Annotated in this window: 120 protein-coding genes and 2 pseudogenes (1 of these 122 running past the window's edge); 59 read left to right on the top strand and 63 right to left on the bottom strand. The window is 48.6% G+C overall.

Going from position 1 to position 114851, the window contains the following annotated elements:
- From asnB to XYCOK13_RS06265, 4 genes are all read right to left on the bottom strand, one after another.
- On the bottom strand, positions 1 to 13 hold the start of the coding sequence (asnB, locus tag XYCOK13_RS06280) for an asparagine synthase (glutamine-hydrolyzing) (protein ID WP_213411024.1). The gene continues 1874 nt to the left of window position 1, outside the view; 13 of the gene's 1887 nt are visible here — the first part of the coding sequence; the start codon lies at positions 11 to 13; its stop codon lies beyond the left edge, outside the window.
- A 185-nt stretch (positions 14 to 198) separates the two neighbouring features.
- A complete protein-coding gene (locus XYCOK13_RS06275; protein ID WP_244865032.1) occupies positions 199 to 2295 on the bottom strand; it encodes a peptidoglycan D,D-transpeptidase FtsI family protein in 2097 nt (698 codons plus the stop codon).
- A gap of 13 nt (positions 2296 to 2308) precedes the next feature.
- Positions 2309 to 3028: an HAD-IA family hydrolase gene (locus XYCOK13_RS06270; RefSeq protein ID WP_213411022.1), complete on the bottom strand. Its 720-nt coding sequence runs from the start codon at positions 3026 to 3028 to the stop codon at positions 2309 to 2311.
- Positions 3029 to 3136: 108 nt separating this feature from the next.
- Entirely contained in the window at positions 3137 to 3556 is a 420-nt protein-coding gene (locus XYCOK13_RS06265; protein ID WP_213411021.1) for a hypothetical protein, read from the bottom strand.
- 156 nt (positions 3557 to 3712) lie between these two features.
- On the opposite strand from XYCOK13_RS06265, the gene XYCOK13_RS06260 reads away from it, so the two are divergent.
- The gene (locus XYCOK13_RS06260) at positions 3713 to 4891 is read left to right on the top strand and encodes an MFS transporter (protein WP_213411020.1); all 1179 of its coding nucleotides are present in this window, start codon (positions 3713 to 3715) and stop codon (positions 4889 to 4891) included.
- 69 nt (positions 4892 to 4960) lie between these two features.
- A complete protein-coding gene (locus tag XYCOK13_RS06255; protein ID WP_213411019.1) occupies positions 4961 to 5335 on the top strand; it encodes a ribonuclease M5 in 375 nt (124 codons plus the stop codon).
- A 186-nt stretch (positions 5336 to 5521) separates the two neighbouring features.
- Here XYCOK13_RS06255 and XYCOK13_RS06250 read toward each other — a convergent pair whose 3' ends face one another.
- Positions 5522 to 6139 carry an SCO family protein gene (locus tag XYCOK13_RS06250; RefSeq protein WP_213411018.1) on the bottom strand — a complete coding sequence of 206 codons (618 nt, stop codon included), beginning with the start codon at positions 6137 to 6139 and terminating at the stop codon, positions 5522 to 5524.
- Between the two features lie 43 nt (positions 6140 to 6182).
- Positions 6183 to 7052: a heme o synthase gene (cyoE, locus tag XYCOK13_RS06245; protein ID WP_213411017.1), complete on the bottom strand. Its 870-nt coding sequence runs from the start codon at positions 7050 to 7052 to the stop codon at positions 6183 to 6185.
- Positions 7053 to 7219: 167 nt separating this feature from the next.
- On the opposite strand from cyoE, the gene XYCOK13_RS06240 reads away from it, so the two are divergent.
- Positions 7220 to 7651 (top strand): cell wall hydrolase, encoded by a 432-nt coding sequence (locus tag XYCOK13_RS06240; protein ID WP_213411016.1) that lies wholly within the window; start codon positions 7220 to 7222, stop codon positions 7649 to 7651.
- A 31-nt stretch (positions 7652 to 7682) separates the two neighbouring features.
- Positions 7683 to 8147 (top strand): spore coat protein GerQ, encoded by a 465-nt coding sequence (gerQ, locus tag XYCOK13_RS06235; protein ID WP_373314339.1) that lies wholly within the window; start codon positions 7683 to 7685, stop codon positions 8145 to 8147.
- 52 nt (positions 8148 to 8199) lie between these two features.
- Here the strand turns inward: gerQ and XYCOK13_RS06230 are convergent, their stop codons facing one another.
- Positions 8200 to 8466 (bottom strand): hypothetical protein, encoded by a 267-nt coding sequence (locus XYCOK13_RS06230; protein ID WP_213411015.1) that lies wholly within the window; start codon positions 8464 to 8466, stop codon positions 8200 to 8202.
- Between the two features lie 99 nt (positions 8467 to 8565).
- Here XYCOK13_RS06230 and XYCOK13_RS06225 point away from each other — a divergent pair, with 99 nt between their 5' ends.
- The gene (locus XYCOK13_RS06225; RefSeq protein ID WP_213411014.1) at positions 8566 to 9549 is read left to right on the top strand and encodes a metal-dependent hydrolase; all 984 of its coding nucleotides are present in this window, start codon (positions 8566 to 8568) and stop codon (positions 9547 to 9549) included.
- Between the two features lie 351 nt (positions 9550 to 9900).
- On the opposite strand, the gene XYCOK13_RS06220 is transcribed toward XYCOK13_RS06225, so the two are convergent.
- Entirely contained in the window at positions 9901 to 10116 is a 216-nt protein-coding gene (locus tag XYCOK13_RS06220; protein ID WP_213411013.1) for an alpha/beta-type small acid-soluble spore protein, read from the bottom strand.
- Positions 10117 to 10243: 127 nt separating this feature from the next.
- Between XYCOK13_RS06220 and XYCOK13_RS22320 the strand changes: the two genes are divergently transcribed.
- Positions 10244 to 10411: a DUF5325 family protein gene (locus XYCOK13_RS22320; protein WP_213411012.1), complete on the top strand. Its 168-nt coding sequence runs from the start codon at positions 10244 to 10246 to the stop codon at positions 10409 to 10411.
- 9 nt (positions 10412 to 10420) lie between these two features.
- Here XYCOK13_RS22320 and trpS read toward each other — a convergent pair whose 3' ends face one another.
- Entirely contained in the window at positions 10421 to 11407 is a 987-nt protein-coding gene (gene trpS / locus XYCOK13_RS06210; protein ID WP_213411011.1) for a tryptophan--tRNA ligase, read from the bottom strand.
- 444 nt (positions 11408 to 11851) lie between these two features.
- Here trpS and XYCOK13_RS06205 point away from each other — a divergent pair, with 444 nt between their 5' ends.
- Entirely contained in the window at positions 11852 to 12073 is a 222-nt protein-coding gene (locus tag XYCOK13_RS06205) for an alpha/beta-type small acid-soluble spore protein (protein ID WP_213411010.1), read from the top strand.
- A gap of 119 nt (positions 12074 to 12192) precedes the next feature.
- Here the strand turns inward: XYCOK13_RS06205 and XYCOK13_RS06200 are convergent, their stop codons facing one another.
- On the bottom strand, positions 12193 to 12567 hold the full coding sequence (locus XYCOK13_RS06200; protein ID WP_308443014.1) for an O-methyltransferase: 375 nt from the start codon (positions 12565 to 12567) through the stop codon (positions 12193 to 12195).
- Between the two features lie 232 nt (positions 12568 to 12799).
- Between XYCOK13_RS06200 and XYCOK13_RS06195 the strand changes: the two genes are divergently transcribed.
- Complete coding sequence (locus tag XYCOK13_RS06195; RefSeq protein ID WP_213411008.1) at positions 12800 to 14059, top strand: methyl-accepting chemotaxis protein; 1260 nt, start codon at positions 12800 to 12802, stop codon at positions 14057 to 14059.
- A gap of 86 nt (positions 14060 to 14145) precedes the next feature.
- On the opposite strand, the gene XYCOK13_RS06190 is transcribed toward XYCOK13_RS06195, so the two are convergent.
- Positions 14146 to 15909, bottom strand: coding sequence for a M3 family oligoendopeptidase (locus tag XYCOK13_RS06190; protein WP_213411007.1), 1764 nt, complete (start codon positions 15907 to 15909; stop codon positions 14146 to 14148).
- Positions 15910 to 16063: 154 nt separating this feature from the next.
- On the opposite strand from XYCOK13_RS06190, the gene XYCOK13_RS06185 reads away from it, so the two are divergent.
- Positions 16064 to 16240 carry a YycC family protein gene (locus XYCOK13_RS06185; protein ID WP_213411006.1) on the top strand — a complete coding sequence of 59 codons (177 nt, stop codon included), beginning with the start codon at positions 16064 to 16066 and terminating at the stop codon, positions 16238 to 16240.
- A 5-nt stretch (positions 16241 to 16245) separates the two neighbouring features.
- Here XYCOK13_RS06185 and XYCOK13_RS06180 read toward each other — a convergent pair whose 3' ends face one another.
- Together XYCOK13_RS06180 and XYCOK13_RS06175 are read right to left on the bottom strand one after the other, a co-directional pair.
- Positions 16246 to 16968 (bottom strand): DUF2225 domain-containing protein, encoded by a 723-nt coding sequence (locus XYCOK13_RS06180; protein ID WP_213411005.1) that lies wholly within the window; start codon positions 16966 to 16968, stop codon positions 16246 to 16248.
- A 37-nt stretch (positions 16969 to 17005) separates the two neighbouring features.
- Positions 17006 to 17380 carry a globin domain-containing protein gene (locus XYCOK13_RS06175; RefSeq protein ID WP_280520880.1) on the bottom strand — a complete coding sequence of 125 codons (375 nt, stop codon included), beginning with the start codon at positions 17378 to 17380 and terminating at the stop codon, positions 17006 to 17008.
- 135 nt (positions 17381 to 17515) lie between these two features.
- Between XYCOK13_RS06175 and XYCOK13_RS06170 the strand changes: the two genes are divergently transcribed.
- Both XYCOK13_RS06170 and XYCOK13_RS06165 read left to right on the top strand, forming a co-directional pair.
- Entirely contained in the window at positions 17516 to 18610 is a 1095-nt protein-coding gene (locus tag XYCOK13_RS06170) for a nucleoside recognition domain-containing protein (RefSeq protein ID WP_244865031.1), read from the top strand.
- 83 nt (positions 18611 to 18693) lie between these two features.
- Positions 18694 to 19500: an NAD kinase gene (locus XYCOK13_RS06165; RefSeq protein WP_213411003.1), complete on the top strand. Its 807-nt coding sequence runs from the start codon at positions 18694 to 18696 to the stop codon at positions 19498 to 19500.
- A gap of 26 nt (positions 19501 to 19526) precedes the next feature.
- On the opposite strand, the gene XYCOK13_RS06160 is transcribed toward XYCOK13_RS06165, so the two are convergent.
- Both XYCOK13_RS06160 and lipA read right to left on the bottom strand, forming a co-directional pair.
- Positions 19527 to 20192, bottom strand: coding sequence for a YutD family protein (locus tag XYCOK13_RS06160; RefSeq protein WP_213411002.1), 666 nt, complete (start codon positions 20190 to 20192; stop codon positions 19527 to 19529).
- Entirely contained in the window at positions 20192 to 21115 is a 924-nt protein-coding gene (gene lipA / locus XYCOK13_RS06155; RefSeq protein WP_280520879.1) for a lipoyl synthase, read from the bottom strand. The genes XYCOK13_RS06160 and lipA overlap by 1 nt, the downstream gene beginning before the upstream one ends.
- A 104-nt stretch (positions 21116 to 21219) precedes the next feature.
- Between lipA and larE the strand changes: the two genes are divergently transcribed.
- Genes larE through larC form a run of 3 tightly spaced genes read left to right on the top strand, consistent with a single transcriptional unit; the run spans position 21220 to position 23860 of the window.
- The gene (gene larE / locus XYCOK13_RS06150; RefSeq protein WP_244865030.1) at positions 21220 to 22053 is read left to right on the top strand and encodes an ATP-dependent sacrificial sulfur transferase LarE; all 834 of its coding nucleotides are present in this window, start codon (positions 21220 to 21222) and stop codon (positions 22051 to 22053) included.
- Positions 22050 to 22805, top strand: coding sequence for a nickel pincer cofactor biosynthesis protein LarB (larB, locus tag XYCOK13_RS06145; protein WP_213411000.1), 756 nt, complete (start codon positions 22050 to 22052; stop codon positions 22803 to 22805). Before larE ends, larB begins: the two co-directional genes overlap by 4 nt.
- An 8-nt stretch (positions 22806 to 22813) precedes the next feature.
- Positions 22814 to 23860 (top strand): nickel pincer cofactor biosynthesis protein LarC, encoded by a 1047-nt coding sequence (gene larC / locus XYCOK13_RS06140; protein ID WP_213410999.1) that lies wholly within the window; start codon positions 22814 to 22816, stop codon positions 23858 to 23860.
- A gap of 127 nt (positions 23861 to 23987) precedes the next feature.
- Here the strand turns inward: larC and larC2 are convergent, their stop codons facing one another.
- Complete coding sequence (larC2, locus tag XYCOK13_RS06135) at positions 23988 to 24476, bottom strand: nickel pincer cofactor biosynthesis protein LarC2 (RefSeq protein WP_213410998.1); 489 nt, start codon at positions 24474 to 24476, stop codon at positions 23988 to 23990.
- 133 nt (positions 24477 to 24609) lie between these two features.
- Here larC2 and XYCOK13_RS06130 point away from each other — a divergent pair, with 133 nt between their 5' ends.
- Positions 24610 to 25641, top strand: a complete 1032-nt coding sequence (locus XYCOK13_RS06130; RefSeq protein WP_244865029.1) for a M23 family metallopeptidase — start codon at positions 24610 to 24612, stop codon at positions 25639 to 25641.
- Positions 25642 to 25709: 68 nt separating this feature from the next.
- Here XYCOK13_RS06130 and yunB read toward each other — a convergent pair whose 3' ends face one another.
- Entirely contained in the window at positions 25710 to 26483 is a 774-nt protein-coding gene (gene yunB, locus XYCOK13_RS06125) for a sporulation protein YunB (RefSeq protein ID WP_244865028.1), read from the bottom strand.
- 113 nt (positions 26484 to 26596) lie between these two features.
- A complete protein-coding gene (locus tag XYCOK13_RS06120; RefSeq protein ID WP_213410997.1) occupies positions 26597 to 26860 on the bottom strand; it encodes a hypothetical protein in 264 nt (87 codons plus the stop codon).
- Positions 26861 to 27295: 435 nt separating this feature from the next.
- Here XYCOK13_RS06120 and XYCOK13_RS06115 point away from each other — a divergent pair, with 435 nt between their 5' ends.
- Complete coding sequence (locus XYCOK13_RS06115) at positions 27296 to 28396, top strand: glycosyltransferase family 4 protein (protein WP_213410996.1); 1101 nt, start codon at positions 27296 to 27298, stop codon at positions 28394 to 28396.
- On the opposite strand, the gene XYCOK13_RS06110 is transcribed toward XYCOK13_RS06115, so the two are convergent.
- Positions 28372 to 28998: a class I SAM-dependent methyltransferase gene (locus XYCOK13_RS06110; RefSeq protein WP_213410995.1), complete on the bottom strand. Its 627-nt coding sequence runs from the start codon at positions 28996 to 28998 to the stop codon at positions 28372 to 28374. The two genes, XYCOK13_RS06115 and XYCOK13_RS06110, sit on opposite strands and share 25 nt — an antisense overlap.
- A 195-nt stretch (positions 28999 to 29193) precedes the next feature.
- Between XYCOK13_RS06110 and XYCOK13_RS06105 the strand changes: the two genes are divergently transcribed.
- Entirely contained in the window at positions 29194 to 30240 is a 1047-nt protein-coding gene (locus tag XYCOK13_RS06105; RefSeq protein WP_213410994.1) for a YheC/YheD family endospore coat-associated protein, read from the top strand.
- A gap of 277 nt (positions 30241 to 30517) precedes the next feature.
- Here XYCOK13_RS06105 and XYCOK13_RS06100 read toward each other — a convergent pair whose 3' ends face one another.
- The 5 genes from XYCOK13_RS06100 to XYCOK13_RS06080 form a co-directional block, all read right to left on the bottom strand.
- On the bottom strand, positions 30518 to 30832 hold the full coding sequence (locus tag XYCOK13_RS06100) for a DMT family transporter (protein ID WP_213410993.1): 315 nt from the start codon (positions 30830 to 30832) through the stop codon (positions 30518 to 30520).
- A complete protein-coding gene (locus XYCOK13_RS06095; RefSeq protein WP_213410992.1) occupies positions 30832 to 31173 on the bottom strand; it encodes a DMT family transporter in 342 nt (113 codons plus the stop codon). Before XYCOK13_RS06095 ends, XYCOK13_RS06100 begins: the two co-directional genes overlap by 1 nt.
- Positions 31174 to 31283: 110 nt before the next feature.
- Entirely contained in the window at positions 31284 to 32108 is an 825-nt protein-coding gene (locus XYCOK13_RS06090) for a reverse transcriptase domain-containing protein (protein ID WP_244865045.1), read from the bottom strand.
- A gap of 998 nt (positions 32109 to 33106) precedes the next feature.
- Positions 33107 to 33700 carry an HXXEE domain-containing protein gene (locus XYCOK13_RS06085; protein WP_213411140.1) on the bottom strand — a complete coding sequence of 198 codons (594 nt, stop codon included), beginning with the start codon at positions 33698 to 33700 and terminating at the stop codon, positions 33107 to 33109.
- Positions 33700 to 34299, bottom strand: coding sequence for a TetR/AcrR family transcriptional regulator (locus tag XYCOK13_RS06080; RefSeq protein WP_213410991.1), 600 nt, complete (start codon positions 34297 to 34299; stop codon positions 33700 to 33702). Before XYCOK13_RS06080 ends, XYCOK13_RS06085 begins: the two co-directional genes overlap by 1 nt.
- Positions 34300 to 35118: 819 nt before the next feature.
- Between XYCOK13_RS06080 and XYCOK13_RS06075 the strand changes: the two genes are divergently transcribed.
- Positions 35119 to 35958: a hypothetical protein gene (locus XYCOK13_RS06075; RefSeq protein WP_213410990.1), complete on the top strand. Its 840-nt coding sequence runs from the start codon at positions 35119 to 35121 to the stop codon at positions 35956 to 35958.
- Between the two features lie 261 nt (positions 35959 to 36219).
- Here the strand turns inward: XYCOK13_RS06075 and XYCOK13_RS06070 are convergent, their stop codons facing one another.
- Both XYCOK13_RS06070 and XYCOK13_RS06065 read right to left on the bottom strand, forming a co-directional pair.
- Complete coding sequence (locus XYCOK13_RS06070) at positions 36220 to 37020, bottom strand: TrmH family RNA methyltransferase (RefSeq protein WP_213410989.1); 801 nt, start codon at positions 37018 to 37020, stop codon at positions 36220 to 36222.
- Positions 37017 to 37676 carry a potassium channel family protein gene (locus XYCOK13_RS06065; RefSeq protein WP_213410988.1) on the bottom strand — a complete coding sequence of 220 codons (660 nt, stop codon included), beginning with the start codon at positions 37674 to 37676 and terminating at the stop codon, positions 37017 to 37019. The genes XYCOK13_RS06070 and XYCOK13_RS06065 overlap by 4 nt, the downstream gene beginning before the upstream one ends.
- Positions 37677 to 37836: 160 nt before the next feature.
- Here XYCOK13_RS06065 and sspI point away from each other — a divergent pair, with 160 nt between their 5' ends.
- Complete coding sequence (gene sspI / locus XYCOK13_RS06060; RefSeq protein ID WP_213410987.1) at positions 37837 to 38043, top strand: small acid-soluble spore protein SspI; 207 nt, start codon at positions 37837 to 37839, stop codon at positions 38041 to 38043.
- Positions 38044 to 38187: 144 nt separating this feature from the next.
- Here the strand turns inward: sspI and XYCOK13_RS06055 are convergent, their stop codons facing one another.
- The 13 genes from XYCOK13_RS06055 to XYCOK13_RS05995 all read right to left on the bottom strand — a co-directional run bounded on the left by XYCOK13_RS06055 (position 38188) and on the right by XYCOK13_RS05995 (position 50264).
- Entirely contained in the window at positions 38188 to 39282 is a 1095-nt protein-coding gene (locus XYCOK13_RS06055) for a Gfo/Idh/MocA family protein (RefSeq protein ID WP_213410986.1), read from the bottom strand.
- Complete coding sequence (locus XYCOK13_RS06050; RefSeq protein WP_213410985.1) at positions 39279 to 39944, bottom strand: ThuA domain-containing protein; 666 nt, start codon at positions 39942 to 39944, stop codon at positions 39279 to 39281. Before XYCOK13_RS06050 ends, XYCOK13_RS06055 begins: the two co-directional genes overlap by 4 nt.
- 22 nt (positions 39945 to 39966) lie before the next feature.
- Positions 39967 to 41133 carry a Gfo/Idh/MocA family protein gene (locus tag XYCOK13_RS06045; RefSeq protein ID WP_213410984.1) on the bottom strand — a complete coding sequence of 389 codons (1167 nt, stop codon included), beginning with the start codon at positions 41131 to 41133 and terminating at the stop codon, positions 39967 to 39969.
- A 338-nt stretch (positions 41134 to 41471) separates the two neighbouring features.
- Positions 41472 to 43055, bottom strand: a complete 1584-nt coding sequence (locus XYCOK13_RS06040; RefSeq protein WP_213410983.1) for a peptide chain release factor 3 — start codon at positions 43053 to 43055, stop codon at positions 41472 to 41474.
- Positions 43056 to 43093: 38 nt separating this feature from the next.
- On the bottom strand, positions 43094 to 44641 hold the full coding sequence (gene zwf, locus XYCOK13_RS06035) for a glucose-6-phosphate dehydrogenase (RefSeq protein ID WP_213410982.1): 1548 nt from the start codon (positions 44639 to 44641) through the stop codon (positions 43094 to 43096).
- 136 nt (positions 44642 to 44777) lie between these two features.
- Entirely contained in the window at positions 44778 to 45479 is a 702-nt protein-coding gene (locus tag XYCOK13_RS06030) for a hypothetical protein (RefSeq protein WP_213410981.1), read from the bottom strand.
- 145 nt (positions 45480 to 45624) lie between these two features.
- The gene (locus tag XYCOK13_RS06025) at positions 45625 to 46278 is read right to left on the bottom strand and encodes a response regulator (protein WP_213410980.1); all 654 of its coding nucleotides are present in this window, start codon (positions 46276 to 46278) and stop codon (positions 45625 to 45627) included.
- Positions 46238 to 47341 (bottom strand): sensor histidine kinase, encoded by a 1104-nt coding sequence (locus XYCOK13_RS06020; RefSeq protein WP_244865027.1) that lies wholly within the window; start codon positions 47339 to 47341, stop codon positions 46238 to 46240. The genes XYCOK13_RS06025 and XYCOK13_RS06020 overlap by 41 nt, the downstream gene beginning before the upstream one ends.
- 16 nt (positions 47342 to 47357) lie before the next feature.
- A complete protein-coding gene (gene liaF / locus XYCOK13_RS06015; protein ID WP_244865026.1) occupies positions 47358 to 48005 on the bottom strand; it encodes a cell wall-active antibiotics response protein LiaF in 648 nt (215 codons plus the stop codon).
- Between the two features lie 109 nt (positions 48006 to 48114).
- On the bottom strand, positions 48115 to 48846 hold the full coding sequence (locus XYCOK13_RS06010; RefSeq protein ID WP_213410979.1) for a PspA/IM30 family protein: 732 nt from the start codon (positions 48844 to 48846) through the stop codon (positions 48115 to 48117).
- A 3-nt stretch (positions 48847 to 48849) separates the two neighbouring features.
- Entirely contained in the window at positions 48850 to 49251 is a 402-nt protein-coding gene (locus tag XYCOK13_RS06005; RefSeq protein WP_213410978.1) for a PspC domain-containing protein, read from the bottom strand.
- A 2-nt stretch (positions 49252 to 49253) separates the two neighbouring features.
- The gene (locus tag XYCOK13_RS06000; RefSeq protein ID WP_213410977.1) at positions 49254 to 49922 is read right to left on the bottom strand and encodes a PspA/IM30 family protein; all 669 of its coding nucleotides are present in this window, start codon (positions 49920 to 49922) and stop codon (positions 49254 to 49256) included.
- 42 nt (positions 49923 to 49964) lie between these two features.
- Positions 49965 to 50264 (bottom strand): LiaF transmembrane domain-containing protein, encoded by a 300-nt coding sequence (locus XYCOK13_RS05995; protein ID WP_213410976.1) that lies wholly within the window; start codon positions 50262 to 50264, stop codon positions 49965 to 49967.
- A 262-nt stretch (positions 50265 to 50526) separates the two neighbouring features.
- Between XYCOK13_RS05995 and XYCOK13_RS05990 the strand changes: the two genes are divergently transcribed.
- A complete protein-coding gene (locus tag XYCOK13_RS05990; protein ID WP_213410975.1) occupies positions 50527 to 50622 on the top strand; it encodes a YjcZ family sporulation protein in 96 nt (31 codons plus the stop codon).
- A 76-nt stretch (positions 50623 to 50698) separates the two neighbouring features.
- Here XYCOK13_RS05990 and XYCOK13_RS05985 read toward each other — a convergent pair whose 3' ends face one another.
- The 10 genes from XYCOK13_RS05985 to XYCOK13_RS05940 all read right to left on the bottom strand — a co-directional run bounded on the left by XYCOK13_RS05985 (position 50699) and on the right by XYCOK13_RS05940 (position 60519).
- Positions 50699 to 51382, bottom strand: coding sequence for a class I SAM-dependent methyltransferase (locus XYCOK13_RS05985; protein ID WP_213410974.1), 684 nt, complete (start codon positions 51380 to 51382; stop codon positions 50699 to 50701).
- Between the two features lie 13 nt (positions 51383 to 51395).
- Positions 51396 to 52262: a DMT family transporter gene (locus tag XYCOK13_RS05980; protein WP_213410973.1), complete on the bottom strand. Its 867-nt coding sequence runs from the start codon at positions 52260 to 52262 to the stop codon at positions 51396 to 51398.
- 39 nt (positions 52263 to 52301) lie between these two features.
- Positions 52302 to 53081 carry an ABC transporter ATP-binding protein gene (locus XYCOK13_RS05975; RefSeq protein ID WP_213410972.1) on the bottom strand — a complete coding sequence of 260 codons (780 nt, stop codon included), beginning with the start codon at positions 53079 to 53081 and terminating at the stop codon, positions 52302 to 52304.
- Positions 53074 to 53997 (bottom strand): ABC transporter ATP-binding protein, encoded by a 924-nt coding sequence (locus XYCOK13_RS05970; RefSeq protein ID WP_213410971.1) that lies wholly within the window; start codon positions 53995 to 53997, stop codon positions 53074 to 53076. The genes XYCOK13_RS05975 and XYCOK13_RS05970 overlap by 8 nt, the downstream gene beginning before the upstream one ends.
- Before the next feature lie 18 nt (positions 53998 to 54015).
- Positions 54016 to 54840 carry a nickel transporter permease gene (gene nikC / locus XYCOK13_RS05965; protein WP_213410970.1) on the bottom strand — a complete coding sequence of 275 codons (825 nt, stop codon included), beginning with the start codon at positions 54838 to 54840 and terminating at the stop codon, positions 54016 to 54018.
- Positions 54837 to 55781 (bottom strand): nickel ABC transporter permease, encoded by a 945-nt coding sequence (nikB, locus tag XYCOK13_RS05960; RefSeq protein ID WP_213410969.1) that lies wholly within the window; start codon positions 55779 to 55781, stop codon positions 54837 to 54839. The genes nikC and nikB overlap by 4 nt, the downstream gene beginning before the upstream one ends.
- A 1-nt stretch (position 55782) precedes the next feature.
- A complete protein-coding gene (gene nikA, locus XYCOK13_RS05955; protein WP_213410968.1) occupies positions 55783 to 57372 on the bottom strand; it encodes a nickel ABC transporter substrate-binding protein in 1590 nt (529 codons plus the stop codon).
- Positions 57373 to 57433: 61 nt separating this feature from the next.
- On the bottom strand, positions 57434 to 58762 hold the full coding sequence (locus XYCOK13_RS05950) for an opine metallophore biosynthesis dehydrogenase (RefSeq protein ID WP_213410967.1): 1329 nt from the start codon (positions 58760 to 58762) through the stop codon (positions 57434 to 57436).
- Positions 58752 to 59573: an SAM-dependent methyltransferase gene (locus tag XYCOK13_RS05945; protein WP_213410966.1), complete on the bottom strand. Its 822-nt coding sequence runs from the start codon at positions 59571 to 59573 to the stop codon at positions 58752 to 58754. Before XYCOK13_RS05945 ends, XYCOK13_RS05950 begins: the two co-directional genes overlap by 11 nt.
- Before the next feature lie 451 nt (positions 59574 to 60024).
- Positions 60025 to 60519, bottom strand: a complete 495-nt coding sequence (locus XYCOK13_RS05940) for an ABC transporter permease (protein ID WP_213410965.1) — start codon at positions 60517 to 60519, stop codon at positions 60025 to 60027.
- A 427-nt stretch (positions 60520 to 60946) separates the two neighbouring features.
- Here XYCOK13_RS05940 and XYCOK13_RS05935 point away from each other — a divergent pair, with 427 nt between their 5' ends.
- The 3 genes from XYCOK13_RS05935 to XYCOK13_RS05925 are packed head-to-tail and all read left to right on the top strand — an operon-like array spanning position 60947 to position 63205.
- Positions 60947 to 61738 carry a ParA family protein gene (locus tag XYCOK13_RS05935; RefSeq protein WP_213410964.1) on the top strand — a complete coding sequence of 264 codons (792 nt, stop codon included), beginning with the start codon at positions 60947 to 60949 and terminating at the stop codon, positions 61736 to 61738.
- Positions 61728 to 62759, top strand: coding sequence for a ParB N-terminal domain-containing protein (locus tag XYCOK13_RS05930; protein ID WP_213410963.1), 1032 nt, complete (start codon positions 61728 to 61730; stop codon positions 62757 to 62759). The genes XYCOK13_RS05935 and XYCOK13_RS05930 overlap by 11 nt, the downstream gene beginning before the upstream one ends.
- Positions 62760 to 62761: 2 nt before the next feature.
- Positions 62762 to 63205, top strand: coding sequence for a DUF6075 family protein (locus XYCOK13_RS05925; protein WP_213410962.1), 444 nt, complete (start codon positions 62762 to 62764; stop codon positions 63203 to 63205).
- A 13-nt stretch (positions 63206 to 63218) separates the two neighbouring features.
- On the opposite strand, the pseudogene XYCOK13_RS05920 reads toward XYCOK13_RS05925, so the two are convergent.
- A pseudogene (locus XYCOK13_RS05920) lies at positions 63219 to 66832 on the bottom strand (YobI family P-loop NTPase).
- A gap of 280 nt (positions 66833 to 67112) precedes the next feature.
- Between XYCOK13_RS05920 and XYCOK13_RS22230 the strand changes: the two are divergent.
- Complete coding sequence (locus XYCOK13_RS22230) at positions 67113 to 73655, top strand: helicase-like domain-containing protein (protein ID WP_444545985.1); 6543 nt, start codon at positions 67113 to 67115, stop codon at positions 73653 to 73655.
- A 117-nt stretch (positions 73656 to 73772) separates the two neighbouring features.
- Here the strand turns inward: XYCOK13_RS22230 and XYCOK13_RS05905 are convergent, their stop codons facing one another.
- Positions 73773 to 74075 carry a type II toxin-antitoxin system RelE/ParE family toxin gene (locus XYCOK13_RS05905; protein ID WP_213410959.1) on the bottom strand — a complete coding sequence of 101 codons (303 nt, stop codon included), beginning with the start codon at positions 74073 to 74075 and terminating at the stop codon, positions 73773 to 73775.
- Positions 74062 to 74334 carry a type II toxin-antitoxin system Phd/YefM family antitoxin gene (locus XYCOK13_RS05900; protein WP_213410958.1) on the bottom strand — a complete coding sequence of 91 codons (273 nt, stop codon included), beginning with the start codon at positions 74332 to 74334 and terminating at the stop codon, positions 74062 to 74064. The genes XYCOK13_RS05905 and XYCOK13_RS05900 overlap by 14 nt, the downstream gene beginning before the upstream one ends.
- A 121-nt stretch (positions 74335 to 74455) precedes the next feature.
- Here XYCOK13_RS05900 and XYCOK13_RS05895 point away from each other — a divergent pair, with 121 nt between their 5' ends.
- Complete coding sequence (locus tag XYCOK13_RS05895) at positions 74456 to 75433, top strand: DUF3991 domain-containing protein (protein ID WP_213410957.1); 978 nt, start codon at positions 74456 to 74458, stop codon at positions 75431 to 75433.
- Between the two features lie 26 nt (positions 75434 to 75459).
- On the opposite strand, the gene XYCOK13_RS05890 is transcribed toward XYCOK13_RS05895, so the two are convergent.
- Genes XYCOK13_RS05890 through XYCOK13_RS05880 form a run of 3 tightly spaced genes read right to left on the bottom strand, consistent with a single transcriptional unit; the run spans position 75460 to position 80934 of the window.
- Positions 75460 to 76761, bottom strand: coding sequence for an AbiJ-related protein (locus tag XYCOK13_RS05890; RefSeq protein ID WP_213410956.1), 1302 nt, complete (start codon positions 76759 to 76761; stop codon positions 75460 to 75462).
- A gap of 30 nt (positions 76762 to 76791) precedes the next feature.
- Positions 76792 to 80142: a DEAD/DEAH box helicase gene (locus XYCOK13_RS05885; RefSeq protein ID WP_213410955.1), complete on the bottom strand. Its 3351-nt coding sequence runs from the start codon at positions 80140 to 80142 to the stop codon at positions 76792 to 76794.
- Between the two features lie 3 nt (positions 80143 to 80145).
- The gene (locus tag XYCOK13_RS05880; RefSeq protein ID WP_213410954.1) at positions 80146 to 80934 is read right to left on the bottom strand and encodes a Hachiman antiphage defense system protein HamA; all 789 of its coding nucleotides are present in this window, start codon (positions 80932 to 80934) and stop codon (positions 80146 to 80148) included.
- Between the two features lie 484 nt (positions 80935 to 81418).
- Here XYCOK13_RS05880 and XYCOK13_RS05875 point away from each other — a divergent pair, with 484 nt between their 5' ends.
- The 12 genes from XYCOK13_RS05875 (at position 81419) to XYCOK13_RS05820 (ending at position 89365) form a co-directional block, all read left to right on the top strand.
- Complete coding sequence (locus XYCOK13_RS05875) at positions 81419 to 81901, top strand: hypothetical protein (protein WP_213410953.1); 483 nt, start codon at positions 81419 to 81421, stop codon at positions 81899 to 81901.
- On the top strand, positions 81882 to 83117 hold the full coding sequence (gene mobP3, locus XYCOK13_RS05870; RefSeq protein WP_213410952.1) for a MobP3 family relaxase: 1236 nt from the start codon (positions 81882 to 81884) through the stop codon (positions 83115 to 83117). Before XYCOK13_RS05875 ends, mobP3 begins: the two co-directional genes overlap by 20 nt.
- Positions 83118 to 83356: 239 nt before the next feature.
- Complete coding sequence (locus tag XYCOK13_RS05865) at positions 83357 to 84007, top strand: hypothetical protein (RefSeq protein WP_213410951.1); 651 nt, start codon at positions 83357 to 83359, stop codon at positions 84005 to 84007.
- A 38-nt stretch (positions 84008 to 84045) separates the two neighbouring features.
- Positions 84046 to 84624, top strand: a complete 579-nt coding sequence (locus XYCOK13_RS05860) for a hypothetical protein (protein WP_213410950.1) — start codon at positions 84046 to 84048, stop codon at positions 84622 to 84624.
- Positions 84612 to 84749, top strand: coding sequence for a hypothetical protein (locus tag XYCOK13_RS05855; protein ID WP_213410949.1), 138 nt, complete (start codon positions 84612 to 84614; stop codon positions 84747 to 84749). The genes XYCOK13_RS05860 and XYCOK13_RS05855 overlap by 13 nt, the downstream gene beginning before the upstream one ends.
- Before the next feature lie 14 nt (positions 84750 to 84763).
- Entirely contained in the window at positions 84764 to 85612 is an 849-nt protein-coding gene (locus XYCOK13_RS05850; RefSeq protein WP_213410948.1) for a hypothetical protein, read from the top strand.
- Entirely contained in the window at positions 85609 to 86112 is a 504-nt protein-coding gene (locus tag XYCOK13_RS05845) for a hypothetical protein (RefSeq protein WP_213410947.1), read from the top strand. The genes XYCOK13_RS05850 and XYCOK13_RS05845 overlap by 4 nt, the downstream gene beginning before the upstream one ends.
- Positions 86075 to 87646, top strand: coding sequence for a VirD4-like conjugal transfer protein, CD1115 family (locus XYCOK13_RS05840; RefSeq protein ID WP_213410946.1), 1572 nt, complete (start codon positions 86075 to 86077; stop codon positions 87644 to 87646). Before XYCOK13_RS05845 ends, XYCOK13_RS05840 begins: the two co-directional genes overlap by 38 nt.
- Before the next feature lie 5 nt (positions 87647 to 87651).
- Positions 87652 to 87972 carry an Mbov_0395 family pilin-like conjugal transfer protein gene (locus XYCOK13_RS05835; RefSeq protein ID WP_213410945.1) on the top strand — a complete coding sequence of 107 codons (321 nt, stop codon included), beginning with the start codon at positions 87652 to 87654 and terminating at the stop codon, positions 87970 to 87972.
- 66 nt (positions 87973 to 88038) lie between these two features.
- Positions 88039 to 88260 (top strand): DUF6133 family protein, encoded by a 222-nt coding sequence (locus tag XYCOK13_RS05830; RefSeq protein WP_213410944.1) that lies wholly within the window; start codon positions 88039 to 88041, stop codon positions 88258 to 88260.
- A 53-nt stretch (positions 88261 to 88313) separates the two neighbouring features.
- On the top strand, positions 88314 to 89150 hold the full coding sequence (locus XYCOK13_RS05825) for a conjugal transfer protein TrbL family protein (RefSeq protein WP_213410943.1): 837 nt from the start codon (positions 88314 to 88316) through the stop codon (positions 89148 to 89150).
- Between the two features lie 5 nt (positions 89151 to 89155).
- Positions 89156 to 89365, top strand: coding sequence for a mercury transporter (locus XYCOK13_RS05820; protein WP_213410942.1), 210 nt, complete (start codon positions 89156 to 89158; stop codon positions 89363 to 89365).
- Between the two features lie 109 nt (positions 89366 to 89474).
- Here the strand turns inward: XYCOK13_RS05820 and XYCOK13_RS05815 are convergent, their stop codons facing one another.
- Complete coding sequence (locus XYCOK13_RS05815) at positions 89475 to 89945, bottom strand: GNAT family N-acetyltransferase (protein ID WP_213410941.1); 471 nt, start codon at positions 89943 to 89945, stop codon at positions 89475 to 89477.
- A 143-nt stretch (positions 89946 to 90088) separates the two neighbouring features.
- Here XYCOK13_RS05815 and XYCOK13_RS05810 point away from each other — a divergent pair, with 143 nt between their 5' ends.
- The 18 genes and pseudogenes from XYCOK13_RS05810 to XYCOK13_RS21815 all read left to right on the top strand — a co-directional run bounded on the left by XYCOK13_RS05810 (position 90089) and on the right by XYCOK13_RS21815 (position 104575).
- The gene (locus tag XYCOK13_RS05810; protein ID WP_213410940.1) at positions 90089 to 90427 is read left to right on the top strand and encodes a hypothetical protein; all 339 of its coding nucleotides are present in this window, start codon (positions 90089 to 90091) and stop codon (positions 90425 to 90427) included.
- Positions 90424 to 90867 carry a prepilin peptidase gene (locus XYCOK13_RS05805; RefSeq protein ID WP_213410939.1) on the top strand — a complete coding sequence of 148 codons (444 nt, stop codon included), beginning with the start codon at positions 90424 to 90426 and terminating at the stop codon, positions 90865 to 90867. Before XYCOK13_RS05810 ends, XYCOK13_RS05805 begins: the two co-directional genes overlap by 4 nt.
- A 22-nt stretch (positions 90868 to 90889) precedes the next feature.
- On the top strand, positions 90890 to 91639 hold the full coding sequence (gene cpaB, locus XYCOK13_RS05800; protein WP_213410938.1) for a Flp pilus assembly protein CpaB: 750 nt from the start codon (positions 90890 to 90892) through the stop codon (positions 91637 to 91639).
- Positions 91632 to 92480, top strand: coding sequence for a hypothetical protein (locus XYCOK13_RS05795; RefSeq protein WP_213410937.1), 849 nt, complete (start codon positions 91632 to 91634; stop codon positions 92478 to 92480). Before cpaB ends, XYCOK13_RS05795 begins: the two co-directional genes overlap by 8 nt.
- Positions 92477 to 93820, top strand: a complete 1344-nt coding sequence (locus XYCOK13_RS05790; protein WP_213410936.1) for a CpaF/VirB11 family protein — start codon at positions 92477 to 92479, stop codon at positions 93818 to 93820. Before XYCOK13_RS05795 ends, XYCOK13_RS05790 begins: the two co-directional genes overlap by 4 nt.
- On the top strand, positions 93817 to 94755 hold the full coding sequence (locus tag XYCOK13_RS05785) for a hypothetical protein (RefSeq protein ID WP_213410935.1): 939 nt from the start codon (positions 93817 to 93819) through the stop codon (positions 94753 to 94755). The genes XYCOK13_RS05790 and XYCOK13_RS05785 overlap by 4 nt, the downstream gene beginning before the upstream one ends.
- A 12-nt stretch (positions 94756 to 94767) precedes the next feature.
- Positions 94768 to 95022 (top strand): hypothetical protein, encoded by a 255-nt coding sequence (locus tag XYCOK13_RS05780; protein ID WP_213410934.1) that lies wholly within the window; start codon positions 94768 to 94770, stop codon positions 95020 to 95022.
- Entirely contained in the window at positions 95000 to 95734 is a 735-nt protein-coding gene (locus XYCOK13_RS05775; protein ID WP_213410933.1) for a JAB domain-containing protein, read from the top strand. Before XYCOK13_RS05780 ends, XYCOK13_RS05775 begins: the two co-directional genes overlap by 23 nt.
- A gap of 19 nt (positions 95735 to 95753) precedes the next feature.
- A complete protein-coding gene (locus tag XYCOK13_RS05770) occupies positions 95754 to 96626 on the top strand; it encodes a type II secretion system F family protein (protein ID WP_213410932.1) in 873 nt (290 codons plus the stop codon).
- Between the two features lie 24 nt (positions 96627 to 96650).
- Positions 96651 to 97049: a DUF4320 family protein gene (locus XYCOK13_RS05765; protein WP_244865022.1), complete on the top strand. Its 399-nt coding sequence runs from the start codon at positions 96651 to 96653 to the stop codon at positions 97047 to 97049.
- Positions 97046 to 97582 carry a hypothetical protein gene (locus XYCOK13_RS05760; protein ID WP_213410931.1) on the top strand — a complete coding sequence of 179 codons (537 nt, stop codon included), beginning with the start codon at positions 97046 to 97048 and terminating at the stop codon, positions 97580 to 97582. The genes XYCOK13_RS05765 and XYCOK13_RS05760 overlap by 4 nt, the downstream gene beginning before the upstream one ends.
- A gap of 124 nt (positions 97583 to 97706) precedes the next feature.
- Positions 97707 to 98297 (top strand): DUF6550 family protein, encoded by a 591-nt coding sequence (locus tag XYCOK13_RS05755; protein WP_213410930.1) that lies wholly within the window; start codon positions 97707 to 97709, stop codon positions 98295 to 98297.
- Positions 98298 to 98361: 64 nt separating this feature from the next.
- Positions 98362 to 99035, top strand: a pseudogene (locus XYCOK13_RS21820) (DUF8193 domain-containing protein); the annotation flags it as partial.
- Between the two features lie 105 nt (positions 99036 to 99140).
- Positions 99141 to 100091 (top strand): DUF8195 domain-containing protein, encoded by a 951-nt coding sequence (locus XYCOK13_RS05750; protein ID WP_506016915.1) that lies wholly within the window; start codon positions 99141 to 99143, stop codon positions 100089 to 100091.
- Positions 100092 to 100112: 21 nt separating this feature from the next.
- Positions 100113 to 100793 carry a TraC-like domain-containing protein gene (locus XYCOK13_RS05745; RefSeq protein ID WP_095398195.1) on the top strand — a complete coding sequence of 227 codons (681 nt, stop codon included), beginning with the start codon at positions 100113 to 100115 and terminating at the stop codon, positions 100791 to 100793.
- 3 nt (positions 100794 to 100796) lie between these two features.
- Positions 100797 to 101618, top strand: coding sequence for a C39 family peptidase (locus tag XYCOK13_RS05740; protein ID WP_176475533.1), 822 nt, complete (start codon positions 100797 to 100799; stop codon positions 101616 to 101618).
- 18 nt (positions 101619 to 101636) lie between these two features.
- On the top strand, positions 101637 to 103448 hold the full coding sequence (locus XYCOK13_RS05735; RefSeq protein WP_213410929.1) for a VirB4 family type IV secretion system protein: 1812 nt from the start codon (positions 101637 to 101639) through the stop codon (positions 103446 to 103448).
- A 95-nt stretch (positions 103449 to 103543) separates the two neighbouring features.
- On the top strand, positions 103544 to 104575 hold the full coding sequence (locus tag XYCOK13_RS21815; protein WP_244865019.1) for a hypothetical protein: 1032 nt from the start codon (positions 103544 to 103546) through the stop codon (positions 104573 to 104575).
- A 94-nt stretch (positions 104576 to 104669) separates the two neighbouring features.
- On the opposite strand, the gene XYCOK13_RS05725 is transcribed toward XYCOK13_RS21815, so the two are convergent.
- Positions 104670 to 105587 carry a helix-turn-helix domain-containing protein gene (locus XYCOK13_RS05725; protein ID WP_095398197.1) on the bottom strand — a complete coding sequence of 306 codons (918 nt, stop codon included), beginning with the start codon at positions 105585 to 105587 and terminating at the stop codon, positions 104670 to 104672.
- 344 nt (positions 105588 to 105931) lie between these two features.
- Positions 105932 to 106954: an alpha/beta hydrolase gene (locus tag XYCOK13_RS05720; RefSeq protein ID WP_213410928.1), complete on the bottom strand. Its 1023-nt coding sequence runs from the start codon at positions 106952 to 106954 to the stop codon at positions 105932 to 105934.
- 146 nt (positions 106955 to 107100) lie between these two features.
- On the opposite strand from XYCOK13_RS05720, the gene XYCOK13_RS05715 reads away from it, so the two are divergent.
- From XYCOK13_RS05715 to XYCOK13_RS05700, 4 genes are all read left to right on the top strand, one after another.
- Complete coding sequence (locus XYCOK13_RS05715) at positions 107101 to 107652, top strand: helix-turn-helix domain-containing protein (RefSeq protein WP_095398199.1); 552 nt, start codon at positions 107101 to 107103, stop codon at positions 107650 to 107652.
- Between the two features lie 2 nt (positions 107653 to 107654).
- The gene (locus XYCOK13_RS05710; protein ID WP_095398200.1) at positions 107655 to 108011 is read left to right on the top strand and encodes a PH domain-containing protein; all 357 of its coding nucleotides are present in this window, start codon (positions 107655 to 107657) and stop codon (positions 108009 to 108011) included.
- A gap of 40 nt (positions 108012 to 108051) precedes the next feature.
- A complete protein-coding gene (locus tag XYCOK13_RS05705) occupies positions 108052 to 108579 on the top strand; it encodes a hypothetical protein (RefSeq protein ID WP_155618010.1) in 528 nt (175 codons plus the stop codon).
- Positions 108580 to 108701: 122 nt separating this feature from the next.
- Positions 108702 to 109412, top strand: a complete 711-nt coding sequence (locus XYCOK13_RS05700) for a DNA alkylation repair protein (RefSeq protein WP_095398202.1) — start codon at positions 108702 to 108704, stop codon at positions 109410 to 109412.
- 119 nt (positions 109413 to 109531) lie between these two features.
- Here the strand turns inward: XYCOK13_RS05700 and XYCOK13_RS05695 are convergent, their stop codons facing one another.
- From XYCOK13_RS05695 to XYCOK13_RS05675, 5 genes are all read right to left on the bottom strand, one after another.
- Positions 109532 to 110677 (bottom strand): ABC transporter permease, encoded by a 1146-nt coding sequence (locus XYCOK13_RS05695; protein ID WP_095398203.1) that lies wholly within the window; start codon positions 110675 to 110677, stop codon positions 109532 to 109534.
- A 1-nt stretch (position 110678) separates the two neighbouring features.
- The gene (locus XYCOK13_RS05690) at positions 110679 to 111809 is read right to left on the bottom strand and encodes an ABC transporter permease (RefSeq protein ID WP_244865018.1); all 1131 of its coding nucleotides are present in this window, start codon (positions 111807 to 111809) and stop codon (positions 110679 to 110681) included.
- Positions 111810 to 111833: 24 nt separating this feature from the next.
- A complete protein-coding gene (locus XYCOK13_RS05685) occupies positions 111834 to 112769 on the bottom strand; it encodes an ABC transporter ATP-binding protein (RefSeq protein ID WP_095398205.1) in 936 nt (311 codons plus the stop codon).
- A gap of 68 nt (positions 112770 to 112837) precedes the next feature.
- Positions 112838 to 113980, bottom strand: a complete 1143-nt coding sequence (locus XYCOK13_RS05680) for a sensor histidine kinase (RefSeq protein ID WP_213410927.1) — start codon at positions 113978 to 113980, stop codon at positions 112838 to 112840.
- The gene (locus XYCOK13_RS05675) at positions 113981 to 114655 is read right to left on the bottom strand and encodes a response regulator transcription factor (protein ID WP_095398227.1); all 675 of its coding nucleotides are present in this window, start codon (positions 114653 to 114655) and stop codon (positions 113981 to 113983) included.
- Between the last annotated feature and the right edge of the window lie 196 nt (positions 114656 to 114851).

Here is a 114851-nt window from a genome sequence, read left to right as displayed (position 1 = left end):
CGATTCCGCACATGTTTATCGGTCCCTTTCCTCGTAGCTTCTCATTAAAATCTAAGTATAGCATAATCAAGCAATCAACGAAAAAGCTAATCAGACACCTTTCCCAATAAGTTACATCCCTTCCAAACAGAAAGGACCGTCCCGGCAACAATGCTCAGGACGATCCTTGCTGCATGATGGCTGCAGAGACAATTGAAATTACGGCGCCGCGCTCTCATTTCCCGCAGGCGCATCCGGATCTTTGTCATACAAGCCATACACCTTGTCATAAGCGTCGAAGATGCGGCGTGCTATCGGGGCGGCACCATACGACCCATAGCCCCCTCCCGGCACGACTACCGCTACGGCAAGCTTCGGCTTGTCGGCAGGCGCGTAGGCGATATACACCGCATTCTCGACAGTTGCGCCTGCCACAGATTGCTCGCTCGTGCCCGTCTTGGAAGCCACCGGATAAGGAAAGCCTTCAAAGCCCTGCATCCTTACCCCCATCATGCCCTCCTTGACGACATCCCAGTATTCCTGCGGCATATCCACCTCATTGAGTATATCAGGCCCCGGCCTCTCAAGCAGCTCGGAATCCGCGGAGCGAACCTCATTGACGAAGAATGGTCTCAGCCGCTTCCCTTCTGTCGCCAGCACTCCCGTATACTGGGCAAGCTGCAGAGCTGTATAACGGCCGCCCTGGCCAAAGGAAGAGAACACCATGGAGGCAAGCTCGCTGCCCATCGCATCCACATCCATATAATCCTTGGTACCAGCAATTTCTCCTGGCAGCCCGCTGCCGGTCCTCACACCGAGTCCAAATTGCTCCATATACGAATCCCAGACGTCAAGAACCTGACTTCTTCCATATTTCCTGAAAAGCGGTTCACCTACAGTGGCTGCCATATAAACGTTAGATGATCTGACCAACGAGCTTGCAGGAGTCAAATTGCCTTGTGCCCGACCATCCGAGTTCCTGATGCTCGAGCCGTCCCGGCCAAACTCGTATCGCCCTCTATCATTGAACACAGTATTCGGCTTGATGAGTCCCTCATTCAACCCAACCAAAATCGTCAACGGCTTCATCGTCGAGCCGAGATACACAAGCGAGCCTGGATGGCGACCGCGCTCGGTATCATCATGCACCGGCGCCCAGTTGTTCCAGATCGTCCCGTTGCGCATGAAAAGCTGTATTTCATCCAGGTCGCTTTGGCTGATGCGTCCTCCGCGCCATACTTCCGGATCATAATCCGGATAGCTGGCCATTGCCACAACCTTGCCGGCATCCTCGCCGGCCACTTCCATCGCCACGGCATACCCAGCCATCGCCTTCGTTCCGGTCTTGTTCACGCTTCTAAACACAGGGTCATTCTTCAGCCTGTCCAGATTTTCCACAATGGCGCGCTGGGTGGCCAGCTGTACCTCCGCGTCAATGGTCAAATACAGATTGTCGCCCTTGATCGGCTGAATGACCTCCACCTCGCCGGGTACAATCTTGCCTGCGGCGTTAATCTGATAAATCTTCGCTCCGTTCTGTCCGCGCAGCCGTTCCTGATACATCAGCTCCAGGCCGTCAACGCCGACTGTCTCCGTTTCCAGGTAACCGCTGGAGTTGTTCTTGTAAAATTCGAGATCCCTGGCTCCGCGGTATTCCTTCAAGTAACCGACCAGTTGCACGGCAATATGCTCTTCCTGCACACTGCCATCCGGTCCCGGAGGACCATCGGTGATCTCCGCATACTCCCGAACGCTCTCTTCCATAATTTCCAAATCGCTAAATTCATCGCGGTGCTCGACCAAATAAGCGATTTCTTCCTTGGTCAAATCCGTTTTGATCCGCCTAGGCTCGGAATAGCGGATCACGGGCGTACGAGGCTGCTTGTTGATATCGAAATTGACATCCATCGCTTCGATGATCTGCTCTGCTGTCATCGTTTTCGTCTTGGGATTGCTTTCCTTGACTGAAGCGAACAGATTGGCCAGCCGATTGGCCAGCGCGATGACCTCATCCTGATTTTGGCCTTGCTGCACGCGGTAATAAAGCGATTGCGTCGATACAGACTGGGCAATCGGAAACCCGTTCCGGTCATAAATATTGCCGCGGATCGGCGGTATTGGAGTGGAACGGGTCGTCTTCCTGTCCTTCAATGCCCGCAGCTCTTCCCCTTCCACGAATTGCAGAAAGGCCAGACGAACAATCAGCACGGAAAATAACACAAAAATGCAGAAGAAAAATACATTCAAACGAAACGCGAAATGCCTCTGACGGATAATTTCCTGTTTTTGCGGATCGCGCTCTTGCTGTTTCGTCACCGTTCCTCCTCCTTCATCGATTACTTGTTCCAGGCAGCAGCTCGAGCAGGCTGCGGATACCTTCGCCCTGCATATAGCCGTACCGCAGAATGCGAATGGCATCCATGCCTGCTTGCTTCGGCGCCCAGACATCGTTCTGCTCATGATCGCCAATGTACAGCGCATCCCCGGGGTCTACCCGCAGCTTGCGCAGCGCATACCGGAATATTTCGGGATTCGGCTTCTCCAAACCGACTGTTGTCGACACGATGATTTCGCTGAAATAGTCGGCAATGCCTTTTTCTCGCAAAATGAGCGGCAAGGTGTCGGCAAAATTGGAGACGACGGCAAGCTGCAGGCCACGCATTCGCAACGCTTCCAGCACTTCCGTTACGTCCTCGAACAGCGTGTACACCTCCGGGCCGGTAAACACTTCGTACAAGTCGTGACAGAGGCGGCGCAGGCCGTCCTCATCGCAATTGGCCCCATTGAGACGCGTGAGCATGTGTGCGTAAAGCTTCACCCAAAAAGCGCGGTCAACCTCCGGAGAACAGATCGCTTGCTCATCCCTCTTTTTTTCATAGTAAAAGCGCTGAATCGACTCGTGCAGCACGGATTCGACCTCCGCCTCGTCACAAGGGAAAGAGCGTTCTCTTAAAAATTGCGTCACCACTTGATGGGCCTCCGGCACATTCAGCAATGTATCGCCCGCATCAAACAAAATAGCCTTGTACCGATCCACAAATACTTCCATAGTCTCTCCTTCGACGCCTGTTTGTGATCATGCAGCTATACCCAAACATATAGACGCGGCAAACCGCCAAAAAGTTCATCACCTTCACGCAAAATCTGACACCGTTCGCTATTGCCCTTCACTTGCCTGTTGAATAAAGGTGTTGATGATTTCATTCCTCGATACCTTGAAGCTCTGACCGCGGAAAGTAATTTCCACCTCATCACTGTCCACGGAGCCTTTCACTTGAAAGTTCGGACTGCTTACGATGAAATTGCCCGCCGCATCCTGCGACACGCTCGCTTGCCCCGATTCGCTCTTCATCGCCTCGAACGCTTCTTCTTTGGCATAAGAGAGAACGGTTCCGCTAATATCTTCCACAATCTCCTTGTAGTTGGCGCCATACAACAGCAAACCCGCAGCTATGACGAGTATAAACGCCCATTTCAAAGCTGTCTTAACGATTCGCACAATGACTACAATGGCCACGATGGCTAGTGCAATGATCCACCACTTGTCCTGAATAAACGATATCCATTGCTCTTCCATGTACTGACTGCCTCCCGATTCATTTCATTCTTCACAATTGCTCTTAATTTAGATTATACCGTTTCCGGTATCATTTGCATTAAAATTTTATTGGCATACGATGTCTGCCCATCACGTACAAGTAATGGTAGACCAAGCATAAGGAAGGTGTACGCCGTGAAAACCGCCATGTGGCTGTACTTGTTCATGTTTATCGCCATGTTTGATCTGCACGCCCAGTATCCGGTTTTGTCTCCGTTCGCCTTATCCCTTGGCGCGGCGCCTTCATTCATCGGCTTCATCATGGGAATTTACTCCCTCACCCATCTGCCGGGGAATATGCTCGCGGGATACGGTGTCGACCGCTACGGCAGCAAAATATTTATCACGTTAAGTTTAATCGGCGCGGGCGCGCTATTGCTTCTGCAAGCTTACGCCTCGAATCCATGGCAGCTTCTGGCCATACGGTCTGTGAGCGGCTTCGTGCTGGCCTTCCTGTCGCCCGCTTGTATGTCGCTTTTGGCCAAGTTGGCCAAGGACACTGCCGGGCAGGGCAAATATATGGCCGGCAACGGGCTCGTTCATACCCTGGCCTCTGTCCTCTCGCCTGCAGCCGGTGCGCTGCTTGTTGCCAAACTGGGTTTCTCGGCGTCGTTCACCATCCTTGGATGGGGGCTGATCGTCACTGGACTGTTGGCACTTTTCTTCATTCATGACGTACCGACCGCCTCCAAAGTTGCCGCGAAGGGAGATGCCGCATCGCCTCCCTCCCCTCTGATCCGTGCTGCAGAACGAGCGCCTGCTCAAGCGCTTGCGGCTAACCCGACCATCCCCTGGCTGTTTTACGCGATACCGCTCGCATTATCCTGTTCCCAGGGCATCTTGTTTTTCGAGCTGCCGCTGCTTAACCTCGGCGAGCAGTCGTTGATGACATCAGGATTGTTGTTTTCTGTGGTTAGTCTGGGTTCGCTCGTTACATTAAGCATGCTGTTCTTGAACAAGCTTTCTCCTTTCTACCGCACCGCTGTGGGCAGTTTTTTCCTCGCCATCGTCTTTTTTGGAATGGCAGTCGAATGGGCGCTTCCCATGGCAGCATCTCTGTTTCTGATCGGCATGGCCAAAGGCATGATCTATCCGGCTATGGCGACGCTGCTGGCATCGATCACCCAAGCTACCCACTATGGGCGAATCTTTGCTCTGCTTTCCGTATGCTTTTCCATCGGTGCGTTTATCGGGCCTACAATCGCCGGGCAAATTCGTGACAGCATGTCCCCTTATTTCATTGCTTTTGTCGTATTGATGCTCGCTTTGTCAGCGCTGCCCTATAGCCGTCCGAGATCTGTCACAATCACATGACAGGTTCGACATTTCCCGGGAAATGGTTACAATAGAAAGTAACCTGTACAGAACGACAAGGAGCGGGATATGGTTATCATTGTAGAGGGCAAGAACGACAAGACGCAGCTGCGTCGTTTGTTGAATGAAGAAATCGACATTATTTGTACATACGGAACACCGGGCACTGACAGACTGGAACGAATCAAACGAGCAGTCGGCGGTCAAGATGTTATGATTTTCACAGACAACGACCCTTCCGGGAAGCGCATTCGCGGCATACTCAGCGATCTATTTCCCGATGCGGAGCATCTTTACACACGGAGAGGATATGCAGGCGTTGAAGGAACGCCAGATGAATATCTCGTCCAACAGCTTGAGAAGGCCGGATTAGAGGAATGGATTGATTACTCGGCTATCCGGGAACCGAATGAAGCCTATGAACAGCCCCCGTCTTCGTCTTGACAGCAATTGAAAAAAGCAGTATGCCATTTAGCCATACTGCCTCCTCACTATAGAATGTGGTGCTTGCACGCAGGCGACCACCCTGGGCTGCGCGCATATCGGGTTGGAATGCTTCCTCAGGAATCGCATTCTCCGCCCGATGAGCGTGCCATCCCTTCTCCCAACCGCCGCTAATTACGTATTGGCTTATTCTTTGGCAAGTGCCATCAGGTCCGAAGCAATATTGGCAGCATTGTCCGGCTCCAAGGCCTTGGACAAGTAATAATGACGAATATTTCCTTCCTTGTCGACCAAGATCATCGCATTCGTATGGGCGAAATCTTCGCCTCCGTCCAACTCCTGAATGGCGATGCCGTATTCCTTCGCAATTTCACGGGAATACTCCACTTCTCCGCGAAGGAAGTACCAGTGATTCAGATCGGCATTGTACTTGCCGGCATATTCCTTCAGCCGTTCAGTTGTATCCCGTTCCGGATCGAACGTAATGGAGAACAGCGCCGTATGCTCGCCAGTTTCCCCATTCGCCTGGAGCTTGTCTTGCACTTGCGAAATCAAATAGTTCGTAGGCTGGCACACATTCGGGCAATGGGAAAAGTAAAAATAAACGAGTCTTGCCTTGCCATTTGTGTTCTCGATCGAAACTTCGCTTCCGTCAACATGGGTAAACGTAAAAGCCGGGGCCGGCTTCTGCACAGGGTAGGCGGACCGCTTGGAAAGCTGGTTGTACAGGATAACCCCTATAACGGCACCGACAGCAAGCAAGACGACTATCGCGCCGGCGACAATAGCTGTATTCTTCTTCATGGAAATGACTCACCCTTTTCCTTAGTTGGACTCCAAATCTAGCCTAAATCTTGACGGTATTCAGAATGATGACGGCAAAAGTAATCATCAGATAGTAGAGTGAGAAAACGAACGTCCGTTTCGACCACGCTTCATCATCCTTCGCCCACAAGCCGCTGATGCACAGCCACAACCAATAAACGCCCATCACAACCGCTACCACGAGATAGATGACCCCTACATAATTCCACACATAGAGGAGAATCGATGTCGGAATGAGCAGCACCACATAGGGGATCATCTGCCATTTCGTTCTACGCACGCCTTTCACTACGGGGAGAAGCGGAAATCCCGCTGCCCTGTACTCCTCCTTGCGCCGGATGCCAAGCGCCCAGAAGTGAGGCGGCTGCCAGAGGAACAGGATAGCGAACAACAGCCACGCTCCGGCGTCAAGTTGCTCTGTAACGGACACATAGCCGATCACAGGCGGCATAGCACCGGAAATCCCCCCTATCGAGGTGCTCCAGGTGGAAGTTCTTTTCAACCAGAGGGTGTATATAATGACATAGACAAAGATGCCGACCAGCCCGAGCACGGCCGTAAGCCAATTGATCGCCCCCAGCAAAATCGTGCCAATAATGCCCAGAATCGCCCCATATATCAGTACATGGCGCGGCTCAATTCTGCCGGTTGGCAGCGCCCGGTTTTGAGTGCGTTCCATCTTCTGGTCCATGTCGCGGTCCAGGTAATTGTTAAATACGCATGCTGAAGCCATCACGATGGAGCTGCCCGCCAACATCAACAGCATGACCGACAGGTCGATTCGCCAGCCGGATGCCATCCAAAAGCCGCCGAACGCAGCGATCAAATTGGACTGAATGATACGGGGCTTCGTGAGCTGTACATAATCTCGCCACGTGGCTATATTGTTCACCGAATGTTATTCCTCCTTCAAATATTCTCTATGATATCAATCGTTCACCCTTTTGACAATGTCAGCCCCTTATTGTTCATCAATTTGTCGAGAATGCAGTCATGATTAAGCGGCTTCATCCATACAATGGAGATAGCGATTCAGGGAAAGGAAGTGACCCTAGAACAATGGCCGTGATCAAAGCCAGCAGCGAGGACGTCAGGACGCTTGCCCGGCTTATGCGCGCCGAGGCGGAAGGCGAAGGCGAGCTGGGCATGCTGATGGTCGGCAACGTCGGGGTGAACCGCATCAAAGGCAACTGCCTGGATTTCGAGAATATTCGTTCTATTAACGACATGGTGTTTCAGCGTCCAGGAGGATTTGAGGCAACTACCAAGGGCTATTTCTACCAAAGAGCCAGAGAAAAGGATATTCGACTGGCCCGCCGAGTCATCGACGGCGAACGCCAGCATCCCGCGACCAATGCGCTGTGGTTTTTCATGCCGACCGGATCTTGTCCCGCCACCTGGTATGATCAGCCGAATACGGGCCGATATAAGTCCCATTGCTTCTTCAGTCCTTATGAAAACAGCTGCCCCGGCGTGTACCGTACGTTTTAACCCACTCAATTGAAATAAGGAGGAATCGAACATGATGAATGTGCCATACCCGATGCCGAATGGCGGGTACGTGTACGGTGTATCCCCCCAGGCAAACGGATATCCGGGAATGCAGCAAGCTTATCCGATGCCGATGCCAAAGCCGATGCCGCCCCAAATGCCGGCTGGCTCGACCATTCCGACTGGCGGACAGACTGGCGGCGTGCAGGTGCCGGGCTTGCTGCCGGTGGAGCAATCGTACATCGAGAATATCCTCCGCCTAAATCTGGGCAAGCTTGCTACCATTTACATGACTTTCGAGAACAATTCGGAATGGAACGCCAAGGTATTCAGAGGTGTGCTCGAAGCGGCGGGCCGCGATCATATTATCATCAGCGATCCTCAGACAGGCAGAAGGTATTTGCTGCTGATGGTCAACCTGGACTATATTACCTTCGACGAGGAATTGGCCTACGACCTGCCCTTCGGTCAAACCGTCAGCGCCCCTCCCCGCTAATGTCAGATGCCCGTGTCGGCAAGATTTCAACGCCAGCCAATTTCACCGATATTCAATTGCGCGGCCGCTGCCCGGCATCGAAAAAGGTCCATACGCGAACAGACCCGTTCTGCGCCCATCTAAGCAGATTCGGGTCTGCTTGGCGTCTTTCGGCAAGCCCCTCCTCACTGTTGGCATGAATTTCGAGGAACAAGCCGGGCTGCTCTTGGCTTTCGAGCCATTCCACGCTGTCCGTGCGCTGCAAAACATCCGCCATATAAAGCCGATAAGCGTCCATCTCCTCCAGCTTCACCTTATACTCCACAAAAGTTTTTTTCATCTTCTCCACTCCTGCCGTTTTGCAATCCTGTACTTGTTGGGTACAATATAACTATATATCAAAATCATATAACGCAATGCTATTTGTGGAGGAGATCAATTGGATACCGGCACACACTTTGTTGTTGGTCTGGGTCTTGCCGGTTTGGCACAAATCGATCCGGCCGTTACTGGAGAAGCCGCATTGGGAGCAGCCGTCTTGTTCGGAACTGTGCTTGGATCGCAGGCACCAGACGCAGATACTCTAACCAGGCTGAGGGGAAATGCCCTCTACATCCGGCACCATCGGGGATGGAGCCATTCCTTGCCGGCGCTTTTGCTGTGGACTGCGGCAATAAGCGGAGGCCTTTATGCCATTTTTCAGCCTGATCGATTCTGGCCGCTGCTCTACTGGGTCCTGTTATCGGTAGCCTTGCACATTTTTATGGATCTCTTCAATACGTACGGCACGCAGGCCTTGAGACCCTTCTCGAAGAAATGGATATCCTGGAACATTATCCCCATTTTCGATCCGATTATTTTTCTCAGCCATGCAGTCGCCGTTCTGCTGTGGACGCTCAAGCTGGCTAATCCTGTCGTCGTTTTCCCGCTGCTGTATGCGTTCTTGGCTCTCTACTATGTTTGGCGTGTTCTTGTACATCGAAGCGTCCAGCGAAAAATTCAATCGATGGATGTCAAGCGTAATTCGAAGGATCGATACCTAGTCATTCCCACCCTGCATCCCTATCACTGGAACGTTGTCAAAATCGAGCATAACGGCGACTATCAAATTGGCGAATGGCGCAGCGGCAAGCTGCAGTGGATCGATCGTGTGAGCCGTTCCTCACACCCGACTATAGAATTGTCAAAAAAACATCCGGATGTCGCCGCCCTGCTTTCATTCAGCACTCATGCCTGCCCCGAGGTGCATACTCACCGTTGGGGACATGAGGTGCGCTGGGTTGATGTCCGTTACCGCCATCGCAAGCAGTACCCGTTCGTCGCGGTCGTGCTGTTCGACCATGACGGGAATGTTTTGGACTCTTACGTAGGCTGGATGAATGAGGAAAAGGTCGGCAAAAAATTGCGCTTGGACAGCTATTGAGTTACAATCCAAGCAGCATCCCTTTGCAGCCGACATAACAAAAGAGCTCAAGGGAACACATTCCCTTGAGCTCTCTTTGTAATCTGGTCGGCCCCGCGAAAGTACTTGATTGTACTTCGTAAGCGTTCCTGCACTTTCGTGGGTTGATAATCCGGGCCCCATGAAAGTACCTGACTAACTTCAGCGCTTGTCATCACTTTCATGGGTTTTAATCATTCGGGCCCCACGAAAGTACTTGATTGTACTTCGTAAGCGTTCCTGCACTTTCGTGGTTGATAATCCGGGCCCCATGAAAGTACCTGACTAACTTCAGCGCTTGTCATCACTTTCATGGGTAAATATCATTATATCTTAACGTTGGTTGCCGGCCATCGCTTGCTCTGCGATTTGAACCAAACGGCGAGTAATGTGGCCGCCGATGGCGCCTGTATCGCGAGTTGCCATGTTGCCGTAGTAACCGTCTTGCGGAATTTGAATGCCCAGTTCTTGCGCCACTTCATACTTCAGCTGATCCAATGCTTGACTTGCTTGAGGCACTACCAGTGTATTGCTGCTGCGAGATGCCATGTGAAAAGCACTCCTTTCGTAGCTGTAAGTGTAATGTCTTGCAAGCTTGCTATCCTAGTATGGCACCTGCTATAGCGTTCTTATGCACAGCTATGGCAAAAAAACTTTGAAATCGGAGTGATCTACGTTGAGCAAATCCCTCTCCCTGTTGTTTTCCCTTGCCGCTGTCGCTTTGTTTGTATGCACAGGCGCCGCACTCAGCTACAGAGAAGCAGGTCTTGCCTTATTGTTTTTCCTGGCTTCCTTTGTCATGATAGGCCTCGGCTTCTATGTGAAAAGGCGCAGCAGCAAATAAGCAGCCGTTCTACTGCGGCAATACGAATCCCATCTTATCCTTGATTTGACGCAGCGTCTCGGAGGCAACCTCGCGTGCTTCCGCTGCCCCTTTCCTCAGAATAGCTGGAAGCTCTCCAGACTGCCGGATTTCGCGGTAACGTGCCTGCAGCGGCTCCAAGGCTTCCACAACCCGTTCGGCCAAATCCTTCTTGAAGGCGCCATAGCCTTGCCCCTCGTAGGCACGCTCCACCTCTGACATTTGCATGTTTGCACAATGCGCATAAATCGCCATTAAATTGCTGATTTCCGGTTTTTCAACCGGATCAAAACGGACCTCCCGCCCGGAATCCGTCGTTGCCCTGGATAGCTTCTTGCGGATGACATCCGGCTCATCCAGCAGCGCAATATAACTTCCCGGATTCGGATTGCTCTTGCTCATTTTTTTCGAGGCGTCGTCCAGCGACATGATGCGAGCCCCCGTCTGCGGTATATACGGCTCCGGCACCTGGAGCGATGTCGCATAACGCTGATTCACGCGCTGGGCCAAATCGCGAGTCAGCTCCAGGTGCTGCTTCTGATCGTCGCCCACCGGCACGAGATCGGCATTATAAATCAGAATATCCGCTGCCATCAGTGTCGGGTAAACGAACAAGCCTGCAGGAATCGACTCCTTGCCGGCAGACTTATCCTTATACTGGGTCATGCGTTCCAATTCTCCCATGTAGGAAACAGTCGTCATAATCCATCCCAGCTCGGCGTGCTCCGGAACGTGCGACTGCATAAAAACACTGGCCCGATTCGGATCAATGCCAGCCGCCAAAAACAAGGCCGCCACCGCTTCCGATTGCTCCCGAAGCGCAGCCGGATCCTGCGGCATCGTAATCGCATGAAGATCTACAACCATGAAGAAGCACTGATGTGTTTCCTGCAGCTTGACGAAATTTTGCATCGCGCCAATGTAATTCCCCAATGTCAGTTGACCGCTGGGCTGAATGCCCGATAAAACCCTCTTCATTTTTCATAACCTGCCTTTCTCATGGTTAAACCTCAAACCCGAAGTGGAATAAAAAAAGCCCCTCGTCCGGCAAGGGACGAGAGACCGTGGTGCCACCCTTATTCGTTCAAGCTGTCTCGTCCGGCAATACAGCCAGACGGCATGAACCTTAACTCCGTAACGGGGATGACCGGGTCCCGAAGGACCAACTCCAGATGCCCATTTCGACCTCAGCTCCCGTACCGATTCCCACCCTGCATCGGCTCTCTGAAACGGGTTGACTGCGCCTACTTTCATCCTTCAGCGTATTACTGGTTATGACCAAGCATGGTCTTTTCTACACATTATACCGAGGAGACCGATGAAGTCAATAGTTGCCCGAGAGCAGCCAGTAAAAATTTCCACTCCAATCGGGGTGTATATTCTAGCGATTGACACATACTACCTTCACAGGAGGTGATTCCAATGGCAAGAGGACAAAGCCGCTCCAGCAACACACTGGTAGTTCCACAAGCGAATGCCGCTCTGGACCAATTGAAGTACGAAGTGGCACAGGAATTGGGCATCCAAATTCCTCAGGACGGATACTACGGCTACATGGCTACACGCGACACAGGCGCAATCGGCGGACACATTACCCGCCGCTTGGTGCAAATCGCTGAACAACAGCTGGCTGGCCGCCAATAATTGGGCGCCGTCCGAACAAAGCGATTATCAATCAGAGCTGCATCTTGCCGCTATAAGGGGCTGGTGCAGCTCTTTCTCTCGTACCCGCTGCTTCCCATTCGTCTGTCTATCGTTCAAGCTTAGACATGAACAACACTCGGGTCCAATGCGGCCATATTGTAATTCGATTCATACTGAACGGTTGCGGTCAGCAGTCCTTTCCTGACTGCAAATTCAAATTGAATTTCGCCATGGCTCCATGTTTTGCGCTTTATCGCTTCGAGGGCCATGTTGCGAAAAGCCAGCCGCTGACTCTCTGTCAATCCCCCCGTAGTCCGAACGCTGCCGGATTCAGTCCAATTAGCCGCATCATAATGCCGAATACCGAATTTCCCAATCCGATTGTTCCGAATTTGCAGGAAAACAGTGCCGTCGCTAAGCATGGACAATTCCTTATGCATTTGGCGGAAAGCCAGGTCCACTTGCCGCGCCAGCGGCAGCTCATCCATTTTCATCATGTCCCTCCTATGAATGTTTCTTTTTACCAATTAGGTCTTATGTCACATTATAATAACAAGGGCGCTTCAATTCAACATATTTTTACATTTTACAGCACGCACTAGCACCTTTGTCCCGCATCATTCGCACGAATCTGACAATTCCCAACATTCTTTTATAGACCTGATGGAATTCTCGATGCTATAATATGGGTATTGCGGCCCATTAGAGTTAAAGGAGGATGAACGATTGAACAAACTGAGGGTGCTTTCATTTAAACACAAACTGCAATTAGGTTTCTACTCCATAGTGGGTGTCTTCTCCCTAGCTCTGCTAATTGTGGTGTTGGCTTCCGATTTTTCGCTAATGGTCGGGATTGCAACCATTGTCGTTCTGATTATCGCCAGTTATCCTTTTATAAGCTTTCTCGAGAGAGCGCTTACATCACCGATTAATGAAATATCCAAGGTTGCGATGAGCGTGTCCAAAGGGGATTTTACAGAAAGGGTTCGTTATCAATCCAACGACGCGCTCGGAGAACTCGCCACCTCCTTCAACAAGATGATGGAGAAGCTGAAGGATATCCTGCATGAATCCAGCAGCATCTCCAAGACAGTCGCGGATACGAGCCGCGATATTTATCAGAAAAATCAAAGTCTGCGCGATGTGATCGACCAAGTCAATGTTTCGACGAATGAATTGGCAACGGGAGCGACGGCAATATCTGAAGATGTCGGCGAAATTTCTACCTCCATTCATGATATTGAGGACAAGGTCAAACATTATGCCAAATCCACGCAAGAGATGAATCAGCGTTCCGAGCATACGCTTGCGCTAGTGGAAAAGGGCAAGGAAGCGGTGGAAAGCCAATCGGCAGGCATGAAGCAAAATGTGGAAGCCACCGCAGCCGTCTCGGAGACAGTAAGTCAGCTGGCCTTACAGGCACAGGATATTCAGAAAATTACGAAGACGATCTCGGAGATCGCCGAACAAACGAATCTGCTCTCGCTGAACGCTTCGATCGAGGCAGCGCGGGCAGGCGAGCATGGACTGGGCTTTGCCGTTGTCGCACAGGAAGTCAGAATGCTGGCTGATCAGTCTACAGCTTCCACGAAGGAAGTATTTCAGCTTGTGGCCAGCATTGAGCAGGGTATTGCGCAGGCCATCTCGAACATCCAGCAGAATGAAGCGGTTGTGTCCAGACAGAACGATCTGATTCGGGAAACAGAGACTGTATTCGAACAAATTGTGGAAGGCATCCGCTATATCAGTGAAGAAATCGCCTCTTTCGCCCAGGAAAGCAGCTGGATGTCCGAAGCAGCCCAACGAATCAGCGCCAGTATGGAAAACATCTCATCCATAACGCAGCAATCCGCCGCTGGCACGGAGGAAGTGTCCGCAGCCATGAACGAGCAGATTGCGGCCGTGCAAGCAGTCGTCGAGCAATCAGAGCAGATGGCCGCACTGGCTACCCGACTTCAGCGGACAATTCAGGTTTTCAAATTTTAATGATGATCGGTTAGGAGCCGGCTTCTTGTTTCAGAGAGACAGGCTGGCTCTTTTTTTGGGGGCGGCAAGAGCAAATGAAGAAATGTCTATGCGCCTGTCAGAGCGAGAAATTGATCCACATCCCTTACTGTTACACTTATCGCCTCTTGCCAAAAGTCCGGCTTCCTCACATCGACCCCCAAATGCCGCAAGGCGAGTTCTTCCACTGTCATCGCTCCAGTATCGCGCAGCAGCGCAATATACCGATCTTCGAAATCCCCGCCTGCTTGCAGGGCATAAGCGTACAGTCCGGCGCTGAACAAATAGCCGAACGTGTAAGGAAAGTTGTAGAACGGCACATCCGTAATATAGAAATGCAGCTTGGATGCCCAGAAATGCGGATGATATTCGGACAAGGCATCCATATACGCTTCTCTTTGCGCTTCCGTCATCAGCTTGTTGATCTGTTCCACAGACACATAGCCAGCCTTGCGCGCTTCATAAAACCGGGTCTCAAATAAAAAGCGGGCATGGATATTCATGTAAAAGGCAACTGAACGCTGGATGCGATCATCCAACAGGACCACCTGCTCCTCCTTCGATTGGGCGGCCCGCACAGCAGAATCGGACACGATCATTTCTGCCAAAGTCGATGCTGTTTCCGCAACGTTCATGGCGTAATCCTGCAGCAGCACTGGCAGATCGTCCATGACAGCTTGATGAAAGGCGTGGCCAAGCTCATGAGCCAATGTCGAAACACCCGATGCAGAGCCGCTGAACGTCATAAAGATACGCGACTGCTTGCTGATCGGAAATGATGTGCAAAAACCTCCGGGGCGCTTGCCTGCACGATCTTCCGCTTCAATCCAGCGTTCTTCGAACGCTTTCTCTGCGAACGCAGCCATCTTCGGACTAAATGTGGCAAGCTGTTTGGTTATAAGTTCGGCCGCCTCATCATACGTATACGGTTGAGCTGCATCCCCGAGTGGAGCCTCAACGTCGTACCACGCCAGCTTGTTTAAGCTCAGCAGCTTGGCCTTTCGTTCCAAATACTCGACGAAGCGGGGCTTGCTGCGCTGAATGGCTGACCAAATCGCATCCAGCGTCTCTGCGCTCATCCGGTTGAGCTGCAGCGGTTCACGGCAAACATCTTCCCAGCCGCGGTGCTTGTATACTTGCAATCTAAACCCTGCCAAGTGGTTCAAAGCGTCCGCACAAAGATCGCTATGGTCGCCCCAGGTTTTCTCCCATACGGCGAACATGCCTTGGCGCACCTGACGATCCGGGTGATCGAGCTTGTTCTGCGCCTGCCCGGCAGACAGCTCCAGCGTTCTCCCTTCTTCCTCAATGGGGAACACCAAGCGGCTGACTATGGTATCGTAAGCTTGCGACCAAGCATGATACCCGTCGATAGCCAAATCAGCAATCAGCGCTTCTTGTTCAGGAGGGAGCTTTTCTTGGGCAAGCTTTCGTTTTTCCTGCAGAATGAATGCAACTTCCCTAAATAACGGACGCTTGAGCAGGTCCTGCCAGGACGATTCGTTTATGGCTGCCAGTTTCTGATCAAAGTAGGTTTGGGCAGCCTCAAATTGGGCTCCGATCGATCGCAAAGAAGCCGCAAGATGGAGTGCCCTCTTGTCTTGCATATCCTGGGCTGTCAAGCATTCCGTGAAAGCTGCCGCCTCCTTCAGACGGGCTGAAATGGACTGAAGCGCCTCAAGCATCTTCTCGTCAACAGCCGCATCTGTTCGCACCATGGCGGCAAAAGCCCGCGCATCTTCCTCTAGCTTGCCGATAAAGCTTTGAAATTCTCTGGATTCCGAACCGCCAGCGAACAGTACGTCCAAATTCCAAGTCTGTGCGTATCCCAATTCATCTGCCCCTTTCTTTTTTGCCAAGTATGTTATAATAATGGTTAGTTCCGTCAAACATGCGAGGGAATGTCCCTTGTTCGCCAACGGTCAGTATGACTGCCTCCCTGGCAGAATCGCTGCCCGAATACTTACGCATTGGAGTGATCGCTACATGAGGCCCCTGCAAATAACCGCCGAAACTGCGCAAATGCTTGCCAAGAAACTCAATGTCCCCATTGAACATATTATGCATATGCCTCGGCATATTTTATTGGAGAAAATCGCCGCATTAAGCGAAGACGACGCCCAAGAACAAGCCAATCCGAACGAAAAAGAAGCGGAGAAATGATCGCCTCAGGCATTCTCCGCTTCTTTGTTGATTTCCTCAATCGCTTCCGGGGAAAGCTTGTCGCGCTGCATATCTTCCCTCACCATCTGCCATTGTTCCCGAGATGCCTGAATCATGGCTGCATCCATAATCGTCTTATCGTTCACCACCCGTGAGAACCAACGCACTGCTTCGTTATAACGCTTCAACCGTCGGGACAGCTCCCCGATCAAGTACATCAACCGGGCATCGTTCACGCTGGCTCCTTCCTGCTCGTACACCTCTATGTAACTTTCCAGAGCAAATTCGAGAAATTTGCTCTCTTGCTCATGATTCTTTTTATATCGGTACAACCAGGCAATATGATGCAAAATACCGGAAATTACGCGAGGCTTTTCCTTCTTAAGCTGCGCACATAGCAAGGCGAGTTTATAGCACTTCATGGCCTCTTCCCACGAACGTGCGCCGCCATAATCGGTTATCTGCCAATAATTAGCGATCTTGTCCTGAAACTGCAGCTTTTGCGCATCTGTCAGGCTTTCAGAGAAGCTTTCCGTCGAAGCGAATCCGCAGTATGGACAAACCCGGACCACATAGAACTCTGGATTTGCTGTCTCGTCCATGTAGTAAGCGCAAAAATCGGTGTCCCGTCTGACTGGCTTCTTAAAGCTCGGGCGCACTCTGGATGTCTTGAAGCCCATCCCGCAGTGATGGCAAGTCACTTCCTTCTGATATAACGGTTCGACCACTGGTATTCTCCTTTGTCCCTTTATCGTCTGTCTCGCGTCAGGTTCGATTCATAAAGTGATAAGCAGGACCGGACAGACGATCCATCATCGCCTCACGCAGCTCGTCCGGCAGCTCCAGCTCTTCCAAGGTTTGCCGCATGCAGGACAGCCATGCCCTTGCCTCCTCGATGCCGATTGGCACATGCATATGGCGCGCACGCATCATCGGATGGCCGAATCGTTCCGAGTACAGCGGAGGTCCCCCGAAAAATTGTGACAGGAACAAAAATTGCTTCTCCTTCACTTCCTCAATCCCATCGGGAAACAATGGTCCGATCAACGGATCGGCCAAAACCTTCGGATAAAATGTGTCGACAATGCGGCGTATCGTCTGCTCGCCGCCCATTTCTTCGTAGAAATTCAGTCTGACCAGCTCCTTCCGCTGATGTCATGCCCTTATTATAGCCTAAAACAAGGGCTTGTGGTATCAAGTTCTGGCATTGCCCAATAGGTTCGGTCATACATATGAAGTACAAGCATATCGACAAATGCGCAAAGGAGAAGGCCCGTGAATACCGAAACCCGCACATCAACTTGGATTTGGGGAACTATGACCGCCGCTTTCTTGTGGCTCTTCTATCTCCATCCCGGCGAGTCGCTGGAAGCGGCCTTGCTCGGCGTGGATATCTGGTGGCATGTGCTGCTGCCTGCCCTCCTGCCCTTTCTCGTCATGGCCGAAATTTTGCTTGGCTTCGGCGTCGTGCATTTTATCGGGACTTTAGTAGACCCGCTCATGCGTCCGCTCTTCCGTGTCCCCGGCATTGGCGGTTTCGTCATGGCCATGGGATTCGCATCCGGCTATCCGGTTGCGGCCAAATTAACCGCTCAATTGCACAGCCAAGGACTGCTGAGCAGATTGGAAAGCACCCGATTAGTCGCCTTCTGTACTACCTCCGACCCCATATTTTTGATCGGTGCGGTATCCGTGGGCTTTTTCGGTCGGCCGGAGCTTGCCCTGGCCTTGGCTGTCGCACACTACGTCGGCGCTTTGCTGGTCGGTATTGGCATGCGCTATGCCGGAAATTCGGACAAAAGCCAGCCTCACTTGCCGGACAACCCGCAAGTGGCGTCTCGCGCTCGCCAAGTCCGGGCCTCGTTGGTGCGCAGAGCATTCCGGGCCATGCAAGAAGCAAAGGCAGCAGACGGAAGGCTGTTCGGACAACTGCTCCAGGACGCGCTCAAATCGGCGCTTAACCTGATCCTTATTATCGGCGGTCTTGTCGTTTTTTTCTCCGTCGTTATCGCTTTGCTCAAGCAAGCAGGCCTTGTCGGACTCATGATTGATTCGCTGGGGTGGCTGTTCCGGCTGGCAGGGATTCCGCTTGCCCTGTCTCCTGCTGTCGTCAACGGACTGTTTGAAGTCACGCTCGGCGCCAAGTCTGCCGGTGCCGCTGCAGCCGATTCCGGCCTGCTGGCCGCCGCTTCCTTGACCGCCTTCATTCTTTCCTGGGGCGGCTTTAGTGTACATGCTCAAGTAGCAAGCTTGCTGCACGGCACCGGTGTCGCCTATCGCACCTTTCTCTGGGCCAGGCTCGCACATGGCATCCTCGCCGCTCTGCTGCTCCTGTTGCTTTGGCCTTTATTCGGACTCGTCTCCGGCTAGGAAGCTCATGTCACGTTGTCAAGCTGGTTGGAATTCGCTATGATGAGGGTAGCGAGCAAGAATCGACAAGGAGGGCTGCTCTCGTGAAATACGAGGTTATAAACCGAGGAGACCGGGTTTCCGCGGAACTCGCCAACACATTCCACCGTTTGGCTGCGGACGAGCAGTTGGCGCATGATCCAGCCGAACCGGATATTGTCGTGTCCATCGGCGGTGATGGCACGTTGCTGCATGCCTTCCATCAATATGTCCATCGGATCGAGCAGACTGCCTTCGTTGGGATACATACAGGACATCTTGGATTTTATGCGGATTGGAAGCCGGAGGAACTGGAGGATTTGGTTCGCTGTATGGGCAGGGAGTCCGCCCTCGATGAGAAGATTGTGAAATATCCGCTTGCCAAGGTACAGATTACGAATGAAAGCGAGACCCAGTCCTTTCTGGCGCTCAATGAGTGTACCCTTCGCGGATTTGAATCCACATTGGTCGCCCAGCTGCGTGTCAATGATGAGGATTTCGAAATGTTTCGCGGCGACGGCATCTGCATCTCGACCCCATCCGGAAGCACTGCCTACAATAAAAGCTTGAATGGCGCACTGATTCACCCGTCATTGGAGACGATACAAATCGCCGAGATTGCCTCCATCAACAATCGCGTTTATCGGACTCTCGGCTCGTCCATGGTGCTGCCTCGCCATCATCATTGCGATATTTATCCGCGGGCCGGCCGCAACATTGTGCTCACCATCGATCATCTGAATGTGGATATCGGCAATTTTCGTTCGATTCGCTGCCAAGTGGCCGAAAGCAAGGTCAGATTCGTCCGCTATCGTCCCTTCCCTTTCTGGAATCGGGTCAAGGAAGCCTTTATCGGCGACCTGCTGGATTAGGCAGGCCGCCTTTTTTTTGAGGCTGCTCAGGCTTGCGGTGTTTGCTCCTTCTTCGACCCCGCCTCATCCATCTGCTGTTTCGGCTTGGCGCGATGCCCGCTTTTGGCCGCATCACGTCTTCCGTGCTCCCGCTTTACGCCTTCGTTCCGCAGGCTTTCCTCCCTGTTCCAGTCCCGTCGCTGGAAATCCCGCTTTGCTCCGTCCGCCTTGTAGCCCTTGTTTTCGTGCTGCGCGCGCAATTCCGCTTTGGTTGTTTCCGCTTGGGCAGGTTCGCCGCCGAGCGGTTCCAATTGTTCCGGCTCAGTCGCTGACCGCTGCTGCTTCGACAGACCGGATTCCGCATCATCCTCGTGATTGGAATGGTTCGCGTCCGCAGGCTCCTGATGCTCTTGGGACTTCCGTTCCTTGTCCTTGACCGGGGTGGGAACCTTCTGCAGAACAAAGTAAGCGCATCCGAAATTGCAGTACTCATTTAAATAATCTTGCACGGTCCCGATTAAGGCGTCTTTCGACGCCTTCGGGTGGTTGTCGCGAAAAAAGCCTTTCAGCCGAAGCTGATTGTAGCCCCAATCGCCGACAATATAATCATACCGCTCCAGCACTTCGCTGTAGCGTGCGCGGAAGCTTTCTTGGTTCCAGCCGTTCTTGTGTTCATGAATCAGCTCATAGGTCTTGTTCCCAACAGTAATCATTACGCCTTAACCCCTCCGAGTGTTTGGTCGGCTGCCGCCTTCTGTTCGCGGGCATGGTAGGAGCTGCGGACAAGCGGACCCGATTCCACGTGGCTAAAGCCCCGCTTCATACCTTCTTCCTTCAACTTAGCGAACTCATCCGGCGTATAGTACTTTTCAATTCTCAAATGCTTGCGTGTCGGTTGAAGATACTGGCCGATCGTCATAATATTGCAATCGACTGCGCGCAGGTCGTCCATCGTCTGCAGCAATTCCTCCCAGTTCTCCCCTACGCCGACCATAATACTCGACTTTGTCGGAATATTGGGCTTGTAGGCCTTGGACTTCTCAAGCAACTCCAGCGATCTGCGATACTTCGCCTTGGAACGGACACGATCCGATTGGCTTTCGACCGTCTCGATATTATGATTCAACACATCCGGATTCGCATCGAGCACTTTGTACAGCGATTCCCAATTCCCCAGAAAATCCGGGATCAGCACTTCCACACTGCACAGCGGGAGGCGCTTGCGAACCGCGCGAATCGTTTCGGCGAAAATCATTGCGCCCCCGTCCTCCAGATCGTCCCGCGCCACGGAGGTGATCACGCAATGCTGCAGTCCCATCTGCTCGGCGGCTTCCGCCACACGCTCGGGCTCCTGCAGATCGAGCTCATTCGGCAGTCCCGAATTGACGGCACAGAACCGGCATGCTCGCGTACAGGTTTCGCCCAATATCATAAAGGTTGCGGTGCGATTTGCCCAACACTCGTGCAGATTCGGACATTTGGCCTCCTCGCATACGGTGTGCAGCGTCTTGCTCCGCATCATCTGCTTCAATTCCTTGACTTCCTGAAAGTCTTCTCCGGAGGCTAATTTGATTTTCAGCCATTCCGGCTTGCGTTCTGTCTTGTCCACAGCCATGCTGCTCTCCCTCCGATCCACTCTCGTTTCCACTAGTATTATAACACGAACCCTGCAACATTCCACATTGGCCCCTATTTCTGGTATGATGGAGGTAGAAACGCCAAGATGGGAGGAACCGCTCGATGACAACAATGACTTTGCAGGATAAGGATAGAAGGCTAGGGGAAATCCTGAGAGAGATGGAGCAAGTGTTGATTGCCTTCTCCGGCGGTGTGGACAGCACCTTCGTCCTGAAACGGGCCCACCAGGAGCTGGGCGATAAAGTGCTGGCCGTTGTGGCAGCCTCGGAAACATTCCCGTCCAGGGAATATGACGCTGCCGTCAAGCTGGCCAAGGATTTGGGCGTAAGCTTGCATGAAACAATTGTAAGCGAATTCGCCAATGCAAATTTCGTCGCGAACAACCCCGATCGCTGCTATCACTGCAAGACCGGCCTGTATGCCCATTTGCAGGTAATAGCCAAGGATTTGGGCTATCCTTTTATTATAGACGGCTCAAATGTGGATGATCTCGGCGATTACCGCCCGGGTCTGAAAGCGAAGGAAGAACAGGGCGTACGCAGTGTCCTGCAGGAAGCCGGGCTGACCAAGCAAGAGATCCGCACCTTGTCCAAGGAGCTCGGCCTGCCGACTTGGGATAAGCCCTCCTTCGCGTGCTTGTCTTCCAGAATTCCGTACGGCACCCGGATCGACAAGCAAAAAATCGATCAATTGGATGAGGGCGAGAACTTCTTGCTTCAGCTTGGCTTTTATCAGGTTCGCGTGCGCCATCACGATAAAATCGCACGGATCGAAGTCATGCCGCAGGAGCTTGCCAAGGCCGTCGAGCATCACGAAGCGATTTCCGCAAAGTTCCAGTCACTCGGCTTCCAATATGTCACGCTGGATCTGACCGGCTACCGCACAGGCAGCATGAATGAGGTGCTGCAGGCTGTCAAGGAGAGCAAAGCCCGATGAATATAGAGCAGCTTCTGGGAGACCTGCAAGCAGGCCGCATTAGCCTGGAGGAAGCCAAGGCCGGCCTGCAAGACTGGCGCTCCGCGGGATCCATGGACTTCGCCGAGCTGGATCTGGACCGCGAACGCCGCACCGGATTCCCCGAGGTCATCTACGGCGAAAGCAAAACTGCCGAGCAAATCAGCGCCATCTTCCGCCGGATGATGGAGCATTCGGACCGCGTGCTCGCCACTCGTGTCAGCGAGGGGAAGGCCGAGAGCATCCGTTCCGACGTGCCGGAGGCGGAATACCACCCGATTGCCCGCACACTTTCCTGGCACCGCAACAAACCGCAATATGCTCCGGATGAAGACTATGTGGCGGTCGTCTGCGCCGGCACTTCCGATCTGCCAGTAGCAGAGGAAGCGGCGGTCACTGCCGAGATGCTGGGCTGCCGCGTGGAACGCATCTTCGATGTCGGTGTCGCCGGCATACATCGGCTGTTCCGTCGATTGGAGCTGATCCGCGGCGCACAAGCGGTCGTTGCTGTGGCAGGCATGGAAGGAGCGCTGGCAAGCGTGCTGGCCGGCTTGGTGGAGCGTCCGGTTGTCGCTGTGCCGACAAGTGTCGGTTACGGCGCCAACTTCCAAGGAATGGCCGCGCTGCTGGCGATGATCAATGCCTGTGCGCCGGGCATTGCTGTCGTCAACATTGACAACGGGTTTGGCGCAGGCTATTATGCCGCTCTCATTCAACAAAACAGGAAAGGATGACTTCTTGCGTGCGTATTTTATATTTGGACTGCTTCTCCGGCATCAGCGGCGATATGACGCTTGCCGCTCTCGTCGATGCCGGTGCAGATCAGGCCTACATAGAAGAAGAGCTTCAGAAGCTTAACCTCGATCCCTATACCTTGCAGTGGAAGCGCGTCGTCAAATGCGGCATTTCCTCGCTCAAGCTGGATGTCATTCTGGACCCGGGCAATCCGCCCTCCCATCATCGCCATTATGCGGACATTGTCCGGATGATCGAAGCGGCCGCATTGGACAGTCAAGTAACGGCGCTCGCACTGGCCATCTTCGAGAAAATCGCCATTGCGGAAGCCAAGATACATCAGGTGCCTGTCGAAACCGTTCACTTCCATGAAGTCGGCGCCGTCGATTCCATCGTCGATGTCGTCGGAGCGGCGCTGGCGATTCACAGTCTGCGCCCCGACCGCATTATCGCCTCGCCCGTGCCTCTCGGAAGCGGTACGGTCCGCTGCGACCATGGCTTGTATCCGGTGCCCGCTCCGGCTACATTAGAAATGATGAAAGGGCTGCCCGTCAGCCGTTCCAACCATGCCTTCGAACTGACTACGCCTACCGGCGCCGGCATCATCGCCGGTCTGGTGGATCAATTCTCCAGCAGCCTGCCGTCCATGCGCGTCGAGGCGGTCGGTTACGGCGCGGGTACAAGGGATTTGCCGGGACAACCCAATGTTCTGCGGGTCATCGCCGGCACGGCCGACTCTCGCCTCATTCTCGAGCCGGTACAAGCTTTCCAGCCGCAGCCGCACGAGCATGGACATGCTCATGACCACCATCATGAACACCGACATGGGCATGAGCATCATCACGGACTTGAGCATGGACACGACCATCATCACGAACATGGGCATCACGAACATGGGCATCACGAACATGGGCATCACGCCCATGATCATGCCCGTCACGACAATGGGAATGGACACAAGCATCCACACGCTTCCGATGAAGGCAGGCAAATTTCCGCTAATCACCATCCGCACGAAAGGAGTCAGTCGCAGTGCGGAGAGCCTAAGCATTAAGGGTATCTCGAAGCATATGAATGACAACTGACGCAAGCCCCCGCCCGGGATTGATAGGGCGGGGGCTTTGCTGCATAAGCAGAACTTTGATCCAACCTGCGGCATATGCCACCGCACGGACAGCCTGTCAGTCGCTTAGTTCACTTTGCGTCCTAGCCTTGTACGCATAGCGTACTGCATCATAGACTTCCTTCAACGGGATCTTTTGCTCCCGGGCGATTCGATCACAAACGTCAAATTCCGGCGCATACTGCACCACTTGCCCGTTATGCGAGCCAATTTTGACAGGCACACTCCCCCATGGCGTCTCCACTTCAAGAAACGCTCGAGACAGCCTATGAACCGACAGGGGAATTATACGCAGACCAAGCGTCGTCGTTTCCCGGAAAATCAGCGATTTCGCCTCTTCCGCAAGCGAATCCGCGCAAAGCACGTTCAGCATGATGCCGGGGCGCCCTTTTTTCATGACAATCGGCACCCAATATACGTCATTGGCTCCCAGCGCAAACAGCCTGTCCATCACGGCAGAGGTCCATTCCGGATTCATATCGTCAATGTTCGCTTGCAGCAAAAGCATCCCTTCATCCACATGCTCCTCCTTATGGGAAAAAGCCATCCGTCATCTCCTTCTTTCTGCTTGCTCAAGTTCGTTATGCCCCTATTTTACCAAAACGTCTAAGAAAACTGGATAAAAAATAATGCTGCAACCCAATCTAAAGGTAGAACAGATGATGAAGGGAGGAGCCCATGTGCGTTCGAGACATGGCCGCTGCGCATCGCTATGGTCTTTACTGATCGTGTTGCTGCTCTTAGCCGAATGCATCATATGGCCGACGCACCAGGCAGAAGCAGAGGAACCGAAGGGCTCGGAGCCCAACAAGTACGAAGCAAGAAAACAGCTCTTTGAAAGCATGAGCGCCTTGACCGGCATCCCCTGGCCTTATCTGGCAGCTGTTGATCAATATGAACGGACCATGCATCGCAAGCAGAAGCAAACAGACAAGAAGGAAAGACAGCTCGCCATCACATTTTCGGACAGGCTGTGGAGCGGCGCGCTGAATCCGAATCCGTCTGACTCGGATCCGCGAACAATCGCCTTCTTTCACGGTATCGGACACGATGGCAACGGGGATGGCAAAGCCGAGGCGGATAATGATGAAGATGTCCTCTATACGATGGCACAGCTCATCTTGAAGCACGGCACCACCAAGACGGACTTTCGCATCGGCTTGTGGGAATATTATCAAAAAGCACGCAGCGTGGAACGGATATGGCAATTTGCCCGCATTTACGAGCATTTCGACCGGCTGGACCTGCATCAGCATGCCTTCCCGTTGCCTGTTCGTTCCGAATATTCCTATCGCAGCACTTGGGGGGCGGCACGCGGCTGGGGAGGGAGACGCATTCACGAGGGCACCGATATTTTCGCCGGTTACGGCGTACCTGTACGCAGCACAAGCTACGGGGTGATCGAGGTAATGGGTTGGAACCGTTATGGAGGGTGGCGGATTGGCATCCGCGACCTGAACAATCATTATCATTACTACGCGCATCTGAGCGGATTTGATAAAAGGTGGAAGGAAGGAGATATCGTAGTACCAGGCGATGTCTTGGGATGGGTAGGCAGCTCCGGCTATGGAAAGCCCGGAACCCAAGGAAAGTTCCCGCCGCATCTGCATTATGGACTCTATAAGGACAACGGCTATACCGACTGGTCCTTCGATCCTTACCCTTCTCTGCGCCAATGGGAACGAGAGGAACGCAAGCGCAAAAAGCGCTGACTTCCAACCCGAACCTTCAGCGCCGCAATGGCTGCAGCCCCCAGTCAACAGACATGGGGGCTGCTTTCCTATTGACCCGTAGCGTTCTGACCCGCTGCGGCATCCTCCTGTTCACTAATTGGAGGAATGGCAATTGTCGGCGGAGGCATCGCTCCTGACGAATGCTGATCCAGCGGACGTCCGCGCCCGTCGAAGAAGTACATCGGCACATCTCCTACAACGAGCAGATAGGAAATCGGCACTTCCGTCGTCACAATCTCCGATTTCGTTTCGAATGGAATGATGATCGCAACCTCCACAGTGATCCGAATATACACCTCGACAAGGAGCATATTGATGCCGGCATCCTTCTGCCTCGTATTCAGTTCCACCTGCACGGCTCCCGCCGGTACAAACTTGATCGGAATATCCGGGCTGAACGATGCCAGAATGGCACTGTCAAGCGCTTGCCCTAACGGCACATGCTCCGGAATTTTCTGCAAGTTGTCGAGTGTGCTCTGTACGACATGCTCAGTTTCCGAAGTAATCGTCATATGCTCGGCATAATTCAACATAAAGCCTGTAATTTTGTTGTTCCGGTCATACTTCCAATCTACCAGATTATCGAAATTCGTTCGCTGCGCAACCTTCTCCGTCACGGCTTTGTTGATTGCTTGGGTGGCAATCTGCTTGATCCGTATTTGAGCCACATTCATCAGAGTCGGCTTCAAATTGCGGTCCACAAAAATAAAGCTTTGGATGGACATGAAGAAAACAATTACGATACATAGAAAAAACACACGGCGTTTTCCGCCCTTCTTCACCGTTCGGCTGTTTTGCCATCTACGTCGCTTCCATTTCACCCGAAGTATCGCCCCCTTCGCCGCCAACGTCGGAGCAAGGTGCCATCGCTTTACTTTATGCAAGCACGCGCAAAAAAAGAAGAAGCCGTCTCATGAACGAAAGACAGCTTCTATCAAGATTGCTCCCGCATGATGCGGTACCGCTTCAGGAATGCCTGGTACTGTTCCATCTTATCCTTGTCTTTCGGCTTGCGGATGATCGGGTATCTTTTCTTCGTTCGCATTTGCAATGGAGCTTCCGAACTGCGCTTGGCATCGGCACAGGTTTGGCACATGGTTTGGGTGACCTTCTCTTCATTCCCGCAATAAATGCATACATTTTCCTGCTTGCGTCGTTCACGCAATGCCCGCATGGCCAGGGCTTCCTTCGATGGCATTTCCACACCCTCCGTTTGTTCTTGTTGTACAAAAGATCGAAAGAGTCCGGGGTTTGTCCCCGCCCATTAGTTTACTACACTCGCCGACGCAAATAAAGGGAGCCTTCAGGAGGCGGAAAAAATCAGGATTTCTTCAGATACGAATATGTATTTCACAGTCGGTTTGGCCTGCAGTTCTATTGCCTTGTACCATCCAATTTTTGAATTTTGCACGCTTGACCACAACCTTTCCGCTTACATGGCAATAGGATAATACTAAAGGGTTCTTACCTTTAACAGACTATAACGGGAGGGGATGCTTACACGAACAGCGGAAAGAAAGGCAATCGTCTTGTGCAATGCACCGGACGGTTCGACGCACATTCGAGTCGCCTATCTGGATGCCCAACCTTTGCTTGGCGGGCGCAAATTCAATTCCACTAGGAGGGTAGTTGCATGCGCATTCTCATGATCGCTCCCGAGCAGTTCCCTCTGCCGGGAGACAATTCGGTTGAAATTTGCATGCTCGCCATTGCCAAGCGCATGGTCAAGCAGCATTCTATTACAATCGTATGCCGAAGGTTTCCGCAACAGAAAGCCCGCTCGCAAATCGGAGGGGTGCATATTGTTCGCCTTGCAGCGAAGAGCAAGTCGTATCTGTCATCCGTTCTCCGCTACTTGAAACATCAACGGTTCGACCTCATTCAAGTGGATAATCGTCCGCATTATATGGCACGCGTCAAGCGATTGTGCCCCGGCACGCCCGTCTCCCTTTTTTTGCATTCCTTAACCTTTGTGCCGAACCAGCCCAAAGTCGCAGCCAGCTTGAACAAGGCCGATCTGATCGTTTCGAACAGCACCTCGTTAACGCAAAGATTGGGTACCCGCTTTCCGCGACAAAGACATAAAATCAAAACGGCGCATCTTGGCGTAGATACTGAAAGATTCAAGCCGGCGGACCCAGCCAAACGGCAGGCCGCACGCAGCGCATATCAGCTCAATCGCTGCTTTGCCATCCTGTTCGCCGGACGTCTCATTCCCAGAAAAGGCGTGCATGTCCTCATCCAGGCAACCCGCCTCGTTCAGAAGAAGGTGCCGCACGCCAAATTAATGATCGTCGGCAGAGGAAAGCAGCCGTATATACGCTCATTGAAAGCGCAAGCCAAAAAAGCGGGAGTAGCTGCGGCCTTTATCGGAAAGGTCCCTCACAGCAAAATGCACAGGCTCTATCAGGCGGCAGATTGCTTCGTGTGCCCTTCCCAGTTGCATGAGGCCTTTGGCCTCGTTAACGTGGAAGCGATGAGTGCGGGGGTTCCTGTCATTGCCTCAAGCATTGGCGGGATTAAAGAGATTATTCAACATGGCAAGAATGGCTATCTCGTGCGCAATTACCGCAGTCCCGAAAGCTTTGCAGCCTATATCATCAAGCTGGCCAACAAAAAAACGACTGCCGCGTACATCTCCAGAATGGGACGCGATACGGCGGTTCGTCAATTCAACTGGCAGCGCACCGCTGACAGACTGAGTCTTATTTATAGCCAGCGCCGGCGCGGGTAAGCGCATGATTTTCGTCTGGCCGAGAAGAACAGCTCATGATACAGAAAACATTTGTGAAATCGTTTCAGCACACTGCATTCAAATTCATGCCGCGGAAACAGCTTCAAGTACCCCTCTTCGTCCCGGATGTATGCGCCTTTGTCAACCTTCTTCATAAACCAGCTGCAAATGGGCTTGCTCTTGCAAATGCAAGGCTCCATGACGATCATCCGGCCATCCGGCTTCAATATCCTCACGAATTCACTCATATAAGCAGCAATTTCCTGCGACGGGATGTGATGCAGCACCGCGATAATCAGGATACAGTCGACACTGTTGTCTTCAACGGGGAATGTCTTTCTGTCAAACACCTGAAAGGTATGTTGCGGATATAATTTCCTGGCGTATTCGATTCGCTTGGCATCGGGGTCGACACCCAAATAGTACGAAGGATGAACCATCGGGCAGTTGGCCCCCGTACCCGAGCCAAAGTCCAGCACGACCTGATGATGCAGATTGAAATTGGACCGGATATGCTGGTGAATATATTTCTGAGTGAACCATTTGGGACGTACAAATCTGTGATACCATTGTGGCGCAATTGGCAGGGAAATCGGACTCACCTTCCTTCCTCCAGGATTCGTACAACCATAATCTATCCTGCTTCCGTGAAAAAATACGCGGCGGGAAGGATGTTCGTCTATAGGCCGCATCATCAGTTTTCTCAGTGTGCACGCTTGACCACAACCATTCCGGCTGCGTCAACATATCATACTAAAGTGTCTAGTTTGGACAACCGCAGGAGGTGCAAGCTCAACATGAAAACGGTAGGCATATTGGTGGATGCCCAAGTTTTTCGAACGATCGGCAGCAAGAAATCCAGTCCGGAAAAACTGAGCATTTATAATCGAGCCGCAGCGAAGCACGGACTTCGACCATTCTACATGTGCCTGGAGAAGACCTTCCCCGCTTCCGGACAAGCGATGGGCTATCGCTATGCCAATGGCAAATATCGCTATGTCAAGCTCCCCATACCGAAGGTGATTCACAATCGAAGCATGCCCAAAGGGGAAAAAATGAGAAAGCGCATGCGCGAATTGGCCAAAAAAAGCCATTTGTTCAATGAGCGAACCCGCTATTCCAAATACGTGATCCATCAGCTCTTGAGAGGACCATTCACCGCTCATCTCCCTGCCACAGCCCGCTATTCATCAGCCAGACTGAATCGGGAGCTGGAGGCTTCCCCAAGCTTCTACGTCAAGCCTCAGAGTAGCAGTGTAGGCAAGGGAATCATCAAGATCACGCGCATCCGCAATGGAAAAATCAAATTGCAGCTTCCCCATCGCACCACGATTGCCGACAAACGAACAGCGGTAAAGACAATTAACCGGGTTGTGCGCAAGCAGAAATATATGATTCAACAAACGATCCCGTTAGCTAAATATAAAGGGAGACCCTACGATATTCGGGTAACTGTGCAGCGGGGGGCGCGCGGACAATGGCAAGTGACCGGCATGTATGGCAAGGTCGCGCGAAAAGGAAGCCATGTGACCAATGTCGCGCGCGGAGGCACGGCCAAAGCATGCGGGTCGTTATTCCGGCACAGCTTTGCTCATCCGAGTCTTGTCGAGCAATCCACCAGACAATTCTCGCTGCAGGTTGCCCGCTACTTGGGGAATCGATTGAAGCGGCTGGCCGATGTAGGACTGGATATCGGCATTAGCCCGGAGGGCAATCCTTATTTTATAGAGATGAATGGCCGTGATATGCGCTATGGATTCAAGAAGGCTAACATGCACAAGACATTCAGACGAACGTATGAAGCACCCATACAATATGCCAAATATTTACTCAAAAAGCGCTAGAGCTGCACAACTAGGAAGGGAGGAACTGCCGTTGCGCGGCCATCCAGCCCAGAGCCGATTTGATCCAGGAAATCGCCAATCCCGACGGAAGAAATCTGGAGCGCTTGGTATGCCGTTCTCTTTGCTGGCCGTGTCATTCTGCAAAAAAGCTTGACCGCACCGCTCACAGCTGCCGTCTTGCACGGCGGCAAGTACTGCATGCCCAGCTCATCATAGCCGCGGGGGAAGGACGATAAAGTGCGGAGGAAGCTCCTTTAATGGGACTCCAAGAGTTTCTCTAGGAAATAAGCTTTAAGCCGACAGTCGCCCCGAGGATCATGGCGATAAATACAATTCTCTTCCACTCTCTGGATTCCCCATAGAGAACCATCCCTAGAATCGCACCGCCGGAAGCGCCGATCCCGGTCCAGATGGCGTAGGCCGTGCCCATCGGCAATGTCTGCATCGCAATGGCAAGGAAGATAAAGCTGGCTCCAAACCCGGCCACCAACAGAAACAGCGACCGCCAATTTCGATCTCTGTGCAATTGACTAATCATGATAACGCCGAACATCTCAAATAAACCTGCCAGAACCAAAGACACCCACGCCATTAAGAGCCAGCTCCTTCCACAGCTTTATCCTTCGTGACTAATTTCAAGCCGATGACCCCTGCCAACAAAATGAGGATCAGCAGGATCTTCTCTGGCCTAAAAGGCTCGCCAAAGAACACAATATCGGAAAACACCGTTCCCGCCGTACCTAACCCTACAAACACCGCATACACAGTGCCGACAGGAAGCTTCTTGCCTGCCATAATCATCAGATAAAAGCTGACCGCAATCGAAATGACAGTGCCAGCCCACGTCCAAAAATCATTCGCGTGTTTCAACCCAATCACCCAAAAAACTTCAAAAAATGCAGCGACAAAGACCTTCATCCAATTTGCATTCATTCCTTGACACCTCCAGCCTTATTATTTCCATTCAATCGGATAGGAGGCTACCCATTAGTTGAGTAGCCGACCTTCCACACCACCGTGCATACCGTTCGGTACACGGCGGTTCAACCGTTTGAGTACACTTGACGTAAGCGCTCGTACTGAGCAGGGAAGTCATAATACCCTGCTTGCGCGAGCCTTTCGTTTGTTACAGAGCGATTTAGTACTGCGCTCCCGGCGATTCGCCAGTAACCCAGCCTTGTGTTTCCCCATTGGTAAGCCTGCCACTCCGGCACTCCCAATTTTCGCAGGTTCTGCACCTTCGTCCGCGGCTTCTTCCATTGCTTCCAGATATACATGCGCATTCGTCTTCTCAGCCATTCGTTCCAGCTTTGCAGAATTCGTTTCATGTCCGCTACATAGAAGTAGCCGATCCAGCCGCGAATGTAGACTTTCACGTTCTCCATGACCTGCCGGGCATTTCTGCCTTGACTTCGACTCGTTAGTTCCTTCAGCTTCTTCTTTGCTTTGGCCAGGGATTGGCGGTGTACGCGCACGTATACGCCCTTTCCGTTCTTGCCTAACGCGAATCCAAGGAATTTGAAGTGTTTCTGCGCAACGACGCTGACGACTTTGCTCTTTTGCGCATTCATCTGGAGCTTGAGCTTCTGTTCCAAGTACGTCCGGCTGGATTCCAGCAGTCGTAGGGCTGCTCGTTTACTCTTCGCCAGCACGACGATATCATCCGCATAGCGGATGACCGTCACGCCTCGGCTTTCCATCTCCTGATCATATTCGTTCAGGTAGATGTTAGCCAGAAGCGGCGACAGCGGGCCACCCTGTGGCGAGCCCTCTTCCGTTGCCCGACGCACCCCGTTCTCCATGACTCCGCTTTTCAGGTATTTCTTGATCAGATCGATGACGCCTTTTTCCTGGATGTGTTTGCGCAGGATGTTTAAAAGAAGCTCGTGGTTGAGCGTGTCGAAGTATTTAGACAGATCGCAAGATGCGTTCCATCAGATCGGTTGCACCGTCTCTTTCTCTACCTTCCCGAGTTCCGATGCTCCGCGCTCCTGCATACCCTTCACGTTCCATGCTATCTCTTTGCCGGCAGCCCTTTCGGTATTCTGCTTTCATCACATCGACTCTCCTTTCAGTTTGTACTCGAGACTTACGATTGTTCAGCCCTTCCGCTCGCCACTTTCGCGACTCGCGTACTATGGCCTCTGCTGACTTCTCACAGCAAGCTTTACTCCATGTTTCGGATTTTTTCCCTACTTCATGTCTGTGAGACCTCCCCGGGTAAGAGCGGTAACTTTCCCCTCATCCATCTGCCACATCTACATGATGAGATTCGGGCAGTATTGGACTTTGCTTTGTGTTGCAAGCTCGTCCGTCTCATCATGCCTTCTATTTGATTTCTGTTCGTCAGACCGAGGGTTTGCTTCTGGCTTCCTTCAGATTCGGCCTCGCGACCGACACCCTTGCCTTCAGCTAACAGTTCCTACTGCCAAGCCTGTAGCGGACTTTCACCGCCTAGTTACCGCCCATGCCGGGCACACAACAAAAAGCCCAAGAGATCACTGTAGAACAGTATCTCCCAGGCTTTTATCCTTCCGTGGCACAAGTCTTTCGTTCGTAACGTGCCCGTTCTATCCCAACCTTCGGCTTTGGTGCCGGAGCCGGCCCTTTCTTGAACCGATGTACAAAGCGTTGATCCGCCCAGCGAATCATACGGTGTCCATATACAATGGAAACGCCTAAATAGATAGCAGACAAACTATGGACGAATGTTGCTGACGAACCGCTCCTTAAATTTAATCCTGTGGCAACAAGCAATACAATATCGACCAATGGGGTGCATGCAAGTAAAACAACTCCGACTTTAGGCAGGTTCCACACATAACGACAAACGAGGCCCGCAATAACGAACAGCCAGAAGCCTATCTCACATCCCACAATTAGGATTGGCAGCATAGTCAACTTCCTTTTCACTAGTATGATTAGACATTGGAATGAGCCGCTCGCCCAGCTTATGCCCGAACAGTACGATTGGAACTAACGTCAACCCAAACGGCAGGCTGATCAGAATATCCGACAGCGAGACCAAATTCTCGTTAAGTAACCGGTAAAATAAATACAGGCTGTACGGCAATACAACAGCTACAGCTGTGATCACACCCGGCGTAAGCATTCTGACGAACAGCGCCTGTCCCACATGCGTGAATACGTGAAGCAGCATGACGGTGTTGAAGCCCAAGAACATCAAATACATTCCCTTCTCTGCCGCGAGGTACGTACAAGGAATAAAAATAACGAACTCCACGCATACAGCTACGGCAAATTGTGAAGAGGTCATTCGCGAGAACGGCTGAAGGTCTTTATGGAACCAGGCAGGCACCCGAGCAAAGATCACATTGCGATGCTTGCGGAACCACGGCTCAATCCGAATGATCTCCTCAAAATCATGGAGCATAAATGCGGCCAGAAACAGCCAGATCAACGACTGAATGCTAATGGCAGAATCCAAAACTGGAAGCATCAACGACCAGTCCCTTCTGGACGATATTGGGCAAGTCCATACAGTAACACTTCGGTAATCTCGTTGGCGACATCCTTAGGCGAACGTTGCTTTTCAAGCAATTCTTTGAGCGTGACTTGAATGAACAGGCCGATCATACCATTCGCCATCATGTGCGGAGATAAATCGTTCCGTATAAGTCCCGTTGACTGATGCTGCTTCAGATTGCTTGCAATCGTCTGATGAATGAGTATTTCCACCTCATCAATGCTTCTTTCTTCAGTTAAAAATATTCTCGTTGCCTTGGGATGTTCCTGAAAGATGGTGAGGATGGATTCGATATTTCTTCGTATTCGCATCGAAAATTCTCCCGGCTCGATTGCAGACGGCATTACCGCCGCTTGAAGATGCTCCTCCAATCTCATATAGAACCGTTCTAATATTTCTTGGAATATGCTTTCCTTACTTGAAAAATATAAATAAAAAGCGGCTTGAGTCAGTCCTGCGGCTTTCACAATATCGCTGATCTTCGTTCCCCTGTACCCCTTTTCAGCAAATAGATCAATGGCCGCTTCCAAAATCTTGTTCTTACTATCTGCGCCTTTCGTTGTTTTTTTCATAGCTTGCAACCCCCTAACTCATAAGTTATGTAACTTATTAGTTAGTTTGAGACATAAAGTAGTTATTTGTCAAGAAAAAAACGATTAACCTTCGTTTGTAGCGAGTTAAACAGGCAGACTAGCTCGATACGATGCGGGCATATGATAAAATTGAAGATGTTACGCCATTCCGATATTAACCATAATTGCATTTACCACACTAATCGGAGGGTTCGTTTCATTTTTTCTTGCGATATTTGGCAAGCGGCAGTTTTATTGGATATCAGCTATCGGGATTTATGTATTCAGTTTTATAGCAGGTTTTTCGATTGGACAACTGACCATTGGCCTCATTGGCAGTCGGTTATTCTTTAGATTGGATAAAGATTAACCTTGGGAGTTGGCGCTTTCCTTGGCGTGATAATCGTGCTTTTCGTTGTGTTCGTTACACCTCTTTTCTTTTCTAGATATTTATTTAGCTGCTCGCTTTTTGTTCTAAAACTCCAATTCGCTCTTAATATAGTAGCAGCATCATTACTCCATATTTTCTATCTGAACATTGGCGATTCCAGAGCTGCAATAAAACTTGAATCATTTCATCGCATTTTCCATTCCACTTGAAATATGGGATCTGGCCGAAATATCATGAACATTAGCCATTTTCAACATGGGGAGGCTAATGATAGACTGAACCTTGCCCCACTAAATCCGAACATAACCATAGCTCTCAATAATTACGTAGGATCACAACAATTGAAACCATAGTCCTATTCCAAATTAATGTTTACTTGTTATAATATTGAAATAGGCGCCTATCATACTTTTTTAGGAGGTTGGATAATGAAAAAAATATTTTTCTTGTTATTTTCTATGTTTTTAATTGTTTCTCAAAGTGTTGTTGCTGTTTCCAATGAAGATTCAGAATTTTTCGTCAAACCATTAGCATTATCAAGTTTGGATGAGATTAAAAAAGTGGATTTGCACTTGAAAAAAATGGGCTTTACCAATGAGGAGTTAGCACTCATGCAAGACGATATGAAAATAGATATAGCATCTAGAGGCGGAAAAAAATGGGCCGTCCAAAAACTTACTCCCAAAATTACTAGTGTAGACGAGCAAGGTAACCGCATAGTCATTAGTGAAGACGATTCAGCTATACGTAAAAGCGATATGGATATTCAAAAAGTATCTACAAGCGATTTTGAATTATGGGGTTGGGTTGTCAAATACGGGTCTGTAAATTCGTCTGAAAATTCCTATGCTGTTTATGCTGACTATAAATGGAATAAAGGTCCTTTTAATGCTTATACTGATAAATTGGCCATGGCTTGGCAAGATAAAGTTACCCCGTATGGTGACCCCACCGGATTACATTATTGGAGATGGAATCCATACAATCAAGGTGAGGCGCATGTTTATACGAATGCAATCGATAAAAAACTTATTCAGGGGAATTCTTGGAAGGTTAATGTGATTGCTGGCGGTGATCCACAGGATGGATGGGGAAGGCAAGAAATAAGGGTCAAAAAAAGTAATGCTGGCACAACTGGCGCAGTTGAAATAGGTTATGCACATAGAATTTGCCCTGGGGGTACTGACGTTACCATATCCTATGGCGTAATTAGTTTTAGCGGTTTTTGCCAAACTGAATATAATGATAGATTCAACTTTACTTACTAAAAATATATTAGGATGCAATAGGCAGATTCTCGTCTATTGCATCTTATTATTTAGGAGGAGTGCATACTTATGTTAGTTGTATACATCATTATTTCACTGATCGTTTTTTATTTGTTAATTGGAATTTTTTCACTGCTAGGTATGGATTTTTTGAAAAATGTAGAAGAATCGTATTGCATTTTGATTGTCATCGTAATTGGATGCTTGATTAGTATTGATCAACGTATTAAGGAGCTATCGCGCAATAAAAAAGATTAATTTTCACTGATACTTCCTTTGCCGCAACGATTCATACAGCAAGACGGTTGCAGCCATCGCCACATTCAGCGATTCGGCCTGTCCCTCCATTGGGATATAGGTTTGTGCGCTGCACAACGCCGCTACAGCCGCAGACATGCCGCTGCCCTCATTGCCAAGGACGAACCAGGTGTCGGCCTTTAAGTCTAATTCGTAGCAGCTTTCGGCAGCCCGCATATCCGTGCCGATCACTTGCACGCCTGCTTCCCGCGCCTTCGGCAGCAGATCCAGCAAGTCCGCCTCCACTACCGGCAGATGGAAGAGAGAACCCATCGTGGAACGCACCGTCTTCGGGCTGAAGGGGTCCACTGTTCCTTTCCCGAGGATGACTGCACGTGCGCCTGCGGCATCCGCGCTGCGGATAATCGTGCCCAGATTGCCCGGGTCCTGCACGCCGTCTACAGCTACAGCCAAGGCGCGGCCATGAAGCAGCAGCTCATTCTGATCCATTCTTGGCTTGTTGAGTATAGCGACCACCGGCTGAGGGGTCATGGCGTCCGTTACCTTCGCCAATACTGCCTCGCTGACGCCGACAAGCGCAACGTCGTCGGCCAGCCCGTCTGTATCCAGCTCCTGAGGCCAGCCGCGCTCCAATGAATACAGCACGCAATCGAATACCGCCCCGCCGCGCATAGCCTCCTGCACCAGGTGTATGCCTTCGGCCAGGAACAACCCATGCTTGGCCCGGCCTTTTCGCTCCAGGAGCTGCGTCCACAGCTTGACGCGCGGATTGTGCACCGACACAATTTCTTCGTGCGCCCTCATGAATGCGCAACCTCAAATCGCTGCAAATCCTCATTCTTCCCGACTACGACTAGCACATCATCCGACCGGATGCTGTCTTCCGCATGCGGGGCTATGTTCATGCGTCCGCTCTGCTTGATCGCCATCACGTTGCAGCCGAACTTGGCGCGAATATCCAGCTCGCGCAAGTTTTTGCCGATCATCCCGCCAACTGCCTTGATCTCCACAATGCTATAATCGTCAGAAAGCTCGATGTAATCCAGGATGTTCGGCGAGATCATATTGTGTGCAACCCGCTGCCCCATGTCCCGCTCCGGATAGATGACTTTATCCGCCCCGATCTTCTGCAGCACTTTGCCGTGCAGCTCGTTCTGCGCCTTGACCACCAATGTCGGCACGCCCATATCCTTCAGGATCAAAGTCGTCAATATACTGGATTGGATGTCTTGTCCAATGGCCACGACTACGACATCAAAATTGCGAATCCCAAGCGCCTTCAACGCCTCTTCATCCGTGGAATCTGCCTGGACCGCATGCGTGACGACCGCAATCACTTCCTGGATCTTGCTCTCCGTCGCATCAATCGCCAACACTTCAAAGCCCATCTGATATAAGGTCTTCGCCACACTCGACCCGAACCGGCCCATGCCGATGACAGCGAATTGTTTTTTCTTCATGGATAACCGACCTCCGTTCGCTAACAGCCCTGTTGGCCGCATCTTATTTATTATACCATGGGCTTCCCGCTATTCCCATATGCTCCTGATCGCATGAAACGGCCTTGATTTGCACACGCTAGTGGCGTATGGAATATGAAAATAGCGGAGGTTAGCAGCTATGAACTTGGATTTAAGGCAAGCTATCGTGCAACGCGTGCAGGACAAGGACAATGCCGAGCTGATGGAAGTGGTCCAGAGCTCTATTGATAATGATGAACGGACGCTGCCGGGATTGGGCGTATTATTTGAGATTATATGGAAAAATACAGATGAAAACGTGCATGAGCAGCTGATTACGAGCTTAAGAAGCGGACTGACACCTTAACACAATAGCGAAGAAAAGACCGTTCCCTCCAGCATAGGGAAGCGAACAGCGCGGTGCCTGCAACCTTGCAGGTGCAGCCGCCGCGAGGCTTCTGTCAGGAGAAACGGTCTTTTCTATATGGGGCCGGCTCGAGGGGAGCCGGCTTTAGTTCACGATTCCTTCTTTGGGGAGCGGTTGCGGAGCATCGCATAGGCGGAGAAGCTCGATGTGCTTCCCTTGCTCGGCGGCCTGGTGGAAACCAACCATCGCCTCCAGCACATGAAGCGCTACACTGCCATTCGCACGATGCAGCCTGCTATTCCGAATCGCATAAGCCATGTCCAGCACCCCGATGCCTCTGGCATTGTCCGCGTACTGATGCGTCACTTCAATTTCCTGCCAATCTTCGTTGTCCTTTCCGCGAAGCAGCACAGGTCCACTGAATGTGTTCGGATCGGGCACGCGCAATGTGCCCTCGCTGCCGAATATCTCTATATACGGATACTGCGTAGGCGTCATAATATCGAAGCTCATGATCATCGTGCCGACAGCCCCGGAGACAAATTCCATCGTCCCTGTAAGATGCGTAGGGGTTTCGACCCTGATCTTTTCCCCATAGTGCTCCTTGCTTGTGACAGTCCGCTCCGCGAACGAGATCGCTGCCGATCCGCTGACACGGCGTATCGGACCGATCAGTTGGACAAGCGCCGTCAAATAGTATGGCCCCATATCGTACAGCGGGCCTCCGCCCTGCTCGTAATAAAAATGCGGGGCTGGGTGCCAGTGCTCATGCCCCTTGCTCAACATGAAAGCCGTAGCGGACAAGGGACGGCCAATCTTGCCACTGCGTATCAGTTCAAGGCAGGTTTGAATACCCGCTCCAAGAAAGGTGTCCGGCGCGCAGCCGAGCAGCAGTCCCTTGCTCCGTGCCAGAGCCACAAGGCTCTCGCCCTCATCCACGGTTACGGATAACGGCTTCTCGACATACACATGCTTGCCGGATTCAAGAGCCTGACGACAAACGGCGGCATGAGCCTTGGGCACTGTTAAATTCACAACCAGCTCTATGTCTGAAAGCTGCAGAAGCTCGTCTGGCGTGCATGCGTGCGCAATCCCATACTCCTCCGCCCGCTTCTTCGCCCGATCCAGATCGAGATCAGCCACGGCTATCACTTCTGTTTCTTCAAATGCCTGCAAGTTCTGCAAATAGATCGCGCTGATGTTGCCGCACCCGATGATCCCGATGTTCAGTCGTTTCATGCGTTGCTTCCTCCACGCGCAGCCCAGCTCATCCCGCGCCGCATCAATAGCTGGACTTCGGACATCCGCACGACTTCCGCCACATGCCCGAGCGAGCAATAATAAACCTTGCCCCTGCCATATCGCTTCGTCCATACGACCGGCATGTCTACCTCGCCATTCGGACAATGCGGACCGTCGGCAACAGGAAAGCGCGTCGTCGCGTGCACTTGAACCGCCGGGTCCACATGCATGTAGTACTGCTCAGAAACCACTGTGAAATCGTCCATATCCCGAGTAAGCGGATGGCTCCGGTCGGCAATGTTCACGGTATAGCTTACGCCATCATTGCCCGGATGGGCTACCCATTGCCCGCCTACCATAAATTGATATTCCGTCTCCATCCGGAAAGAGTCGCCCATTCCGCCATGCAAGCCCGCCAAGCCCACTCCGTTTTGAACTGCCTCCAGCAGCGGCTTCAGCTGAGATTGTGCAATTTGTCCTTGCGTCCAGTTGGGGACGATAAGATCGTAGGCATGCAGGTCCTCTTTCTCCAGCACCTCAAGTGTGTCTGATACCTGAACGGCAAAGGAATCGGCCTCCAACAAGCCTGCCAAAATACCCGCTACCTGTTCAGGTTCATGTCCTTCCCAGCCGCCTTGAAAAATCAGTGCGCGTTTCATATGTCTCCCCCTCAGTTGGCTTTTACAATTCCTGCACCTTCACCCAGCGGCGTTCCGCAACGGACAATTCAACTGCATCCAGCACTTGCTGGCACTTAACCCCGTCTTCAAAATTCGGCACCGGCTGACGATTTTCCGAGATCGCCTCCATCAGCTCCACGACCTCGTGAATGAGCGTGTGCTCATAGCCGAGTGTATGGCCTGGCGGCCACCATGCTTCAGCATAAGCATGCGCCGGATCGGTTGCCAGCACACGGCGAAAGCCCTGCACGTCCTCCTCATCCGACGTAAAGTAAACCTCCAGCTCGTTCATTCGCTCAAAGTCAAATCGCAGGCTGCCGAGGCTGCCATTGATTTCAAAGGTATTGGCGCAGCGGCGTCCGGCGGCAAAGCGCGTTGCCTCGAAGCTGCCCAGTGCGCCATTGGCAAAGCGCGCCAGGAACAAGGTGGCATCATCCACCGTTACCTCGCCCTTCTCGCCACCGGCGGCTCCCGCCGCGCTCAAGCCGGACATCGCCGCTGGTTTCGGCCGCTCCTTGACGAAAGTTTCGCTCATGCCGACAACCTCTTCAATGCCGCCGACAAGGAAGTGGGCCATATCGATCAGATGCGCATTCAAATCACCATGCGAGCCGGACCCGGCAACTTCCTTCTGAAGACGCCATACCAACGGAAACTGATCATCTGTCAGCCAGTCTTGCAAAAATTGGGCGCGGAAGTGCCGGATCGTCCCGATGCGTCCTTCGGCGATCAGCTTGCGTGCCAGCTGCACCGCCGGAGCAAACCTGTAATTAAAGCCGACCATATGCTTGATGCCAGCCTGCTGCGCTTCGCGGAGCATCTCCCGAGCGTCCGCCAAAGTCAGGGCGAGCGGCTTCTCGCAGAACACATGTTTGCCCGCGCGAGCCGCTTCAATCGCTATCTCCTTATGCACATTGCTGGGCGCGTTAATGTCAATTAGTCCGACATCCGGATTCGCAATGACCTTGCGCCAGTCGGTCTCACAGGACTGCCAGCCGAACTGCTCTTGGGCTTGCTTGACGCCTGTTTCGTCTCTCCCGCAGATTACCAGCATTTGCGGATGAATGGCCTGCGGGAAAAACATCGACAAATCCTTGTAGGCATGACTGTGCGCTTTCCCCATAAATTTGTAGCCAATCATGCCCACACCAATTTTCTCAACAGCCATGAAGGACGCCTCCTTATTTGTTGAATGAATGTTTGGATGATCTGTAAGCGTTTGCTCGCTGATTTCGAGGTAATTCTCTCACCCGGCCGCAAGCTTGTCAAGGGCAGAAAGGCACAGGAAAAGCAACAAAACGCTAAGCATGCGCACTGAATCGTCTTTCCGATTGCCTCTGCGGGCAAAGGAGCGGATTTTTTCGTCTTTCACCTAGCCGCGGGACGAAACCGCTGTTGCCTCTGTCCCCTCAAGCGCGAACAGGCTCCATAAACCCGTTCCCAACGCAAAAAAAAGAGGTGCGCCTGGCAGCAGGCGCCTCCTCTTCCCATTCATAATTTTATCCGCTACGGAGCGGTTGCGAAAAACTGAATTTCCGGCATCTTTTCCATGGCGGTGCGCATCGCATATTCATTCTCGAACAGGGCTACATATTGACCGTGGCTGTCCTTCACCAACAAGGAATTAATGCGGAATTTCCCGGGGTCAATCCGCTCGCCGACAATCCATCTGGCAAATTGGTAGTTCATGCGGCTCATTTGAATATCCACACCGTATTCGTGCTTCATGCGATAATCGAATACCTCGAACTGCAGCTGGCCCACAACACCGAGAATGATATCCTCGAAGCCCACCGAGGTGAACACCTGAATGGTCCCTTCCTCAGCCAGCTGGTCGAGTCCCTTCTGGTACTGCTTGTGCTTCAGGGCATTCTTCACCGTAACCTTGCTGAACAATTCCGGCGAAAAGGTTGGCAGCTCGTCAAAGCGAAATTCACCCTTGCCCGACAGCGTGTCGCCAATCCGAAAAATGCCGGGGTCGAATAGCCCTACAATATCGCCGGGATAGGCCGATTGCACGATGTCCCGATCCTGCGCAAGAAATTGCTGCGGCTGGGAAAGCTTGATATCCTTGCCAACGCGCACATGGCGGACCGACATCCCGCGGTCGAATTTCCCGGAAACAATCCGCAGGAACGCAATCCGATCACGGTGTGCAGGATTCATATTCGCCTGAATCTTGAACACATAGCCGGAGAAATTGCTGTCCGTTGGCGTCACATCACCCTTGTCGCTTTTTCTCGGAGTGGGAGCGGGAGCCAGCGTCAGGAAGTTTTCCAGGAAGGTCTGAACCCCGAAATTATTGATGGCGCTGCCGAAGAACACTGGTGTGAGCTCTCCCTTCGCCACCTTCTCCATATCGAACGGGTCGCCCGCAACATCGAGCAGCTCCATCTCTTCCCCGAGCTGCTTGAATTGCGACTCGCCCGCCATCTTCATAATCACTTCGTCATCGTAACCGCTGACCGGCCGCAAATCGATCCTGTCATGATCGTCCTCGTCGAACAATTCCACCTGCGTCTTATGCCGGTCATAAATGCCGCAGAGCGAACGACCCATGCCTATCGGCCAATTCATAGGGTGGGAGCGTATGCCAAGCACCTGCTCGATTTCCTCCAGCAGCTCGAACGGATCACGTCCTTCCCGGTCCAGCTTGTTGATGAAGGTGAAGATGGGAATGCCCCGGGCGCTGCACACTTGAAACAGCTTTTTCGTCTGCGCCTCCACGCCTTTGGCCGAATCAATAATCATGACCGCGCTGTCCGCCGCGGTTAAGGTGCGATACGTATCTTCACTGAAATCCTGGTGACCAGGCGTATCCAGAATATTGATGCGATGCCCCTTATAGTCGAACTGCAGCACGCTCGATGTAACAGAGATGCCGCGCTGTTTCTCAATTTCCATCCAGTCGGATGTTGCAAATTTGGCGGCCTTGCGGCTCTTGACCGACCCAGCCTCCCGGATTGCTCCGCCATACAGCAGAAGCTTCTCCGTGAGGGTTGTTTTCCCCGCATCCGGGTGAGAGATAATGGCGAACGTCCGCCGCCTGCTTACCTCTTGGGATAATTCCTGATCCAGCTTCGTTGTCATGCGTGTATTCCTTTCCCTTCTCTCCTGGATGTGCGCCGTTACTCCGAACGGTTGGTGACCCAGACGACGTCGCTTTCGTCCTGGCCGTTCACCGGCCACCATTTGAACCCGTCGCGAGCGAGCAAGCCATGGGCTGCGTCAGGCCCCCAGGAACCGGCTTCATACGTATGAAGCGGCTGCTCGTCATGGCTCCAGGCTTCCGCAATCCGGTCTGTGAACGCCCACGCGTGGGAAACCTCATCCCACCTCGTGAAATAAGTCGAATCCCCGCGAATGGCATCATGGAGCAAGCGTTCATACGCTTCCGGCGTATTCCAGCCCACTTGGCAGCTTTGGCAGAAATCCATTGCCACTGGTACAAGCACGCCGTCTGTTCCCGGCTTCTTCGCGTTGATCTTGATGTAGATGCCTTCCATAGGATTCACCCGGAACACAAGCAGATTCGGTTCAAGCGCATGCTGCTGTGCCTTATGCGTAGCGCTGGGCACACCCTTGAATTCAACCACAATTTCCGTAGACTTCACCGGCATCCGCTTGCCTGTTCGGATATAAAACGGTACGCCTGCCCATCTGTTATTGTCCACCATCACCTTGGCAGCAACGAAAGTCTCAGTTGTGGATGCCGGATTGACCGATTCTTCGTCGCGATAAGCCGGCACGTTCTTGCCTTTCACTGCACCCGAACCGTATTGTCCGCGGATCACATGCTGCGCTACCTCTTCATGGGAACCGTAGAGGCGAAGCGAGCGAAGCACTTTCGCTTTTTCGTCGCGAATATCCTCGGACACATTGCGGCTTGGCGGCTCCATTGCCATCATGGCGATCATTTGCAGCATATGGTTTTGGACCATGTCCCGCAACGCCCCGGAATTATCGTAATATCCGCCCCGATCCTCTACGCCGACCGTCTCGCTTGAAGTAATTTGGATGTTGGCAATATGGTGCCGATTCCACAAGGGCTCGAAGAAGGCGTTGGCGAAGCGAATGACCTCGATATTCTGGATCATCTCCTTGCCCAGATAATGGTCGATGCGGTAAATATCCTTCTCCTCGAACACGTTGCGAATTTCTTCGTTCAAGGCCAGGGCCGACTTTAAATCATACCCGAACGGCTTCTCAATGACAACCCGCTTCCAGCCGTTGCCGGCCAACAGCCCGCCGTCACGCAGATGATGGGCAACTTGTCCGAACAGCTCCGGAGCCAGCGCCAAATAGAACAAGCGGTTTCCCGACAGGCCGAATTCAGCCTCCAGTCCAACCGCTGTCTTCTCCAGCTCGCGAAAGCCCTCGACATCATTCGTATTGAGCGACATATATTCAAAATGCGCGGCAAAGGCCGGCCAATCGCTGTCCTCGTCATTGGGATAGCGGGAGAATTCGGCAATCGACTGCTTCACGTCCTCACGGAATTGGTCGTTCGTCTTCGGACGTCTCGCCAACCCGATGACGGCGAACTTGTCCGAAAGCTTGCCCTCGCGATACAAGCTGTATATAGCCGGGTACAGCTTGCGCTTGGCCAAATCTCCTGTCGCTCCGAATATGAATAGAAGGGTTCCCTCCAGTGGCTTGGTTTGATTCTGTTCCATCAAGACTCAACTTCTTTCTCTATGTATTTAAACCGCATGCATGATAGCAGTTTCCTTCTGTTTGAAGTGTAGCATATCTAAAACCGCCGATTCAACAACCGGCGGTTTTCTTGTTGATGATATTCGGAATTTGCGCCTAGAATTCGCCTGTCAGCATAGGAGTAGCCAGCGCGGCAGTCCACTGTCCCGACTCGGAATGCCGATGGAGGGCGATTTGCAAATTACCTGCGTCACCGCCGGAAACAACGCCCCGACCCAATCCTTCGGCGAAATAGCGGGTAATGATGGACTGTTCGTCCCGGTACTGATCAATCGTCCGGCTGTTGCCAAGCCCTTCAGCGGCTTGCTGCAGATTGCCGGCTTCCATCGCCTCAGTTGTTTGCGCGTGAGCTTTGCCGTCCGCTCGAATCTGCCATTCACTGTCCAGCCAGCCGGATGATGCAAGGACGCGCTCCATCTCCAGCGCCTTGCTCAGCAGCTGACCGGCATCTGCGCCGTACAGCCGAATGAACAGATGCGCTGCTTTCGGCATACTTGTGACGATGATGTCGCTTGCCGTTTCCTCTCCTGCAACTGCGCGCAGCTGCTGCTCAACGCCTTCTGCGCTCTGTCCGTCCTGCAGGGCAACCTTTGTCTCATAGGCCAACGCATAGGTGATTTCGCCCTCCAGCACTTGTTCCGCCAGTACAACCAGCAATTCCGCCCGATCCTGCAAGCTCTCTCCAGCTTTCGCTTGACCTGTCGCATCCTTGACAATGACTGCCGCTATCACAATCGCCAGAGCCGCAACCATCCCTCTGCCATATTTACTCCATACGCCATGCCCATTCATAATCATGATCGCTCCTGTTCATCCGAATCTATCAATCTAGTAAACAGGCTGGCCAGTTTGGAATAGATTTATACCTTACCCCGAAATGCGGTGTTTGGCAAAATCGTCCGATTCCTATTGCGGGGCCCGACTCCGCCCCGCTGGGTTGCGTTTACGAGTCGGCAAGTCCGTGCTTGTAAGCATAAATGGCGGCCTGCGTGCGATCCTCCACACCAAGCTTGGCCAATATGTTGGTCACATGGAACTTGACCGTCTTGATGCCGATGAACAGTTCATCCGCCACATCCTGATTGCTCTTGCCGCTGGCAATCAGCTTCAGCACCTCCATCTCGCGCTCGGTCAGCTCCTCGTGAGGCAGCTTCTCCGGCTTCGGCTGACGGAAACGATTCATAATCTTGGTGGCGACCTGAGATTCCAAGGTCGGCTGACCGTTCACGGCAGCACGGATCGCCTGCGCTATCTCCTGTGCGCGCGAGGTTTTCAGCAAATAACTAAATGCGCCTGCTTCGATGACAGGGTATATTTTCTCGTCATCCAGGAAGCTGGTCAAGACAATGACCTTAATCTGCGGCTCAGCCTGAAGCAGCCGCTTCGTCGTCTCGATTCCGTCCATGCCCTCCATCACGAGATCCATCAGCACCACATCCGGCTTGTACTGCTGGGCCAGCTTGATGCCATCCAGGCCGTTGCTTGCTTCTCCTACCACTTCAATGCCGTCTTCTGTACTGAGCACGGCGGCCAGTCCGATACGCACCATCTCGTGATCATCCACCAGCAGCACTTTGATCGCTTTTTCCGCGTTCATCCGTTCCACCTTCTTCTGCAATCTTCTGCACCAAGGGGACACGTATGTCGATACGCGTGCCTTTGCCGGGCGCAGTAATAATATTCAAATCGCCGCCAATCTCAATGACCCGTTCCTTCATCGAGACGAGACCATAGGACGTATGCTTCTGCTGATCCAGGTCGAAGCCGACTCCATTATCCTTTACGGATAAACGGACGGTTTCGTTTCGCTGGTTCAGCCGCACTTCCAATTTATCCGCTTTGGAATGGCGAAGCGTATTGGAGAGCGCCTCCTGCACGATGCGAAACAAATGATCCTCGATGCCCTTGCTCAACTGGATGGACTCGTCCATGTCGAACGCGATGTCAATTGGCACCTTCGCCTTCAGTTCCAGAAGCAGCTCCTTCAGGCCTTGCGACAGCCGCTTGCCCTCCAGATGCACCGGACGCAGATGCAAAAGGAGAGCGCGCATTTCCGATTGCGCCACCGAGGCCATTTCTTCAATCAGGGACACTTGCCGTTTCGCCTTGTCGAAGTCCTTCTCCAGCGTCCGACCCAAGGCCGTTGCCGTCATCGAAATGGCGAATAGCTGCTGGCTGACGGCGTCATGAAGCTCCCGAGCCAGACGCTGGCGTTCTTCGGTCACAGCAGAAAAGCGAACTTGTTCGGTCAACTGCGCATTGTTGGTAGACAGCCGCTGCAAGGAATCGACCTGCTCTTCCCACTTGCGGGTAATACGGTTGAGCTGCTCGCCCAGGCGGCCGATTTCATCCTCGCCCAAGTCCGGCACGCTCCGCGAAAGGTTCCCCTTCTCAAGCCAAAGCATGGAATCGTGCAGCTGCTCCAGCCTGCGCTTTATCTTGCTGCTGTACCAGAAGCCATAACCGCCGGCCAGAAGGAGTGTAATGCCTATCAGCATGGAGGTATGCTGGATGGCCGAAGCCCAAGAGACGAATGGTTTTAAGTACTGGTAGGTGTACAGCAGATACAGAACGATGCCTAGCAGGACGATGCCCAGGATCATAAATTCACCCATGCTTCGCCAAATCATATTCGTCAGCTTTCGGGTATCCCGACTCATCGCGCATCCCTCCTTCCTACATCACCTTAACATCCACATCTCCTACGATATAGGAGAGGACAAACTTCACTTTGTATTCGCACTGCTCATACTGCGGCGACTTCCAGTATATTTTGTTCATTAATCCGGCTTCGCGTTCATCGCCAATGTTCGTTTGGCCAAAGACAACCGTAGACTGCACAATTACGCCCAAATCCTCCGGAACTATAATATCAATGTCCCCGATCACACCCTGCATGACCATGACTGCCTCATTTTCCTCCAGCAGCGCGAGCGACAAATCGATATGAATTTCGCCTATGACCGACCATACACTCATGCTTCGCAAAATCCACGGATCTTTATTCCATTTCAAGCTTTGCAGGATGTTCTGCTTCTGAACGTAAAACTCGCTCGGTTGGATTTGTCTCGAACGAATATAGAAGAAGCCGAGTGAAATCAAGATGATGGCAAGAATTAGGGAAAAATGGGAGCTAAGCAGCATCACGGCGCTCAGGGCAATGAGCAGATATCCTGACCGTTCTTCGCCATGACGCAGCTTATGCACGCCCAACCACAATATGATCAAGGCGGAAACGGTGAAAAATCCGATCATTTGCCCTAGCAGCAAAAAAGCGCCTGCCACAATCAACACAAGTGCTGTATTTCGTTTTCGATTTTCCACGTCGTCTCCACCTCCTTCTAAGACCAGCAAAAGCCATAAAAGCGGCGGATGCCGCTTTATGGCTTATCCCTTCTAAGAATATCACAGCTGAAAAGAGCTGGAAAGATGATTATTTTACTTCTGTTTCAGACTTTACATCCGCCGCAGCCGTTGGTGCGGTTGCGTCTAGCTTGACGCCCGCTACTCTCTGCTTCAGCTCCTGCAGCTGCACATCTACCTTGGCGCCAAGTTCCGGGCGCAGCGTCCCTTCCTTATAAAGCTCCGCGCGATAAGGCGTGCGGGCCACTTCCGCCTCTGCTTCGAGTTGCATGATTTTCTCCTCGATCCGATGGAATCCGCGCGATGCATGTCCGGATTCGATCGACTGGCTCAGCGAAACCTGGGCGATCTGTTTTTTCGCTTTGGCTACCTGTGCTCGCGAGACAAGCTCGTTGCGCTTGTTCCGCATTTGATAAAACTCATCCTTCATTTCGTGAAGCTGCTTCGTCAGTTCATCTGCGTTCGTCTTGGAGGAGTGATGCATCTCTGCATAATCCGATGCTTTCTTGTCGGCAGCCAGCTTCTCTTCCAATGCCCGCTTGGCCAGCTCGTCGTTGCCTGCCTGCACATGCTCCAGCGCTTGCTGCTCCAGCTGCGCTGCGGCGCGTACAGCCTCATCCAAGCGCTGCTTCAGCTTGCGCTCGTTCGCGATCTGCTTCGCGACGGTCACTTCAGCCTTGGCAATTTCCTCTTCCATATCGCGCAAATATTGATTCAGCATGACAATCGGATCTTCTACTTTGTCCAATACCTCATGAATCGTTGCTTTCGTCATGTCGCCAATCCGTTTGAATACTCCCATTGTTTACACGTCTCCCTTCTCGTATTTGGCCAACTTGGCCCGAAGTTCTTCGATTTCTTTCCACATGGCTTTCTTCTCAATATCCTTCATCATTTCGTCCAAACCCGGCTCTTCCGCAGGAGCGGCATACTGGTTGGAAGCAGGCCGTCCCGACGGGGGATAGTGCCCGTTGTAACCGGAACCGGGGTATGCTGCATTGTGGCCAAAGCCCATGTCGCTCACAGGTTCTTTCGGCACAACCAGACAAGCCAATACGTATAGCAAAATGACAGTCCCTGCCGAAAATACAGCGGTCACTACAGTCACCAGCCGCAGCAATGTCGAATCTACATTCAGCGCTTCAGCAATGCCGCCGCATAGACCGAACAGTTTCTTATCCCGCTGCGACCGATACAACTTCATCATGCTTATCGCTCCCCTTCCTGCAGTTTTTGCTTCAAGCGGGCCAGCTCTTTCTCCAGCAATGCTTGAGTCTGGCTGCCTGCGCGATACAGCGCTTCCCGCCCGGCTTGCCTCAGGTCATGGAGGGACCGGCTTTCCAACTCCAGATCGGAGATCTTCTCCTCCAGACGCTGGAACACGTTGCCGCTCAACCCGCCTCCTGCGGACATTCGTTCATTCATCCGCTGCCGAAGCCGAACCGATTCCAGACGAGCCGCATAATATTGGCGCTTGCCGACCACTTCCTGATAGTCGCTTCGCAGCTGGTGCATCTGCTCCTCAAGCTCCAGCAAGGAATGCTGTGCTTGTTCGTAGAGCTGTCTGAACTGTTCCGCTTTTTCCTCGTTCGCAATTTTGTCCTGCAAGGCCATTCTGGCCACATGCTCTTCGCCAGCTTTCAGCGCGAGCTTGGCCTGCTCGGCCCGCTTCTCCGCCGTTTGCTCCGCGCTGAGTGCCTGCTGCCTCATGGATGCGGCATGCTGGGCGCATTGCTGAATGAGCTTCTCTGTCTCTTGAATATGCTGACGCTGATTGTACAAGAACTCGTCGATCATCCGCACCGGGTCTTGCGATTTTTCCAGCCTGTCATTCAATGTGGCAACTGAGATATCCCGTACACGTTTCATCACACTCATCTATCCTTTTCCTCCCTTAAGGTTTCATCTATTTCGTTTGGACTAGTAGGCTCTACCGCCTTTTCTCAGAATCGAAATGCCGTACCAGATCAATGCGACCGCGATAATCAAGCCCATCAGACCTGCAAATTTGCCCAGCAGGCTGATCAAACCGATAATCAGCAGCACCCATCCGAAGAAGCTCCGGTTGTTCTTGATCCCGATATACCCCAAACCGATTAGCGCTAACGGAATAATCCAGCCCATCAGAGGACCAAGTCCCAAGCCAAAGCGATTCAGTATAATCAGAAGTCCCAATCCGATCAGAATCAATGCCCATATGTTTCTTTTGGAGAGTTCCATTTGTTTCACCGCCTTTAATGTTCTTGTTCGCTTTCCTTGACTTTATTGTAGACGATCCGGCATTTCGTCAAAACGGACCGCCGTCGGTAATTGCGACTGGACCTTGGTCTAGGTTGTCCTCAGACTGCGGACCACTCGCTCCTCAGCCCACTGTGTGACCATGACGGAAGCGCCCAATCTCTCTGTGCCAAGACGGATGTCTATACCGTTCATCCGCGAAAGACATAGGGTATAGTATCCAAAGTGGAAAGGAGGATGTCACATGGGTGCAGCAGCAGGCTACGGTTACACCACTACGGGCACTATCCTCGTGTTGTTCATTCTTCTGGTTATCATTAGCCGTGTATGGCTCGTATAAAAGCCCTACACGATGAAATCCCGGGCAGTCTTGGACTCCCGGGATTGTCTTTTTTACAGCATCATTAAAGATGCGCTCATCTTGCTGCAGGCGCAATCAATCGAAAAATATAAGCCTGCTCGTATGTATACAGCAGTTTGTCGGCGATACATTGATACCAGCTCTTGTCCGGGCTCAGTGCGACAAAGCCGGACGGAATCATTCGTCGTATTTCGACCTGAAAGCCCTCTTTGAAAAATGCGTCTGCGATGGCATCCAGCGAATGCTCCTGCAATGGCAGTGCCGAATTCTGATTAATGTTCTGCCGGATTAGCGGAAAGCTTGGATTGTTCGGATAATCCGCATAAGTCGCATAGTATACGCCGCCAGGCTTCAAACAAGCCTTCATCTTCCGCGCATGTTCCCCAAGGTCATCCAATAAGTAAAGAACCGCGAGGCTAAATGCCAGATCGAATCGGCTCTCCCACTGATCCGGATCGGAAGTCACTTCGTAGGAGATCGGCAAGCTCCCCTTTCTTTGGTTGGCCACTTCAATGGATTGCCTGGCCAAGTCTGTACCAACCGCCTCCTTGAATGGCCGCTGCTCGTAAAGCAGGCGCAAAAAGCCTCCCTGATTGCAACCGAAATCCAGCACGCTGCATGCCTGCAAATCGGTTTCCGGGATATGTTCAAGAATCCATTTCCAATGCTTCAGGTGCGAGTCCTCCATGCTCTGATCGCCCTCGCGCCACCACACATCGTAATATCGGTCTTGCCTCATCCTTTTCCCCCTTCTAGGATTCGAGTCCCCTCTCTTTGATCCGGCCGGTTTTTCTGGCCGTCGACAACCCTATGCAGCCTAAAACAATCAGACTCCCGCCTGCCACGGCGAGCCAGCCTGGAACCTCCTGCCAAAAGATAAAGCCAAAGAGGGCGTTCATGATCAGCCCCGCATAACTGACAACTTGCACAACCGCCGCATGTTCATGCGTGAAGGCTTTGGTCAGAAACAATTGCCCCAGCAGCGAAACTACACCAATAGCCAAAAGCAAAAGAGCCCCCCTGACATCCGGAACAACGAATTCGTTCCACATAAACGGCACAGCCACAATTGTTGAGGTTGCTACAAAATAAAAAACGATCTCATAAGCGGGATGCGTTCTGCTTAAGTAACGGATGGACAAGCTGGCTGATGCGGCAAACAATGCACCGGATAGTCCCACAAGCGCCACCCAGGAAAAGCTGGAATACTGGAAGGGGTTGATGACGAGCATCGCGCCCGCAAGGATGACCGGCACAAACAGCTTCGCTTTGTCGCTAAGCCTCTCCTTCAGCACAATAGCGGACAACAATACAACAAATACAGGCGACGTCTGAGCCAAAATGCTTGCATCGACGAGAGGCATATATGCCACAGTATAAAAAAAGGCCAGCATATAAAATCCTCCCATTGCGCCTCTGAAGAAGAGCATCGGCACGCCGTTCCTGGAGAAGGAAATTCGACTTCGCTGCATAAAGAACAAAATCAGAATCGTGCCGATCAGCCCTCGAAAAAAAGCGATCTCCGCGGCGGGAATAGTGGCGCTGGCCTCTTTGACAAGCGCATTCATCGCACTGAAGACAAACGTTGAGAGCAGAGCGAACCCAATGCCATTTTTCATCTTTTTCCTCCATGCTACCGGGATTCAGTTTTCTTTCCGCTATTGGGAAGCGGATATCAGAACCTTCGTATAGGGGTGGCGCTCATCCAGCCACAGCTCGTCCGCTGCAAATTCATCCACAATTCGTCCCTGACGCATGACAAGCAGGCGATGGCAGAGCTGAACCACAGCAGCAAGATCATGAGAAATAAACAGAACGGACATGTTCAATTGCCGTTGCAAGACTTGGAGTAAATGCAGAATTTGACATTGGGTCGTGACGTCCAGACTGGAGGTAGGCTCATCGCATATCAGCAGTTGTGGACAGAGGCTAATGCCGCGTGCAATGCAGACTCGCTGTCTTTGTCCCCCGCTCAGCTCGTGCGGATAACTATCCATGTGTTCGGCTGTCAGCCCTACCATACTCAACAGCCGTTCCGCCTTCTCTCTTCTGGACAAGCGCGCTCCGTGAAAAAAAGGAGGTTGGACATGAACATAATTGTCCAACGGCTCGAGCACAGAGCGCCATACCGGCAGACGGTCATTGAGTGAAGCTGTGGAATCCTGAAATACAACTTGAATATGCTGCCGAAGCCGGCGCAGCTCTCGCCGGTTCGTCCGCATTAAGGGCCTTCCTTGGAAGATCACTTCGCCATGGTCCGGAGATTCGAGTGCCAAGAGCAGTCTGACCAAGGTGCTTTTGCCACTGCCGCTTTCACCGACCAGGCCGACGCATTCGCCCGACCTGATCACAAATGACACGCGATCAACTGCAGCCACATCGTTCCTGCCCCTGGCATAACGCTTCGACAGATGACTCACCTTGAGACACTCAGACATACAAGCTCTCCTCCCTGTAAGCGGCGGCAGGGAATACAGCATCCGGTTTGCCTGGCGCCGCAAGCCGCGGAGAAGCAGCCAGCAAATTGCGCGTATAGGGATGCGCTGGTCGGATGAGAAGCTGGGATGCCAAGCCTGACTCGATCATTTCTCCGTTTTTCATCACCGCAACCCGGTCGGCCCTCCGCCAAACATGCCTAAGATCATGGGTAATAAATAATACTGCGCATCCAGTGGCGGATTGGAGCGCCGCAATCAAGTCCATGACCCGCTCTCCCGTCAATACGTCCAGCGCAGTCGTCGGTTCGTCGGCAATTAACAAGGAAGGCCCAGGCATTAAGGCTGCGGCCAATGCTACCCGCTGGCACTGTCCCCCGCTGAGTTGAAACGGGTAGCTCTCATACACGCGCTTCGGGGGGAGGCCGACCTTCTCAAGCCAATCGAAGACACGCGCCTTGGCCTCCTTTTTGCTCAGCCGTTCATGGGTGCGCACCAGTTCCATGAGCTGCGTCCCTATTCTCATAAACGGTGTAAAGCTTCCTTTGTAGTTTTGGAATACCCACCCGATTTCTTGGCCGCGTAAGCGCTTGCGGTCATCAGCATGCCATTCATGCAAGCTCCGGTTATGCAGCCAGATTTGCCCGGAGGAGCGAAGCGACTTGGGCAGCAATCCCCCAATTGCCGCTGCTGTTACGCTTTTTCCGCTGCCGCTTTCACCGACAATCGCCAGCATCTCGCCCTGGCGAATGGAAAATGAAATATTCTGGACAAGCAGCCTGCTCTGATTCTGTTCTGAAACCGCAACCTGCAATTGTTCGACGCGAAGAACCGGCGGCGCTTCCTCGCGAGCTCTCAACCGATTTCTGCCCGCATCCGTATGCGGCAAGCGGCTGTTCTTCTCCTTCGTCTTCTGCATACTGCAATCACCTCACCTTCAAATTTCGTTCACCCTGCTGTTTGCCCGCACATCAAGCAGGTCCCTCAAGCCGTCGCTTGCCATATTGCAAGCCAGGACGACAAATAATATGCATAGTCCGGGATACAGCATTAACTCGGGAGCGGCCTGGAAATACGAGCGTCCGTCATTCAGCATCGCCCCCCACTCCGGAGAAGGAGGCTGTGCACCCAACCCCAGATAGGACAGCGCCGACAGGAGCAAAATGGTTCTTCCGATATCCCCTGCAACCAGAATGGCCAAGGGCGATAAAATGTGCCGAATCAGATGACGCCGTATAATGGTCCAGCCGGAACTCCCGGACACAATCGAAACGAGCACATATTCTTTCTCCCGCTCAGATCGTACAAGCCCTCGAACAATCCGCGCATAAGCAATCCATTTCACACAAGCAATGGCCAGCATGACGTTCAACAGCCCCGGACCTAGAAAACCTGCCACCGCAACAGCAATCAATATCTCGGGCAGAGCTCCCGCGCCATCGGCCATCCGCATTAGCAAAGCATCCAGTCGTCCGCCTTTATAACCGGATATGAAACCGATCGGGACACCGATCGCGGCAACGGCGCCAATCACTGCCACGGAGAGGCCCAGCGTGGTATGGGTGCCTGCCAGCAATCTCGATAGGATGCAGCGGCCCAGATGATCCGTCCCTAAAGGGTAAGTCCAGCTCGGAGGCCGCAAGCGCTCAGACATTTGAATAAGCACCGGATCGTTTGGAGCCAGCCATGTGCCAAATATCGCAAGCACAGAAAACAATCCAAACAGAACCAAGCCCGCCGAGAGCAATGGGGATGACTTCATGGACGACGACCTCCCCGCATTCGGATGCGGGGGTCCAGCACAGCCGCTCCGACATCAGACAGCCAGTTGGCCATAAGAAAACAAACGCCGCAGAACAAAACATATCCTTGAACTACCGGATAATCGCGCAGACGGATCGATTCGATAGCCAGACTCCCCAGCCCCGGCCAACCGAATATGGATTCCGTGACAACCGATCCGGTCAACAATGAACCCAGACTGACCCCGGACACCGCAACAATCGGGAGCAGTGCGGCTCGCATCGCATGGCGCAGCATAATGCGCCATTCGGAAATTCCTCTGGCCCTTGCAGCTTTGATATAATCCCGCGAGAGAGTATCGAGCAATCCGGCTCGCAATAACCGGATGTATTCGGGTGCCATCACAAACCCCAGGGTCAGCGATGGCAAGACAAGATGCCGCAATGTACCGCTTCCCATAGTCGGAAGCCAATTTAATTGATATGCGAACACATAGATCAATAGTAATGCGAGCCAGAAGCTGGGGATGGATGCGCCAAGCAGTGCGATAATCCGACTGGATACATCCGGGGCTTTGTTCTGGTATTTCGCAGCCAATATTCCAAGCGGAAAAGCGATGACCATGAGCACCACCACCGATCCTAGCGTCAAATAAATCGTGGCGGGCAGACGCTCCATCAATATGTCCCAGACTTCCCGGTTGCTTGTCAGCGATTGCCCCCAGTCAAGCTGCACAACTTTTAGCAGCCAGCTTCCGTACTGTTCATAAATAGGACGATTCAATCCCAGCGCCTCGCGGGCCGCCTCTTGTTCAGCTTGCGACAGCGCACCGTCGCTAGCGAGCAAGATGGCCAAGATCGGATCGCCCGGTGCCAGCTTCATCATGACGAATGTGACGACACTCAAGAAAAACAACACGATCACCATTTGGACAAATCGGCCGGACAATTGTGTCAACATGTCACTGCACATCCAGCTTGTTCGTCACTATATAAAATTCCTCGGCTCCCGGCTTCCAATTGGTTACTCGCTGATGAATGCCTACCAAGATGTTTGGATGAATAATATAGGAGTGCGGCATTTCTTCATGGATGATCTCGAGCGCGCTTCGGGTCAACTCATGGCGCTTCGGAACATCCCTCGTATCATTCAACTCGCGAAGGATCGCTTCCAGTTCTTCGAGATGGATATGGGCAGGGTTATAGGAGCCTCCCAATGTATACGCCGAATTTAAAAACGATCCTCCGTCACCGCGAGGCGAAGTCAGATAGCTTGCAGTTGACATATCCCAGTCCGTATTGTCCTTGATGTATACTTCGGGATATTCCACCGATACGATCTCGATCGCAATGCCAACCTTTGCCGCCTCAGATTGGACCAGCAGCGGGATAAGCGGGAGCTCCGGATTAATACCTGTGAACGCAATCAGCTTAAGCTTAAGCGGCTTGCCGTCCTTCTCCCATATACCGGCCGGGCCTTTCGTATAGCCGGCACTTTCCAGCAGCTTCAAGGCTCCGTCTGGATCCAGCTTCTGTGCAGCCTTCTTGCTCCCGAACGGCAGCAATGCATGAAACGGGCCGTTGGCAGGCATCGCGTGGCCGAGCATAATCTCTTCCACGATCGCGTCGCGGTCAATCAGCTTGTCCAACGCCTGTCTCACACGAAGATCCGCCACATGATCGCTGGCTGGATTGTATGTGAAATAATGCGTGCGCAAGCTCGTTACGGACTCAACGTCAAGCTCTTGGTCCTTCTCGATCAAGTCTAGAGATTCGGGGGCAAGATGATACACAATATCTGCTTGTTTGGACTGAAAAGCCAGCGTCCTTACGTTGGCGTCGGCATTGAACTGAATTGTCACTTCTTCCAGTTTGGCCAACTCGTCCCAGTAATGCTCATGACGAATGAGTGTGACCTCTTTGCCGGGGATGAACCCTGTCACTTTGAACGGGCCCGTCCCTACGGGGGCCTTGTTGAAGGCTTCCTTTCCTGACGCCTCTTCGGCTGCGATGCTGATGACGCTTGCTGTTGGATGGACAAGCTCGGTTGGAAACGCGGGATGCGGCTCCGTCGTTCGAAACGTCAGCACCTGACCATTCGCTTCAATGGAAGCAATTTTCAGTGAAGCCGCAAGCGGTCTGCTGTCGGCAATCCCTCTTTCGAACGATGCCTTTGCCGCAGCAGCATCGAGCTTCGTTCCATCTTGAAAGCGGATATTGTCGCGCAGCGTGAACACCCAGGTCAGCGGATCCTTCGCCTCCCACGTGGCAGCCAGCCACGGTGTGACCTGCATATTCTCGTCGAGCCGCACCAGAGTTTCCGCAACGCCGGCACGAACCGATATCCAGCCGTTATGCGGATCGAGCGTATCAACCGGGAGACTGTGAATAATCGTTATGCTTTTGCCTTCGCCTGACTGATCTGGCCCCGTCGTTGCGGCTGCAGGATACTGATTCTGTCCCTCCGCAGCGCATGCTGTCAGGAACAGAACAAATGCCATGCAGACCATGCTGCTCTTTAACCAAAATGTATGACAGCGCTTTCGATTCATTTTATGATTTACTCCTCCTTTCTTCCGCATGCTCTTCAGCTACTGGTATCAGCTGCTTCTTTTACTCCCCTGCGATTTGGACATTCCTATGAGTTGTCTTGAGCACTGCGGCTGCTTGCTCTTCTGCATGGTCTTCTATAAAATCCGGATGGTACCGGCCTGTCCCCTCGCTCGCCAAGAAAGAGAAGAGCTTGTTTCTATATTGCTCGATCAGGCTTCTGGCTTGGGGCATGGGTACTTCAAGCCGAATCGCGACCTCGCACAGCACCTTCAGTTTGTAGTAATCCTCATGCGGTACGCGAGGAATTTGCCAGCAGCCGTCACGGTCCAGAACCACCTGTCTATACGGAACAGCGGAAAAATCATAGTATCTTCCCTGCTCATCCGGTGCAGAAAACGGATCGATTAAAAGCGAGCTGTATCTTACGTACAGCAGGTACTCTTGCATGACCGCATCCATCGATGGAAATTCCTCGATTTGCGCTCTGCTGATGCTCTGTTCGTGAACCGGATAATTATCGTCGTTCAGGAACTTCAACAAGTTGACCGGTTGAATCTCCAGCTTCTGAAGAACCCGTGATACTTCCTTCCACAAATGAACCATGCTCCTCATGACATGGGGCGTTATAGGGCCCTCGGGATACAGCTTGTACATGTACTTTGAGGATTTGGACAATGAAAAAATCTCGTTCAGGGAAAACGTATTCATAAAAAGCGGCGGATGTACATAGGTTGTGATGCTGTGACTTTCAGCTTCAAGCGGAGTATCGACAATTTCACATTGCACACCCAACGTTTGAATGAGCTCGCTTACAGCTATGCATACGGATCGTTCCCTTCTGCCGGAGGCAAGGCGAATTTTGCGTTTGATGCCCTTGACCACCGATGTAAGTGGAGCCCGAGCATTCATGAACTTCGAAGCTGCATAATACGTGGACAAGCTTACCACTTCTATCCTTTGGGCGTGCTCTCCCAGTAAGCTTTGAACCAAAGCGTTGCTGCCGATGCCCGGCGAGAGCAGGATCAGCTGCTTGACCTTTCTCCTCATCTCCCCGGGCCATTCCCCCAGTATTCTGCCGTAATGATCACTGGGCGTGCACAACAAGACGGTGTCCCAATCAGGATCAAGTTCTTGATACCCTTCATAATAGCGATGGATCTTGGCCGAGCCGGATAATTGCTCCTTTCCCGAAACAAGCACATCGCATTGCACGTGGAAATCAGCGTCTGCCAGCAGCTTCCTCACCTGTCGAGCATGTTCCCCTTCCCGATTCAGCAAGCCTATGCGATTGGAAACGCGACTCCAGCTTACAGCCGCATGAATACCGGCCGGACCTGCGCCGATAATTAAGGTATTGCCAAAGATCGCCGGCTTGGATTCATGCCTCACTGAATTGCACCTCTTTCGCGTGGCTTGGCTTGCTTGTAAGAATCGCCGTATCATAGATGCCGTCATGCTTTAATAAAGAAGTCAACTGCCACCCGGTTGCCAAGCCCATTTCGAACGGATAATTGAACAGGGACTTTAATCCGTTTCCATATCGTAAAATAACAATGGCGTTCGAGGGGAGCTCGGTTTTCAGCATCTCCAGCAATTCATATTTCCTCTCCACCAGAGAAGCAATAAAAATATGAGTCGCTTGACGAATGTAGGCCAACCCCTCTTCATATGTCCCGACAAAACGAACCTTATCCTGCATACCTAGTGCGTCCGCAACCTTGGTGCCAAACAATACCGCTTCCTCATCAATATCTACACACAGCACTTCTGCTCCTGTTTCTCGCGATAAGGTCAAAGGAGAAATAGGGAAAGACCCGGAGCCGATAAACAAGATGCGCGAGTTCGGCTGGAGATGGAAATTCGGTATTTCTTGTTTGACTGCCATAGAAAGCATGGACAAATACTCACTCATGCTTTCTTTCTGCTCTAGCAGCTTTTGACTCTGGAACTTCTCCAGATTGCAAAGCGCCTGATTGCTGGTGAAGCGAAGTTGATCTACAAGCTCAACGATTTCCTGGAGATGTCCCCACTGCTCCCAGACGATATGATTGCCATCGCACATAATATAGCGGCAAAGGGCATCCAGTTTGGCTTGTATGAATTCAAAGCACTCCGAACATTGTTTGGCGTAATTGTTTAGCAGCGTGAGCTCGAAATTAAAAGTTTGCAGTGCAAGCATTAACGCATACTTGCCTTTCACTAACCATTCCTCCCTTGTTATTCATTCAATCATTTATTAGTTTGTTGACATCCCTCCTATTTTTTTCTATTCTCTCTCTCAGTATGGCATAAAAGTGATCGTTGAAAAATAGCTCGATATGGTCATAAACCTGCTTGATACATAGAAAAACGGCACTCTCAGCTTGTCTGAAAGTGCCAATTAGATGCGCATGTTTGGATATTCGAATAGGTTTCGATGATTGGTTTCCACCACTGACCGCCTGCTTTTTTCGTAGAAGGTCAAGCCAGTTGTCCTACTGGCACACTTCTCCACCCCCTATTTCTCATTGTTCACCATTATTCCGGACAAGGAGGCATTAGGATTCTCCATCTGACGTCTTTTCGTGTTCTAAGCTTCCTTGCGCTTCGATTCGTTCAGTGCATAAGGATTTATAAACCGTTCTGACTGATATAAATAAGCTGTCTTCAACTTACAGATCATCATGCTCCACCCTGCGGATCGGCATGTAACTGATCGATACACCGATGAGCCCGAGTGCAATCGGTATGGCGATAATAGTGCCCAAACTTTCTCCGTTGTTGCCCGCATAGAGGAGAGTGACGATCAGAATGGAGGAGATGATCGTGGTCGGCACCGATTTTTTGCGAAACCCGAATAACAACGGAATAAGAGCCAGCCCTGCCGATGAAACTGCATTTACGACGAGTTGCAGCGACTGCTTTGCGATGATATCCGCTGTCAGCGGTCCCGGTGCGAGTACCCCTCGTTCATTGACAAAGTGGAAGCCTGCCGAGACCAGTACTGTCGATACGATAATGAACATAAAGGTCAATCCGCATACAATCAGCAATTTGGATAGAAGCAGCTTTTTCCGGTTGATCGGATACATGAATAAGACGGCAATCGTACGGTTCCGGTATTCGTCCACGACGAGTCTGGACAACATAGCGGAAGCATAGATCACGAATGAACTCACACTGGGAATACAGTTCAAAGATATCTTCAGCAGATACAGTGAATGAAGTAATGAAAATAAAAAAAGCTCATCAGGAACGATCTCCGATGAACTATTTATAAAAGTAGTGCCGGTGAAGGGACTTGAACCCCCACTCCCTTGCGGGAAACGGATTTTGAGTCGCACATGTTACTCGGAATATAGCAGAACCTAAGTCAAAGAAGAGGAATCTAAAACCCGCGAAAAGCCTTGTAGAATCAAGGTTTTTCGCGGGTTTTTCCGTTGAATTCAAGCGCCGCAAGGCTTCCCAACAACGTCCCAAAATGAAACCATTTTGGGACGTTGGGAAGAACTCGGAGAGAACGATAACAGAACAGCCCGCTCCCTACCATTGACAATAAAAAATGAAGCCTCAGCTTCGAGGAGGGTAATTGAAATGAGGAAAACAACCGTAATCACGATCGCTAATCAAAAAGGTGGTACTGGCAAAACAACCACCGCCTACAACTTGGCTTATGCTTTAACTAATGAAGGAGAAAAAGTATTGCTGATCGATTTTGACCCCCAAGGGAATCTCACGATGTGCTTTGGCATCGAACAACCAGATAAACTCCCTTACTCCATGTTCAACATCATGAATGCGATGATGACGGACGAGCCGCTTCCGTCGCCCGAAGAATACATTCATACGCAGGGAAACATCGACCTGATTCCAAGCAATATTGAACTGTCTGTTGCCGAAATCAACCTACGGGATGAAATGGGCGGTGAAAAAACATTGGCTTCCTTATTGGAACCAATGAAATCAAGCTACGACTACATCATTATTGATACGAATCCTTCGCTCGGTCTGCTAACCATTAATGCTTTAGCGGCCAGTGATAGTGTACTGATTCCAGTCAATCCGCAGCTTTGGTCGGCTACAGGTTTAACTCAATTACTCAAGATCATTGTAAAAGTCAAAAAACGAATCAACCCGCACATTCGTATTGAAGGCATTTTAATGACGATGTGCGATACCCGAACCAACTTATATAAAGAAGCTTTTCGATTAGTCAAAGTGTATTACCGTGAAACGTTCCGTATTTTCGACATTCAAATTCCACTGTCCGTTAAGGTAGGCGAAGCAAACTTTTATAGTCAAAGCATTATCGAATTTCTCCCCCAATCCAAAGTAGCGATTGCGTATCAAAATCTGGCGAAGGAGTTGATGGTAAATGGCAGCTAAACGTCCTGTACCGAAGCTAGCCAGCATCGACGAGTTGCTGCTACTGTCTGAACAACAGTCAGATATCAGTTCTACTAGCGAAAACGGATTGCAGGTTATTCCCATAAGTAAAATCAGAATTTATCATAACCATCCCTTTCGACTCTATGAGGACGAACGGCTGGCTGATATGGCAAACAGCATTGAAACGAATGGCATCCTTGTTCCGGTCATTGTCCGCCGCATTGAAGTAGATGAGCATGGCTACGAGTTTGAAATGCTGGCTGGTCACAATCGCATGAATGCCGCTCAAATGATCGGATTGGAGCATTTACCCGCTATTGTCAAAGAAAGTTTATCGAACGAAGAAGCATTGATGTATGTCGTAGAAACCAACGTCTTACAGCGCTCGTTCAGCGAAATGCTCCCATCTGAAAAAGCAAAGGTTTTGTCTCTGCGCTATTCCAAAATGTTCTCTCAGGGAAAGCGAAACGACATTATTAGGGAACTTCAGGAGCTGGAAAACCCGCAGTATATCAAGGAAAGTGCAACTTCGACCCTAATAGGGGCGAAGTCACGCAGCGATGAAAAACTTGGTAACGAATATGGCTTATCCAAAAATACAGTAGCTCGATTGCTTCGCATTGACCATTTAACTATTGAACTGAAGCAACGAGTGGATGATGGCGAAATTGGGATTTATCCAGCCGTCAGCTTATCCTACCTGGCTGAGTCTGAACAGGTTTTAGTCGAACAAGCTTTATCGCAAAACGAATTTAAAGTGGACATGAAAAAGGCTGAATTGCTACGAATGCACAGTGGGAAGCTCACTACTGAACAGGCAAACAAAATCTTATCTGGTGAAGCTACTCGCAAACCACGTAGCAAAGTACCAGTGCCATTTAAGCTGAAGCACAAAATATACACCAAATACTTTTCTGCTAACACCAAACCAGCCGAAATTGAAGCGATTATCGACAAAGCTTTGAAATTGTATTTTTCTCAGCAGCCATCTGCATTAAACCATGAAACGGAGGAATAAGCATGCCCAGAATTTTCAAAGATATTTCACATGAGCAATTTTATGAAAGTAACGTGATTCGTGCCAATCGCCAACATGATCCTTATCGCAAAGCTCTGTTTTACCTGCTCGGTCTTACCGATGAAACTCGTCGCCACATTCATGACGTATATGACTACCAAGAAAACAGCATCCGTTTGGAGGGACTTCAAGAAGGTTGGCAAACAGGTACTTCCTCTCGCCTCACCCGCCTAGCCTTCAATCTTTATTCTGGCTATACGGGCGAGGACGAGCAACAAGTTTATCAATACAGCCCTTATTATCTTTTTGATAATGAGCTGATGCCCTTCTTTTTTGAAGCCGTTAAGCTACGGTATTCGGAATACGACCGGTGCTTCGTTCCGAATATGCGGTTTGTTGATGCTCCAGCACTTCAAGTTCAGGAGTATGGCGAGTTAGAGCATTGATAGCAAGAAGCTCCTAAAGCAAATAAGTTCTTTCTCTATTTCTAATAACCTTATAATATTCATCGTTATCTCTTGTATAATCTGAAATCCAACCCTTCCGTTTGAATGCAGTTAAAAGTTGTTCATTTGCTTCGTTTATCTCATATCTAGGTCTGGTACGAGGCTCAAAAATCTTTTGGTACTCTATCAGACCAAGTTCTTTAAGATATCCTTGACAAGTATCCCGATCCATATCCTTCAATGATAAGGCTAGTAAAGTAATTTTTTCATTAAGTTCCAGATCTTCAGTTAAAAGCAGTACTTTTAATAATGAATGACAGATCTTAATTCCCTCAGTAACAATCAATTCGATTTTCCCCTTAGCTAATTCAACTATTATTCGTTGAATCTCAGTATTCCAATTCCGATATGTTGAGAACAACTGAGGGAGATCATCAGGATCAATATTATGGTTTAGGATATAAGCATTAACAGTATCTGAATAATTCCTGTTTAAGATAGTTAGCTTTTCTGTAGTAAATTCAAGAAGTTGAAGTTTAAATTTATCTGCTATATCCCACGAAATGACTTCGAGCATCTCTTCAACTAAGAATGATTCTTGGGTCATTAAATTGACGTAGTCATCAAGGTTTCTTTTGATGTAATAAAAAGTCTGACTAGAGTACTGTTCTCTTATAAAGGATAATGACTCCAAATTCATAGGTACAATTTCTTTATCCACAATAATACGAAACTTTTCATCAGAGATTCCATCAACATTGAAAACATCGTATGGAATATGAAGGGTCGTCAAAATCTCGTTGTACTTTTCATTTGTAAGCTTATTACACACAATTACTTCGTTAAAAAGTTTCTCTAAGTCACCCTCGTAGCTAGTAAAGTTCAATGTTGAGTTATTGTCATCTATAAAGCCTATTAATTCAATAGTTAGCGTTTCATTATGTTCAAAGTAATCAATGATATTTTGCTCTGTGTAACTTACCAATCGTCTGTATATTAGATCCTTCCAAAGATCGCGGTCATCAACTGAACTTATTGACACTATACAAGTCTGTAGATATTGAACATACTGTTTTTTCTGCTCTAGTGGTATCGAATCGTTATTTAGTATTTCTAGTGCAGCACTTTCGTCATCATCAATCTTTTGCCTGCTATTTTCTAAAATAATATGAACATAATCAGATATATGATTATGTATGTACTGAGCTAACGGTGAGTCAGGACGAGAGAGTACTAAAGAATAATTTCTATGGAGGATGTTCTCTTCATTCTCTATAGAATAGAACGATCTTAACATAAGCACCAGATTTTCAAAATTAAGAACGAATAATGACTCACTATAAACTTTCTCTAAAAGTTCAGGATTTGCCTTGTCAATTATAATAAATGAAACATTTAGCTTCTTAAAACGCTCAATTAATCTATCTGACCTAGGTTCGTTTATATCCAAGTAATCAATACTTTCTGAAATATACTGCGTTAGGGAGTTATCAATATTTACAGCTTGAATATCTTGATCGCTTGAATAGTACAGCGTATAAATAGAATATAACCTGATTTGTTTATCGGTCAGACGCCTATCTTGTACAATTAGCTGAAACATAGCGGACCATTCTCTATTCATAGATTTAACAAAGGCTTCTGTTTCTCTTTCTGTATCAAAATAAGCTCCAATAAACTTAAAGTTTTTCGTTTCTCGGAGTTGATTTAAAAATCGATTAAGATATTTCTGATTTTCAACTGTTTGCAATAGATATTCAAACAAGTCAAAATTGAGAGCCTCTTCTTGATCCAAATCGACTTCCCTAAGCCTGGCTGTCACCAACTTTGGATTTTTCAAACGATACGTATATTCTTTGGCCTTTTTATCAGTAATACTACGTAAAAAAGTTTTGTCCACGCGACTAATGCTATTCGCATAAAAATAAGTCATATAATCCTGATAGGATTCATCAATAAATCCGTTCCGAATGAGATACTTTAATAAATCAAAATACTCACTACTTTTTATTTCATGGAAATTAGTTTCTATACCGATCTCGTTCTTCACTGTAATTTTGAAAATGGAGTCAATGTTATCTCTGTTTATTATTTCTTTAAGTTGCTTAGTTTGTGTAAAAACTATATCTCGTTCTATCTTGAACAGTTCTTCTTCTAATTCACTAATCCTGTTATCTCTCCCTATCTCTACTGTTTTCTTTCGAACAGGAAAGACTTCTTTGTACTCTCGTTCATACTCATCTCGTAACTTCCGAGGATTCCCCTGATTTGTTATTCTTGAAGACTTTGCTCTGTAAGCATCTTGCAATTCTTCAATGGAAATCAAATATTCCTTTTTCACGTCTTCTATCTCAATTTTCTTTAGCTCAGCTAATTGTTTAAGTCTTTCTATCTCCTTTTTAGAAAACTCATCTTTTTTAGAAAACAGTGCAAATACCATCCCTTGATTAAGCTGCAAATCACTAAAATCTCTGGGGAACAGATTCTTATATGCTATTATCGCAAGCATTTTGTTCCAATCTTGTTCTGTTGTATTAAGCCTGTCATTGTAAACCACAAATTCATTGTATATATTTTTTAATATTCTCATATCGTCAATGTAAAGTGAGAGCCCCTGTAAGAAATTCTCATCAAACTTGTGATAAATATCCCCATCCTCAAAATGAGATATAAACTGATCGTATGAATTAGAACTATCTACCACGGGTACTATCGGTATAATAAAATCAAAAAACTTTGTTCGATCCTTTGAAATGAAAATATCATCTCTTAACAAATAAAAAAAACGAATTGGAGGTTTATCTTCTTTTTTAAGCTGAATGTTGGCTAAAGTGTTTATCTCTCGAAGACGTTCGAATATCCTATTTGCGTTAAAGCGATCCATATCTTCAAATACAATTACACCTGCTTCCACACTTTCAAAAAGGTATAGAACTTCGTTAAGATACTTGTCAAAATAGGACTCGTCACTCTCTTCAAAAATCTCTATCTCATTTCCCTGTAAGTTAAGTTTTCTGAATACATTGCGATTCATTTGAGTTTTTATCAATTTATAAAGAAGTCTGAACGGTATTAATACACTTATAATTCCACTAACTAATGGAGCGTGTTCATTAATAGTAAATTCTAATATGGTAGCCAACCATGAAGCCGGCAACCCTATAATATAGCTACTCCACTGTTCAAACATAATTATGTGCATTATTGCAATAAAAAACACATGATTAAAGAAGCAATGATTATAATACTTCTATTTTTAACTTTCTGTTTAACTTTAAAGTTTGTCTGTGGAATTTTATCTGATGGTATCTGATGAATAAGCTGGTTTAATATTTTTCCCTCTAATATAGATTCTTTTATCTCCTGCTCATCATCTTCTTCAGAGGTTTTAAAATGTGCTAATGATACATGAACAAATTTCAATTCTTTATGCAAAGCTTTATATGATTCTATAACACTACTTTTTCCAGCACCATAAGAACCGGAAATAGCAACATTAACAACTTCAGGGTTCTCAAAAATATAATTTATTGCATCCCTATATACTTTCAAATCTACTGAGTTAAACGGAGTAAGCTTTTGGAATTTTTGTTTTTTACTCTCCTCCAAATTCGTTACGTCCCCCACTCTTCGTCTATTTTGGATTTTGTCTTTGATTTTATGTATCCAGTGAACCACTTTGTTTTTCTTCAAAAAACTCCCTCCCTATAATCTTGTTGCACCGTTACATTCAGATTGTAAGTAGAGTCACTAATAGTTGTTATTTCGACAGCACACTCTGCTTAAATATGTATATTCCACATTATTCGTTAAAAACCTTTCATAACCTTGATAAATAACAGTGTTTAAGAACTATCCACATCAGTCGTTCAAACTACCCCTTTCCCTTCAAAGAAAGGAGGACAACATGCGACGAACCGAGCATTTACAGAATCTTTATCAAGCTGCTGTGTCTCAAGTCACCGCTAGCAGTCAGGCGTGGTCAGACTTCCTCGCCTTTTCCGCTCAAATCTATAAGTACTCATTCGACAATACCCTGCTCATTTATCTCCAGCGTCCAGATGCAACGATGCTCGCCCCTCTGCCACTTTGGAACCAGTTAGGGCGATATGTACGAAAAGGTGAAAAAAGCATTGCTGTTTGCAATTTCCAAGATGGAGATGTTCACGTACAACATCTGTTCGATACTACGCAAACCTACGGTAAGCCACTTCCTGTCATCTGGAATCTGGACAACATTCCAATTGAGCAACTTGTTGACCAGCTCTACCCTAACGATGTCAATGATTTTTACTCCTGTATCTATGACCAAGCCCATATTGCCATTTCTTCTTACATGGACATGATGCTTGAAGGTTTTGAGCGAGACACGCAACATCACTTTCTCGGTACACTTCCATTAAGCGGTGTTGAAGAACAATTGCATGAGCTACTCATTGTCAGTATCATTTCCATCGTGCTTCGTCGCTGTAATCAGCCCGAAGATCTGGAACCTGATTTTTCGACCATCAGCCACTTTAATACAATTCCACTCATATCCCGGCTTGGTTTCTACATGAACACTATTGCCAGAGAAATTTTGCAGAATATCGCCCGACATGTCAAAATCATCGAAAACGAAAGGAGCAATACACATGACCCGCGAAGTAAAGCTTACCTACAGCGAAACCGATGGCATATCGCATCCCAACTTGAGAATTTCGAATCCCTCAACACCGCCCCAACCACCTTTGGGCAAGTACGGACGGATGGCGCTGAATCATCTCCGCAATCATTACCCACACCTATTTCTGACACTGCACATGCAGGGCGACCTGATGAAGAAAATGAGCGAAATCGAACAGGAAGCCCTGAGCAAGATGGAAGCCCTGACGGAACAGCTTCTCAGGCTCCATCCAATGCCACAGACCGACGATACGCTAGAGAGGACACGTCATTTGAATCAGATCAAGGAAACAGCAGAAGAACTGATCTTGAACGATATCGTGTTCAAACCGAGATAGATTCAATTGAACCGTCCCAGGAGCCGCTGGAGAGCGGTTCTTTTTTTTCGACGGATGCTGACCTTCCCGAAAGCCGCTCTGCTGAAGAAATGCTGGAAATTTTGCTGCAACGAAATCAAGGTGAAGCAACAATTAAATCCCGTATCTATCAATTCGTTACCGAGCATCATCCGGCAAAACCTGCCGATCTTGTACCTGTGCTAAAAAATGTATACGGTATAGGCGGAGCCAGAGGCGGACTGGGCGAGGGGCTACAGGGTTACATGACAAGCGGCAAAGGCATCGAACTGTTGTGGACAGATGCAAACGGCGAGCATGAAGTGACGCTGACCTGGAACAGAGTGGCCTCCATCTTGCTCACCTTGGTGCGGGAAGGACGATACAGCGAAAGGTTTCCCCCTTTTCCACCAGAAGAACCGGAGTGGACGCTGTTCAGTTATGCCGAACAAGTGGAGCAAAGCGATCCATTGAATCAGCATACCGAACAGCTTTCATCATCCGATCACGTTCAAAACAAATGGGAACCCGCATCATCACCCGTTTCAGACCATTCATTACCAAGTGCTGATTCGGTTTCGACTGTTGCTGCTCCCGTCATATCGGTTTCTACTGCAAGCAACTATCGCTTTGATCCCTCCCGCCCGCCTTACGTCTCCGGTCCGAAAAGTAAGTACAAGCACAATGTGGAAGCCATCCAGTTGCTCAAACAGTTGGAGACCGAACAGCGTCAAGCTTCGCCGGAGGAACAACAGATCTTGGCTGGTTATGTCGGCTGGGGTGGCTTGGCCAATGTGTTCCATCCAACCGCATCCGGCTGGGAACAGGAATACACGGAGTTAAAGCAATTACTGGATGAGGATGAATATGCCGCGGCGCGTAGTTCAACCATTACTGCGTTCTATACCGAACAAGCGATTATCCGCCTCATCCACGATACCTTAAAGCGTTTCGGATTAACGGATGGTACCGGACGCAAATTGTTGGATCCCTCCATGGGGACAGGGAATTTCCTTTCTGTCTTGCCGCCTGAATGGGAAAAAGCAGAGCTGCATGGTGTTGAACTGGATTCCCTCACCGGACGACTCGCCCGCCAACTTTACCCCAATGCCAACGTTCGACAGCAAGGATTCGAAACGGTGGATTGGAAGAACACTCGCTTCGATGCGATGTTCAGCAACATTCCATTTCATAATGTTCGTGTGTTTGACAAGCAGTACACCAGCAATTATCTCATTCATGATTACTTTTTTATCAAGTCACTCGACTTGCTGAAGCCGGGTGGTATATTAGCCTACATCGTCAGTAAAGGCACGCTGGACAAGCAAGATTCCAGTGTACGAAAATTGCTGGCACAGCAGTCTGAGCTCATCGGCGCTATACGTCTGCCGAACACCACGTTTCAATCACTTGCCGGTGCTACGGTAACGACCGACATCGTCTTTCTGCAAAAACGAGCGATGCCGATTCGCTTCACTAATGAAGAATGGCCGGAATGGGTAGATGTAGGACAAACATCGGATCATGTGCCGCTAAACCGATACTACTTGTCTCACCCTGAGAAGGTGCTTGGTCGAATGATTTGGGATCAAGGGATGTATGGACCGGAACAAACCACCGCTTGCGTGCCGCTAGAAGATCAGGATTTGATCCCTGCCTTAGAGCAGGCCCTGCATTCTTTGCAAGCTACCTTACCGTCATCCTTATCAACGGAGTTAATCGATACCGTCGAACCCGCACGCCGCGAAGCGCCAATCGATGCTAAGAACTTCACCTATATATTAGAAGGTTCTCAAATTTACTACTGCGAAAACGGTGAATTACTCCTTCAAGATATTCAAGGAAAAAAAGCCGAACGAATTAAGGGTTTGTGTGAAATCAAGATGGCACTGCTGGACGTCATTGACATTCAATCACAAGAAGAAGGATACGGAGATACAGAGCTTGCAACAGCCCAAAGTCGGCTCAATCAGGTTTATGACCAATTTGTCCGGTCCTATGGCGCCATTAACGAGCGAGCCAATACAAGTGCTTTTTCCGATGACGACCAACTTCCCCTTCTACGTTCCATCGAAGATTTCACACCACAAAAAACATGGGTAAAAGCAGCTATTTTCTCTCGCCCGACAATCCGATCGAATCGACTTCCTGATCGAACGGAATCTGCTCTGGAAGCCATGCAAATTTGTCTTAATCAACGACTACGTATTGACTTGCCTTATATCGCTCACCTGTGCAACAAAACAACAGATGAAGTTCGTGAAGAATTGGGTGAACGTATTTATCTAAACCCGCAAAAGTACACAGGAGATATCGATGAGGGATGGGAACTCGATGAAGAATATTTGTCCGGTCCAGTCAAAGACAAATTGGCCTATGCCACGCTTAAAGCCCAAGAACATCCTGATCTTTTTACTCGAAACATAGAAGCGCTGACTCGTGTTCAGCCTGCTCCATTGTTGCCTGGTGACATTGACTTTCGTATTGGCAGCCCGTGGATTCCGATTCGGTATTACCAAGCATTTATGTATGAAACTTTCGGAACATCCAAAGTGCTGCAAAACAGTCAAACCGTCGATGTTAATTATCTGGAATATACGAATACTTGGCGCGTGACCGGAAAATCGCTGGAACGGGGCTCCGTCAATGTCAATCAAACCTATGGTACGCCTCGTGTTAATGCATACGAAATCTTTGAAAATAGTTTGAATCTGCAAAGCGTAACGGTACGAGATCCGGTAAGCTATATGGACGCCAGTGGCAAAGAACAAGTCAAGTATGTCATCAATGCCAAAGAAACGATGATCGCTCGTGCTAAGCAGCAACAAATGCGAGAAGCCTTCGCCTCCTGGCTGTTTCGGGATAAAGAACGGGCGGACACCTTGCTAACGATTTACAATGATAAATTTAATACGATTCGCCCTCGCCACTATGACGGCGAGCATTTGGTATTCCCCGGGATGAGTGGAGAAATGGAACTGCGAAAACATCAAAAAGATGTCACTGCTCGTATCCTCTATTCAGGAACGGCACTGATGGCTCATGAAGTTGGGGCTGGGAAAACCGCCGCCATGATCGCGGCTGGCATGACATTGAAACAAATCGGCGCAACTCAAAAGCCGATGTACTGTGTTCCCAACCACCTGACCGAGCAATGGGCCAATGAGTTTTTGCGTTTTTATCCTGGAGCCAATATTCTCGTTACGACCAAAAAAGATTTCACCCCAGCTAACCGTCAACGCTTTGTATCTCGTATCGCAATGGGGAATTATGATGCCATTATTATCGGGCACAGCCAATTTGAGAAAATCCCCATTTCCCGCGAACGGCAAGAGCGACTGCTGGAGGATGAGATCCGTAATGTCGCTCACATGATTGACCAGATAAAAAAGGAAAAAGGAGATGATTGGAGCGTTAAGCAAATGGTCGTATTTGAAAAAAATCTAAAGTCTCGTCTTGAACGTTTGGCGAACGAAGGGAAAAAGGATGACTTGCTTACCTTCGAGCAACTCGGAGTTGATATGCTGTTTGTCGATGAAGCTCACGCTTATAAGAACTGCTTCACATACACAAAAATGCGCAATGTGGCCGGAATCGGCAAATCGAGTAGCCAGAGAGCGACAGACATGATGCTTAAATGCCAATACCTGCAGGAAATGAACAACGGCAGAGGTATTGTGTTCGCGACAGGTACCCCGATCAGCAACAGTATGTCTGAAATGTATGTGATGCAACGCTACCTTCAACCACATCTATTGCACAAACTCGGTCTTAATTTCTTCGACAACTGGGCCGCAACGTTCGGTGAAGTTGTGACCTCTCTGGAAATGACACCGGAAGGCAGCGGCTACCGAATGAAATCCCGCTTCGCCAAGTTTCATAATCTGCCTGAATTGATGAGCTTGTTTCGACTGATTGCGGACATTCAAACTGCTGATATGCTGAACCTTCCCACGCCAAAGCTAAAGGATGAGAAAGCAACGATCGTCGTCAGTGAATGCTCGCCATATCAGCAGCAAATTATGGATGACTTTGTGGTTCGTGCTGAGAAAATTCGTAATCATGAAGTCGATGCTTCCGAAGACAATATGTTAAAACTCACCCATGAAGCCAAACTGATGGCCATTGATCCGAGATTGCTCGAAGAAGAGGCTCCAACCGATCCGCATTCCAAACTCAATCGTTGTATTGGCAACGTCCTTGACATTTGGCAACACACACAGGAAAACCGGCTTACCCAAGTCATCTTTTGTGACAGCGGCACGCCAAAGCCTGGGCAATTCAATGTATATGATGAAATAAAAGAACAATTGACGATCCAAGGCATACCGGAAGAGGAAATTGCCTTTATTCACGATGCAAAAACAGACGTACAAAGAGAACAGTTATTTGAAAACGTACGCCGCGGCAGCGTTCGTATTCTGATGGGCTCCACCGTAAAAATGGGAACGGGAACCAATGTGCAGGATCGGTTGATTGCGGCTCACCATCTGGATTGCCCTTGGCGTCCGGCTGATATTACCCAGCGGGATGGACGTATTTTGCGGCAAGGAAACCGGAATGAAACGGTTCAAATCTTTCGTTATGTAACGAAAGGAACCTTTGACGCTTACCTGTGGCAAATTCAGGAGCAGAAGCTTCGCTATATCTCCCAAGTCATGACCGGCAAGAGTATTTCTCGTTCCTGTGAGGATGCAGACGAAACCGTACTAACAGCAGCCGAAGTCAAGGCTGTGGCTACCGATAACCCGCTGCTGGCCGAAAAAATGCATATCGATAACGAAGTCGCCCGCTTAAAACTTTTGAAAGCCAACTGGCAAAACGAGCAGACGGTACTCGAAAACAACATTCAAAAAAGCTATCCGGCCATGATTGCGATCTGTGACGAAAAACAAAAAAAGATTCTAGCGGATATGCAGACAGCAGAACAAAACCGCCAGACGTCCTTTTCGATTCAAATCGATGGAAAGACTTATGAAGAACGTCCCGAAGCCGGAGAAATTCTGCTTTTATTAGCAAACATGACTGACGCCAGTCAACCCGCAAGCCAAATGGGTCAGTATTGCGGGTTTCCGCTATTCTTATCTCGTTCCGCTTTTGAATCCGTTCATCTTCAAATCCATGGGGCAGAAACTCATTCCGTCGAACTTGGGGAATCAGCACTGGGAAATATATCGCGGCTAGAGAACCTCATTTCCAAATTTCCAGCGTTGCTCCGCGACATCGAACAAAAGCGAGAAAATACTTTACAACAACTTGCAACTGCCCAGAAAGAGGTCGGTAAACCTTTTGAAGAGGATCAGAAACTGCAACAGCTCGTAGCCAGGCAGTCTGAAATCAATTCCACGTTGGAATTTAAGGAACTTCAGGATCAGGAAACACTTTTGAACGAGGGATCAGAGGAACAATCAGAGCAAAACCATAAGCTAGAGGCAGGACTGGAACATTAATCAATTTCTCAGACTTGCCTCTGTCTATCTTACTGAAACCATCAAAAAACAGGCTTCTATAAGGATTAGCAAGCCTGCCTCTAGCTATATTTATGCGATTTTATTAACTCAAATCGTTTATTTAAACTGCTTGGTTACATCCATCTTCGCATACAGAATTCGGTGGATTTCCACAACTTGAGCCTTCACAATGTAAAAGACCAGGTACTGATCAATCACCATCCGCCTATAGCGAAAGCCCATGACTTCAATCGGATATTCTTCACACATGAAGGGAAATTCCTTCAACGTATTGATTTTATCAATGACCTTGTCATAGTACTTTAAAGCTGTTTCTGGACTATATTCAGACAGGTAATCAATCATATCGCCCAGATCGATTCGAGCAGTGGGAAGCAGCTTGATTTTATAGCTTTTCAAGGAGTTTACTCCTCATTTCAGAGGCTACTTCATCAAAATCATGGCGAACATCCGTCGTCTGGGCTTCCACCGCTGCTTGCTTCAACTTCTCATACACCGTCACATCCAACTGCATCTTTTCATACGCTTCGATGCTCATGACAACCATATCGCCATATCCATTCTTCGTCAGAAATACGGGTTCGGCCGTTTCATGCACCACTTTGGAAATGTCAGCAAAGTTGTTCCTTAAATCCGAGACAGGTCTTATTTGCGGCATGTTTTCACCCCTTCACGCCATTATATCACAATTTTATCATAATCACGCTAAACGTTCAATCTGTTCTTTCCTTCATTATATAGTTTGTCCTAAAGCATCACAACGAAACGGAGGCGTTCAAGTGGCGAAAAACTTACCTTTTAGCAAAGATCAAATTGCTAAAGCTAATCACATTGATTTAATCGAGTTTGCTAAATCCCATGGTTACACACTTAAAAGCGGAGGCCGACGCGCACTTCATGCCAAACAATCCGGTGGGCTTTATTTTTTTCGAGACCGCAATAAGTACCATCACTTCTCAACCGACACAAGCGGAGGCCCCATCGATTTCGTCATGCAATTCATGGGGATGGACTTTAAAGAAGCCGTGGCCTATTTATTAGAAACTTCGATTCCACTGCGTACTCCCTTAACCGTTCCACAAGAACGAGGAGAGCTTATTCTGCCAGCGAAAGCGCCAAATTACCGACGTGTGGCTTGGTATCTTATTCACGCCCGTGGCATTGACCCCGAAATCATCTCACACCTTATGCATGAGAAGAAACTATATCAGCAAGACAAAACCGGAAGTTGTGTTTTTATCGGCTATGATCAAGATGGAAATGCCAAGTACTGTTCTATGAGAGGGACAAATCTAAATAGCTCCTTCAAACAAGATCAAAAATTCTCAGATAAAAGCTATCCTTTTCATATTGTCGGTTACCAAAACAGCACTCGTGTTTATGTATGTGAAAGCCCTATTGATGCAATGAGTCGAGCGACCATCGAAGTTTTTCAAGGGAGAGATTGGAGAGTTGCACATTATATTTCACTGGGTTGTTTATCTGATCAAGCACTCGAACGATTCTTACATTACAATCAAATGTCCGTAATTGTATTCTGCTTAGATAATGATGCCAATGATGTTTACAACGATGGCAACTACACCCCAAATTGGGGGCAAGAAGCTGCCATAAAATTTGCTGGAAAGTACAGGGACTTTAACTATGAAACATTTATTGAAACGCCTAAATCTAAAGATTTCAACGAGGATTTAACTACTCTCCAACTCTCTCTTAAGTGCCGCATGAACGAAACAGATCATGGTTATGAACAATAGTGAATTCATGATTTTGTTTCAAACATTTAGTTATTTATTCTATTCGAATCTAAAAATTGAATTGCAACAGATACTAACGATAAGCATCTCTTGTAAAAATACTCATGGTGTCTTTCATCCTCAATATTTATCTTGGTTGTTTCGTGATGTCGAATCATAAAATCATTACCAATTTTCGTAAGATCTAAAAACTCCTTATCAAAAAGTTCTTTAAAATGAGCATTGTCGTTGCTCATATCGTCGATGATCCTACCTACAGATTTTTTCTTATCCAGAGTAGGAGAGTAATACGTTTTAAGCCTTTCAAAAGCATCCCAAAGTTTTTCAACAGCAATTTTAAGATTTCCATTATTGTAATATCGAGCTGCTTCTTGAAGCAACTCTTTTAGGCCTGCTTCTTGAATCAACATTAGCGCACTATCTTCTATTTGAATGCTAAGTGTATTTTCAACCTTCCCACTTTGCAATTCAAGGGGAACATCATTCAGTTTGAAAATTGTATTAACACCTGCTTCGAAACCAGTATCCTCGTTATACTTTTCGAAAAACTCTATCGCATCAATTACACAATGGGGGGAACTTGAAATCACAAAACTTTTTAAGTTATCAGCTTCCACATATTGACCTTGCTCATTAAAGCATTTCGGTATATAAAATTCTCGGATATCATTCATTACTCCTTCAATAGTTGAACTATTGTAGTTCCAACCATTTTCAGCCGTCATCTGATGAATCTCATTAAACCTTTCAAAATGTTGATAAATTTGATATCTAGTCTTCCTAGGAATTGTAAGTGATAATCGTCTCTCCTTAATCACCTTCCGGTTCCTTTCAGAAAACGGAACAAACTTTATATTCTCGTCTGATTCATAAATTCTCCAGCTATAAACATCTCGTTGAGATATTTTTTTTGCAGGATAAATTTCATATCCATCTTTTTGTAGCAGCTTATTCAGCTCACCAAGGAATTCCTTCCAATAACCTTTTTCATCTCTTACTGCAGGATGAAATATTTCACAAATAAACCTCAAGTACGACTCATCATTTCCGTCTTTTAATTGGAAACGCTCATCTTCGAACACCCAGCAAAAAGGATAATCATCATTGTTAACTGTATGTTGCCAAATATCTTCCTCAGCATTTTGGTAGCGTTTATTCGAACCCGGCATTTCCTTTAAATTATATAGTCTCTTAAGAAATTCGATTTCCTCTAAACGTCCAAAATAATTATATCGCACCCTCTCAGTTTCCCAAAGAACAGTCATATCAAGACCACTTCTAAACAAGTCCAACACGTCACGTTTTGTTATCTCACTTATACGATTCAATTGTTTAATGTCACGCCTTTCTTGCAACGCTTATGAAAAGTCAATGTCTGATTTATTTACTGATACTCGCGGATTGTATGAGCGTAATTGCCATGCATCATTTTCATATACAAAGTGTAGTCCAGTAAAATTAGCGATATTTGAAAAAGGTAGTTCGTCTGAAGATTCAACTTTCTCGAAAAAATAACCGTCTCCTGAAGTCAGGATATATTCACCATTCACAATTCGAAGATATAATTTATCAGGAAGATCATCCCTCGCCCACGTGAAATTAGGGAAGCTAACCCTTTTTCGCATTTGTGATTTTGAAGATTCTTTAAATAGTTCTATCCATGCCCTCGAATTGTCTGAAACATCATGCTCCTCCATTGAAAATTCCAAAAGTGCTTGCCTGATATCGGAAATACTTTTGTTTTTGAAAGCATTAAAAGCGGACAACTCTAAAGCCGCGCTTCTCGAACGCACACCCGCCATATATATATTCACAGCTTCGTTGTTAGGAAGTCCCAATTCAACAAACATGGCAAGTGAAGTGTATAGTTGAACTACATTCTCTTCTATTTCATGATCAAATAGTTGAGAAATTGCATGTATGATCCATGGCAACGTAAAGCCGTAGTAGTCCTTTGATATTTCACCCGCAACTTGTTCAATCGTCATTATTGAAGCGAGTGCATCCCCACTTATCCAAGGACGACGTATATTCTCTAAAACCGTTTGCTTCGGTACAAAGTTCATTAAAATATGTGCTTTTTGATTGCTCCAAATTTCTAGTTCACGAACAATATTTTCTATCATTTGAATGTCGTCATGTTCACCCTCAGAAGATTGAATATATTTCAAGGCCAGATTCCTAAAAAAATCAACATCCTCTAACATCGATTTAGACACTGACAGTGGAACGCTCGAAGAAACTAACTTTTTTCTATCCGTCTTGCTTGGTATTCTGCGCAACAAAGCAGTAGTACGTGCTTTTAAAAGAGCCAGGTATAGTTCTTCATTCTCACTCTTTGCTTGAATTAGTGCTAATGAATTTCTAAAGACATCATCAATCCAGTTTATATCCACATCATCTGTACTAAAATCTTCATGCATTCCAAGAAGCCCATCATCTATATAATCAAAGATAGAGTTTAACCGCTCTGAGGAATGATCATCAATATTTCCTTCTATAAAATCATTCGCTATTGTTTCAACTAGCATTGTGAAATCTGTACCAGTACGCTTTGCGATTCTGCATATTGTCATTAGCGCAGCAAGCAAACCACTACGTACTTTTTCCATTTGTCGATTGTCAAAATAATTCTGGGCAAGCTCTCTATCTTTATTAACATGCCATTGAGATCTTTTTCTATTTGTACTTGTATCAATTGCATAGAGTATTTTTCCTTCAACATCGGAAAAAGCACGTCCTGCTCTTCCACAAATATTCCAGAAGTCTCTATTGCTGATCGCTTCGTCACTATAATATGGAGTTGAAACAATTACGGTTGAAATACCAACATTTACTCCTTGGCCAAGTGTTGAAGAGGCAATGATTAATTTTGGAGGTTTAGAACGCATGAGCCTTTCAATAGCAATACGAACAAGTGTAGGCAGTCGATTATTATGACAAATAACCCCTTTTCTCGCTGCTGTTAAAACAATATCATCATTACCGAGTTCTTCGTTACACACACTTTCAAAAACATTCCATAAAGATTCGTCCCATAGATAATCTTCTGGGTGCTCTCCTAGTGCTAGAAGTACATCCTTAGCCAACCCATTAATGGAATTCGCTCTTGCGGAATAAATCATAACTGTCCCGTTTTGCGCCAATCGAACTGCTGTTGCAGCTACAGCTTCATTCTTATTATTTGGAAAGGGATTCCTTCTGCGTCCGAATCCCAAAGGATCTTTTTGAATAAAATTAGGGTTAAATGGTTCGCCCTCACTCTTCCACTCTAACCTAACTCGATTGCCGTCCCACAGAAGTAAGCCCAGCCGTTCCAAGGCTGGCTTCCATTCTGACTTTGCTACTAAATTCGAGTCGCTTGTGATCCATTGAGCTAGATCTTCTGCGTTTGGTAATACAGCAGATAAAAGTAGCATTCTAACTTGATTTCTAGAAGCAAACTCCTTGATATGCGTAAGGAACATTTCATTTTTAATATGTCTTTCTTCTGCCCCTAACAAGTGGCCTTCATCAACAACAATTAACTTTACTTCTGTTTCCAATCCTGACCCACAGCGAATAAGTGCTTTTGCCTTTTCAGGCGTTGCAATTACGATTTGCGATTCATTGATCAGCTCAAAATCCGTAACATTCGCAGTTGAACCTCCGTATAGCTGCGAAACAGTAATGCCTAGTGGTCCAAATGTTCTGTTTAAACTTTGTTCAATTTCAAAAGCTAAGGAGCGGAACGGTGTAAGATACAAAACCTTTGATAGTATATGAGTAGATAAGGTTTTTAGGATCGCTATCTCTGCTATTCTTGTTTTTCCACCGCTTGTACGCAGATTAATAACAGCACCACTATTATCACCAATAGCAAGTGGCAATGCAGCTGTCTGAGATGGCCATATTTCTGTAACAGGGGATCTAAACTCGCTGAGTAAGCGGATATACTTTTCAGTGATATATTTTGCTGGAAGAAGTGGTGGCAAGATAGACCATAGGGACGCAGCTTGAAAAGTAGAAAAAATAATTCTTAACAGGCGAATAATTAGCCAGTATAGCGTCAAAGCGCTTTCGGAAGAAAGTACTAATATCTTTTCTAAAATATCTTTTATGAGTGAAAAGTTGCCTTGATTTCCTGTGTAAATGAAGTCCATGACGATATAAAAACAGCGTGCTATTTCATGTGATATTACCCAATCATCAAAATCTCGAAGATCTAATTGTTCTGGTGCTTGACTGAATAGAACATTACTTGCAATTTGAAGCATGGATTCAAAATCTTTTTTTATGAAACTAATGATTATTTGTCCTATTGTAAAATCAACGTCAATGTTATGTAGGACAATAAATGCACGGGAGTACTGTTTCGCTGCATATAAAGACATCCCGGCAATCAGTAAATTATAGTTCTTCGTCTCGATCTCATCAGGATTAAACTTAAATGCATCCGATAATATCTTTCCCGCTTTTTCCAGCACTACTAACCCCTCAGCAGTTTCTGTGTCCTCATTTTCTATCAATGAACAACCACAAGAAATCAAAGTGTATGCTATATAGGTTGCTTTTTCTGTAAGTGCCGAATCAAAATTAGGATAATTCTCATGGTTTTCCCTGACTTCCTGTAATATTCGTCGTGCATCGGTCTGAGTTATGAGGTTTTCAATTCTACTTTGTTCTAAATTGCGGAGTAGGGATATTGCGTAATCTGTAGGGATGCTCATTTGTTACCTTCCCTCCAGTTGTACAAATGCTTGTTGAACAATCGCGTCTGGTGATTCAAAATTTAACGATATCATTAGTAAGTTACGGAGTTCACTTGAGGCATGGGTATTTACAACTTTCCGAGCGGTATAATTACCCATCAGAAAGCCAACATAGTCTAATCGCAGTTGATTTGTTAGAAATAATACGGCACAATTCTGAACCTTCTTTGCCAATTCGAAATTACCAGCTTCAAATAAACGCTCTGAGACAAACGTTAATGAAATGGGTAATCCAGCTTTATTTGAACGTACAAGTCCGTCAACTATGTCAACAACGGCTTTCTTATTTGGAACTCCTCTGAATTTTGACTCCCCAACAATAATTCGCACCGGATCAGACTCCACATCAAAAAGCAAAACATCGTCGCCCTTCATTGATTGCTCTACATTGGGATTGTATCTCAACCTATATATAGGGAGCTCTGCTTCAGTCGTGGAACACAAATACTCTGCCAGAAAAATCTCAGCAAAATTCCCCTTCTGAGTTGTTTTATTTTGAGGATATGGAGAAACAATCATTGGAGCGTCCTTTATCTGTAAGGTTTCTATTAAATCTTTACGGCGCTCTAAAGCCTCGGGACTAATATGGTGATCTTGTAGTGCCAATGTCATATGGTCCAGAAGAACACCTTTACTTCCATTTTCTATTAAGTATCTATGGGGAACACCATTTATAGAGTTTTCATCATTAGATAAAAGCGATTCGGCAAATGGATGATTTTCAGATGGGTGCTCATTTATGATTGACATGACGTCAGCCACCTCCTTGAAACCGCAAAGAAGTTTTTTCCTTGGATAACCCAACAGTTTGTAAAAACTCTTTCGTTCTCACACCTTATAAATTTCGACAGAAAACTGGAAAACCCTTCATCAATATAGTTCTGTAGAGCTGTTTTATATATGGAAAATTGTCCAGGACGTATTAAAACTGATTATTAACGCCGCAGTTTTTGATTGGCAACTACCAAGAATCGCGCTCATTTTACAATTTACAAACAAGGAGATGATTATGAAGATGAAAAATAGCCTTTTTTCTCATCAGATATCTTTCAAGGTTCCCTACTCTCCAAGAGGCCCACCTTTGGGGACTCTTGGGAGTGGTTTAAAGGCAGGAATAGCAAAATGTCATTTTGCGAGAAAACAGCGTGAAAGCAGAGCTTTCACCGACATTTTTTAGTAGTTCCCCCCGACAATCGAATGTCGCTATTAAACTGTATAGCGAAAGGAGATACCATTGGTCAGAAGAGAAAAAACGGAGCAGATCACCGTCAAGCTACCCAAATCCCAGTATGACTCGCTCAAGAAGTACGCCGCTTCCAAACATCTCAGTATGGCGGATGTGGTACGTGCCTTTATTCAAAAGGGAATGTCCATCGAAGCCTATACCCAAGAGATTGACTTCATTACTGCGATCATCCGTCAAGAGATTGGCATTGCCATTAATGGCCTCAGCAACCGACTAGCCGGGCTTGCCAGCAAAGACCTCATCATGTCCGCTGCGGCGTACTATTCCACGATTGCGATTATTGCCGACCTCATCGATGCGCACCGTTACACCACCTTTCGAGAAATCGAACGGAAAGCTCGTCAATTGGCTGTCGAGTACACCAAGATGAAACTGAACGATGCCGAAAAGCTGTTCCTTTCCGGCGATGCCTTCGATCAAAATCTGGAACGACTGCGGGGAGGCCATACCGATGTCGGCGCTGATTTATAAGCAGCGCTTTTTTCATCCGAATCATCCGAAAACGGCTGTCAGCAACTATGTGCACATTGGTTATATCGCCACCCGTCCCGGTGCGGTTAAACATCCAAACAAGAGCCACGGGTTGTTTGGAAAAATGAAGCCCGGGGCGCTCAAAGCCTTTGATTCTTGGCAAGAAGTCGCCCGGATCGCCCGACAAATCTCTCGGGAAGGCAAAAATATGTACCGCAGTGTCATTTCATTTCAAACCGAAACCGCGCTTGAGCTCGGCTTAACGGATTTCTCCGATTGGCAACATTATATCGAACAGCATATCGCCACCCTCTCCACCCAAAACCAGATCAAGATTGAAAACTTATGCTGGGCCGCTGCCTTCCATAATGAGCGCGACCATCCGCATCTCCACGTCGTGTTTTGGGACAAGTCGCAATCCGTTATTAAGAACTTCACACACCCGGAAATCCCAAATCGTATTCGCAAGCAGCTAATCAAAGACACTTTCGCTTATAAAATCAAAGAATTTTGTGCACTGCGAGACGAGGCCAAATCCGGCATCACGAAAGTAACCGACCGCATTGTTGACGATTTTGAAGCTTACCTGAAACAGTTGAATCCCAAAGCGTTCCGAGCTACCCAACGTCGTTTTGAACACGAAGACGGAGACTCTCTGCTTCGTTTCCCTAAACACCATCTCATCGAATCGTCTTCCGTTAAACACTTGGCGAGCCGGCTGTTTGAACTGCGCCGCCACCTTCCTCCAACGGGCAGGCTGGCTTATCAATTACTGCCGCAGGAATCCAAAATGTATCTCGACGAGTTGGTACAAGAACTGCTTCATGACAATCGTTATCTGGCGGAACTGGTCAACGATTACGTGCAGGCCAAGCTGGAGCTAGCCCGCCTCTATACGTCCGACCCAGATCGTTTGGAGAAACAACACGGCAACTACCAAGCGGAGGCCGAAAAGCGGATGGCAAACCGTATCCTTTCCACACTACGCACCATGATCAAAATGGAGAAGGAATCGGCTATTGCCATTCGGCAAGCAGATCGCCATCAAGCCTTGGCGGAACAGCTATTGTTGGAACTGCTGACCATGATGGAGGGTCTTGCGATGCGTACCCAAATGGATGTTGATGACAAAATCAGCGTAATGGGCGGGGAGCTATCCAAGCAAGCGAAGAAAGAATGGCTACTACGGCACAAAGATCGTGGCATGGAAAGATAGTTCGTTCTCTTTTGTTTTGTGGAAAACCTGTAGACAACATGTGTATAAGCAAAAAAATCTGTGGATTATTCAAAGCGAAAGGAGCCATTCAATGTTATTTACGGAAGGAAAACTTCGTCCCTTTGAACAACTCATGCGCCAGCCCCCAAACCGTTCGTCTTCAACCGAAAAAAAACAAAAGAAACCGTCTCAGCCCTTCTCGAAACCACGTCCGAAGGTGACAAAAAAGGAGAAAGCCGATGGAAATCACTGATCGGTTGCTGGAAGTGCTTCGTTACCAGTTGAGAAAAGAAGGGCTATCCGTCAAACAACCTAACCCCGATGAAGCGCTGATTATCTCGAGGGACGAAAAGCCGCTTGCCTATGTGCAAGATGACGGCTTCGTGTTATATCCAGCCGGGGACTATCAGGAATCTTCCAAACGCATTGCCCCTCTGGTCAGTCAAGTATGGGAGATGGAACGTGCTTATCAAGAAGCACCTGCTATGGGTATCGATTCGGTCAGCGAATATCGCAAACTGCTTGATTACAACGGGTATGTTCTGGCAACCCGTTACGATGGTGAGGGAGAGTTCACCTTTGTCAATTGGCAATACACCTATAACAAGAGCGCGGTGTCCCTTGGACATTACTTTCACAAAAATGCCTACTCTGAAGCCAAGGAAGATTTTCTGTTTCGCAGCGGGCTTGCCGAGGACGTTACGTCTTTTCGTCTCGATGAATTGTCGGTTATTCGGGAAGCACTCCTTTTTCGAGGTATTCAAGACGCGGAATTAAGTTCTGAAGACCGGGTGAATCTGGATAGGGTGCTGCACCGGATTGACGCACTTCTGCTCCCTATTGACAAACTTTTGCTGGAAGCCGAAGCAGAAGCGGATCGAGAACGCTAATGACCGCTTTACAGACTGTCTGAAAGGTGGGAAACCCGATGAAAAGCAAAAGTGAGTTTTACAAAGCCTATTTTTCCGCGCTTGCCGAGCAAGGTATCGAAGTTCGCCGCTCCACTTCCGCCGATTATTTGGCTGATATGTACATGAAGGATCAGCTCGTCGCCTTCTATACTCGCATGGATAGTATTGAAAAAAATCCTTTTGTTACCGTACCCGACCGGCTGATGGGTGCTATTCAGGACTTGGCACGGAAAACGGCGTTGCAGCTTGGCATCTGCACCGAGAAGCCTTATACAGAAAAAGACGCTAAAATTGCGAACGGCGTTTATAAATTAAGTGAGTATGGGGATGTCGTGCTGGCTTGTAAGCATCATCCGCTATTCGAGTACGTATTCTCAACCTACCGCTTGTCGCCGGATAACGGCGCACCCGTACAGCGCCAATATTTTTACAACAAAGAAGAAGCGCTAGAAAACTTTGCGTGCCGCAGCGGATTGGTGGATGAAAGAAAAATATTCAACGAAGCTGAATTGTTGCTCATTCATGATGAAATGGTTAAATATCTCATTACTCCAAATGACAAAACGGTCAGCAGTTTGAACAGGTGCAGATCCTAATCGATAAGTTGGAAGACTTGGTGCCTGCGTTAAAAGATCGAGACATTCATCTGGACTATGATCAAGAATTTATTCATGATTACGACGGCAACCCGGAAGCATTGGAAGTTGCCGAAGAACGGTAAAGGAGGTCGCCCACGTGTCTAGGCCGGAAAGCTCCATCTGGGGCAACATTCTAACCTGTTTTGAAATCGGCTTGCATGTCTACGGCATTTTTGCCGAGAAAAATAGCGGCATCGCTCTGGATGCCAATTACGCCAAAGAAGTACTCAGCGAAAAAGCGTTGCAAGCCGGAGAAGTACATGGCGAACATGTTTATTACGATGACGTTAAAAGCGCCATTCCCGCTTACGAATTACTGAAGCAAGGTGCGATTACCGACCCCGAATTTAAGAAATACTGCGGAAGTACAGAGCAGCTTGCCGAAGAAGGTAAGTTTTTCGCGCCAGAATACTTTGGCGAATTTTCTGCTCCGAGTACAACGCCTTTGGGCACGGTCACGGATAGTCAGTTTTTTCATAACGGTCTATATCTGCTGGAAAGCGGTGGGAAATGGCATTTGGCCGTGAACCAAATCATAGCCAAGCAGTGTTTATCTGACTTTGCCCACCAGTTAGCTGCCGGACATGACGATTACCTCTATTACCCGCTAGATGCTTGTGCTGTTCCGATCTATGAATTGTCTGCGTCCCACCCCGCTGTTGCAGAACAACTTGTGAGTGACGATAGTCTGGCGCATACGTTATGCGAGGATTATCCGGTGTACGTGGCGATTCACAACCTGCATACCGAAGAATGGGGCCATATCCATGATAGCGCTGCACCCAAATCGCTTTTTCTGCAAATTCAATTGGATCAGGCCGTAACTGGAGAAGAACCAAACCATCGACATGTGCAGGTTACCTACGAGACGGACAAATTAGCCGCTCCTTTTCAGGTCAGAGAGCCTGACGATTTTTTTGAGCCGAGCGGAGAACTGGAACTGTGAAGACGAAACAAAAAAGTTGGCTTGCTTGCCTCATCATTGTGCTGGGAGGCGTAGGCAATCTCTTTATTAGCACCGCCCATCATTTCCTGTTGTCCGGGGAGACTTCCCGTCTTGCCCTTCCATCCCTTGCCGCTTGTCTCGACAGTCTGCTTACCCATCGAGCACATCTTCTCCTGTTTGTCTGTCTGCAAAGCATTGTCCTGGTGCTGGCCGTACTTTTCTTCGTCATGAACAGCCAGCCTTATCAAAGCAAGTTGCGGCAGGTTGCTCCCGGTATCGAAACGCCGGTCCCTACCGGACAGCATCAGCACGGATCGGCACGCTGGCTACGGGAAGACGAATGGCCCCGCACCTTTGACCACTATTCACTTGATCTCCGCCATCCCTTTATCCGGCATCTGATTCATACAGGCTACGACGATCTGCAATTCTTAAAATCATCTGAACAGGAGGTTGTGGAAGATGAAACTGTTTCATCCGAAGACAATTCCAAAGCTTGATTCGCCGTTACATCTAAACGCTGGCGGCATTGTACTGGGTCTGGATCAGCAGCGTGGGAAGGAACAACTCTTTTATGTAGGCGATGATGTTCATACCCTCTGCATTGGTGCTACACGCAGCGGCAAGTCTCGCTCTGTCGTCCTGCAATCCATTGGGTTGTTGGCGCTGGCCGGTGAATCGCTGGTCATCTCCGATCCGAAGGCGGAGTTATTCCATTACAGCGCTCCCCTTCTGGAAAAGCTGGGCTATGAGGTACTCGCGCTGGATTTCCGCCACCCGGAAAAGAGCCATCATTATAACCTGCTCCAGCCGGTGATTGACGCCACGCTGAGAGGGGATCAGGAGCAAGCCGAAATGCTGGCCTGGGATATGACGAATGTGCTGGTCGGCAAAGCGCAGGGGGAAAAAATTTGGACAAACGGCGAGATGTCCGTCATTGCCGCCTCTATCTTAAGCGTGATTTGGGACAACATCAAGCGACCGGAATATCAGAACATGACCAACGTGTACTGGTTTTTGGCCGAGATGAACAAGCAAACCGGAAACAAAACGCCGATGCAGGAGTACATCAAGCGCTTGCCGCAGCAGCATCCTGCCCGGGCGCTGCTCAGTATTTCCGACATTGCGCCTTCACGCACCAAAGGCAGCTTCTTCACCTCGGCACTCACGACGCTGAGATTGTTTACTTCCAAATCCATCTATGCGATTACCCATAAAAGCGACTTTTCTTTAGCCGATCTTGGCGAGAAGAAACAGGCGCTTTTTATTATTTTGCCGGACGAAAAGACGACGTTTTATCCGGTTGCGTCTCTGATGATTTCCCAGCTATATGAGCTGCAAACAGCAGAGGCCGATAATCGCGGCGGACGGCTTAAACGGCGCGTCAACTTTCTGCTCGACGAATTTGGAAACTTTACGCCGATTGCCGACTTTACAAACAAATTGACGGTCGGCGGCGGGCGCGGGATGCGCTTCAACCTGTTTGTGCAGAGTTTCGAGCAGCTTAAGGAAAAATACGACGATCATGTGGCCAATACGATTAAATCGAATTGCCAGACATGGATTTACTTGCAGGCCGACGATTTGGAGACGTTGCGTGAAGTCAGTGAGAAGCTCGGAACCTACACCACTTCCAGCTATCAATTGTCCGCCTCCCACGGGAAGTACACAACGCCAAGCACATCCCATAGTCTCAATCTGCTGGAGCGCAAGCTGTTGACCGTGGATGAGGTGCGCCGCATTTCCCGCCCCTATCAACTCGTCCTCTCCCGCAGTCATCCTGCGATGATGTTCGCTCCCGATTTAAGCACCTGGGCTTTCAATCGCATGATGGGCTTGGGTGACAAGGAACATAATCGCCAAGTTCGGGAAGAACGAGAAAAGCGGAGGCCCATTCGAACCGACACCCGAGAGGAGGTGAAGCTGTGGAACATTTGGGTGTACTACCAGAAGGACATTGCAAGGCAACTGGCCGAACAGCAACGTGCGGCAGCCGCGCAAAACCAATTTCCACCTTATTCTTCAGAAGAGTAAAAGCTTTGATTCGTTATTCTTTGTCAGCAGCCTGCTGTAGCTTAGGTTTTCTTTTCTCAGCGTCTTCCGTTTACGCAAATAGCATTCAAGATAGCAAGCTGGCGACAGGGACGGAAAAACTGATCGGTGACGTCACCACTTGGCTGATGATATTGGCCCCCGTTGTTACCGGTCTGCTCATTATTTATTTCTTTATTCGCCGTTCCGCCGCCGATGAAATGGACACCAAAAAGTGGAACAACCGCATTATTGTAGCGGTTGTTTCTTGTATCGGGGCGGTGCTTGGTTCAGCCTTGCTCAACGTCATCATCGGTTACTACAAGTAAGACAAGCCTGCTGAGGCATCGGCAGGCTGTTTTTTCTATCCTAAAAAATCAGGAGGCTATCTTATCATGAAACAATGGCTGCAAAAAAAATACTTTCGTGCGGTAATGAACGTGAAGCAGGCGATTAGCAATCGCCGCGGGGAAGGCTTTGTGGATACGGCGGTCAAAATCCTTATGGCCGTTGTCATTGGAGCACTGGTACTGGCTGGCCTGTACCTGCTGTTTGGCGAAACTATTCTGCCGACACTGAGGCAGCGAATCCAAGAAATGTTCAACTACAGGGGGTAAACCTGCCTTGAGCGGAAGCGGTGTCCGCACCGCTTCCCGGAAAGGAGGAATCAGTGGACAAAATTTTATTGTTGCTCATTGTCGCCATTCTAAATGGCGCGCTCATCTACATGGATACGTTGTTGAAAGACATCATCCCCATCTCTCTTTATGCAGAGCGTTACATGACGCTTTCCACCGGCGTGGATCTTGCCGAAAGTTTGTATGACATCCTGTTCGGTTTTGGAGTCGCGCTCATGATCTTGAAGTTTTTGAAAAAGGGATTTGAAATTTATGTCCTCTGGACAGACGGCGATCCGGATGAGGAGCCGCTATTATTGCTTACCAACTTTTTTCGGGCCATGGCAGTTGCCATTTGCTTCCCGACCATCTACACCTGGCTCGGTCAGATCGTAGAGGACTTAACAGACCGATTGTTGGCTGTCATTGGCCAGTCCACCGACTATAACTGGCAGTTCTGGGTGGACAGTATCAGTTCCATGGGACTGGTGACCGCCATTTTCGGTCTCATCTTTGTTGTCTGTTTCTTTATTCTTTATTTCCAATTCCTCATGCGCGGACTGGAGATGTTTATTTTGCGGGTAGGTATCCCGTTAGCCTGCGCAGGATTGCTGGATAATGACCGGGGCATCTTTCGTGCTTATGCGCAGAAGTTTATGCAATCGATGCTGGCGGTTGTCATTCAAATTGCGCTTGCTAAACTGGGCGTTGGCCTGATGCTGCAAGACCACATCTTTTGGGGCATGGCCTGTATGGTGCTAGCGATTCGGACACCTCGCTTTTTATCTGACTTCTTGATTACGACTGGCGGAGGCGGCGGTGTCGTGAACAACGTCTACCATAGCGTGAAGCTGGTTGGTATGGCCCGAAAGCTCATAAAGGCCGGGTGAGGAAAATGGTAACGCTAGAGGAACTAGCTCAGGCGGTCATCGTGCTTATTCGCCTGGGCTGCATCTTTCGCTTCATCTATTGCATGGTACGCCTGTCAGGAGCCGACGAAGAAGCGACCAAGTACAAAAAGCGTGCCCGCAATGTCGTGTTGTTTTATATACTCGCAGAAAGCATCTGGCAAGTAAAAGACATTATCCAGTATTACTATCAGTAACTGAAGAGTTTTCTCTCTCCCCTTTGCAAGGGAAAGCGAGACCTGTATCCACGACCTCGCCTGCGGCATTAAATGGCCCAATGCGCTTGCCAACCCCAGATTCTCAGGCCTAACACCTTGAAATTAGCAGATGGAAATCGGATGACTCCTCTTTACTGAACATCTCTCGAAGATGAACATCAACGGGAACGTTTATAAAACCTAGTTTATGCGCCAGTCCAACGCTAGCATCCGTATGAGCATTTCTGATACAAATTCGATCAAAACCTTTACGCTGTGCATAGTCGTTTAACCATTCGACCACTCTTGTTCCAATCCCCATTCGCTCTGGTGCCAAAGCAATTCTGTCAATGATCAGACTTTGATAAATCGAAGCTACATGGCAATAAAGCTCCGAGCGTAAAACCATACTGACTTTCCCTTCAGCCGAGTCGACTTCGACTTTCCCTAATGCTCGTCCTCCATAAGGATTTTGAACCTCCACCTTATCTAAAGTTAGCTCTTCCAATAAATAACGCAAATCTTCAAAATCAACAGCGGGTAATTGAAAAGCTCTTGTCTCCGATTCTCTGCCTTTCATTTTCATCCCTCCTGAAAATGTCCTGTCATTCATCCAACGTAATAAATGGTTCGCTTAAAGGTTCAACTTCTCTGCTCGTTTCATTTCTCCTGCTTGCGAACCCATATTAAAAAACAACACAACTTGTAAAGGAGGAGAAGACAATGTTGTTGGAAGAACAGTCCTTGTACATTCCCCTTGGTGTCAAGCCTGAAGCGGAGTGGTTCCCCGGCTTTGGTCAGCGTCAGCTTGGTCTATCTGCTGTAGGCTCACTTGCCGCTGTAGGTATCGCTCTATTCCTTTGGCTGATGGGTGGCAGCGTCCCGCTGGCGATGGTTGTCTTTCTGATCGGCGTGTCCGCCTCCGTAATGATGACGACCAAGGACCGGCACAATTTATCCGTACTGGACCAGATCACGTTTATGATTCGTTTTGCAAAATCGCAGAAGTTCTACCCTTATCGCAGTTTGAGTAATTGGACGATGACGGAGCGCGGGCCATGATGGACGCAGAGCCCGCCCTCTTGGTAAAGGGCTTGTTGTTTACCTTGTTCCTCATGATCGCGAGTTCTCACGACATTCGCACACGTGAGATTCCCAATTGGTTGCCGCTCGCATTAGTTGGTTCAGGCTTGCTCCAACTTCATCTGGTGTCGGCTCTCCTCGGCCTGCTTGCCGCCAGCTTGCCTTATTTGCTGGCCGCCGTTATCACAGGCGGAAAGATCGGTGGCGGTGACATCAAGCTGATGGCTGCCTGCGGCTTTGTCTTGGGACCTGTCGGCGGTATCCTGCAAAGTATTGTTGGGTTAACGCTCGTTTTGCTGTTCGCCATTGGGATTGCTTTTCGTAGCGGACTTAAAAGCGCCAAACAGACCGCCTTACCGCTAGTTCCTTTTCTCGCGGCAGGCGGTTTGCTCACGTTTACATTACTTCATTTGTTATGAAAGAAGGAGGTTACTCACATTTATGAATTGGATAAAAAACCGTACCGTGTTGGGGGCAAGCTGCATTATCCTCTCCCTCGTCCTTTGCCTCGGCATTGCACCGCTGCTGAACCGGAGCGCCAGTGAACAAGTCGCCATTGTACGCATTGTCCAAGATGTGGCTAGGGGAGAGGCCATTGCCACAACCCACGTAGAAAATGCCAATGTCGGAGCCTACAACTTGCCCGCTGACGTACTGAAATCAAGTGATGATGTAGTGGGGCAGTATGCCACTGTTGACCTGAAAGCTGGCGACTATGTGCTCCCCTCCAAGCTGTCGACAGTTCCCCTCGACGCTTATCTGACCCGTCTGGACGGACAGAAACAGGCCCTGTCTGTTACGATCAAAAGCCTCGCGGCAGGACTGTCAGGTAAGCTGCAGCCTGGTGATATTGTCAGCTTGATCGCAGCCGACTACGGCGATCTTCGTACGACCGCGCTGCCCCCGGAGTTACAGTATGTTGAAGTATTGTCGGTAACGACTAGCAGCGGTCTGGATGCCCAATCCACAACAAACGACCAAAAAGACGAGAACGAAAAGGAACTGCCTTCCACGCTTACACTGCTCGTTCAGCCACAGCAAGCCGTTTTATTGACCGATATCGAAAACAAAGGAAAGCTCCATGCTGCACTGGTATATCGGGGAGATGCGGCAACTGCGCAACGATTCCTTGATCAACAAGATGCCTATTTCACTTCCAAGGAGAAACCGGAGGAAGCTGCGCATGAATAACAAACCGCTGATTGTCATGTGGGGCAGTCCGTTTAGCGGCAAAACGATTGCCACCGTCAAGCTGGCTCAAGCCCTTGCCGCTCGCCGTAAAAATGTACTCGTCATTTTTAGCGATGCCCTCTGCCCTTCCGTTGCCTCGATCGTACCTCAGCAGGTAAGTGAGCAACAATCACTTGGCGAACTGCTCAGTCTGCCCGCACTTGCCCAAGAAGACCTGCTTCGCTATTCTCTCGCATTAAAAGGATCACCCCATCTCGCATTTCTGGGCTACAAAAAAGGCGATCATTTATTTTCCTATGCCGACTACAGCCGTGAACGAGCCGTTGACTTATTGACACTGGCCAGACATACCGCCGATGTCGTGCTGGTGGATTGCGCCAGCTATGTGTCCGCCTACTTGCTCTCTACCGTGGCGCTGGAATTGGCCGATACGGTGTTCCGGTTTCATACCTGCGACCTGAAAAGCATGATGTTTTACGCTTCCTATTTGCCGCTGTTGTCCGATGCCCGGTTTAAACACGCGGAAACGATTCCGATTCTGTCCAATGTCAAACCCGGACAAGACAGTCGGACGTACAGCCAAGTTGTCGGAGGTATCCGCTTCCTCCTGCCACACGTCGCTGAGCTGGAACAGCAAGCCCTCGAAGCAAGATTAATGGACTCGCTTCCGTCCGGCAAGGATGCCACTGCCTATCAGGAAGGCATCTCCCACATGATGGGGTTGATCGTCTCCGAGGACACGCAGAAGCCACATCAGCGATCCGTATCGGCTGCGAACAAGGCATCTATCGTACGTTGGTTCAAAGGGCAGCTTTGGAGCTGGCGAGGTGGTCGAAAATGAACCAAACCGCACTTTATTTCTCCAGCCAATCCAAGCCCTTTAACGAAGTACTGAAGGAGGTACAAGCCTACCTTTCTAGCAAATACGCGACGTTGCTTAGCAGGCATCCGGCAGAGCAAAAACAGCAGATAATCGCGTACATTAGTCAATACTTGACCGATCATCGTCTGCATGTCTCTAGTCTTTCCTTGGATGAACTGATCGACCGGCTGTACGCAGAAATGGTGGAGTATTCGTTTTTGACCCGCTACTTGTTTGCAAGTGACGTGGAAGAGATCAACATTAACGGCTATAACGACGTGAAAATCAGCTACACGAACGGCTCTATCCTGCCTGCCGATGAACAGTTCTCTTCCCCCGAACATGCGGTCAATGTGATTCGGCGTTTACTCCACCAGTCCGGCATGATTCTGGATTACTCGCAACCGATTGTGCGCGGCCACCTTGCTAACAATATCCGCATTACCGTATTCGGCGCACCTGTGACGGATAAGGACAAGGGGATTGCCGCTTCCATTCGGATCGTCAATCCGCTAAAGCTGGCGCGGGAGGATTTTATCCGTAGCGGCACAGCAACCGGTGAGATGCTGGACTTTCTCAGCCAATGTTTGCGATACGGCCTTTCGATCTGTGTGACCGGAGCGACGGGCAGCGGCAAAACGACGCTAATGAGTTGGCTTCTGTCCACCATTCCTTTCGACAAACGTATTTTCACGATTGAAAACGGGACGCGCGAGTTTGACCTCGTGATGACAGACGAAACAGGGAACGTCCTGAATAATGTGGTGCATACCGTGACTCGTTCCAGTGAAGATGCGCGTCAAAACATTGATCAGGAAAAATTACTTGAGTTTGCACTCACAGCCAACCCTGATGTGATCTGTGTTGGAGAAATGAAATCCGCCGAGGCGTTTGCCGCTCAGGAAGCGGCTCGTACCGGTCATACGGTGATCACTACGACCCACGCCAATTCATGCCTTGCTACCTATTATCGGATGGTCACGCTTTGTACGCAAAAGTATGAAATGAATGACAGAACGCTTTTCAATTTGGTCACCGAAGCGTTCCCGATTGTCCTTTTTGTCAAAAAGCTGGAGGATAATGTTCGACGCATCATGGAGATCACGGAATGCCGCATTCAACTGGATGGAACGCGTGAAGTGGTTCCTTTGTATCGATTCGCAGTCCGATCCACTCGGGAAGTCGGCGGACAGATTCGCATTGAAGGCGACTATGAAAAAGTGAACGACATCTCTCCCGGATTACAGAAACGTCTATTGGAAAACGGTCTCCCCTTGTCCCTGCTGCAACGATTACAAAAAGGGGGCGATAGCACATGATAGTTTTGCTCCTGCTTGCCTTTGTCGGCTTATCCGCAGGAAGCCTGCTGCTGCTCCGATTGTCCCCTCTGCTGCTGATCGAAGCGTGGATAGAACGCTTGCAGCGAGGGCAAACGCGCAATCCGTCGATAGCTGAGCAAATGCGCCGCATCCAGCGCCCAAAGAAGCTGAAAGGATGGCGGGCCACAATTGCCGAAGTGACCGCTATTTTACAGCAATCGGGTCATGAGCAACGCATAGGCTTTCTTTTTACTCTTTCCCTGCTGCTGGCAATAGGCGGTGCGCTGCTTGCTTTAATGCTGAATAATGTTTGGCTTCTGCCGGTCTTTGCAGGCGGGCTGGCGATGTCTCCTTTTTGGCTCGTGCTGTTTAGTGCAACGTTTTATAAAAAACGGTTGCATGCCGAATTGGAAACCGCATTGTCCGTTATTACAACATCGTATCTGCGCAGCGAAAATATCCTATCGGCAGTGGAGGAGAATTTGCCCTATTTGAATCCGCCCGTATCCGATGTGTTTCAGGCGTTTTTGGCTGAATCCAAACTCATTCATACGAATTTGCCTCTGGCACTCACCGAGCTGCGAGGCCGCATCCATAACAGCGTATTTCAGGAATGGTGCGACGCATTGATGGCTTGTCAGGAGGATCGTACATTGAAAACGACACTGATGCCCATTGTCGCCAAGCTATCGGATATGCGCGTCGTTTCGGCTGAACTGGATTCGGCGTTATATGAGCCGCTAAAAGAGTTTTTGACGATGGCGCTCCTGCTGATTGGCAATATCCCGTTGCTATACTTTTTGAATCGGGACTGGTATCGCGCCTTGACGCAAACGACGCCGGGCCACATGGTGCTGGCGTTATGTGGGCTAGCTATACTGATTTCTTTGGGTGCGGTCATTCGATTGACACGCCCGCTTGATTATCGAAGATAGGAGGATACCTTTATGAACAACAAAGACGTCGCTGCCTTGCTGGGAGAGTTGATTGAAGCGGATGAGAATGAATGTGCCCGTTTGGAAAAACTGCTTGCTCGGTACGGCGTGGTCAGCCTTTTCCAACGGTTAGATGAGGGAATGCCCTTATCAACGGAAAGCTTGGAGAAGCTTCGAGCGCTTCAATTGTTGATTGATCGCATGTCACAAAGGGATGATACCGAACTCGGGGAGGAAAACGATTATGGGTTACCTCCACACGAATGAGAAGTATTTTTCTGATTTTGTCCAATCTATTCACAAATTGACTCGCATCCCGCTAGACAAGCTGGAGGAATACGGCAAGGTAAACAACCTGATAAACGTGCTGGAACATCCTCGTGTTTTGGAACCGACTGTTGCGCAATTTCAAAAGATCGAACAGCTCAATGCATTCCTTCGGGCCTATCGCGTAGTCAAGTGGGAGGAAGAAAACGCCAGACAGTGTATTCGCTCGCCACAACAAGCAGGCGACTATTTTTCTACGCTGCTCGAAGGCGTTCGGGACCGGGAACGGTTCATGGTTGCCTTCTTGAATAACAGTAATCGCATCATCGAGACCCGAACGATTTCGGAAGGAAGCATCGACCAAGCGCCTGTTTACCCCCGTGATATCTTGAAGCCCGCATTGAATTGCGACTGCTCCTCTTTAATATTTGCCCATAATCATCCAGGCGGCACGCTCTCCCCTTCTCCTGAAGACGTACAGTTAACACGACGGATGGTTGATATTTTCAACCCATTAAACATCCAAGTACTTGATCACATCATCATTGCAGGCAACGGCTACCTGTCCATGGCTGAAATGGGCAAATTGCCGAGCGTTGCAGAAAGGACTGCCAACTACGAGTCCATCTCCCTTCCAGTGATGGAACAAAGCGACTATCCATACGAAACACTGCATTCGTCAGACGAAATCGATGACGAATGGGAACGGTAAAGGAGGTGTCACCTGATTTATGACGGGACTTCTTTTTGGTTTCGGTTTGTCTTTTGCAGCCGGTGCCTATTTTTTGTTGGCTGATCTAATGCATGTCTCCACCCGTGCCAGCACAAGAGCGATTCTGGAGGTAGCCAAAACTGGTAACGGGAAACCATCCTCCCTGCACGTGCTGCTCTTTCGTCTCTCCGCCTTGCTGGCAGAACGCTTGCCACTCAGCGACTATTACAAACGTAAGACGGCGGCTACGCTCCGTTCCGCGGGCATCTCCCTCACACCCGAAGTGTTTCTCTCGCAAGCGATTGTAAAAGCAGGTCTAATCTTGGGTGCAGGAATGGCGCTGCTTCCCTTGCTGCCTCTGCTTTCTCCCCTATTGATTTTTTTGGCAATCGCTCTCTTTTTTAAGGACTATCGCTCTGCCGACGAAGTGGTGCGAAAAAAGCGAGAACAAATTGAAACGGAGCTCCCCCGTTTTGTCGCAACCGTAGCCCAAGAATTGAAGGCATCCCGCGATGTCCTGCGGATACTGGAGACGTATGCCAGCCATGCCGGAGAGAGTTTGCAGCATGAACTTCAAATGACGATTGCCGATATGAAAAGCGGCAATTTGGAAACCGCGCTGCTCCGACTAGAAACCCGAATCGGCAGCCCCATGCTCTCTGACATGGTGCGCGGCTTGCTGGCCGTCTTGCGCGGCGACCAAGGCGTTGTCTATTTTGAGATGTTGGCTCACGATTTCAAACTGGCCGAGATCCAGAAGCTCAAGCGGATTGCAATGAAACGCCCCGGCAAAATCCGCAAATATTCCTTCCTCATGCTTGCCTGTTACATCCTTACCTACATGGTCATTATCGGCATGGAGATCATGAAGGCGATCGGCAAGTTGTTCTAGTCCATTTAAGAAAGGAGGCTTTCTATGCTGAATCGAGCGATCTGCTCCCGGCGAGGCGAAGGCTATGTCGATGTCGCCGTCATTGTGCTGGCGGCCATGCTCTGCGTCGGACTTGCCATTCAAGTCTTTCCGGTGTTCATGGCCCAGCAAAAGCTGAATACGTTCGCGAATGAACTGGTGAGGGAAGCAGAGATTTCCGGCAGAGTCGGCTCGGAAACTACACAGCGGGCCAATGAATTGCAGGAACAAACCGGGCTGCACCCCACCATTTCGTGGAGCAAAACAGGCCAAATTCAAATCAATGAGGAAGTGTCGGTCTCGCTGCACATGACGGTAGATATCGGTTTATTCGGAGGCTTTGGCTCGTTTCCCATCGAGCTTTCTGCTTCTGCTAAAGGAAAGTCCGAGGTGTATTGGAAATGATGCGACTTTGGAAAAACCGTTCTGGCAGCGGGTATCCACTTGCGATAACGATCGTACTGGCTATTCTGCTGCTGTCCTGCTGCATCTTTGAATACTTTCGGCTGTCTATTATTGCAGCCGAAGTACGGGACGCCACACAAAGCGCCATCATAGCCGTGGCGACAGAGAACTATAGCTTGGTCTACAATGGCTTGCGCCAAAGTTATTCGGGAGGGTATACCCGCTCCAGCAATCAGTGGCAAGAATCATGGACGACAGGTGACATCTACAACCGCATCAGCCGGGATTTAGGACTCGTTCAGGAAGAGAGCAGCTATGTAAGGAAGTCCTCAGAGCACATCGAATATAGCATTTCCCAACTAAAAGTAAATGTCATCAATACACCGTTTGCTCCCACGTCCCCCTATTCCATGCAACAGTTTACCGCTGAAGCTCAGATCCACCTCACCGTGCCACTATCATTTGGCTGGGGGCATCTGCCTCCCATGCAAGCAAACCTGACGGTTCAGGCCGTGTATCGACCACGTTTCTGAAAGTCCAAAAATCATACGTAACGAACAAGATCACCGTTTTAATTGGAATTTACAGATTTATACAGTATAATAGGGATAACCATTCCTTTTTCTATTCATTCAAATGAAAAGGAGTTGATTCATCTTGAAACGCAAAATATGGGTATGGACGGGCTGCATCATTCTTTTAGGAGCAATGGGTTTATGGGCGTTCAACAATGATGGCGGCGGTAAATCTGCCAAGGTTGAAACCAACCAGAACGTTTCTCCATCTCCCAATCCTTCTGCCGCTGTTACGATACCGGATGTTACACCCGATCCATCTTCTGACGCTCAACTTTCTAATTCTAAACCTATCACGGTTCCCGACGTTCCCGAAGTAACACAAGATGCGGGTTCAAGCATTTCGGAATCGCCTGTGCTTCAACCGGAGAAAGAAGTTAAGGAAGTCGAAGTACCTCTTACCGAACCGGTTCCGACACCAAAACCGACAGAGCCGCCAAAGCCTAAGCCCGTAGAAACGGAGCAACCACAGGCTCCTGATACTCCTCCGACTTATGAGGAGAAAGAAACCCAGCCGAACAAGCCGCAAAATGAGCCGAATGCGGGCGACAAAAATAGCAGTGGCAAAGTCTTTGTTCCAGGTTTCGGTTGGGTCGAAGACTCTGGTGAAAATCAAGGCAGTCAAAGCAGTTCAGATGGAGATTGGAATAAGCAAGTAGGTACGATGGATTAAAATATTACATTGAGCTGAGGTACAGGTAATCGCCTGTACCTTTTTGCTTTGGGAGGAGATCAGAATGAAACGTTTCCTCATTTCAGTACTTTCTTTATTCATAATTGTGTCTTCCGTTAGTTCCTCAATCTATGCAAACGGTGACGGGAATATTGATAATGGCGGAGGAGACATGGGATCGGGAACATCGCAAAATAAATGGACCCCCGGTTATGACGGAGTAAGAATAACGATAGTTCGAGAAATAGATGAAAAGCCTGTCTCAAACCCTTTAGATTATACAAACAAAACACCTTCCTCCGGTTTAATTCATTTTGGGAAAGTCAGCAAACTCCAATATCGTAGCGGCACACTTCTTACGGTAAAGGTGGGAGGCTACGCTTATAAAATCCCCGCAACCCCAATGCCACGCATTATCAGCTCTGGTGATACCATAACCAACATTGAGGTCATCAAAAGATATTTCACGTCCGAAGGTGCAGTCAAAATGGTGGCCAACGATACCGGCATGGATTACGATACGTTGACCAACGGAAATTATAAGCTACTGCTGGAGCCCATTGCCTATCTTACCTTTCAGGCGGATTCATGGCGATGACGGCTCATGAAGCGGCTTTATACGATCAAATCCTTAGTGGGGGTCTACGTTCCAAAATGGTGAGCCTCACCCATCAAAATCTGCCTTTGTCCATGTTTCTGGAAAATCCCGATCTTGATTTCCCCGCGTGGAGCGGCTCACGTAGCAGCAGGGTAAGCAACGACCAAATTATCACTTCCCTGGGACTTGGCATTGTCCGTTTTAACGGTGCGCCACCTACACCCCCGCCACCAAGTCAAACAAGCGTGCAGTATCGCACCAATACCGAAGTTATTACATCCGCACGTCTCTCCACTTCCGCCCCGATCACTCCAGAGTCCCCGGCCAGCGTTACTTTCCATATCATGGGCAGCAGCTACACCGTCAGTAATATTGTTATTCCAGAGGGAGACAGTCAACTGGTTTGGGTTAAATGGCGCACACCAAGCCAACCCCAGACGATTTCCATTCAGGTAAGCTCCTCAAAGGGCTCATTAAGCGCTTCTCCCATCACCGCCTCCATTGTCGATCTTAATCAGAATATACCTCCCGATCCGAAGGCAACGGACCGAAATGATAGCTTTCAAGAGCCCTCTATCCTTAGCTATACAGCCAAAACCACCGCTTCCTGGGGCATATGGTCTGCTCGCTGGCACGCCTATTGGGTTTGGATTCCAAAGTGGCAATGGATTAGCGCCGGACCGGATAGCGGTTATTGGGTGGACTTTGGGCACTGGGAAGATCAAGGATGGTGGGATTACACCTGGACAGGCTATAACGCCTCGCTTTCGGCCACACAATCCGTTACTCCTGATACCAAGTCTCCTAATACAGCTTCCGACCGCATCAAATCCGGATACGGCATTGAAATGGATGTATCTACTGCCGTGTCTTCTAATGCGCCCAGCAGCCACATGACTGGAGCGCAAAATGCCGTATCTTATTTCCCCGAATTTAACTATCAAACGTATTGGCGACTGCATGACCTGAAAACGAATGGATTGAACGCCAACCTCTGGTTAATGCCGAATGTCTTCTCCACCTACCAAAGTCGGGTACACTTCACGCCCATCTGGTACCCCGATGGTCCCTATACCCCGATTACGCGTGTATTGGATGCTTGGACACCAGACGGGATGCTCACGTTACAACTTCAAAGTTCAATCACAATATCTGATAACTTGTTCTCCGATTGGCATATCGCGCCACTAAAATAATGAAAGGATGGTGCTGCTTCCATGCTGCTGCCGATCCTCATCCTGCTCTTCTGCCTCATAGGCGGAGGAGCAGTTCTATTTTTCCTCCGAACCAGCAAGCGACGATCGCAAGCGACGAGTGATGCGGCTGATCAAACGGCGCAACAATTCGTCAACGTTCAAGATATTCAAGGACATTTCCTGTTTACATTGGACGGCTGGGTACTGTCTTACCTTCGCCTCTTTCCAATCAGCCTTGACCTGTTAAGCCTCGCAGAAAAGCGGCTTCTTATCCGAAAGCTAACCGCCGAGCTTTCTTCTATTCGATTCCCCTTTAAATTTCTGGCTGTCAGCCGACCGGTCGATATTTCCCCCTTAATTACCGATCTTTCCTCCTTGCTCCCCTCCGCCGATGCTACACAAAAAGAACTGCTGCGACAAGAATTGATGGAGATGAACACGTTGTCTCTATCCGGTGAAGTGGTTGAGCGGCAATTTTATTTGACGCTCTGGCAACGACAAGAACAGGGCGATGAACGCAACTTATTGGACAAGGCTAAACGACTTGTCCAGCATTTTGAAGATGCCGGAGTGCAGGCTCAACTTCTTAAGCAGCAAGAGATTGTTCGACTATGCAATTTGGTGAACAATCCGGCTTACAGTCACCTCGATCAAGATGACCCAGAGGAAGCCATCCCATTTTTATTTTTCAGGGAGGGATAACGCATGGACCCATCAACGGCTAAGTTACTAGCGCAACTTGCCGCCAAATTGGCTGCTGACGAAGAAGCGCGCAAACGTCTCCTCCTTCTAATCGCCGTTCCTATTGTCGCGCTTTTGCTTCTCGTCGCCATGATTTTACAACTGTTAACTTCACCGATTGAATCCCTCAAAATCTGGCTCACTCCCAATGAAGCTCCAATTGTTGAAGATTTACGCTCCGATTACGGATACACGCAATTGTTGCAAGCAGATGAAGAGGGTTACAAGGAAAGCAATGGCCAGCAATACGAAGGTGTCGTATTCCAGGACGGCGGCCGAGAAGTCGTGTACTTTAACCAACTAGATATCCGATGGGCAGACAAGCCTTACGGCCCAAACGATACGATTGGTGTTGCAGGTTGTGGCCCGACTTCTCTTTCCATTGTGGTCTCCACGCTAACCGGTCAAACGGTTGATCCGGTCACCATGTCCAAGTGGGCCTATGACAATGGCTATTTGGCAGAAGGCACCGGCAGCTACCACAGCTTGATTCCAGACGGAGCCAAACATTTTGGTTTACAGGTAACTGGTGCGACCGTTAAGGATAAGCAGACCATCGTCGATGCTCTGGGTGCCGGTAAGCTCGTTATCGCCATTATGGCCAAAGGGCATTTCACTTCATCCGGCCATTTCATTGTTCTGCGCGGCGTTACGGAAGATGGGCACATTTTAGTCGCTGACCCGGCTAGCAAGAAAAGGAGCGAGCAGTCTTGGGATTTCAATATCATCCTAACTGAAGCCCGACAAAACGCTGGGGCGGGCGGACCGTTTTGGATCATTTCATGAAAGGAGTTGGCACTTCTTATGTCACGCAATGCTAACGTATCCTCTAATGCATCTCTGTTGAACGCCATTACACCAATGGGCCTTGGTTTTTCACGTGCGGGCCTTACCGTCGGAGAAGAGGCAGCTAAAATGTATGGCGTCATCCAATACCCGCAAAAAGTGGACATTGGCTGGCTCTCCCCTCTCACCAATCTGCCTGCTACGATGGTCGCCATCGGTTTTCAGCCGATTGACAACAGCGCCTTAATCAATGCTATTTCCAAGTCCATTACCCAAAACCGCAGTCTGGCCGACAGCGCCAAAGACCCGCTTACCCGCCAGCGGGCAGAAAAAGCGGCAGCGGACGGCGAGCAAATCATGCTGCAAATTGACCAAAACGGCGAAACGGTAGGACTCATGAACATGGTCGTCATGCCGTTTGCCCATGAAGAAACGCTATTCAACCGAGCTTGTCGCCGCGTTGAAAACACATTCAGCATGATGCGCTGTAAAATTCGCACGCTTGCTCATCTTCAGAAAGAAAGCTACACCCATTTGTCGCCTTTATATCCTGCTCAGGAGCCAATCGAAAATGTATTGAACAAAATCATGCCGATGAGTACCTTCGTGGGTGGTTTTCCGTTTGCCAGCAGTGGCTTCAATGATGGAACCGGCTATTACCTAGCCAAGGACGCCAGCGGCGGACTGATTATTGTTGATCTATGGCGGCGCGGCGGGGATCGAACGAATTCCAACATCGTGGTGATGGGCATAGCCGGTGTGGGCAAATCGACGGCGGTTAAACATATTGCGCTTAGCGAGTACATGAAAGGAACCAAAATCATTTTCGTGGACCCCGAATCCGAGTACAAAGAGCTAACTCTGCGCTTAAACGGCGATTGGATCAATGCCGGCGGCGGCGCAGGCGGAAAGATCAATCCGTTGCAAATTCGCCCAGCTCCTCGTGACGATGATGACGAGGAGCATCCGCTCTATAAGGATGAAGGAAACGGCATGTCGGATATGGCCTTGCATCTCAAAAATTTGGAGATATTTTTTAATCTTTACATCCCTGACCTTACAATGATGCAAAAAGCCGTTCTCAAGCAATGTTTAATCGAGCTATATCATCAATTTCAAATCACATGGACCACCGACATCACTAAACTGAATTCCGTGGACTTTCCAACGTTTTCTGATCTCCACAACCTTATCTCTGCCAAGGAACAAGCGACACAGGATGACATCTATAAAGAATTATCCCTGCTGTTGCACGATATTGCACACGGCGGGGATTCTTTTTTATGGAATAGCCACAGCACCATTCAAACCCGCAGCCGCTGCATTTGTCTGGATACGCATTCGCTTCAAAATACGTCCGATAACATCAAGAGAACGCAATACTTCAATTTGCTATCCTGGTGCTGGGAGCAGATGTCGCAGGATCGGAATGAACGGGTACTGCTAATCTGTGATGAATCCTATCTCATGATCGACCCGAACGTTCCGCAAAGTCTAGTTTTTCTTCGGAACGTCGAGAAGCGAGCACGGAAATATGAAGCGAGTTTGGCCATTATCTCTCACAGCGTCGTGGATTTTCTGGCTCCTGAAGTGAAGATGTACGGTCAAGCGCTGCTCGATATTCCTTGCATCAAAATCCTGATGGGAACCGATGGACAAAACCTCAAAGAAACTCGGGAACTGTACAACTTAACTGAAGCTGAAGAGGAGCTTCTCGCCAGTAAAAAGCGCGAACACGCTCTGCTTATGATCGGCTCCAAACGAATGCACGTTCACTTCGAGATTCCCGAGTACAAGTTTGCTTATATGGGAGCCGCAGGAGGACGATGAATGATGAATAAAAAGAAGCAACTCATCGAGCTTTTCATTTATATTGTCATCGTAATTGTAGGATCAATCCTATTGTTTATGAAAGAAGGATGACCATGATTCTGTATCTGACCAGCAATACGAATGTGAATTTACTGGATCAATTAGAGACGGAGCAAGAATTGCCGGTAAAAAAGCTGACCGGACAATTCTCGCTTCTATCCTTTGTGGTGAAAGACATGCGGCATTTTAGTCACGTTCGATACGTAACGATTGATCGGAAAGCCGTAATGGAATCTGATGAGGAAATGCTTCAAGCTCTGTTATCGTTTCAAACGATGTATGAAATTCGAATCATTGTCATTGCCGAAGGGCTGCCGGAGAGTAGCCCTTTTCTTCAACAACTGATCCGGGCTGGAATCACGAATGTAGTAACTTCAAAAAGTATTGAGACGATGTTATTAGAAATACAAGATTGTTTTTCGGAGCAAGGGATGCAGCGTTATACTCATTCTGTTTCCTTTGAACCAGTAGAGGCAACGTCGGAAACAAATCAACCTGATGAAGAGAAATATATTTTTGACTGTAAGAACATTCGAATTGCCATAGCTGGTAGCGATCGACGGGTAGGCGTTACGACAACGGCAATGAATTTAGTTTTTTGGATTCAAGCCCATGGAGGGAATGCCTGTTATTTAGAAGCCAATACGAGCAAGCATTTGGCTCACATTATCCATCTGTTCGAGCCGGAGAAATCGGGGAACTCTTATGTAATTGAGGGGGCTAATTTTTATTTAACCCCTGAGTTTGATCGCGATTATAACTTTATTGTGACGGATTGTGGAGTTTTGGGTGATCCTAGGGTACAAGAATCCTTTATACAAGCAGATATTCGTATACTTTGCGGCTCGGCTATGCCTTACGAATTGCCGATGTTTTATCGGGCTATAGAGCGATGCAAAGACCTGCCTGTACATGTAATAGGATTATTTGTACCTGAAAGTTTACACTCCTACTTGCTTCAAATGATAAGAAACGACATTCTTTTCGGAGATAACTCTCACGACCTATTTGATTCTGTAGTAAACAGTCGGATATATAGACTATTTTTGAAAGAATATACGTTGCGTTATTCAAAATCAGATTGATACAAATATGAGTATTAGTATTTTCAAAAAAGCATGCTTGGAAAGTTCCTTGAATCGTGGAGGAAGATGTCAGAATGGACTGCCATCTTCCTTTTCAATCTTTACTACTTTTCCATGCAGTATAAGCGATTGTAAAAACGGCGGCAACCAGAAACACCAACCACCCAGGATGCCAAGCATTCCAAATAAAACCGATCGCCAGAAAAACAACAGCTGCCAAGGGCCAAATTACCGCATGAATCCAGCCATGTTTGCTCGATTCCTCATCTTTCTCATATTCCTTTACATATTCTTCATTGTTGGTAACCAATCGTTCGCCCTCCAATGCCGACCCTGCAATAATGAACAAGTACACAGCAGATGCCCATGCCAGCGGCATTAGCACTAAGAGGGGATCTCTATCAGCCTGACCAGTGTCGTTAGTCAAAAAAGGGATCCCAAAACTTAATATAATGATCACAATTCCGGTGACGATTAATATTCCATACCTTTTACGATTGACCAAGTTTTTCTGTCTAAAATCTTTAATAAACGAATCATCAAAAACTAATGGTTGTGTTTCAAGTTCCTTGTACGCTTTTACGCTAAAGCCTTGCCACACCAAGATAGCCACTCCAACAGCAACGACCATCATAAACAACACATAGCTAAACGCTTCTTGAAAATACATAGGCAATAAGATTGAGGCTATAAGAATAGCCACTCCGGCGGCGATTTTTTTGGCACCCTGCTTCTTACTTAAAAGATAGGCTTCCACAACTTCCTGACTGGCATAATAGCCTTCCTCAGTCGTTCCGTGTTCTCCAATGGACTGATCTTCATCCTTTAACAGGTAATCGAGCGAAACCTGGAATAGCCTGCTCATTTTCACCAGTTTTTCTGTTTCCGGAAATCCTTGACCGTTCTCCCATTTACTAATTGCTTGTCTGGAGACTTGTAGCTTTTCAGCAAATTCCTCTTGGGACCATCCTTTTTGTGCCCTCAGCTTTTTTAGTTTTTGATAAAATTCCATTCTCTTCACCTCACCCTTATCGTAAACCGACAGCCACTATTTATCTATCTATCAGAGGTTGCAACCTTGCCATTTTCCGGTTGCACCTTCGCTTTTTTTGCGTAGCATCGCGATTTTACTCGTTGCAAACACTCGTTAAGCGAGTTTTTGCAGGTGAGATAGCTAGATAGTAATTCTGTAATCAAACCCATGCAGTTACTAATCCGGGTTGTTGCCTCTCCATTCGAATTCCTCCATCCATTTCCACGCAGGTGCGTTCTACGAAAGGCAGAGCTCGCCTGTCAGTCGGTCAGTCGAATAGCCAGACAAACACAGCCCCTCTTGTTAACCGCGAGTTGCTCCTTTCATTTTTGAAGCAAAGCTTTTGTCAGATTCGAAATTTCCTCGATGATAAGTCCAGGTTCATGGTGATGCACATAGTGGCCCGCGCTATCTAATATTATTTGTTTGCTGTTTGTAGACCATTCCGCCAACGCTTCCTGAGACTCCGACCACCCCTGGATCGCTTGCTGATTGATTCCCGATGTGAACCAAATTAGCGGAAGATCCCCAAGATGACCGGCCTCGATTACTTTTTTAGCATTAGACTGCAGATGCAGCATTTCGTCAATGACTGTGTCATTCGAAAAATTTTTCAAGAACATCGCAAGCTGCAATTTCTTGAGCGACTCAGGAATATGTTGCCCATATCCTTCTTCTGGCTGAAGCAAGGTATCGGTAACGGAATCAATATGGGATAGCATACGCAGCACGCCGGTGTTTTTCAACGTTTGCATGATCTTTTGAGCTGCTTTCGAAGGTGTCTCATAGGTCTCGTAAAATGTTGGATTGCCAGCATCAAGCAGAACAATACCCGCAACTTCTTCCGGATGTATCTGGGCAAAGCGAATAGTTTCCAGAGATGCAATGGAATGTGCGACAAAAAGATAAGGGCCCTTCTCCCCGCTCTCATGCAATAAGGTGTGCAATTCTTGCGTAATGATATCAATATCCCTTGGAACCGATGTTTGATCACTCCAGCCATAACCAAAGCGATCATAAACTACCACCCTGGCCTGCTCCGAGAGTTTCTCATGCAACGGGTAGAAATCCACATATGGATTTTCCGTGCCATGCCCCGAAGCCAACACAATGGTCATATCTCCTTCACCTTGTGCGTACACATGCATCTGTTTCTCTTCGACCTCAACCATTGTGCCCAATGGCGGATATCGGGTGGCTTCCGCCTGCTTGCTTCGATCTTGGTAATTGGAACCCGCGATTCCTGACACTACAAGCACCAACACGATAATCAGCACTACTTTCGGCCATCGCTTCTTAAACAACTTTGATTTTTGTTCTGATGCCATACTCAACCCTACTTTCATTTGTTGTTCGTTCATCCCGTTCCAACGAGCTTCATTTGCAATCTTATCTCAATCATGCTATTATCATTATATAAAATAATAATAGATAGTCAAGCAATCCTTATCGTTGCACTTTCAGCAACCTATACAAATACGAGGTGATACTTGTGAAAAAAACCGATTTACTGCTTCATCCTGTACGGATGCGAATCATTCAACAGCTGCTTGCGGGAAAACCTCAAACCATTATGCAATTGGTGGAAGCACTTGGGGATGTGCCGCAAGCAACCTTATACCGCCATATGAAGCTGATGCTGGAATCCAACTTGATTGAAGTTGTCCAAGTCAACAAAATACATGGACAAGAAGAACGCGTCTATGCTGCCGTACAAGAAAATTTGTCCATTTCAGAAAGTGAAGCATACTCCGCTTCTCAAGAGGACCATCTGCGGTACTTCTCCGTCTTCCATACCAATCTGCTGCAACAGGCAACCGCTTATCTGAGCAAAACACCGGTTAAGCAGTACGCGGCAGACGGATTCGGCTACTGGAATGCACCGCTCCATATGACGGATGAAGAATTTGCGTCCTTCGTTGCAACCATCAATGAGCTGCTGGACAAGGTTGCGGCGAATAAGCCAACTTCTGAGCGAAAAACGCGACTTTTTGCTTCGATGATGATTCCGCAACCTCAAAAACCACCAAGTAAAGGAGAATAACGATGAATACTCAATTTCATTTTGACGCTGCTGAAGTCGTCTTGTCGTTTTCCGGGTTAGCAGCCATTACAGGTTTCAAGCGCAAATTGACAATTCCTTATTCCGCGATTATGTCCGTGCAGACAGGACCATTCCAAGAGCGCGTCACGGCATTGCCAACTGGAGGGGTATCTCTGCCCTTTTATCGGACTGGACGCTTTCTCCATAACGGAAAACGCACCTTTATGGCCTACTCGAAACGACATTCAGTCGTAATTCTCGAATTAGCTCCTTCGTCTTTATACCAGCGTATCGTTGTGGAAACCGAACAGCCTGAACAAATCAAGCAGCAGTTAACGGCCCGCTGTCAGCATTTATAATCTGCCTATTCTGAAACATAACTTAACGATTTTCGATAATATGACACGTATGCAAGTCCGCGTCGACGACCCGTTTGCATCCGTCTATCTGAAGTATGTCAATGAAGAAGAAATTTATGAACTGATCCGTAATTTGACAAAAGATTATAGCTACTATATACTCTTCCTCATTGAAATTGCAAATGGAGGGGATTTTTTGATCAAGGCTGGAAAATGGCTATTCTTTCTCGTCGGTATAATCGTTTTAGTGTCATGTGCATCATATTTGGAAGCTGAACCTGAAGAAAAAGAATTTGAATTTGACGGAACTACATTAAACGTGATACAGAATAGTATTCCAACCGATCTTTTTGCCGAAGAACGTGAAAATGTGAAGGTAGTGAGAAAACTACACGTTAAAAACGGCTCGGTTGACGCAGACTGGAGCTTGGTCGACAATACGTTGAACTTGAAAGCCACTTGTTTTGGTCTAGCAAATTGTGATGCACGATTCGAGGTCTACGTTCCTCTTGATGTGGAGGTTCTCCGCAATGGAAAGCCGACGCAGCTTACCGGAAAAGCTGAATGATCTACAATGTGAATATCAGTCGTGCTTGAGGATTTCTTAAAGATTGTAGCAATCTACAAGAAATATAGGAATCGTCAATATGGCATACTATTATCCTGTCAATGGAAAGGAGTTTTGAAAATATGACCAATCCTACCGCTGAACGTTTTATACAAGAGTTGCAGCAACATCAAAATGAAGCGGAAATCGAAAAAATGAAAAAGTTTTTTAAAGGTTCCGATGAAAACACAAAGTGCTTAGGTCTCAACATGCGCACGGTATTCCAAATTGCTAAGCAATTTACGGATATGCCTTTAACCGAAGTCGAACAGCTTCTGGAAAGTGATTATTATGAAGTGAGAATGGGCGCCGTGAGCATTATGGATTTTCAGGCCAAGTCCAAGAAAATCTCCGACGATCAAAGACAGGCACTGTACGAACTGTATATAAGGAGACATGATCGAATCAACAACTGGGACTTTGTTGATCGTGCCGCGCCATCTGTAGTCGGAAACTATTTGCTGGATAAACCGAAGGATAAACTGTACGAAATGGCACACTCCTCTGATATTTGGGAACGAAGAACAGCTATGGTAAGTACGTATAGCTTTATCAAACAAGGAAACACCGAGGACACCTTTGCCATCGCTGAAATACTGGTAAACGATCCGGAAGAATTAATTAACAAGGCAGTTGGCAGTTTTATTCGTGAAGCCGGCAAAAAAGACGAAGAAAAGCTGAAGTCTTTCCTGAATAAGCACGCTCGCACCATGCCCAGAACCACCTTAAGGTATGCAATCGAGAAGTTTGATAAAAGTACAAGAGACTACTACTTAAATTTAAAGAAGAGTTAGCGTTATAATAAAGTAGATCATTAAAGGCAGCCCTTCTTGTCCAAAAGGGCTGCCTGGTTTTATTATGTCGCCCATGAATGCACATTTTTAGCCGATGAGCGCATGACAGAACAGAAAGCTCAGTAAAATGTTTTTAATTCCCGACTTCTGCTAAACTTATATGCGGCAATCAGAAAGAACATCAATGCGAAGGCCAGCAAAATAACAAGATTCAACAAGACGTCACTGAGCATACTGCCCTCCTGCAGTTGACCAATCGTTTCAAGCAGCCAATATTGCGGCAAAAATTCTGCGATACTTTGCATGTAAGTCGGCATGACCTCTACCGGGAACATGCATCCGGCCAAAAGACTAGTCGGAATAATGATCAAGGTCTGCCAGGCGTTGGCCTTCATCGAATTGTCCGCAAGTGCAACGATCATGAGAGACAAGCTGACCGCTACCAGGGCAAAAAACATCAAAACGATAAACAGCAGCCAAGCCGATATGCCCGGGCTCATTTGAAAAAAGACCATCATAACTAGCAATGTAACTCCAATTTGGAGCATCATGACCAGCATGTTTACAATCATATTGGATGCTGTATACATATTGCCCGTCACAGGCGCGCACAACAGTCGCTGATAAGTTCGGTTTTCTTTTTCCTTGATCATTATTCCAGATAAACTGACCGCGGAAAACATCATCAAAATAAGCAGATAACCAATCGACTGTTTAGACATGCTGTTTGATACGGATTGATCTTCAATTTGAACAGTAGACAACTGAAAATCACTTTCGTTATATTGTTCGTACAGCACCCTGAAATCCTCCTCGCCTTGCGCCACGTCACCTATAGCCGCAATTCTGGCGATCCACATGTTGAAATACGACTTGACATATGACGTGACCGCTTGTCCTTGGATCGATACGATTCGAACGTTCTGAGGATTTCCGCTGCTCAAAGTCGAGGCAAATCCGTCTGGAAAAATGAATACGGCATCCAGTTCTCCCGCCACAAGGCGTTCGTTCATTTCCGACTCGCTGATGATTTCTGTAGATACATTATCCAAATTGTCTACGAAAGAGATCGCATCTTTCGTAAGACTTTGCTCGCCATCTTGATTGACGATCCCAATGTACAATGCACTGGTAGACGAATTTGCAAACATTAGAGAGGCAAGTACAATACCGATGACGGGCAACAGCAAATAAACAACCCAATTTCGATAATTTTTAAATGTCGTTATCAAGGTTTTTCGTACAAGCCAAATCGTTTGTTTCAATTTACAGCCCCTCCCGCCTGCGCAGTAAATATGTCGTCGCAATTAATAACAATGCGGCGCCGCAAATATTAAACAGCATAGCCTGAGTGGCGGCAGAACTCGCTTCTGTGTATATGGCTTGGAAGATACCTTGATTCGTCCAGCCAAGCGGAGACATATTCGCCAACACCCCCAGAAAGCCACCAGCATCTTGAATGGCAAAATAAGCGCCGCCGAAAAAAGCTTCCAGCTGAACGATGATCATAAGCACCACTCCAGATGCGCTGCCTTGAAGCAAATAACCCATCCCGATGCCGAGCGAGAGAGCAAACACAATTTGCGAGAACAAGACAGCAAATACCAAAGCAAGTCGCTCGCCCCAATAGGCTTCGAACATCATCGAGCTAAAAAAAACAATAAGGATAACAAACATGGCGTTCAAGAAAAACGTTCCGGCAATTTTACCGATAAAAATTTGCAGTCTTGTAACAGGTGCTGCCAGCAACCGCAGCGCTGTATTTCGCTTCCGTTCGCTCTCCATTAGCTGCCCGGCCGTCAAAGCACTAAAAAGGATGATTAATGTTGTCATGGTGATCGCATAATAGTCCATTGCACCCGGCTGCCTGTCGGCATGTATGGAAACCTCCTCTACATGATTGATTACATTGTCTATGCTTTGCGCCGCTGTATCGTCCACTCTTTCCCTTCCTGTGATCACGGTTTCGAGATTGTATCCCATAGCAAATGCGGTAAGCATTCCTTTAACCATACTATTTTCAAGTTCGCTGCGATCGTTGCCATAGTATTCTATCCCGTCGCCAGAAATCGTCACATACCCCGTGTAGCGACCGTTCTGTACATCCTGTACGGCTGCTTCATAGCCCCTCCCCGCTTGTTCAAAAAAGAACCCGGACTGCTCCGCTACTCGAACAAACGACTCCCAAGATTCCTGAAGCATACTATCACCGGTTTCAAGCTGAGTAAGCAACCTTATTTCATTAATCTCAGCACTACTGTTAAAGGCATTGCTGAGCACCGTCCCCAAAATGAACATAAGCAAAAGGGGAGTCGCCAGCATAAATACCAACATTTTCGGATCACGAAACGTCTTCAGCTCTTTCAGTGCGATTCGTAAAACGTTCAACGGCTGCACCTCCTTAACTTCCAGTTTTCATGTTTATTCACGCAAACTTCGGCCTGTCAGCGTCAGAAAGACCGTTTCCAGACTAGGCCGCATCGTCTTTATAGAAACAATTTTCACATTTTCACTGATCAACATGCGAATAATGTCATTCATGTTGTTCACTTCCGCAGCCGTACTTATAATGACTTTGTCATCTGTCATATGGGCGGTATTCACGCCCACAATGCCTTGCAATTTTTCTGCGCGAAAGTGTTCCGCAGATCGAACCTCGATTTCAATTTGAGTTTGCTCTGCAATAATGCTCTTGAGCTGTTCTTTGGTCCCTTCCACGATGATTTTCCCATGATCGATAATGGCGATGTGTGAACAAATTTCCTCTACTTCATCCATGTAGTGGCTTGTATAAATAATCGTGCAGCCCGCTTCATTCAACTTTTTGACGGATTGCAAAATATAGTTTCTCGTTTGTGGGTCGATCCCCGCAGTCGGTTCATCCATGATGATCAATTGAGGCTGATGGGCGATGGCACAAGCAATATTCAGTCTCCTCTTCATACCCCCTGAAAATTTTTCCGGATAAACATGCTGTTTGTCCGTGAGTCCGACAAAGTCCAGCGCCTTTGCCACACTCTTCTTCAATTTATCTCCTCTTAATCCATACAACCCGGCAAAAAAAGCTACATTGTCATAGGCGCTCATGTTCTCATATATAGCCAGTTCTTGAGGTACAACGCCAATGTTCGCCTTGGCAAATTTACGGTGCTTGGCGATATCCTTTCCAAGTAGCTTGATCTTCCCATCCGTAACGGTCAGCAGCGAGACGATCATATGAATCGTTGTGCTTTTTCCGGCTCCGTTCGGACCAAGAAAGCCGAAAATTTCTCCCTCCTTTACGGAAAGGGAAATATGGTCTACGGCGATAAAATCACCGAACTTTTTCGTTAATTTCTCAATCTCAAGCACATTCATCTGAGCATCCTCCCCTCCATGATAGGGTTATCATATAAAAAAGGATGCACCTGTACCAGTGCACAAGTTCATCCTTCCCCATGAGATTCTTCACATTTTTTATAAGGGATCAGCGTTGTTACCGAAAAGCCGCCTGAACCGTCGACAATAACCGTCCCTCCGATGGTGGAAGCCCTCTCTTCCATCCCGATGATACCCATTCCTTTGATTACTTGCCTTTCTCCATTGCCGTTATCGGAGACCATACATTTAATCATCGTATTCAACACCTGAATATGGACTGTCACGACGCTGGCCTGTGCATATTTCATCGTATTTGTTAACGATTCCATCATGTTCTCCTCGAAGATCTTCCAGTGAATCGGGGCAATCCTATCGAGATTGCCTTCATGCGTCAAGAATATTCGAATCGGTTGCGTTGCGGAAAATTGCTCGGTAAGCCGTTTCATGCGGCGCAATCCAAGCTGTTCCGTCAGCGGCTTCATATTTTTGAGCACGAGACGAATGCGCTCAATGCCTTCTTTGGAGATATGGATGGCATTCTGCAGCAATTCGGCCGTTTTTGCAGGATCGTTATCCATCAGCCGCTTTGCTGCCTCCATTTGAATCAAGGCTCCTGTCATGGAGTGGCCGATTTGATCATGAACCTCCTGCGACAGTCGGTTGCGTTCCTCCAGTTTATAAGCATGCTCCGCTTGCCTCATAAATTCTTCATTTTGCGCCAACCGCACCGTTAGCTGATGTATATCGTTTCTCATCCGGTCCGTTTCATCAGATAAATACTGCACCTTGCTTTCGTAAATGTTTAGCATCGTCAAAAACACAAACCCCAGTGCGGCAAACAATCCGTAGTCCAGCAGCCATTCATTGGGCAGGACGACAAGCGGGATGAACACAATAGCCGCTCTGAGCCAATGATTTCGAAACAGCTGTGCGGCCAACTCATACAAATTAACAGGAATAAGCACAACCAAAAGCGGATACAGAGCATAATGGAAAACAACCAGAACAGCGATGGAGCATGCTATCATGACGAGCTTCAGGTATCTTCCGATCAAATGAAAGGAAATATTCAAGCTTACATAGATCAGGATAAACAACGTCATCCATGGTGATACAACAGCACCGGACATAAAGTATGAAACGACCGCATAGAGCAGCATCATGACTTTGAGGCTGATGATCCACAATTCCAACTGGTTATGCTTCATCTACTTACCTTCCCCGGTCAAATAATAAATCGCGATTTGGGTACGATGCGCGAAGCCGGTCTTGCCCAATATCGAAGTAACGTGGTTGGCAACCGTCCCTTCAGATATAAACAGCTTTTCTGCAATTTCTCTGTTAGTCAAACCTTTCGCGATCAAAGCCATAATCTTCAGTTCTCTCTCGGTGAACGGGCTAGTGTCAAAGCTGTATCCCGCATTTTTCGCCCCATCTTCATATCTCGGACTAAGGCTAAATCCGGATCTCATCTTATCCAAAACCGTATCTTGCAACACATGGTGGCCGTTGTACACTGTTCTTATCGCATCGCGTATTTTTTCAGGATCGTTATTTTTCAGCAAATATCCGCTGGCACCGTATTTTAATGCATCCTCAATGAAGGTGTCGTCATCAAAAGTGGTCAATATTAAACACTTAGCAGAAGTGCGTTCCCTGATAAGCTTAGTTGCTTCCAGCCCATTCATGTTAGGCATACGCACATCAAGCAAAGCGACATCTACAGTATATTGCTCACAATACTTGACGGCTTCCTGTCCATCCATAACCGTCGCAAGAACCTCAAACTCCTCAAACGTGGATAAAATGATTTTCATCCCCTCACGTATAAGGGAGTTGTCATCCGCGACAATAACTTTTATTTTCAATAAGTCCACCCCCATTCCGATGATTAACAATAGGATAACACCCTAACTAGAACATCGCATAGTGGTAGGCGAAATAGAGGGGAAGTTCTTTATGAGCAACAGTTGTTACTGTCAGTCAACTTCAAGATCCACCTCCCATTGCATCCTGCGGCGAAAATCCAAAGTAATGTGTTATGTATGGATGCAAAAAAAAGTTGAGTCCGTATAATTG

Source organism: Xylanibacillus composti, from assembly GCF_018403685.1.
Taxonomy (GTDB): domain Bacteria; phylum Bacillota; class Bacilli; order Paenibacillales; family K13; genus Xylanibacillus; species Xylanibacillus composti.
The sequence above is the reverse complement of the archived record's forward strand: the minus strand, read 5'-3'. Positions and strand labels throughout refer to the sequence as shown.

What these genes read in the sequence shown, in the direction of transcription:
- XYCOK13_RS06270 (WP_213411022.1), bottom strand. Translation starts at nt 3,028, where the DNA reads ATGGAAGTATTTGTGGATCGGTACAAGGCTATTTTGTTTGATGCGGGC.
- XYCOK13_RS06265 (WP_213411021.1), bottom strand. Translation starts at nt 3,556, where the DNA reads ATGGAAGAGCAATGGATATCGTTTATTCAGGACAAGTGGTGGATCATT.
- XYCOK13_RS06255 (WP_213411019.1), top strand. Translation starts at nt 4,961, where the DNA reads ATGGTTATCATTGTAGAGGGCAAGAACGACAAGACGCAGCTGCGTCGT.
- XYCOK13_RS06250 (WP_213411018.1), bottom strand. Translation starts at nt 6,139, where the DNA reads ATGAAGAAGAATACAGCTATTGTCGCCGGCGCGATAGTCGTCTTGCTT.
- XYCOK13_RS06240 (WP_213411016.1), top strand. Translation starts at nt 7,220, where the DNA reads ATGGCCGTGATCAAAGCCAGCAGCGAGGACGTCAGGACGCTTGCCCGG.
- gerQ (WP_373314339.1), top strand. Translation starts at nt 7,683, where the DNA reads ATGATGAATGTGCCATACCCGATGCCGAATGGCGGGTACGTGTACGGT.
- XYCOK13_RS06230 (WP_213411015.1), bottom strand. Translation starts at nt 8,466, where the DNA reads ATGAAAAAAACTTTTGTGGAGTATAAGGTGAAGCTGGAGGAGATGGAC.
- XYCOK13_RS06220 (WP_213411013.1), bottom strand. Translation starts at nt 10,116, where the DNA reads ATGGCATCTCGCAGCAGCAATACACTGGTAGTGCCTCAAGCAAGTCAA.
- trpS (WP_213411011.1), bottom strand. Translation starts at nt 11,407, where the DNA reads ATGAAGAGGGTTTTATCGGGCATTCAGCCCAGCGGTCAACTGACATTG.
- XYCOK13_RS06205 (WP_213411010.1), top strand. Translation starts at nt 11,852, where the DNA reads ATGGCAAGAGGACAAAGCCGCTCCAGCAACACACTGGTAGTTCCACAA.
- XYCOK13_RS06200 (WP_308443014.1), bottom strand. Translation starts at nt 12,567, where the DNA reads ATGAAAATGGATGAGCTGCCGCTGGCGCGGCAAGTGGACCTGGCTTTC.
- XYCOK13_RS06185 (WP_213411006.1), top strand. Translation starts at nt 16,064, where the DNA reads ATGAGGCCCCTGCAAATAACCGCCGAAACTGCGCAAATGCTTGCCAAG.
- XYCOK13_RS06160 (WP_213411002.1), bottom strand. Translation starts at nt 20,192, where the DNA reads ATGATTACTGTTGGGAACAAGACCTATGAGCTGATTCATGAACACAAG.
- larE (WP_244865030.1), top strand. Translation starts at nt 21,220, where the DNA reads ATGACAACAATGACTTTGCAGGATAAGGATAGAAGGCTAGGGGAAATC.
- larB (WP_213411000.1), top strand. Translation starts at nt 22,050, where the DNA reads ATGAATATAGAGCAGCTTCTGGGAGACCTGCAAGCAGGCCGCATTAGC.
- larC2 (WP_213410998.1), bottom strand. Translation starts at nt 24,476, where the DNA reads ATGGCTTTTTCCCATAAGGAGGAGCATGTGGATGAAGGGATGCTTTTG.
- XYCOK13_RS06120 (WP_213410997.1), bottom strand. Translation starts at nt 26,860, where the DNA reads ATGCCATCGAAGGAAGCCCTGGCCATGCGGGCATTGCGTGAACGACGC.
- XYCOK13_RS06115 (WP_213410996.1), top strand. Translation starts at nt 27,296, where the DNA reads ATGCGCATTCTCATGATCGCTCCCGAGCAGTTCCCTCTGCCGGGAGAC.
- XYCOK13_RS06105 (WP_213410994.1), top strand. Translation starts at nt 29,194, where the DNA reads ATGAAAACGGTAGGCATATTGGTGGATGCCCAAGTTTTTCGAACGATC.
- XYCOK13_RS06100 (WP_213410993.1), bottom strand. Translation starts at nt 30,832, where the DNA reads ATGGCGTGGGTGTCTTTGGTTCTGGCAGGTTTATTTGAGATGTTCGGC.
- XYCOK13_RS06095 (WP_213410992.1), bottom strand. Translation starts at nt 31,173, where the DNA reads ATGAATGCAAATTGGATGAAGGTCTTTGTCGCTGCATTTTTTGAAGTT.
- XYCOK13_RS06085 (WP_213411140.1), bottom strand. Translation starts at nt 33,700, where the DNA reads ATGCTTCCAGTTTTGGATTCTGCCATTAGCATTCAGTCGTTGATCTGG.
- XYCOK13_RS06080 (WP_213410991.1), bottom strand. Translation starts at nt 34,299, where the DNA reads ATGAAAAAAACAACGAAAGGCGCAGATAGTAAGAACAAGATTTTGGAA.
- XYCOK13_RS06075 (WP_213410990.1), top strand. Translation starts at nt 35,119, where the DNA reads ATGAAAAAAATATTTTTCTTGTTATTTTCTATGTTTTTAATTGTTTCT.
- XYCOK13_RS06070 (WP_213410989.1), bottom strand. Translation starts at nt 37,020, where the DNA reads ATGAGGGCGCACGAAGAAATTGTGTCGGTGCACAATCCGCGCGTCAAG.
- XYCOK13_RS06065 (WP_213410988.1), bottom strand. Translation starts at nt 37,676, where the DNA reads ATGAAGAAAAAACAATTCGCTGTCATCGGCATGGGCCGGTTCGGGTCG.
- sspI (WP_213410987.1), top strand. Translation starts at nt 37,837, where the DNA reads ATGAACTTGGATTTAAGGCAAGCTATCGTGCAACGCGTGCAGGACAAG.
- XYCOK13_RS06055 (WP_213410986.1), bottom strand. Translation starts at nt 39,282, where the DNA reads ATGAAACGACTGAACATCGGGATCATCGGGTGCGGCAACATCAGCGCG.
- XYCOK13_RS06050 (WP_213410985.1), bottom strand. Translation starts at nt 39,944, where the DNA reads ATGAAACGCGCACTGATTTTTCAAGGCGGCTGGGAAGGACATGAACCT.
- XYCOK13_RS06045 (WP_213410984.1), bottom strand. Translation starts at nt 41,133, where the DNA reads ATGGCTGTTGAGAAAATTGGTGTGGGCATGATTGGCTACAAATTTATG.
- XYCOK13_RS06040 (WP_213410983.1), bottom strand. Translation starts at nt 43,055, where the DNA reads ATGACAACGAAGCTGGATCAGGAATTATCCCAAGAGGTAAGCAGGCGG.
- zwf (WP_213410982.1), bottom strand. Translation starts at nt 44,641, where the DNA reads ATGGAACAGAATCAAACCAAGCCACTGGAGGGAACCCTTCTATTCATA.
- XYCOK13_RS06030 (WP_213410981.1), bottom strand. Translation starts at nt 45,479, where the DNA reads ATGATTATGAATGGGCATGGCGTATGGAGTAAATATGGCAGAGGGATG.
- XYCOK13_RS06025 (WP_213410980.1), bottom strand. Translation starts at nt 46,278, where the DNA reads ATGAACGCGGAAAAAGCGATCAAAGTGCTGCTGGTGGATGATCACGAG.
- XYCOK13_RS06020 (WP_244865027.1), bottom strand. Translation starts at nt 47,341, where the DNA reads ATGAGTCGGGATACCCGAAAGCTGACGAATATGATTTGGCGAAGCATG.
- XYCOK13_RS06010 (WP_213410979.1), bottom strand. Translation starts at nt 48,846, where the DNA reads ATGGGAGTATTCAAACGGATTGGCGACATGACGAAAGCAACGATTCAT.
- XYCOK13_RS06005 (WP_213410978.1), bottom strand. Translation starts at nt 49,251, where the DNA reads ATGATGAAGTTGTATCGGTCGCAGCGGGATAAGAAACTGTTCGGTCTA.
- XYCOK13_RS06000 (WP_213410977.1), bottom strand. Translation starts at nt 49,922, where the DNA reads ATGAGTGTGATGAAACGTGTACGGGATATCTCAGTTGCCACATTGAAT.
- XYCOK13_RS05995 (WP_213410976.1), bottom strand. Translation starts at nt 50,264, where the DNA reads ATGGAACTCTCCAAAAGAAACATATGGGCATTGATTCTGATCGGATTG.
- XYCOK13_RS05990 (WP_213410975.1), top strand. Translation starts at nt 50,527, where the DNA reads ATGGGTGCAGCAGCAGGCTACGGTTACACCACTACGGGCACTATCCTC.
- XYCOK13_RS05985 (WP_213410974.1), bottom strand. Translation starts at nt 51,382, where the DNA reads ATGAGGCAAGACCGATATTACGATGTGTGGTGGCGCGAGGGCGATCAG.
- XYCOK13_RS05980 (WP_213410973.1), bottom strand. Translation starts at nt 52,262, where the DNA reads ATGAAAAATGGCATTGGGTTCGCTCTGCTCTCAACGTTTGTCTTCAGT.
- XYCOK13_RS05975 (WP_213410972.1), bottom strand. Translation starts at nt 53,081, where the DNA reads ATGTCTGAGTGTCTCAAGGTGAGTCATCTGTCGAAGCGTTATGCCAGG.
- XYCOK13_RS05970 (WP_213410971.1), bottom strand. Translation starts at nt 53,997, where the DNA reads ATGCAGAAGACGAAGGAGAAGAACAGCCGCTTGCCGCATACGGATGCG.
- nikC (WP_213410970.1), bottom strand. Translation starts at nt 54,840, where the DNA reads ATGAAGTCATCCCCATTGCTCTCGGCGGGCTTGGTTCTGTTTGGATTG.
- nikB (WP_213410969.1), bottom strand. Translation starts at nt 55,781, where the DNA reads ATGTTGACACAATTGTCCGGCCGATTTGTCCAAATGGTGATCGTGTTG.
- nikA (WP_213410968.1), bottom strand. Translation starts at nt 57,372, where the DNA reads ATGAATCGAAAGCGCTGTCATACATTTTGGTTAAAGAGCAGCATGGTC.
- XYCOK13_RS05935 (WP_213410964.1), top strand. Translation starts at nt 60,947, where the DNA reads ATGAGGAAAACAACCGTAATCACGATCGCTAATCAAAAAGGTGGTACT.
- XYCOK13_RS05930 (WP_213410963.1), top strand. Translation starts at nt 61,728, where the DNA reads ATGGCAGCTAAACGTCCTGTACCGAAGCTAGCCAGCATCGACGAGTTG.
- XYCOK13_RS05925 (WP_213410962.1), top strand. Translation starts at nt 62,762, where the DNA reads ATGCCCAGAATTTTCAAAGATATTTCACATGAGCAATTTTATGAAAGT.
- XYCOK13_RS22230 (WP_444545985.1), top strand. Translation starts at nt 67,113, where the DNA reads ATGCGACGAACCGAGCATTTACAGAATCTTTATCAAGCTGCTGTGTCT.
- XYCOK13_RS05900 (WP_213410958.1), bottom strand. Translation starts at nt 74,334, where the DNA reads ATGCCGCAAATAAGACCTGTCTCGGATTTAAGGAACAACTTTGCTGAC.
- XYCOK13_RS05885 (WP_213410955.1), bottom strand. Translation starts at nt 80,142, where the DNA reads ATGAGCATCCCTACAGATTACGCAATATCCCTACTCCGCAATTTAGAA.
- XYCOK13_RS05880 (WP_213410954.1), bottom strand. Translation starts at nt 80,934, where the DNA reads ATGTCAATCATAAATGAGCACCCATCTGAAAATCATCCATTTGCCGAA.
- mobP3 (WP_213410952.1), top strand. Translation starts at nt 81,882, where the DNA reads ATGTCGGCGCTGATTTATAAGCAGCGCTTTTTTCATCCGAATCATCCG.
- XYCOK13_RS05865 (WP_213410951.1), top strand. Translation starts at nt 83,357, where the DNA reads ATGGAAATCACTGATCGGTTGCTGGAAGTGCTTCGTTACCAGTTGAGA.
- XYCOK13_RS05860 (WP_213410950.1), top strand. Translation starts at nt 84,046, where the DNA reads ATGAAAAGCAAAAGTGAGTTTTACAAAGCCTATTTTTCCGCGCTTGCC.
- XYCOK13_RS05840 (WP_213410946.1), top strand. Translation starts at nt 86,075, where the DNA reads ATGAAACTGTTTCATCCGAAGACAATTCCAAAGCTTGATTCGCCGTTA.
- XYCOK13_RS05830 (WP_213410944.1), top strand. Translation starts at nt 88,039, where the DNA reads ATGAAACAATGGCTGCAAAAAAAATACTTTCGTGCGGTAATGAACGTG.
- XYCOK13_RS05820 (WP_213410942.1), top strand. Translation starts at nt 89,156, where the DNA reads ATGGTAACGCTAGAGGAACTAGCTCAGGCGGTCATCGTGCTTATTCGC.
- XYCOK13_RS05815 (WP_213410941.1), bottom strand. Translation starts at nt 89,945, where the DNA reads ATGAAAGGCAGAGAATCGGAGACAAGAGCTTTTCAATTACCCGCTGTT.
- XYCOK13_RS05810 (WP_213410940.1), top strand. Translation starts at nt 90,089, where the DNA reads ATGTTGTTGGAAGAACAGTCCTTGTACATTCCCCTTGGTGTCAAGCCT.
- XYCOK13_RS05805 (WP_213410939.1), top strand. Translation starts at nt 90,424, where the DNA reads ATGATGGACGCAGAGCCCGCCCTCTTGGTAAAGGGCTTGTTGTTTACC.
- cpaB (WP_213410938.1), top strand. Translation starts at nt 90,890, where the DNA reads ATGAATTGGATAAAAAACCGTACCGTGTTGGGGGCAAGCTGCATTATC.
- XYCOK13_RS05795 (WP_213410937.1), top strand. Translation starts at nt 91,632, where the DNA reads ATGAATAACAAACCGCTGATTGTCATGTGGGGCAGTCCGTTTAGCGGC.
- XYCOK13_RS05790 (WP_213410936.1), top strand. Translation starts at nt 92,477, where the DNA reads ATGAACCAAACCGCACTTTATTTCTCCAGCCAATCCAAGCCCTTTAAC.
- XYCOK13_RS05785 (WP_213410935.1), top strand. Translation starts at nt 93,817, where the DNA reads ATGATAGTTTTGCTCCTGCTTGCCTTTGTCGGCTTATCCGCAGGAAGC.
- XYCOK13_RS05780 (WP_213410934.1), top strand. Translation starts at nt 94,768, where the DNA reads ATGAACAACAAAGACGTCGCTGCCTTGCTGGGAGAGTTGATTGAAGCG.
- XYCOK13_RS05775 (WP_213410933.1), top strand. Translation starts at nt 95,000, where the DNA reads ATGGGTTACCTCCACACGAATGAGAAGTATTTTTCTGATTTTGTCCAA.
- XYCOK13_RS05770 (WP_213410932.1), top strand. Translation starts at nt 95,754, where the DNA reads ATGACGGGACTTCTTTTTGGTTTCGGTTTGTCTTTTGCAGCCGGTGCC.
- XYCOK13_RS05765 (WP_244865022.1), top strand. Translation starts at nt 96,651, where the DNA reads ATGCTGAATCGAGCGATCTGCTCCCGGCGAGGCGAAGGCTATGTCGAT.
- XYCOK13_RS05760 (WP_213410931.1), top strand. Translation starts at nt 97,046, where the DNA reads ATGATGCGACTTTGGAAAAACCGTTCTGGCAGCGGGTATCCACTTGCG.
- XYCOK13_RS05745 (WP_095398195.1), top strand. Translation starts at nt 100,113, where the DNA reads ATGCTGCTGCCGATCCTCATCCTGCTCTTCTGCCTCATAGGCGGAGGA.
- XYCOK13_RS05740 (WP_176475533.1), top strand. Translation starts at nt 100,797, where the DNA reads ATGGACCCATCAACGGCTAAGTTACTAGCGCAACTTGCCGCCAAATTG.
- XYCOK13_RS05735 (WP_213410929.1), top strand. Translation starts at nt 101,637, where the DNA reads ATGTCACGCAATGCTAACGTATCCTCTAATGCATCTCTGTTGAACGCC.
- XYCOK13_RS21815 (WP_244865019.1), top strand. Translation starts at nt 103,544, where the DNA reads ATGATTCTGTATCTGACCAGCAATACGAATGTGAATTTACTGGATCAA.
- XYCOK13_RS05725 (WP_095398197.1), bottom strand. Translation starts at nt 105,587, where the DNA reads ATGGAATTTTATCAAAAACTAAAAAAGCTGAGGGCACAAAAAGGATGG.
- XYCOK13_RS05720 (WP_213410928.1), bottom strand. Translation starts at nt 106,954, where the DNA reads ATGAAAGTAGGGTTGAGTATGGCATCAGAACAAAAATCAAAGTTGTTT.
- XYCOK13_RS05710 (WP_095398200.1), top strand. Translation starts at nt 107,655, where the DNA reads ATGAATACTCAATTTCATTTTGACGCTGCTGAAGTCGTCTTGTCGTTT.
- XYCOK13_RS05705 (WP_155618010.1), top strand. Translation starts at nt 108,052, where the DNA reads ATGACACGTATGCAAGTCCGCGTCGACGACCCGTTTGCATCCGTCTAT.
- XYCOK13_RS05700 (WP_095398202.1), top strand. Translation starts at nt 108,702, where the DNA reads ATGACCAATCCTACCGCTGAACGTTTTATACAAGAGTTGCAGCAACAT.
- XYCOK13_RS05685 (WP_095398205.1), bottom strand. Translation starts at nt 112,769, where the DNA reads ATGAATGTGCTTGAGATTGAGAAATTAACGAAAAAGTTCGGTGATTTT.
- XYCOK13_RS05680 (WP_213410927.1), bottom strand. Translation starts at nt 113,980, where the DNA reads ATGAAGCATAACCAGTTGGAATTGTGGATCATCAGCCTCAAAGTCATG.
- XYCOK13_RS05675 (WP_095398227.1), bottom strand. Translation starts at nt 114,655, where the DNA reads ATGGGGGTGGACTTATTGAAAATAAAAGTTATTGTCGCGGATGACAAC.